General features: G+C 60.2%; 106 protein-coding genes, 7 tRNA genes, 1 other RNA gene and 1 pseudogene (2 of these 115 cut by a window edge). 52 read left to right on the plus strand and 63 right to left on the minus strand.

Annotated features, from left to right (window positions below):
• Positions 1–794: the 5' portion of a benzoate/H(+) symporter BenE family transporter gene (locus tag MQW23_RS12990; RefSeq protein ID WP_252108630.1), read on the minus strand. Its footprint begins 415 nt before the window's first position; the window shows 794 of its 1,209 coding nt (coding positions 1–794); its start codon is at positions 792–794; the stop codon falls past the left edge of the window.
• A gap of 167 nt (positions 795–961) precedes the next feature.
• On the minus strand, positions 962–2,380 hold the full coding sequence (locus MQW23_RS12995) for an amidase (protein WP_252108631.1): 1,419 nt from the start codon (positions 2,378–2,380) through the stop codon (positions 962–964).
• Positions 2,381–2,540: 160 nt separating this feature from the next.
• Between MQW23_RS12995 and MQW23_RS13000 the strand changes: the two genes are divergently transcribed.
• Complete coding sequence (locus MQW23_RS13000) at positions 2,541–3,128, plus strand: helix-turn-helix domain-containing protein (RefSeq protein ID WP_252108632.1); 588 nt, start codon at positions 2,541–2,543, stop codon at positions 3,126–3,128.
• On the opposite strand, the gene nfo is transcribed toward MQW23_RS13000, so the two are convergent.
• Both nfo and MQW23_RS13010 read right to left on the minus strand, forming a co-directional pair.
• Positions 3,098–3,958, minus strand: coding sequence for a deoxyribonuclease IV (gene nfo / locus MQW23_RS13005; protein ID WP_252108633.1), 861 nt, complete (start codon positions 3,956–3,958; stop codon positions 3,098–3,100). The two genes, MQW23_RS13000 and nfo, sit on opposite strands and share 31 nt — an antisense overlap.
• Before the next feature lie 42 nt (positions 3,959–4,000).
• Positions 4,001–4,756, minus strand: coding sequence for a glycerophosphodiester phosphodiesterase family protein (locus MQW23_RS13010; RefSeq protein ID WP_252108634.1), 756 nt, complete (start codon positions 4,754–4,756; stop codon positions 4,001–4,003).
• A gap of 138 nt (positions 4,757–4,894) precedes the next feature.
• Between MQW23_RS13010 and MQW23_RS13015 the strand changes: the two genes are divergently transcribed.
• On the plus strand, positions 4,895–5,872 hold the full coding sequence (locus MQW23_RS13015) for an NADPH:quinone reductase (RefSeq protein WP_252108635.1): 978 nt from the start codon (positions 4,895–4,897) through the stop codon (positions 5,870–5,872).
• A gap of 56 nt (positions 5,873–5,928) precedes the next feature.
• On the opposite strand, the gene MQW23_RS13020 is transcribed toward MQW23_RS13015, so the two are convergent.
• Positions 5,929–6,573 (minus strand): TenA family protein, encoded by a 645-nt coding sequence (locus MQW23_RS13020; RefSeq protein WP_252108636.1) that lies wholly within the window; start codon positions 6,571–6,573, stop codon positions 5,929–5,931.
• Between the two features lie 211 nt (positions 6,574–6,784).
• Between MQW23_RS13020 and MQW23_RS13025 the strand changes: the two genes are divergently transcribed.
• Positions 6,785–8,644: an SLC13 family permease gene (locus MQW23_RS13025; RefSeq protein ID WP_252108637.1), complete on the plus strand. Its 1,860-nt coding sequence runs from the start codon at positions 6,785–6,787 to the stop codon at positions 8,642–8,644.
• Between the two features lie 74 nt (positions 8,645–8,718).
• The gene (locus tag MQW23_RS13030) at positions 8,719–9,477 is read left to right on the plus strand and encodes a DeoR/GlpR family transcriptional regulator (RefSeq protein WP_252108638.1); all 759 of its coding nucleotides are present in this window, start codon (positions 8,719–8,721) and stop codon (positions 9,475–9,477) included.
• 169 nt (positions 9,478–9,646) lie between these two features.
• On the opposite strand, the gene MQW23_RS13035 is transcribed toward MQW23_RS13030, so the two are convergent.
• Positions 9,647–9,841, minus strand: coding sequence for a winged helix DNA-binding protein (locus MQW23_RS13035; RefSeq protein WP_252108639.1), 195 nt, complete (start codon positions 9,839–9,841; stop codon positions 9,647–9,649).
• Between the two features lie 183 nt (positions 9,842–10,024).
• On the opposite strand from MQW23_RS13035, the gene MQW23_RS13040 reads away from it, so the two are divergent.
• Both MQW23_RS13040 and MQW23_RS13045 read left to right on the plus strand, forming a co-directional pair.
• Complete coding sequence (locus tag MQW23_RS13040) at positions 10,025–10,456, plus strand: VOC family protein (protein ID WP_252108640.1); 432 nt, start codon at positions 10,025–10,027, stop codon at positions 10,454–10,456.
• A 1,338-nt stretch (positions 10,457–11,794) separates the two neighbouring features.
• Complete coding sequence (locus MQW23_RS13045; protein WP_252108641.1) at positions 11,795–12,019, plus strand: hypothetical protein; 225 nt, start codon at positions 11,795–11,797, stop codon at positions 12,017–12,019.
• Between the two features lie 66 nt (positions 12,020–12,085).
• Here the strand turns inward: MQW23_RS13045 and MQW23_RS13050 are convergent, their stop codons facing one another.
• From MQW23_RS13050 to betI, 5 genes are all read right to left on the minus strand, one after another.
• Positions 12,086–13,741: a glycerol-3-phosphate dehydrogenase/oxidase gene (locus tag MQW23_RS13050; protein WP_252108642.1), complete on the minus strand. Its 1,656-nt coding sequence runs from the start codon at positions 13,739–13,741 to the stop codon at positions 12,086–12,088.
• Positions 13,742–13,913: 172 nt separating this feature from the next.
• On the minus strand, positions 13,914–16,403 hold the full coding sequence (locus tag MQW23_RS13055) for an acyl-CoA dehydrogenase (protein WP_252108643.1): 2,490 nt from the start codon (positions 16,401–16,403) through the stop codon (positions 13,914–13,916).
• 264 nt (positions 16,404–16,667) lie between these two features.
• Complete coding sequence (gene betA / locus MQW23_RS13060) at positions 16,668–18,350, minus strand: choline dehydrogenase (protein ID WP_252108644.1); 1,683 nt, start codon at positions 18,348–18,350, stop codon at positions 16,668–16,670.
• Between the two features lie 56 nt (positions 18,351–18,406).
• Positions 18,407–19,876, minus strand: a complete 1,470-nt coding sequence (gene betB, locus MQW23_RS13065) for a betaine-aldehyde dehydrogenase (RefSeq protein ID WP_252108645.1) — start codon at positions 19,874–19,876, stop codon at positions 18,407–18,409.
• A gap of 38 nt (positions 19,877–19,914) precedes the next feature.
• Complete coding sequence (gene betI / locus MQW23_RS13070; RefSeq protein ID WP_252108646.1) at positions 19,915–20,499, minus strand: transcriptional regulator BetI; 585 nt, start codon at positions 20,497–20,499, stop codon at positions 19,915–19,917.
• A gap of 193 nt (positions 20,500–20,692) precedes the next feature.
• Here betI and MQW23_RS13075 point away from each other — a divergent pair, with 193 nt between their 5' ends.
• The 6 genes from MQW23_RS13075 to MQW23_RS13100 all read left to right on the plus strand — a co-directional run bounded on the left by MQW23_RS13075 (position 20,693) and on the right by MQW23_RS13100 (position 24,021).
• Positions 20,693–21,625 (plus strand): choline ABC transporter substrate-binding protein, encoded by a 933-nt coding sequence (locus MQW23_RS13075; RefSeq protein WP_252108647.1) that lies wholly within the window; start codon positions 20,693–20,695, stop codon positions 21,623–21,625.
• A gap of 117 nt (positions 21,626–21,742) precedes the next feature.
• Positions 21,743–21,819: transfer RNA gene (locus MQW23_RS13080), tRNA-Met, on the plus strand.
• Between the two features lie 52 nt (positions 21,820–21,871).
• Positions 21,872–21,968: signal recognition particle sRNA small type (gene ffs, locus MQW23_RS13085), an RNA gene on the plus strand.
• A 121-nt stretch (positions 21,969–22,089) separates the two neighbouring features.
• The gene (locus tag MQW23_RS13090; protein ID WP_252108648.1) at positions 22,090–22,851 is read left to right on the plus strand and encodes a DUF3750 domain-containing protein; all 762 of its coding nucleotides are present in this window, start codon (positions 22,090–22,092) and stop codon (positions 22,849–22,851) included.
• Between the two features lie 73 nt (positions 22,852–22,924).
• Positions 22,925–23,323, plus strand: coding sequence for an antitoxin Xre-like helix-turn-helix domain-containing protein (locus MQW23_RS13095; protein WP_252108649.1), 399 nt, complete (start codon positions 22,925–22,927; stop codon positions 23,321–23,323).
• Positions 23,317–24,021: an RES family NAD+ phosphorylase gene (locus MQW23_RS13100; protein WP_252108650.1), complete on the plus strand. Its 705-nt coding sequence runs from the start codon at positions 23,317–23,319 to the stop codon at positions 24,019–24,021. The genes MQW23_RS13095 and MQW23_RS13100 overlap by 7 nt, the downstream gene beginning before the upstream one ends.
• A 9-nt stretch (positions 24,022–24,030) precedes the next feature.
• On the opposite strand, the gene mntR is transcribed toward MQW23_RS13100, so the two are convergent.
• The 5 genes from mntR to MQW23_RS13125 all read right to left on the minus strand — a co-directional run bounded on the left by mntR (position 24,031) and on the right by MQW23_RS13125 (position 28,091).
• Positions 24,031–24,507, minus strand: coding sequence for a manganese-binding transcriptional regulator MntR (gene mntR / locus MQW23_RS13105; protein ID WP_252108651.1), 477 nt, complete (start codon positions 24,505–24,507; stop codon positions 24,031–24,033).
• Positions 24,508–24,723: 216 nt separating this feature from the next.
• On the minus strand, positions 24,724–25,062 hold the full coding sequence (locus MQW23_RS13110) for a P-II family nitrogen regulator (RefSeq protein WP_252108652.1): 339 nt from the start codon (positions 25,060–25,062) through the stop codon (positions 24,724–24,726).
• A gap of 23 nt (positions 25,063–25,085) precedes the next feature.
• Positions 25,086–25,856: a DUF1538 domain-containing protein gene (locus tag MQW23_RS13115; RefSeq protein WP_252108653.1), complete on the minus strand. Its 771-nt coding sequence runs from the start codon at positions 25,854–25,856 to the stop codon at positions 25,086–25,088.
• Positions 25,853–26,614 carry a DUF1538 domain-containing protein gene (locus MQW23_RS13120; RefSeq protein ID WP_252108654.1) on the minus strand — a complete coding sequence of 254 codons (762 nt, stop codon included), beginning with the start codon at positions 26,612–26,614 and terminating at the stop codon, positions 25,853–25,855. The genes MQW23_RS13115 and MQW23_RS13120 overlap by 4 nt, the downstream gene beginning before the upstream one ends.
• 82 nt (positions 26,615–26,696) lie before the next feature.
• Positions 26,697–28,091, minus strand: coding sequence for a GntP family permease (locus MQW23_RS13125; protein ID WP_252108655.1), 1,395 nt, complete (start codon positions 28,089–28,091; stop codon positions 26,697–26,699).
• 217 nt (positions 28,092–28,308) lie between these two features.
• Here MQW23_RS13125 and MQW23_RS13130 point away from each other — a divergent pair, with 217 nt between their 5' ends.
• Complete coding sequence (locus tag MQW23_RS13130; RefSeq protein ID WP_252108656.1) at positions 28,309–29,655, plus strand: Na+/H+ antiporter family protein; 1,347 nt, start codon at positions 28,309–28,311, stop codon at positions 29,653–29,655.
• 68 nt (positions 29,656–29,723) lie between these two features.
• Here the strand turns inward: MQW23_RS13130 and MQW23_RS13135 are convergent, their stop codons facing one another.
• The 4 genes from MQW23_RS13135 to MQW23_RS13150 form a co-directional block, all read right to left on the minus strand.
• Positions 29,724–30,461: an RNA methyltransferase gene (locus tag MQW23_RS13135; protein ID WP_252108897.1), complete on the minus strand. Its 738-nt coding sequence runs from the start codon at positions 30,459–30,461 to the stop codon at positions 29,724–29,726.
• Between the two features lie 169 nt (positions 30,462–30,630).
• Positions 30,631–32,274, minus strand: a complete 1,644-nt coding sequence (groL, locus tag MQW23_RS13140; protein ID WP_252108657.1) for a chaperonin GroEL — start codon at positions 32,272–32,274, stop codon at positions 30,631–30,633.
• Between the two features lie 59 nt (positions 32,275–32,333).
• The gene (locus tag MQW23_RS13145; protein ID WP_252108658.1) at positions 32,334–32,627 is read right to left on the minus strand and encodes a co-chaperone GroES; all 294 of its coding nucleotides are present in this window, start codon (positions 32,625–32,627) and stop codon (positions 32,334–32,336) included.
• Positions 32,628–32,860: 233 nt separating this feature from the next.
• The gene (locus MQW23_RS13150; RefSeq protein WP_252108659.1) at positions 32,861–33,397 is read right to left on the minus strand and encodes an FxsA family protein; all 537 of its coding nucleotides are present in this window, start codon (positions 33,395–33,397) and stop codon (positions 32,861–32,863) included.
• A 121-nt stretch (positions 33,398–33,518) separates the two neighbouring features.
• Here MQW23_RS13150 and MQW23_RS13155 point away from each other — a divergent pair.
• Positions 33,519–34,279, plus strand: a pseudogene (locus tag MQW23_RS13155) (SDR family NAD(P)-dependent oxidoreductase).
• 28 nt (positions 34,280–34,307) lie between these two features.
• On the opposite strand, the gene MQW23_RS13160 reads toward MQW23_RS13155, so the two are convergent.
• On the minus strand, positions 34,308–34,937 hold the full coding sequence (locus MQW23_RS13160) for a hypothetical protein (protein ID WP_252108660.1): 630 nt from the start codon (positions 34,935–34,937) through the stop codon (positions 34,308–34,310).
• A gap of 336 nt (positions 34,938–35,273) precedes the next feature.
• Here MQW23_RS13160 and MQW23_RS13165 point away from each other — a divergent pair, with 336 nt between their 5' ends.
• Positions 35,274–35,657, plus strand: coding sequence for a hypothetical protein (locus MQW23_RS13165; RefSeq protein WP_252108661.1), 384 nt, complete (start codon positions 35,274–35,276; stop codon positions 35,655–35,657).
• Between the two features lie 145 nt (positions 35,658–35,802).
• Here the strand turns inward: MQW23_RS13165 and MQW23_RS13170 are convergent.
• Positions 35,803–35,887: transfer RNA gene (locus MQW23_RS13170), tRNA-Leu, on the minus strand.
• A 79-nt stretch (positions 35,888–35,966) separates the two neighbouring features.
• Between MQW23_RS13170 and MQW23_RS13175 the strand changes: the two genes are divergently transcribed.
• The 4 genes from MQW23_RS13175 to MQW23_RS13190 all read left to right on the plus strand — a co-directional run bounded on the left by MQW23_RS13175 (position 35,967) and on the right by MQW23_RS13190 (position 40,006).
• The gene (locus tag MQW23_RS13175; RefSeq protein ID WP_252108662.1) at positions 35,967–36,686 is read left to right on the plus strand and encodes a ComFC family protein; all 720 of its coding nucleotides are present in this window, start codon (positions 35,967–35,969) and stop codon (positions 36,684–36,686) included.
• Between the two features lie 31 nt (positions 36,687–36,717).
• Positions 36,718–37,713 (plus strand): serine/threonine protein kinase, encoded by a 996-nt coding sequence (locus MQW23_RS13180; protein ID WP_252108663.1) that lies wholly within the window; start codon positions 36,718–36,720, stop codon positions 37,711–37,713.
• 142 nt (positions 37,714–37,855) lie between these two features.
• Positions 37,856–38,407: a GTP cyclohydrolase I FolE gene (gene folE / locus MQW23_RS13185; protein ID WP_252108664.1), complete on the plus strand. Its 552-nt coding sequence runs from the start codon at positions 37,856–37,858 to the stop codon at positions 38,405–38,407.
• A 138-nt stretch (positions 38,408–38,545) separates the two neighbouring features.
• The gene (locus tag MQW23_RS13190; protein ID WP_252108665.1) at positions 38,546–40,006 is read left to right on the plus strand and encodes an NAD-dependent succinate-semialdehyde dehydrogenase; all 1,461 of its coding nucleotides are present in this window, start codon (positions 38,546–38,548) and stop codon (positions 40,004–40,006) included.
• Positions 40,007–40,109: 103 nt separating this feature from the next.
• On the opposite strand, the gene purH is transcribed toward MQW23_RS13190, so the two are convergent.
• The 8 genes from purH to ppa form a co-directional block, all read right to left on the minus strand.
• Complete coding sequence (gene purH / locus MQW23_RS13195) at positions 40,110–41,696, minus strand: bifunctional phosphoribosylaminoimidazolecarboxamide formyltransferase/IMP cyclohydrolase (protein ID WP_252108666.1); 1,587 nt, start codon at positions 41,694–41,696, stop codon at positions 40,110–40,112.
• 62 nt (positions 41,697–41,758) lie between these two features.
• Positions 41,759–42,073: a DNA-binding transcriptional regulator Fis gene (gene fis, locus MQW23_RS13200; RefSeq protein WP_442908606.1), complete on the minus strand. Its 315-nt coding sequence runs from the start codon at positions 42,071–42,073 to the stop codon at positions 41,759–41,761.
• Entirely contained in the window at positions 42,070–43,110 is a 1,041-nt protein-coding gene (gene dusB / locus MQW23_RS13205) for a tRNA dihydrouridine synthase DusB (protein ID WP_252108667.1), read from the minus strand. The genes fis and dusB overlap by 4 nt, the downstream gene beginning before the upstream one ends.
• 84 nt (positions 43,111–43,194) lie before the next feature.
• Positions 43,195–44,106: a 50S ribosomal protein L11 methyltransferase gene (gene prmA / locus MQW23_RS13210; RefSeq protein ID WP_252108668.1), complete on the minus strand. Its 912-nt coding sequence runs from the start codon at positions 44,104–44,106 to the stop codon at positions 43,195–43,197.
• Between the two features lie 87 nt (positions 44,107–44,193).
• A complete protein-coding gene (gene accC / locus MQW23_RS13215; protein ID WP_252108669.1) occupies positions 44,194–45,534 on the minus strand; it encodes an acetyl-CoA carboxylase biotin carboxylase subunit in 1,341 nt (446 codons plus the stop codon).
• A gap of 30 nt (positions 45,535–45,564) precedes the next feature.
• Positions 45,565–46,038, minus strand: a complete 474-nt coding sequence (gene accB, locus MQW23_RS13220; RefSeq protein WP_252108670.1) for an acetyl-CoA carboxylase biotin carboxyl carrier protein — start codon at positions 46,036–46,038, stop codon at positions 45,565–45,567.
• A 283-nt stretch (positions 46,039–46,321) separates the two neighbouring features.
• Positions 46,322–48,145 carry a protein-disulfide reductase DsbD gene (dsbD, locus tag MQW23_RS13225; protein ID WP_252108671.1) on the minus strand — a complete coding sequence of 608 codons (1,824 nt, stop codon included), beginning with the start codon at positions 48,143–48,145 and terminating at the stop codon, positions 46,322–46,324.
• 150 nt (positions 48,146–48,295) lie between these two features.
• Positions 48,296–48,826 (minus strand): inorganic diphosphatase, encoded by a 531-nt coding sequence (gene ppa, locus MQW23_RS13230; protein WP_252108672.1) that lies wholly within the window; start codon positions 48,824–48,826, stop codon positions 48,296–48,298.
• Between the two features lie 349 nt (positions 48,827–49,175).
• Here ppa and MQW23_RS13235 point away from each other — a divergent pair, with 349 nt between their 5' ends.
• A complete protein-coding gene (locus MQW23_RS13235; protein WP_252108673.1) occupies positions 49,176–50,888 on the plus strand; it encodes a bifunctional protein-serine/threonine kinase/phosphatase in 1,713 nt (570 codons plus the stop codon).
• 81 nt (positions 50,889–50,969) lie between these two features.
• On the opposite strand, the gene MQW23_RS13240 is transcribed toward MQW23_RS13235, so the two are convergent.
• Together MQW23_RS13240 and rnt are read right to left on the minus strand one after the other, a co-directional pair.
• Positions 50,970–52,229, minus strand: coding sequence for a 6-phosphofructokinase (locus MQW23_RS13240; RefSeq protein ID WP_252108674.1), 1,260 nt, complete (start codon positions 52,227–52,229; stop codon positions 50,970–50,972).
• 133 nt (positions 52,230–52,362) lie between these two features.
• Positions 52,363–53,031: a ribonuclease T gene (rnt, locus tag MQW23_RS13245; protein ID WP_252108675.1), complete on the minus strand. Its 669-nt coding sequence runs from the start codon at positions 53,029–53,031 to the stop codon at positions 52,363–52,365.
• 211 nt (positions 53,032–53,242) lie between these two features.
• Between rnt and MQW23_RS13250 the strand changes: the two genes are divergently transcribed.
• Complete coding sequence (locus MQW23_RS13250) at positions 53,243–54,463, plus strand: argininosuccinate synthase (protein WP_252108676.1); 1,221 nt, start codon at positions 53,243–53,245, stop codon at positions 54,461–54,463.
• Positions 54,464–54,562: 99 nt separating this feature from the next.
• On the plus strand, positions 54,563–54,886 hold the full coding sequence (locus tag MQW23_RS13255; RefSeq protein WP_252108677.1) for an HlyU family transcriptional regulator: 324 nt from the start codon (positions 54,563–54,565) through the stop codon (positions 54,884–54,886).
• 10 nt (positions 54,887–54,896) lie between these two features.
• On the opposite strand, the gene MQW23_RS13260 is transcribed toward MQW23_RS13255, so the two are convergent.
• Both MQW23_RS13260 and MQW23_RS13265 read right to left on the minus strand, forming a co-directional pair.
• Positions 54,897–56,108, minus strand: a complete 1,212-nt coding sequence (locus MQW23_RS13260; RefSeq protein ID WP_252108678.1) for an EAL and HDOD domain-containing protein — start codon at positions 56,106–56,108, stop codon at positions 54,897–54,899.
• Positions 56,109–56,251: 143 nt separating this feature from the next.
• A complete protein-coding gene (locus MQW23_RS13265) occupies positions 56,252–58,120 on the minus strand; it encodes a 3'-5' exonuclease (RefSeq protein ID WP_252108679.1) in 1,869 nt (622 codons plus the stop codon).
• Between the two features lie 278 nt (positions 58,121–58,398).
• Here MQW23_RS13265 and MQW23_RS13270 point away from each other — a divergent pair, with 278 nt between their 5' ends.
• Complete coding sequence (locus tag MQW23_RS13270) at positions 58,399–59,457, plus strand: tRNA-queuosine alpha-mannosyltransferase domain-containing protein (protein WP_252108680.1); 1,059 nt, start codon at positions 58,399–58,401, stop codon at positions 59,455–59,457.
• Between the two features lie 10 nt (positions 59,458–59,467).
• Here the strand turns inward: MQW23_RS13270 and nth are convergent, their stop codons facing one another.
• From nth to MQW23_RS13300, 6 genes are all read right to left on the minus strand, one after another.
• Positions 59,468–60,103: an endonuclease III gene (nth, locus tag MQW23_RS13275; protein ID WP_252108681.1), complete on the minus strand. Its 636-nt coding sequence runs from the start codon at positions 60,101–60,103 to the stop codon at positions 59,468–59,470.
• Positions 60,100–61,077, minus strand: a complete 978-nt coding sequence (locus MQW23_RS13280; protein ID WP_252108682.1) for an RnfABCDGE type electron transport complex subunit B — start codon at positions 61,075–61,077, stop codon at positions 60,100–60,102. Before MQW23_RS13280 ends, nth begins: the two co-directional genes overlap by 4 nt.
• Before the next feature lies 1 nt (position 61,078).
• A complete protein-coding gene (gene metG, locus MQW23_RS13285; protein ID WP_252108683.1) occupies positions 61,079–63,115 on the minus strand; it encodes a methionine--tRNA ligase in 2,037 nt (678 codons plus the stop codon).
• A gap of 132 nt (positions 63,116–63,247) precedes the next feature.
• Positions 63,248–63,529: a hypothetical protein gene (locus MQW23_RS13290; RefSeq protein ID WP_252108684.1), complete on the minus strand. Its 282-nt coding sequence runs from the start codon at positions 63,527–63,529 to the stop codon at positions 63,248–63,250.
• Between the two features lie 108 nt (positions 63,530–63,637).
• Entirely contained in the window at positions 63,638–64,816 is a 1,179-nt protein-coding gene (locus MQW23_RS13295; protein WP_252108685.1) for a 1-acyl-sn-glycerol-3-phosphate acyltransferase, read from the minus strand.
• A 68-nt stretch (positions 64,817–64,884) separates the two neighbouring features.
• The gene (locus tag MQW23_RS13300) at positions 64,885–65,823 is read right to left on the minus strand and encodes a recombination-associated protein RdgC (protein WP_252108686.1); all 939 of its coding nucleotides are present in this window, start codon (positions 65,821–65,823) and stop codon (positions 64,885–64,887) included.
• Between the two features lie 202 nt (positions 65,824–66,025).
• Between MQW23_RS13300 and MQW23_RS13305 the strand changes: the two genes are divergently transcribed.
• From MQW23_RS13305 to MQW23_RS13350, 10 genes are all read left to right on the plus strand, one after another.
• Positions 66,026–66,460, plus strand: coding sequence for an acyl-CoA thioesterase (locus MQW23_RS13305; protein ID WP_252108687.1), 435 nt, complete (start codon positions 66,026–66,028; stop codon positions 66,458–66,460).
• A 143-nt stretch (positions 66,461–66,603) separates the two neighbouring features.
• Positions 66,604–66,933 (plus strand): DUF3140 domain-containing protein, encoded by a 330-nt coding sequence (locus MQW23_RS13310; RefSeq protein WP_252108688.1) that lies wholly within the window; start codon positions 66,604–66,606, stop codon positions 66,931–66,933.
• A gap of 292 nt (positions 66,934–67,225) precedes the next feature.
• Entirely contained in the window at positions 67,226–69,970 is a 2,745-nt protein-coding gene (gene gyrA / locus MQW23_RS13315; RefSeq protein ID WP_252108689.1) for a DNA gyrase subunit A, read from the plus strand.
• Positions 69,954–71,057 carry a 3-phosphoserine/phosphohydroxythreonine transaminase gene (gene serC / locus MQW23_RS13320; RefSeq protein ID WP_252108690.1) on the plus strand — a complete coding sequence of 368 codons (1,104 nt, stop codon included), beginning with the start codon at positions 69,954–69,956 and terminating at the stop codon, positions 71,055–71,057. Before gyrA ends, serC begins: the two co-directional genes overlap by 17 nt.
• A gap of 4 nt (positions 71,058–71,061) precedes the next feature.
• Positions 71,062–72,153 carry a prephenate dehydratase gene (gene pheA / locus MQW23_RS13325; RefSeq protein WP_252108691.1) on the plus strand — a complete coding sequence of 364 codons (1,092 nt, stop codon included), beginning with the start codon at positions 71,062–71,064 and terminating at the stop codon, positions 72,151–72,153.
• 17 nt (positions 72,154–72,170) lie between these two features.
• Positions 72,171–74,438: a bifunctional prephenate dehydrogenase/3-phosphoshikimate 1-carboxyvinyltransferase gene (locus MQW23_RS13330; protein ID WP_252108692.1), complete on the plus strand. Its 2,268-nt coding sequence runs from the start codon at positions 72,171–72,173 to the stop codon at positions 74,436–74,438.
• A complete protein-coding gene (gene cmk / locus MQW23_RS13335; protein ID WP_252108693.1) occupies positions 74,435–75,124 on the plus strand; it encodes a (d)CMP kinase in 690 nt (229 codons plus the stop codon). Before MQW23_RS13330 ends, cmk begins: the two co-directional genes overlap by 4 nt.
• 193 nt (positions 75,125–75,317) lie before the next feature.
• Positions 75,318–77,000 (plus strand): 30S ribosomal protein S1, encoded by a 1,683-nt coding sequence (gene rpsA / locus MQW23_RS13340; protein ID WP_252108694.1) that lies wholly within the window; start codon positions 75,318–75,320, stop codon positions 76,998–77,000.
• A gap of 261 nt (positions 77,001–77,261) precedes the next feature.
• Entirely contained in the window at positions 77,262–77,648 is a 387-nt protein-coding gene (locus MQW23_RS13345; protein WP_252108695.1) for a histone-like nucleoid-structuring protein, MvaT/MvaU family, read from the plus strand.
• A 637-nt stretch (positions 77,649–78,285) separates the two neighbouring features.
• Positions 78,286–78,636, plus strand: a complete 351-nt coding sequence (locus tag MQW23_RS13350) for a hypothetical protein (protein WP_319022815.1) — start codon at positions 78,286–78,288, stop codon at positions 78,634–78,636.
• Here the strand turns inward: MQW23_RS13350 and MQW23_RS13355 are convergent.
• The 6 genes from MQW23_RS13355 to pilB form a co-directional block, all read right to left on the minus strand.
• Positions 78,608–79,480: a DNA replication terminus site-binding protein gene (locus MQW23_RS13355; protein ID WP_252108697.1), complete on the minus strand. Its 873-nt coding sequence runs from the start codon at positions 79,478–79,480 to the stop codon at positions 78,608–78,610. The genes MQW23_RS13350 and MQW23_RS13355 overlap by 29 nt on opposite strands.
• A 48-nt stretch (positions 79,481–79,528) precedes the next feature.
• On the minus strand, positions 79,529–79,756 hold the full coding sequence (yacG, locus tag MQW23_RS13360) for a DNA gyrase inhibitor YacG (RefSeq protein ID WP_252108698.1): 228 nt from the start codon (positions 79,754–79,756) through the stop codon (positions 79,529–79,531).
• A gap of 75 nt (positions 79,757–79,831) precedes the next feature.
• Positions 79,832–80,440, minus strand: coding sequence for a dephospho-CoA kinase (coaE, locus tag MQW23_RS13365; RefSeq protein ID WP_252108699.1), 609 nt, complete (start codon positions 80,438–80,440; stop codon positions 79,832–79,834).
• 28 nt (positions 80,441–80,468) lie between these two features.
• On the minus strand, positions 80,469–81,314 hold the full coding sequence (locus MQW23_RS13370; RefSeq protein WP_252108700.1) for a prepilin peptidase: 846 nt from the start codon (positions 81,312–81,314) through the stop codon (positions 80,469–80,471).
• Between the two features lie 53 nt (positions 81,315–81,367).
• Positions 81,368–82,594 (minus strand): type II secretion system F family protein, encoded by a 1,227-nt coding sequence (locus MQW23_RS13375; RefSeq protein WP_252108701.1) that lies wholly within the window; start codon positions 82,592–82,594, stop codon positions 81,368–81,370.
• A gap of 7 nt (positions 82,595–82,601) precedes the next feature.
• Positions 82,602–84,347, minus strand: coding sequence for a type IV-A pilus assembly ATPase PilB (pilB, locus tag MQW23_RS13380; RefSeq protein WP_252108702.1), 1,746 nt, complete (start codon positions 84,345–84,347; stop codon positions 82,602–82,604).
• 222 nt (positions 84,348–84,569) lie between these two features.
• Between pilB and MQW23_RS19465 the strand changes: the two genes are divergently transcribed.
• The 5 genes from MQW23_RS19465 (at position 84,570) to MQW23_RS13405 (ending at position 87,247) form a co-directional block, all read left to right on the plus strand.
• A complete protein-coding gene (locus MQW23_RS19465; RefSeq protein ID WP_286086990.1) occupies positions 84,570–85,004 on the plus strand; it encodes a prepilin-type N-terminal cleavage/methylation domain-containing protein in 435 nt (144 codons plus the stop codon).
• 48 nt (positions 85,005–85,052) lie between these two features.
• Positions 85,053–85,256 (plus strand): hypothetical protein, encoded by a 204-nt coding sequence (locus MQW23_RS13390; protein WP_252108703.1) that lies wholly within the window; start codon positions 85,053–85,055, stop codon positions 85,254–85,256.
• A 488-nt stretch (positions 85,257–85,744) separates the two neighbouring features.
• Positions 85,745–86,197: an anti-virulence regulator CigR family protein gene (locus tag MQW23_RS13395; RefSeq protein WP_252108704.1), complete on the plus strand. Its 453-nt coding sequence runs from the start codon at positions 85,745–85,747 to the stop codon at positions 86,195–86,197.
• Positions 86,198–86,263: 66 nt separating this feature from the next.
• A complete protein-coding gene (locus MQW23_RS13400) occupies positions 86,264–87,067 on the plus strand; it encodes an inositol monophosphatase family protein (protein ID WP_252108705.1) in 804 nt (267 codons plus the stop codon).
• Positions 87,068–87,170: 103 nt separating this feature from the next.
• Positions 87,171–87,247, plus strand: a tRNA-Pro gene (locus tag MQW23_RS13405).
• 52 nt (positions 87,248–87,299) lie between these two features.
• Here the strand turns inward: MQW23_RS13405 and MQW23_RS13410 are convergent.
• The 4 genes from MQW23_RS13410 to ppnN all read right to left on the minus strand — a co-directional run bounded on the left by MQW23_RS13410 (position 87,300) and on the right by ppnN (position 90,054).
• Positions 87,300–87,479 (minus strand): hypothetical protein, encoded by a 180-nt coding sequence (locus tag MQW23_RS13410; RefSeq protein WP_252108706.1) that lies wholly within the window; start codon positions 87,477–87,479, stop codon positions 87,300–87,302.
• A 98-nt stretch (positions 87,480–87,577) separates the two neighbouring features.
• Positions 87,578–87,781, minus strand: a complete 204-nt coding sequence (locus tag MQW23_RS13415) for a hypothetical protein (protein WP_252108707.1) — start codon at positions 87,779–87,781, stop codon at positions 87,578–87,580.
• Between the two features lie 131 nt (positions 87,782–87,912).
• Positions 87,913–88,638: a sulfite exporter TauE/SafE family protein gene (locus tag MQW23_RS13420; RefSeq protein ID WP_252108708.1), complete on the minus strand. Its 726-nt coding sequence runs from the start codon at positions 88,636–88,638 to the stop codon at positions 87,913–87,915.
• 30 nt (positions 88,639–88,668) lie between these two features.
• Positions 88,669–90,054, minus strand: a complete 1,386-nt coding sequence (gene ppnN, locus MQW23_RS13425; protein WP_286086991.1) for a nucleotide 5'-monophosphate nucleosidase PpnN — start codon at positions 90,052–90,054, stop codon at positions 88,669–88,671.
• 162 nt (positions 90,055–90,216) lie between these two features.
• Between ppnN and MQW23_RS13430 the strand changes: the two genes are divergently transcribed.
• Positions 90,217–91,107 carry a LysR family transcriptional regulator gene (locus MQW23_RS13430; protein ID WP_252108709.1) on the plus strand — a complete coding sequence of 297 codons (891 nt, stop codon included), beginning with the start codon at positions 90,217–90,219 and terminating at the stop codon, positions 91,105–91,107.
• A gap of 110 nt (positions 91,108–91,217) precedes the next feature.
• On the opposite strand, the gene gcvP is transcribed toward MQW23_RS13430, so the two are convergent.
• Both gcvP and gcvH read right to left on the minus strand, forming a co-directional pair.
• A complete protein-coding gene (gene gcvP / locus MQW23_RS13435; protein ID WP_252108710.1) occupies positions 91,218–94,115 on the minus strand; it encodes an aminomethyl-transferring glycine dehydrogenase in 2,898 nt (965 codons plus the stop codon).
• Positions 94,116–94,189: 74 nt separating this feature from the next.
• Positions 94,190–94,576 (minus strand): glycine cleavage system protein GcvH, encoded by a 387-nt coding sequence (gene gcvH / locus MQW23_RS13440; protein WP_252108711.1) that lies wholly within the window; start codon positions 94,574–94,576, stop codon positions 94,190–94,192.
• Positions 94,577–95,002: 426 nt separating this feature from the next.
• On the opposite strand from gcvH, the gene MQW23_RS13445 reads away from it, so the two are divergent.
• Positions 95,003–96,403 (plus strand): alanine/glycine:cation symporter family protein, encoded by a 1,401-nt coding sequence (locus tag MQW23_RS13445; protein WP_252108712.1) that lies wholly within the window; start codon positions 95,003–95,005, stop codon positions 96,401–96,403.
• A gap of 103 nt (positions 96,404–96,506) precedes the next feature.
• Positions 96,507–97,619: a glycine cleavage system aminomethyltransferase GcvT gene (gene gcvT, locus MQW23_RS13450; protein WP_252108713.1), complete on the plus strand. Its 1,113-nt coding sequence runs from the start codon at positions 96,507–96,509 to the stop codon at positions 97,617–97,619.
• Between the two features lie 73 nt (positions 97,620–97,692).
• Here gcvT and MQW23_RS13455 read toward each other — a convergent pair whose 3' ends face one another.
• From MQW23_RS13455 to MQW23_RS13465, 3 genes are all read right to left on the minus strand, one after another.
• Positions 97,693–98,463 (minus strand): murein hydrolase activator EnvC family protein, encoded by a 771-nt coding sequence (locus MQW23_RS13455; protein ID WP_252108900.1) that lies wholly within the window; start codon positions 98,461–98,463, stop codon positions 97,693–97,695.
• 128 nt (positions 98,464–98,591) lie between these two features.
• Complete coding sequence (gene yihG / locus MQW23_RS13460; RefSeq protein WP_252108714.1) at positions 98,592–99,473, minus strand: 1-acylglycerol-3-phosphate O-acyltransferase, YihG family; 882 nt, start codon at positions 99,471–99,473, stop codon at positions 98,592–98,594.
• Positions 99,474–99,623: 150 nt separating this feature from the next.
• On the minus strand, positions 99,624–100,547 hold the full coding sequence (locus tag MQW23_RS13465) for a LysR family transcriptional regulator (RefSeq protein WP_252108715.1): 924 nt from the start codon (positions 100,545–100,547) through the stop codon (positions 99,624–99,626).
• 157 nt (positions 100,548–100,704) lie between these two features.
• Here MQW23_RS13465 and MQW23_RS13470 point away from each other — a divergent pair, with 157 nt between their 5' ends.
• Both MQW23_RS13470 and MQW23_RS13475 read left to right on the plus strand, forming a co-directional pair.
• Positions 100,705–101,403 carry a CoA transferase subunit A gene (locus MQW23_RS13470; RefSeq protein ID WP_252108716.1) on the plus strand — a complete coding sequence of 233 codons (699 nt, stop codon included), beginning with the start codon at positions 100,705–100,707 and terminating at the stop codon, positions 101,401–101,403.
• Between the two features lie 55 nt (positions 101,404–101,458).
• Positions 101,459–102,124 (plus strand): CoA transferase subunit B, encoded by a 666-nt coding sequence (locus MQW23_RS13475; protein ID WP_252108717.1) that lies wholly within the window; start codon positions 101,459–101,461, stop codon positions 102,122–102,124.
• A gap of 31 nt (positions 102,125–102,155) precedes the next feature.
• Here the strand turns inward: MQW23_RS13475 and MQW23_RS13480 are convergent, their stop codons facing one another.
• Together MQW23_RS13480 and MQW23_RS13485 are read right to left on the minus strand one after the other, a co-directional pair.
• Complete coding sequence (locus MQW23_RS13480; protein WP_252108718.1) at positions 102,156–102,920, minus strand: VOC family protein; 765 nt, start codon at positions 102,918–102,920, stop codon at positions 102,156–102,158.
• Between the two features lie 108 nt (positions 102,921–103,028).
• Positions 103,029–103,289: a GrxA family glutaredoxin gene (locus MQW23_RS13485; RefSeq protein ID WP_252108719.1), complete on the minus strand. Its 261-nt coding sequence runs from the start codon at positions 103,287–103,289 to the stop codon at positions 103,029–103,031.
• Positions 103,290–103,442: 153 nt separating this feature from the next.
• On the opposite strand from MQW23_RS13485, the gene MQW23_RS13490 reads away from it, so the two are divergent.
• On the plus strand, positions 103,443–104,216 hold the full coding sequence (locus tag MQW23_RS13490; RefSeq protein WP_252108720.1) for a 3-hydroxybutyrate dehydrogenase: 774 nt from the start codon (positions 103,443–103,445) through the stop codon (positions 104,214–104,216).
• 36 nt (positions 104,217–104,252) lie between these two features.
• Here MQW23_RS13490 and MQW23_RS13495 read toward each other — a convergent pair whose 3' ends face one another.
• From MQW23_RS13495 to MQW23_RS13505, 3 genes are read right to left on the minus strand one after another with little or no spacing between them, the layout of a single operon-like run.
• Positions 104,253–104,792: a response regulator transcription factor gene (locus MQW23_RS13495; protein WP_252108901.1), complete on the minus strand. Its 540-nt coding sequence runs from the start codon at positions 104,790–104,792 to the stop codon at positions 104,253–104,255.
• Between the two features lie 27 nt (positions 104,793–104,819).
• Complete coding sequence (locus MQW23_RS13500; protein WP_252108721.1) at positions 104,820–106,097, minus strand: ATP-binding protein; 1,278 nt, start codon at positions 106,095–106,097, stop codon at positions 104,820–104,822.
• Positions 106,098–106,120: 23 nt separating this feature from the next.
• The gene (locus MQW23_RS13505) at positions 106,121–106,546 is read right to left on the minus strand and encodes a hypothetical protein (RefSeq protein ID WP_252108722.1); all 426 of its coding nucleotides are present in this window, start codon (positions 106,544–106,546) and stop codon (positions 106,121–106,123) included.
• Positions 106,547–106,756: 210 nt separating this feature from the next.
• Between MQW23_RS13505 and pyrC the strand changes: the two genes are divergently transcribed.
• Positions 106,757–107,794, plus strand: a complete 1,038-nt coding sequence (gene pyrC / locus MQW23_RS13510) for a dihydroorotase (protein ID WP_252108723.1) — start codon at positions 106,757–106,759, stop codon at positions 107,792–107,794.
• A 139-nt stretch (positions 107,795–107,933) separates the two neighbouring features.
• Here the strand turns inward: pyrC and mtnN are convergent, their stop codons facing one another.
• Positions 107,934–108,638 (minus strand): 5'-methylthioadenosine/S-adenosylhomocysteine nucleosidase, encoded by a 705-nt coding sequence (gene mtnN / locus MQW23_RS13515; RefSeq protein WP_252108724.1) that lies wholly within the window; start codon positions 108,636–108,638, stop codon positions 107,934–107,936.
• A gap of 54 nt (positions 108,639–108,692) precedes the next feature.
• Positions 108,693–109,547: a bifunctional methylenetetrahydrofolate dehydrogenase/methenyltetrahydrofolate cyclohydrolase FolD gene (gene folD / locus MQW23_RS13520; protein ID WP_252108725.1), complete on the minus strand. Its 855-nt coding sequence runs from the start codon at positions 109,545–109,547 to the stop codon at positions 108,693–108,695.
• A 199-nt stretch (positions 109,548–109,746) separates the two neighbouring features.
• Here folD and MQW23_RS13525 point away from each other — a divergent pair.
• The 4 genes from MQW23_RS13525 (at position 109,747) to MQW23_RS13540 (ending at position 110,266) form a co-directional block, all read left to right on the plus strand.
• A tRNA-Pro gene (locus MQW23_RS13525) sits at positions 109,747–109,823 on the plus strand.
• Positions 109,824–109,911: 88 nt separating this feature from the next.
• A tRNA-Arg gene (locus MQW23_RS13530) sits at positions 109,912–109,988 on the plus strand.
• 56 nt (positions 109,989–110,044) lie between these two features.
• A tRNA-His gene (locus MQW23_RS13535) sits at positions 110,045–110,119 on the plus strand.
• Between the two features lie 72 nt (positions 110,120–110,191).
• A tRNA-His gene (locus MQW23_RS13540) sits at positions 110,192–110,266 on the plus strand.
• Between the two features lie 27 nt (positions 110,267–110,293).
• On the opposite strand, the gene MQW23_RS13545 is transcribed toward MQW23_RS13540, so the two are convergent.
• On the minus strand, positions 110,294–110,524 hold the full coding sequence (locus tag MQW23_RS13545; protein ID WP_252108726.1) for a hypothetical protein: 231 nt from the start codon (positions 110,522–110,524) through the stop codon (positions 110,294–110,296).
• Between the two features lie 85 nt (positions 110,525–110,609).
• Here MQW23_RS13545 and MQW23_RS13550 point away from each other — a divergent pair, with 85 nt between their 5' ends.
• The 3 genes from MQW23_RS13550 to MQW23_RS13560 all read left to right on the plus strand — a co-directional run.
• A complete protein-coding gene (locus MQW23_RS13550; protein WP_252108727.1) occupies positions 110,610–111,866 on the plus strand; it encodes an NAD(P)/FAD-dependent oxidoreductase in 1,257 nt (418 codons plus the stop codon).
• 120 nt (positions 111,867–111,986) lie between these two features.
• Positions 111,987–112,196: a putative motility protein gene (locus tag MQW23_RS13555; protein ID WP_252108728.1), complete on the plus strand. Its 210-nt coding sequence runs from the start codon at positions 111,987–111,989 to the stop codon at positions 112,194–112,196.
• Between the two features lie 239 nt (positions 112,197–112,435).
• On the plus strand, positions 112,436–112,679 hold the beginning of the coding sequence (locus MQW23_RS13560) for a peptide chain release factor 3 (RefSeq protein WP_252108729.1). It continues 1,346 nt past the right edge of the window; 244 of the gene's 1,590 nt are visible here — the first part of the coding sequence; its start codon is at positions 112,436–112,438; its stop codon lies off the right edge, out of view.

Genomic DNA, 112,679 nt, shown 5'->3' on the forward strand with positions numbered 1-112,679 from the left:
GCTGCCCCCGTCCAGCCCATGAGCGCCGAGCCGTTGGGCTGGTAGCCCGCCGCTCTCAGCACCGCCACCCCGGGAAGATTCTGGGTCGCCATTGTGATGATGAAAAGCGGAATGCCGATGCCGATCAGCGTCGTTGGCGCAAACGCGGGGGCGGTGAAGGCAGGAGCGGCCGGCGTTAGCGGAATATTGCCCGCATCGACCTGGCCCAGCATCACCGCGGCCACCAGCCCCACCAGCAGCACGCCCGGTACCGCCAGCGCCGGCCAGAACCGGCGGCCTATCACCCAGGCCGCGAGCATGATCAGCGGCAACAGCCACTGGTGCTGCATGACGCTGAAAAGCTCAAGCCCGAATCGCAGTAAAATGCCTGCCAGCAGCGCCTGAGCAATCGCGTTGGGAATGTGGCGCATCAGCCGCTCGAACAGACCCGTGACCCCGCACAACGTGATCAAAAGCGCGGAAAAAAGAAACGCCCCGATCGCCTCGTTCATCGGCACGCCCGGCAGGCTCGTGACCAGAAACGCCGCGCCCGGCGTCGACCACGCCGTTAATAGCGGCATGCGGTAGTAAAGCGAAAGCCCGAGCGTGGTCAGGCCCATGCCGATGCCCAGCGCCCAGAGCCAGGAGCTGATCTGCGCCGCGGTTGCGCCCGCCGCCTCGGCGGCCTGAAAGACGATCGCCGCCGAGCTCGTGTAGCTAATGACGACCGCGACCAGCCCCGCCGTGATGGTCGAAAAGGTCGTATCGCGCCAAAGCGAGAAGCGGTAAGGCTGGCTGTTTTCTGAGGTGGACATGAGGGCCCCGATCACGGTTGAACGTTATAACGCACGAAAACGACGTTACCATTGTGCGCTATAACGCACAATAACCGGTAAGTGGGCGTTGATTGGGTAACGACTAGGCGGACAAGAGGAAAGAGCGACAGGAAACCAGCGCCGCCAAATAAGGCGGCGCCGTTTAATTAGCCCGCCGTGTGGGACGGGTCGGGAATGCTTGGAAAACGGGTGGGGTGGCGCTTCATGTAGGCGTGGCAGGCTCGTAGCACGCGAACGTCGTCGTACTTGCCGCCGGCGAGCTGAAAGCCCACGGGCAGGCCTTCGTTAGTGAAGCCACACGGTACCGACGCCGCCGGCTGCTGGCTCAGGTTGAACGGGTAGCTAAACGAGGCCCACTCTTCCCAGTCACGCATGTCGCTTCCCGGCGGCACCTCGTGATTGATCTCGAAAGGCGAGAGCGTCACCGACGGCGTCATCAAAAGGTGATACTCGCGGTTGAAGTGCTCCAGGCGTTGGGTGATGTAGGCGCGTTCATTGAGCGCGCGGAAAAAATCCAGCGCCGTCCAGCCTTCGGCTTCCTTGGCATTGGCGACCAGCCCCGGGTCCAACAGCTCGCGGTGCTTGTCATCGAGCTGCTCCCACTGGTGAAGCGAGGCGGTGAACCAGAGCTTTCTGAAGGTATCGATGGCCGGTGTCAATCCCGGGTCGACCTCGACCACTTCGGCGCCGAGCTCGGCAAGCGCGTTGGCAGCCTCACGCACCTTCTCGGCGATCTGCGGGTCGACCGATGCATAGCCGAGATCAGGCGAGTAGCCAATGCGCAAGCCTTCCAGGCTCTTGTCGAGATCCTCGCCCCAGCAGTCCGGCTGGCCGCGGGTGGCGTAGGGGTCGTGGTAGTCGTAGCGGCCGATGACGTTGAGCATCGCCACCGAGTCCTCTACCGAGCGGGTCAGCGTCCCAAGGTGCGACAGGCTCGGCTCCTTGGCCGGCGGCCACTGCGGTACCCAGCCGTAGGTCGGCTTGAAGCCGAACGTGCCGGTGAAGGCGGCGGGGATACGGATCGAGCCGCCGGAGTCGCCGCCCTGGTGCAGCACGCCCATGTTAAGTGCCGCCGCCGCCGCGGCGCCGCCGGAGGAGCCGCCGGCGGTAAGCCGGGTATCCCAGGGGTTACTGGTGGCGCCGAACACGCGGTTGTCGGTCACCGCCTTCCAACCAAACTCCGGCGTGTTGGTTTTGCCCAGAATGATTGCACCGGCCTCGCGCAGCATGCGCGCCGGTGGGCAGTCGGTGTCGCATAGCGCTTTCGACGTGGTCAGCGAGCCTTCCCGACACGGCATGCCTGCGACCTGGGCGAGATCCTTCATCGATACCGGCACGCCGTCGATCGGGCTCAGCGGTTTGCCCTGGCCCCAGCGGCGTGCGGAGGTCTTGGCCGCGCTTTCGGCGCCTTCGCGGTCAACGTGCACAAACGCGTTCACCTGGTCGTTGAAACGCTCGATACGCTCGAGGGCGGCGCGGGTGGCTTCCAGCGGCGACGCCTGCTTGTTTTGATAGAGCGTGCGCAGGGAGTTGGCATCCATCAGGCCTAGATCGGTTTCGCTCACGGTAGCTCCTTGTCGATTGTCGTCCTTGGGTGGCGCAGCTTGGGTCGCTCATCAAGCGTAAAGTCGCTGTAAGCCTAGGCAACGAACGCATTAGCTGCAAAACTTGCGCTTTTGATTCTCACCCACGCCCTGCGTACCCGGGGCGTTTTAGGAGCCCTTGATGGCAAGCCCCCCGACGCCGGTCGCCGTTCACGTCGCCGATAACGTCAAACGCCTTCGCCGCGAGCGGGCGTGGAGTCTGGACCGCGCCGCGGTCGAAACCGGCGTGAGCAAGGCGATGCTTGGACAAATCGAGCGGGGAGAGTCGAGCCCGACGGTCTCAACGCTTTGGAAGATCGCCAGCGGCTTTAGGGTGTCGTTTTCGAGTCTTTTCGACAGCGGCGCGCCCGAACCGGATGCGCCCAAGCGCGACGGGCGAGAACCGGTATGGGGCGAGGACAGCGCGGGCATGCAGGCACGGCTGCTATTCCCTTTCGATCCGCTTTTGGGCTTCGAGATGTTCATGATCGAACTCGCCCCAAAAGCGATGAGCGAGTCCGCCCCGCACGCCGCCGGTGTGGTCGAGCATATCGTGGTGGTGGAGGGCGAGCTGACGTTTTGCCTCGACGGGCAGTGGCAAACGCTAAAAGAGGGCGAGGGGCTGCGCTTTTTTGCCGACCGGCCCCACACCATGCGCAACGAAAGCGACCGGCGGCTGCGCTTTCACGACGTGATTCACTACCTGCCTGGTGCGGCGTCCGGCAACTGAGCGCGCAGCCAGCGGATCTCTTCCGGCCAGTTTTCCGGCTCGACGGTTTCGAGAATCAGGGGAATGCCGTCGGTGCGCGGGTCCTGAATGATGGTGGTGAACGCCTCCAGACCGATATTGCCCTTGCCAAGGCTATGGTGGCGATCCACACGGCTGGCAAATTCGCTTTTGGCATCGTTTAAGTGCATGCCGCGTAGATACTCGAAACCCACCACGCTTCCCAGCTCGTCGAGGGTCTGCTCGGTCGCCCGGGCGCCGCGCAGATCGTAACCGGCGGCGAAGGCGTGACAGGTGTCGATGCACACGCCAACCCGGCTTTTATCCTCGACGTGCTCGATGATGGTGGCAAGATCCTCGAAGCGCCAGCCAAGATTCGTGCCTTGCCCGGCGGTGTTTTCGATCACCGCGGTGACGCCCTGGGTTTGATCGAGCGCCAGGTTGACGGATTCCGCGATGCGCAGCAGACAGTCGCGCTCGCTGATCTTTTTCAAAAAGCTTCCCGGGTGAAAATTCAAAAGCGAGAGCCCGAGCTGTTCACAGCGCTGCATCTCGTCGAGAAACGCTGCGCGGGACTTCTCGAGCCCTTCGGCGTCCGGGTGGCCCAGGTTGATCAGGTAGCTATCGTGGGGAAGGATCTGGTTCGAGGCGAAGCCGTGATCCTGGCACGCCTTCTTGAAGGCGCTGATGGCTTCGTCGGTCAGCGGCTTGCCTTTCCACTGGCGCTGGTTTTTGGTGAACAGCGCAAAGGCGTTGGCGCCGATCTCGACGGCGCGGTGAACGGCCTGGTCCGGCCCGCCTGCAGCGCTAACGTGCGCGCCAATATACTTCATGACAACTTCCCGGGGTCTGCGAGTGGGACGCTATTATGCCGCTTAACGCTGATCCAAAAAACGCTTGAACGTTTCCGGCTGGTCGGTGATCGCACTCGAGACCCCCCAAGCCCAGCGGGGCTCGAAGGCGCTCGGGTCGTTGGGGGTGTAGCAAAGTACCTTGAAGCCCGCCTCGACCATCGCCTCGGCACGGGCGCGCTTGAGCCGCGTCCAGTCCGGGTGGACGCTGAACGCCTGGACCTCTTCACAAAGGGTTTGCCAACGGGCAGGCGTGGCGCCGAACAGTACGCCAAGGGCCAGGCGGTCGGGGCCGGCCAGCGCCCGGCAGCGCCTGAGCGCCTGGGCATCGAAAGAGGAGACGATGCGGCGCTCGGCGGGGATTCGCTCCATCAGCGGCGGCAGCGCGGCGTCGACCAGCGCATTGGCGTCGCGCCCCTTGTTGACCTTGATCTCGAGATTCACGCCCATGCCGAGCTCGTCGAGAAGCGCGAGCATCTCGTCGAGCGTGGCCATTTTTTCACCGGCAAAGCGGTCGCAAAACCAGCCGCCCACGTCGAGCGCCTTGGCGCTTTGCAGGCTAAGCTTTGAAAGCTCGCCCCGCCCGTCGGAGCAGCGGCGTACGCTCTGGTCGTGCCAGATGACCGGCGTGGCGTCGCCCAACAGCTGTACGTCGAGCTCGACCCAGGTCGCGCCGGCGTTAAAGGCGGCGCGCACCGCCGCGAGCGTATTTTCCGGGGCGGCAGCGGAGTAGCCGCGGTGGGCGACGAGCGCCGGTAACAAAATGCCGGGGTGCGACATGGGACATTCACCGAGTGCTGGTTGAAAATGCTCAGTCTAGCATGGGCGTATGACAACCCAATGGCACCGCTTGATTTATAACGGTTAACGCGGTTGGATGAAGGTCTTTGCCGTTCACTCACAAAGGAGAAAGTGGTCATGGCCAAGCGGATCGAGTTTGCAACAACCGGTGGCTCGGACGTGCTCGAGCTCAAGGATGTCGACGTCAAGGCGCCGGGCAAGGGTGAGGTGCGCATCGCCAACAAGGCGGTGGGGCTCAACTTCATCGATATCTATTTTCGTACCGGGCTCTATCCCGCGCCCGGTATGCCTTCAGGGCTGGGGACCGAAGGCGCTGGCGTGGTGGACGCCGTGGGTGAAGGCGTAAGCCATTTGAAAGAGGGGGACCGGGTCGCCTACGCACAGGGCCCTCTGGGTGCCTACGCCGAGCTTCACACGCTGCCCGCCGACAAGGTCGTAAAGCTGCCCGACGGTATCGATTTCGAAACCGCCGCGGCGAGCATGCTCAAGGGCCTGACGGTTCAGTACCTTCTGCGCCAGACGTATGAGCTCAAGGGCGGCGAGACCATTTTATTTCACGCCGCCGCTGGGGGCGTGGGCTCCATCGCGTGCCAGTGGGCGAAGGCGCTAGGCGTGAAGCTGATCGGTACCGTGAGCTCGAAAGAGAAAGCTGCGCTTGCCGAGAAAAATGGTGCCTGGGCGACGATCAACTACTCCGAGGAGGACGTGGTCGAGCGGGTGCGCGAGCTGACCGATGGGAAAATGTGCGACGTGGTCTATGACTCCGTTGGCAAGGATACCTGGGAGACCTCGCTTGATTGTCTGAAGCCGCGCTCGCTGATGGTCAGCTTCGGCAACGCCTCGGGCCCGGTGGAAGGGGTCAATATCGGCATTCTCAACCAGAAGGGGGCGCTCTACGTCACGCGCCCGAGCCTCAACGGCTACGCCGACACCCGCGAGCACTTGGAGCAAATGTGCAGCGAGTTCTTCGGGATGATCGAAAGCGGCAAGATCGAGATCGACGTGGCCAACCGCTATCCGCTCGCTGAGGCCGGCAAGGCTCAGGACGCGCTACAGTCGCGCCAAACCACCGGCTCTACGATTCTGCTTCCCTGAATTAAAGCCCGGCCGGGCCTCACACACGCTACCCCGCAGGCGGGGTAGCGCGGAGATTAGGCATCCAAGCCGTCGTAGGCCATGTCGAAAAAGCGCTTTTCGATGCGGCTGGCCTCGACAAAGGGTGCTCGCAGGCTCTCGAAGCTTTGGGTTTCGCCCACCCGGTTGAGCTCGCTTTTAAGAAAGTCGACCCACTGCACGAATGCCGGCTCGTTATGGATCACGATCCAGTCGCGATGCTCAGCGCGCTCGGGCAGATCTTGACTTCGCTGCGCCCACTCCAGATAGAGCCACTCTGCCACTACCAGCACCACGAGAATCAGCGCGTAGTCCTGGGAGGCGCAGGCGCGGTCCATCAGATCGACGAAGGCCTGGGTCGGCTCGGCAATGGGCGGGTTGCGCCAGTGGGCTTCGTCGACGCCCAGCGCCTGGAAAGAGTCGATGAAGTAGCGGTACTCGCCGCCGGCCAGCACGCTGAGCTGGCGCGCGTGGGTTAGCCGCGCCTCGGGATCATCGGCGGCGCACACCGCCGCCGCGATCAGCCGCACGAAGCTATCGCAAAAGCAGAAGTCCTGCACCAGGTAGCGGGCGAACACCTCGTCATCGATGTGACCGCTCAAGAGTTCGTCGACGAAACGGTGATTGACCGAGGCGTCCCAGTACGGGTTGGCCGCCTGACGCAGCCGCTGGCATAGATCCATGAAGTTATCTCACTGTTACAGGTATTACCGTTATAGATATTAATGAGAAGCCAGCTTACCAGTTTAGCCAGTCGGGCACGCGTCACCGGTGGCGCGATTTTTTAAAAAAACGCGCAGAATCAGTTAACTTATGTTGCGTTTTGGTCTATCTAGTGGGATACACGACACCGCCGGCGCTTGGACTCGGCGTTAAATAAGGAGACACCGCTACATGGCGATCGAGGCTATCGGATTGGCCCCCAGCACGCTAATGTTCATCATCCTCGCATTGACACTGGCCGCATTCATTTGGGGTCGTTTCCGCTACGATGTCGTCGCCCTGGCCGCGCTGTTGGGCTCGGTACTCCTGGGGCTGGTGCCCGCCGACGACGCCTTTGCCGGTTTCGGCCACCCGGCGGTGATCACCGTGGCGGCGGTGCTGGTCATCAGCCGCGGTTTCGAGCGCTCCGGCGTGGTGGATATCATCGCCGCTCAGGTGATGAAAGCCGGCGAGCGCCTGCTGTTGCAGCTTTTGGCACTGGTAGGCACGGTCGTGGTGCTTTCCGGCGTGATGAACAACGTCGGTGCATTGGCGCTGCTGCTGCCAGTGGCCATGCGGCTGGCGCGGGAGCACAACACCTCGCCCTCGCTTCTGCTGATGCCGCTGGCGTTTGGCTCGCTGCTCGGCGGGCTCACCACGCTGATCGGTACGCCGCCCAACATCATCATCTCCACCTACCGCGGCAACATCACCGGTGAAAACTTCAGCATGTTCAGCTTTTCACCGGTAGGCGTGGCGGTGGCGCTGGCGGGGCTTGCGTTCATCGTGCTGCTGGGCTGGCGTTTGACGCCCAAACGCAACAGCGCCGCCGGCGCGGCGGACATGTTCGATACCGCCAACTACCTGGTCGAGCTTAAGGTCTCGGAAGAGTCCAAGGCCAACGGCCTGACGCTGCAACAGCTTCGCGACGAGCTCGACGAAACCATTCCCGTACTAGCTGTGGTGCGCGATGACAACCGCCGGGCAGGGTACTCGTTTCACGGCGTGCTCAAGCAGGGCGATATTCTGCTGCTCGAGGCGGGCCCGGAGGAGCTTCAACTTCTCGAGGACAAGGCGGGCTTGAGCGCGGTCGCCGAGCTCAAGGAGGACGACCGCGAAGAGGACGAACAAGCCGCTAAAGCTGCCGATGAGGCAAGTGAGCCATCAAAAGATGAGGCCATCGATACCGAAGGCCTGCAACTGGTTGAGGCCGTGGTGCGAAGCGGCTCGATGATGATCAATCGCAGCGTGCGCCAGCTTCGCTTGAACCATCAGTTTGGCCTACACCTGGTGGCCGTGGCCCGGGACGGCGGGCGCTTGAAACAGCGCCTTCGCGACATTCGCTTTCAAACCGGCGACGTGCTGCTGCTTCAGGGCAGCGAAAAGGAGATCAACGACAGCCTCTCGTCGCTTGGGTGTTTGCCGCTAGCGAGCCGCGAGCTGCACCTGGGGCAGCCGCGCAAGCTGGCGCTATCGCTGGGCATTTTCGCTTTGGCAATCGTGTCGATGCTGTTTGATTTGCTGCCCGCGGCGGTGGCCATGAGTACGGCGGCGCTGGTATCGCTTCTGATCGGCGTACTGCCGCTAAGAGAGGGCTACAACGCTATCGACGGGCCGGTGATCGTGCTGCTGGCGGCGATGCTGCCGGTGGGCGAGGCGCTTGAAACCAGCGGCGGCGCTGATATCATCGCCAATTCGCTGTTGTATTTTGGCGCCGACTGGCCGGTCGTGGTGTCGCTTTGCGGGCTGTTTTTGCTCTGCATGCTGCTCTCCAATATCGTCAACAACGCCGCCGCCGCGCTTTTGATGGCCCCCATCGCGGTGAGCCTGGCCAACGGGTTCGATGTCGCGCTGGAGCCGTTTTTGATGGCGGTCGCGGTCAGCGCATCCAGTGCGTTTTTGACGCCTATCGGGCACCAGTCAAACACGCTCGTGCTTGGCCCCGGCGGCTACCGCTTTAGCGACTACTGGAAGCTTGGGCTTCCGCTGTCGCTGGTGGTGATGGTGACGGCGATTCCCGTGATTTTGCTGGTGTGGCCGCTGTCGGGCTAGAGTGCTCGCGCACAACGGATCGTTAAACAATAGGCGGGCACGTTGATTGCCCGCTGAATCAAAAGGCTCGGCCCATGAATCAGCAACACCGCCAGGACGCTATCGTCGAACTGGTCCGCCTGCACGGCTACGTGAGTATCGAGCAGCTCACCGAGCACTTTGCGGTGACGCCGCAAACCGTGCGCCGTGATCTCAATACGCTCTCGGATGAAGGGCGCATTCGCCGCGTTCACGGTGGCGCCGGGGTCGAGTCGAGCACGGTCAACACTGCTTACAGCACGCGCAAGACGCTCAACCTGGGGGAGAAGGAGCGTATCGCCAGGGCGCTTGCCGAGCAGATTCCGGATCACTCGTCGCTGTTCATCAATATCGGTACCAGCAACGAAGTGATCGCCCAAGCGCTTTTGGAGCACAAGGGCCTCGAGATCATCACCAACAACCTCAACGTCGCAGCCATTTTGCAGCGCAAGGAAGATTTCTCGGTGATCGTCGCCGGTGGCCAGGTGCGCTCTCGCGACGGCGGCATCATCGGCGAGGCGACCATCGACTTCATCAACCAGTTCAAGGTGGATGTGGGCGTCATCGGTATCAGCGGTATCGACGAGGACGGCTCGCTTTTGGAGTTCGACTATCAGGAAGTGCGGGTCGCTCAGGCAATCATCGCCAACTCGCGCCGGGTGTATCTGGCCGCGGACCACTCCAAGTTTCACCGTAACCCGGTCGTGCGCCAGGGCAATATCGCCCAGCTCGATGCGCTATTCACCGACCGCCGCCCACCGGAGCCGATCATTAAGCTTTTGAGCGAACACGGCGTGGCGCTGCACATCGCCTGAAACAGCCTACATTTGAACCAACCCACACTTCGCTTTGATGGCGTGTGCTGATAAGAAAAGGTCAGGGTCGTTACGCCCAGCCGTCTGTTTAAATAAATAGCGCTTTTTTATTCAGGGCCGCGACGAAGATCGCGGCTTTTTCGTTCGACGCTATGCCAGCTCGCGCCGCTTAACGCGAGACGCCGAGATCCCGCGCCAATTCCGACACCGTCCTGAGCGCGTCTGCCTCCGCCACGCATCTCAACATTTGCCAGCGCGCGCTCGTCAGCCCGAGCGGCGCCGTCAATTGGTCACCTCTCAGGATCAGACGGCTGTTAGCGCGGAAGATCGAGAGGACGAGCTGGGTGATCGCATCGGACGACATTGGCAGCAAAGCCTACAAGCTGGCGGACCGGATATCCACCTTTCATATTGACGCCACGTTGTCAAATTCCGATACTGATTGACAGCATGCTGTCGAAACGGGCTGAGTTTTGGTTCTCGCCGCGTGCCTGCAAGCGACGAAGCGCTTGCCTTTCAAACAACGCGGTATCCGGAAAGAGAGACCATGATATCAACTAACGCCCTACAAACGCTCCGAGGAGCCCATGTTGGTCTGCGCGTCGCTGAGCGCGACGCTGCGGTGACGTGGTATCGGGAGAAGCTGGACATGCACGAAATTAGGGCGTTCGACCTAAACGGCATGAATTTCACCGAGATGGCGCTGGCCGGCGACCCCTCCTTCAGGATCGAACTCGTCTCGGGTCCAGGCGCAAGCGGCGGACCCGACGAAGACAATCTCTATTCGAGCTTCGGGACGCATGGTTGGCATCATCTCGGTCTCTGGGTCGACGACGTCGATGCGGCCGTTGAGACGCTGCGGGCTCGCGGAGTAACAATCACTCTAGAGCCAACCGACAACGATCACTGGAAAGTTCGGGTCGCCTTTCTGGTGGATCCGTGGAACAACGTGATCGAGCTTCTTCAGTCCAACGTCTGAACGGCACGTCCGGCGCCGACCTGTTCCACAGGCGTAATCGCACGGAACGGCTGGATGGCAGCAATCCGTCTCGTCTAGCCAGACCGTTTACGTCAGCTTCTGCCCGTCTCGCTAACCAAACCGGACGGGCAGATTTCCACCCAAGCGCGCCATTCACTTTCTCGTCGCGCCGGTCAGTAGATTGATTGGTGATGGTTCACTCGATGCCGTGCTCTTCCACCAACGCCGCCGCTGGTGCCTCGCTGGTGGCGCACCCAGTGCGATGGCACCACCCTACAAGCCTCCGCCCCGTGTGCGGGCTTCTTGATGCCTCGCCTTCGTTTCGAGGTCTCGCGAAAGCCTCGTAAACCTCGCATTACGGCGTTATACCGTTATCTTACGCCCTCAGATTGAGCGAGAGTCTGTTCGCCATACGGGGTTGTCGGTTGTAGTGCAATATTAACGAATCGTCTCCGATGTGGCACGCCTTACGTCATGCTGTGCCTCCCCCCTCATTGTTCGACTGGAAACGGGCTCCCGAACTGGGCCGCCGTCTTTGATGATCCTCGGATCAATATGAGGGTGCCTCTTCGCGCGGCCGCCGCTGCGTGGATGGATATTCATTTTGCTGGCGGTCCTAGGGACCCGGGCGTTGCACGGACGCTTCCGCCGGGCATTCCGAAGGCGGCTCACGACCGGCTCATGCGTTGGTACCCATGTTTGTTTAACCAAGTGGACAAGCCGGCTACGGCCCGGGCTGTGGTCCATTTCTGCGAGTTCATCCCTTGGCGCGCCGATCACTTCAGCCAACGTGTATCCGGCGTTCCTCATTCAACACCCGCGCACGCCTTGCTTCAATCCAGGCCCGTTGGACCGCGCGGCCTCGGGCGGCGCTGTTATGGAGGTGCTTTGCAGCGAGGTGTGAGCCTCAGCTGGTCTACCCGCGATGCCACTCGGGCCCAACAGGTGGCCGGTCTGGCAAATGGCTGGTCACATGCTGATGAACGAAGGTCGGATGCAGAAACTTAAGGCACTCGGCGACATCCTTGTTCAAGGGTCGAAACGTTCGATAATACGCTCGTTTGTAAACGGCCGACACGATAAACGCGAAGTATGACCTTCTGTCGTTTTACTACAACCAGCGACCCTGCCAATGGCGGATTGTTGACTCAACCCGGCTCGACCATAGTCAGACCATGGCTTTGAAACACCAACCCTTTCAAAGCCCGGCGCGCCCACTTAACCGGTCAATGCGTGTCAGTACGGCACCGCGAGGTCTACCGCCTGCGGCGTCTGCGCCCACCCTCCGGCGCTTATAAGCTCATTAGCCGACAGTGACAAAACAAACAGAGGTGGTTTATGAACTGCATCGAACTCACTCAGCAGGCCGACCGTATCGCCAGCACGTTCAGCAAGCAGGAACTGGCCAAACTGGTACTGGCGCTCAAGTGTCAAGGCGAGTCGCTTCAGCAGGCGGTCGAGGTGATCGACACTATCGACACCCGGGCGGGCTACTCGATGGAACAGGCCTGGGAGGAGGTGCTGGCCCAGGATTCTCAGCTGATCGTCGAAGACGAAGAGTAGTGTCTTTCAACTTGCTTACAAAGCCCCCTCGCGGGGGCTTTTTTCTTTTTTACAGGTAAAACGCCGTTATTCGACTGGAGCGGCTTTTGAGCGCAGGGTATCGGGGCGGGTCGTATCCGGGTTCTCGGCGAAATAGGTCTCGAGCCGGGTCTGGGCCTGGTCGCCGAACAGTACTTCGCAGGCTTTTTTGAGCCCTTCGGAGTTCATCAGCTCGTCGCGGTGAACTACCAGCGATACCTTGGCGCGCCGGCGCAAGAAATCCTCGAGTTCGGTGATCATCTCGTGGTCGCGGGCGTACTCGAGCTCGCAGCGGATGTACTCGGTCTTGTCGATCAGAATTTCCGCCTGGCTCGGGTCAGCCTTGATTTTCTCCAGTAGGCCAAAGGCATCGTTGCCGTAGCGCCGCCAGAGCCGCGACGACAGCTTCTCGTTGGACGTGGCCGGCGTCAGCGCGTCGAGTTTCGCATCGCGAGCTTGCTGCATGAACGAGGCCTTGACCTTGTCATCCGGCTCGCCGTACCAGCGGGTGGCGGGGGCGCCAAGCGTCACGCCGAGCTTTTGCACTTCGTCGCTGATCTCCTCGCCTACGTTCAGGCAATCGGTCAGCTTGCCACCAAAAATGCTGATATGGGCGGTGGCCTCGTGAGTATCGATCACATGCTTGCGCGAGAGCTGCAAGAAGTCTCGGCTCTGGCCCTTGTCCGCCTTGACCGCCAGCGGACGCACGCCGCAGCGGGTGGAGATGATGTCGTTCTCGGTCAGCGGCGTCTCAAGGCTCAAGCGCGCGTTGATATTTTCGAGCACGAACGCGATGTCTTCCTGGGTGACCTCCGGGTACGGGTTCTCCATATGAGTGTCGGTAGTGCCAATGCAAGTGCGGTTTCCCATGGGAATGACGAAAAACAGCCGCCCATCGTTGGCGAAAAACGCCAGCACTCGCTTTTGCTCGGTGAGCTGCGGCACGATCAGGTGAATGCCCTTGGAGTAAAGGTGCTGGTGCGAGGTGGACTGCTTCGTCAGCGCGTTGTGCTCGTCGACCCAGGGGCCAGCGGCATTGATCAGCACTTTGGACCGAATGCTGAAGGTATCGCCGGTCATTACGTCGCGCGCACGCGTGACCCAACCGCCGTTTTCGCGCTCGGCGCCCAGGGATTCGACGTAGTTGGCCGCCACCGCGCCAAACGTCATCGCCTGTCGAACGAAATTGAAAACGAAACGGGCGTCGTTATCGTAAAGATACGCATCGGAGTATTCGAAGCCGCCCACCGCGTTGTCGGTCTGGATGATCGACTCTTCCTGCTTGATGTTTTTCGGCGACAACAGGCGAGGGCGCTTGGTAAAGCCGTTGCCCATCAGCCAGTAGAGCCAGGTGCCCGCCCACAGATAGCGCGGCGAGTGGCGAAAGCCCTTGGCGATGGTCGTGAGAAAGCGAATCTCCTTGACCGTGGACGGATAGCTCTTGATCAGGTGATTGCGGCTTTTACAGAGCTTTCGCACCAGCGCGAAGTCGTTGCTCTCCATGTACTTGATGCCGCCCCACACCAGATTCGAGGAGTGCATGCTGGTGCTGCCGGCGAAGTCGCCGCGGTCGATCACGGCCACTTTCGCGCCTTTACCCGCCAGCGCCGAGGCGGCGGCGGCGCCGTTGATGCCGCCGCCGATGATCAGCGCGTCATACTCTTCACTGGGCAGCTTTTCGAGATTCTGAGTTCGAAGCGTCATGGCGAATTCCGTTGGGTTAAAGGCGCAAGCGTCACTGGCCGCGCTATATTTTCAATAACGAAACTATAGATGATCGTTTTCGAACATTCAACGCATATACGCTAGGCAAAACAAAGGCGATAGGCACAAAAAAGCCGGCCCCAAGGCCGGCTTGAATGAGTAACCGAGCGCGCTACTTCACGCTCTCCTCGGCATTGACCGGCGGCGCCTTGGGCGCCGCTGGGTTGTGGTCAATCAGGGTGGACTTGTTGGTGGCGAACTCGTTGTAGGCGAAGTCGTCCACGGTGAGCATCTCAAGCACCTCTTTTTCGAACTCACGCATGAACTCTGCGTCTTCCTCGCTGACGATACCCGCTTCGAGGCCGGCTTCGACCCGGGCTTCCGGATGCAGTGCGGTTTGGGCGATCTCGCCTTTGGCGTAGGCCTTGTTGACCGTACGATAGATCTTTTCAGCGCGTTCGTATTCCACCAGCAGCGCGTTGTAGCGCGCCAGGGGGTTGCGCTGCTCGCCGTCGTCCTGGTCCCAAGTATTGCGCAGCAGCTTGGTGCGCAGCGCGCTGTGAGTGGACACGCGATGGGCGATATCGCGGGCGAAATCGTCGTGCGGTTTGTTCCAGCGACGACCCATTGGCATTACAACGGCGTTTAGCACCTTGCCCAGCGCCCGGTTGGGCAGGTTGTCGAAAATTTCGACGAAGGCTTGCTCGGCGCGGTGGAGCACAAAGCGGCAGCTGTAGTGCAACAGCGCTTCTTCACCTTCGACCTTGTCGCCGGCCTGCCACTGCTTGAGCACCATGGAGGCGAGATACAGATTGGAGAGCACGTCGCCTAGGCGCGCCGAGATCATTTCGCGCTTTTTGAGCGCCGAACCCAGGCTCGCCATGGCGGCGTCGGCGCACAGGCCAAAGCCTGCGGACAGGCGCGCGATGTCCTGGGCGTAGGCGGCGGCGGGCGCATCGAAGGGCACCGACGGCTTGCCGATGCCGATGCCCAGCGTCAGCGCGCGGGCGGCGTTGCCGAAAATCAGCCCGGCGTGCTTGAAGAACGCGGTGTCGAAAGCCTTGACGTCGTTGGCGTCCTTGGCGGCGAGTTCATCGAGTACGTAGGGATGGCAGCGAATCGCGCCCTGACCGAAGATCATCAGGTTACGCGTCATTATGTTGGCGCCTTCCACAGTGATCGCCACCGGGTTGGCGCTGTAACCGATCCCCAGATAGTTGCGCGGGCCGAGCGTAACCGCCTTGCCGCCGTGCACGTCCATGGCGTGGCTTAGAATTTCACGCTGAAACTCGGTGAGCTGGCTTTTCAGAATCGCCGAGGGCACCGCGGGCTTCTCGCCGTGATCGATCAGGTTGGCCGTCTGGTAGACCGTTGCCTGAGCGATATAGCCAAGGGCGGCCATTTTGGCCAGCGGCTCCTGCACACCTTCCATTTCCGCGACCGGCACGTTGAACTGCCGGCGAACACGAGTGAAGCCGCCGCTCCAGCCCAGCGCGTAGCGCGCGGTGCCAGTAGCGCCGGAGGGCAGGGTGATGCAGCGCCCGATCGAGAGACACTCGACCAGCATGCGCCAGCCCTGGCCGATCATGTTCTGGCCGCCGATGATGGTATCCAGCGGGACGAACACGTCGACCCCCTTGATCGGGCCGTTCATGAAGGGGCTACCGATCGGGTGGTGGCGCCGGCCGATCTCCATGCCGTCGGTGTCGCGGGGAATCAGCGCCAGCGTAATGCCGCGATCCTCTTCATCACCGAGAAGTTTTTCCGGGTCGAACAGGCGAAATGCCAAGCCCACGACAGTGGCGATGGGTGCGAGGGTAATCCAGCGTTTTTCGAACGTTAGCTTGACGCCGAGCACTTCCTTGCCGTCGACGGTTTGCTTACACACCACGCCGGTATCTGGAAGCGAGGTGGCGTCCGACCCCGCACGCGGGCCGGTCAGGCCGAAGCAGGGGATTTCACGGCCGTCGGCTAGGCGCGGCAGGTAGTGGTTTTTCTGCTCTTCGGTGCCGTACTTCATCAAAAGCTCGCCCGGGCCGAGCGAGTTGGGTACGCCCACGGTGACCATCAGGGTTTCGTTGGCAGAGAGCTTTTGCAGGGCCATGGACTGCGCCTTGGCGGAGAAGCCAAGCCCGCCGTACTCCTTGGGAATGATCATGCCGAAGAAGCGTTCTTTCTTTAGGAAGTCCCAGAGCTGCTGGGGCAGGTCGGCGCGCTCGATGGAAATATCCCAGGCGTTACACATGCCGGCAGCGGTGGCGCACTGGTTGTCCAGAAACGCCTGCTCGTCTTCGCGAAGGCCTTCATCCTTGTAGCTTAGAAGGGCGTTCCAGTCCGGCTTGCCGGAAAAGAGCTGGCCATCCCAGGACACGCTACCGGCTTCGAGCGCGGTGCGCTCGGTGGCGGATACTTTCGGCGCCACCTTCTTGAAAATGGCAAAAATGCGGGGCGTGAGCCACAGCCTTCTCAGCGCCGGCAGGCCCGCCACGGCCACGCCAAGCGCGCCAAGCAGGAGAATGAAGCCAATGACCGGGGCGTCGAACACTAGCCCGATCAGGCCGAGCACGGCCAATACGCCGATAGCCGGCCCCGCGCCGGCTTCCCGGCGCATCACGACGAGCAGGCCCACAATGGCCAGCACGATCAGCAGTAGCGTGAGCATAGAATCTCTCCATATCGTTTATAAGGATTATTCAAACGTGGTTCCGGGTACGTATTTAAACGGATGTTTGAATAGTGGCAGACTCGCGCTATCCCGCGCAAGTACTTCGCCTTGGCGTCGCGTATCGCTCTTAGTGTAGTTGTTGATACGCCGTATGAACCCTTTGAGCCCGGCGCGATATGCAAAATGTATTTCAAGCAATAATACGAAAAAACGCCGCGGGGCAGCCGCGGCGCAGAAGGAATCTTCAGGCAGTCGAAGGCGTTATCTGTTGGGCGCTTGTCGTGCCGGCGCGCTACCGGCCACGTAGTAGTCGACCCGCTCGCTCGGTAGTGGCGTTCGCCCACGAATTCGATCGGCGATTTTCTCCGCCAGCATCAGCGTTGGCGCGTTCAGGTTGCCGGTAGGGATCAGAGGAAAGAGCGAGGCGTCGACGACTCTAAGCGCCTCGAGCCCGTGAACGCGACCCTGGCCGTCGGTCACGGCATCAGGCCCTTCGCCCATTTTGCAGCTGCCGCAAGGGTGGTAGGCGGTTTCCGCGTGCTCGCGCACGAAGGCATCCAGCGCCTCATCGCTTTGCACTTCGGGGCCGGGTGCGACTTCGCGGCCGCGGTAGGCATCGAAGGCCGGCTGGTCGATAATCTGGCGGGTCAGTCGAATGGCGTCGCGAAACTCCTCCCAGTCCTTCTCCTTCGACATGTAGTTGAACAAAATGCTGGGCGCCGCGCTCGGGTCTTTCGATGTCACGCGTACGCGCCCTCGGCTTTCCGAGCGCATCGAGCCCACGTGCGCCTGAAAGCCGTGGGCCTGCACCGCGCTTTTACCGTTATAGCTGATGGCGATGGGCAGGAAGTGGTACTGAAGATTCGGCCAGGGCTCGTCGTCTTTCGAGCGAATGAAGCCGCAAGCTTCGAACTGGTTGCTCGCGCCGACGCCGGTGCCCTTGAACAGCCATTCGGCGCCGATTTTAGGCCGGTTGTACCACTTGAGCGCCGGATAGAGTGAAATCGGCTTTTTGCACTCGTACTGGATGTACATCTCCAGATGATCCTGAAGGTTTTCGCCAACGGCCGGGAGCGCGTGAACGACCTCGATGCCGAGCTCTCTCAAATGGCTTGGGTTACCCACGCCGGAGCGCTGCAGAATTTGCGGTGAGGCGATCGCCCCGGCGCACAAAAGCACTTCGCGTTTGGCGCGCACCCGGCGCGTCTGCCCCTTGCGCTGGTAGCGAACCCCTACCGCGCGCTTGCCCTCGAACTCGATCACATCAGAAAGCGCGTGGGTTTCGATGCTCAGATTGCCGCGCTTTTTTGCAGAATCCAGGTAGCCTCGGGCGCTGGAGGCGCGCCGCCCCTTGGGCGTGACGAAACGGTCCATCGGGCCGAAGCCCTCCTGGCGGTAGCCGTTGACATCAGCGGTCTCGGCGTAGCCCGCTTGCTTGGCGGCCTCGATAAAGATGCGATAGAGCGGGTTGTTGTCACTTTTGGGCGTGGTGATACTGACCGGGCCGTCGCCGCCGTGGTAGGCGTTTTCGCCAATGTCGCGGGTTTCGCACTTTTTGAAGTAGGGCAGACAGCTTGCGGAGTCCCACTCTTCCAGGCCCGGCTGTTTCGCCCAGTGATCGAAATCCAGAGCGTTGCCGCGGATATAGCACATGCCGTTGATCAACGATGAGCCGCCCAAGCCTTTCCCGCGGCCACACTCCATGCGTCGATGGTTCATGTAGGGTTCCGGCTCGGTCTCGAAGGCCCAGTTGTAGCGTTTGCCCTGTAGCGGAAAGGCAAGCGCCGCCGGCATCTGGGTGCGAAAGTCGAACCGGTAATCCGGGCCGCCGGCTTCCAGCAGCAGCACGCGCGTACCCGCGTCTTCGCTCAGCCGCGCGGCCAGCACGTTACCCGCCGAGCCGGCGCCGATAATGATGTAGTCAAACTCGCCTTGCCAGGCCATGAACACCTCCCAAAATCGAACCCGTGAAACCCACCTGGCGCTTGCCGCTCAAAACGTTAGAAAACCGAGGCGAAGGGCCCCATGTCGATCTGCACCGATTTGGTCTGGGTGTAGTGGTAAAGCGTCTCGACGCCGTTTTCGCGGCCGATGCCGGAAGATTTATAGCCGCCCACCGGCATCTCGGCAGGGGAGTCACCCCAGGTATTGACCCAGCAGATGCCCGCCTCGAGCCTATGGATGACGCGGTGGGTGCGGTTTAGTGACTCGGTGAACACGCCTGCCGCCAAACCATAGTCGGTATCGTTGGCGCGGCGAATCACCTCGGCCTCGTCATTGAAGGCGAGCAGCGACATCACCGGGCCAAAGATCTCCTCACGCACGATACGCATGTCGTCACTGCAGTCGGTGAAGACGGTCGGGGCTGCCCAGGCGCCTTTGGCGTACGCGCCTTCTTCCCACGGATTGCCGCCGACGAGCACCCGTGCGCCTTCCTCTTTCCCAAGCGCGATGTAGTAGAGCACTTTCGCCTGGTGCTCGAAGCTCACCAGTGGGCCGAAATTCACCGCCGGATCGAGCGGGTCCCCCGCTTTGATACGCCGTACGCGCTCGACGAGTTTGGCCTCGAAATCCTGCTTGACGCTCGCCTCGACGAACACCCGCGTACCGTTGGTGCAGACCTGACCGCTGGAGTAGAAGTTAGCCATCATGGCGGCGTCCGCAGCGCGCTCGAGATCCGCGTCGGCGAAGACGATCAGGGGTGACTTCCCGCCAAGCTCCATGGTCACTTCCTTGAGCGTGGAGCCTCCGGCGGCGGCCATTACCCGTTTGCCGGTGCCTACCTCGCCGGTGAACGACACCTTCGCGATGCCCGGATGCTCGGTCAGCATCGCTCCAACCTGGCCGTCGCCCTGCACCACGTTGAGCACGCCGTTGGGCAGGCCGGCCTCGGTGAAAATCTCGGCAAGCTTCAACGCCGAGAGCGGGGTGACCTCGCTTGGCTTGAACACCACCGCATTACCCGCAGCGAGCGCCGGCGCCGCTTTCCAGCAGGCGATCTGGATCGGGTAGTTCCAGGCGCCGATCGCGCCGATCACGCCCAGCGGCTCGCGCCGGGTATAGACGAAGGAGTCCTCGCGCAGCGGAATCTGGCTGCCTTCCAGCGCCGGGGCAAGGCCGGCGAAATATTCGAGCGCATCGGCGCCGGTGGCGATATCCACGCTTGCGGTTTCGCTGATCGGCTTGCCGGTGTTTAGGGTTTCAAGCCTTGCCAGCTCGTCGTTACGCTCGCGCAAAAGCGCTACGGCCTTGAGCATCACGCGTGAGCGCTCCATGCCCGTCATGGCCGCCCACGCGCGCTGGCCCTGGTGTGCCGCTTCGACGGCGCGGTCAACGTCATCGCGGCTGGCCTGGCCCACCCGAGCAAGCGTTGCGCCATCGAAGGGGTTGATGACCTCAAACGTCTCATTTGAGGTCGCGGCGACCGCGCGGCCATTGATGTAAAGCGGCTCGATGTGTTCGGACTTCATAAAAAAACTCCCCAATGGCGGGTGTGTCAGGTAAATGACTAAGCGGTCAAAAGCCGATCCAGGTGCGCAAGTGCCAGGTCTCGAGCGGCATCGGCGTCGAGGCCTTCGGGCGCGAGGGCGCCGCGCAGCCAGAGCCCGTCGATTAGCGCGGCCAAGTCTCTCGCCGCGTTTTTCGCCTGCTCGCGCGGCATCTTCTTACAAAACTGATAGCAAAGGTTGGCGTAGAGGCGGCGATCGTTGATGGTTTGCAGCCGCGCCAGCGCCGGGCGGTGCATGCTGCTGGCCCAGAACGCCAGCCAGGTCTTGGCCGCCGGGCCGCTGATCTGGGAACGATCGAAATTGCCTTCGATGATTGCGCCGATCTGCGCGCGGGCGCCTTGCTCCTTCAGTGCGCGGCGACGGCGGGCGACTGCCTGGCTCAAATCGGTCAGGATCTGGCGCATGGTGGCCTCCAAAAGCCCGTCCTTGCCGCCGAAGTAGTGGCTGATGATCCCTGAAGAGACGCCGGCGTGGCGGGCGATACGCACGATGGTGACCTCGCTGAGCCCGACTTCGTCGATGGCGGCCATGGTGGCCGCGATTAGCTGTTGACGGCGAATGGGCTCCATTCCCACTTTGGGCACGATGACCTCCCAGGATCGATAAATACCGGTTAATTGAAAGACGAGGTGCTTACGACTCGATTTGAAGTTTCGCCCCGGTCGTGATGTTCTTATAGCGTAGCTTTTGTTTATTGAACGTTCAATCAATAAAAATCGCGTTCACTTGACCGCCCTATAGCGGCTAAGCTAGACCGACACCCACAGGAGATAAACGATGAGCAATCTGAAAAAGGCCCGCTGGGGCGCACTGGCCGTCATGACCGCGCTGCCCGCGGCGGCAATGGCCGATGAATGCAGCACCGTGCGCTTTGCCGAGGTGGGCTGGACCGATATTACCGCCACCACCGCCATGGCCAGCGAAGTACTCGAGGCGCTCGGATACGAGCCCCGCGTGGATACGGTATCGGTGCCGATCGCCTACGCCGGCCTGCGCAACGACGACTTCGACGTATTTTTGGGCAACTGGATGCCGTCGATGGCCTCCATCAGCGACCCCTACGTGGAAGACGGTGATGTGGTGCGTCTTACCGAAAACCTGGAAGGGGCGAAGTACACCCTGGCGGTGCCGCAGTACGTGTATGACGCGGGCGTGACCTCGGTCGACGATCTGGCCGAGCACGCCGACGAGTTCGACCGTCGCATCCACGGCATCGAAGCGGGCAACGACGGCAACGAGCTGATCGAGCAGATGATCAGCGATGATGCCTACGGGCTGGGTGATTGGCAGGTGGTCGACTCGAGTGAGGCGGGCATGCTCTCGGAGCTTAGAACCCGCGTACCCAATGAAGAGTGGATGGTGTTTCTCGGCTGGGAGCCGCACCCGATGAACACCAACTTCGAGATGGCCTACCTTTCGGATGCCGACGACTATTTCGGCCCGAATCTGGGTGGGGCGACGGTTTACACCAACACCCGCGCCGGTTTTGTCGAACAGTGCCCCAATGTCGGGCAGCTGCTTGAGAACATGAGCTTCACCCTCGAGATGGAAAACGAGCTGATGGCCTCGATCATGGATGACGGCGTAGCCGCCCGTGACGCCGCCAACGCCTACCTGAAAGAGCACGATGACCTGCTGGCCGAGTGGCTCGACGGCGTGACCACGATCGACGGCGACGAAGGGCTGCCCGCAGTGCGCGAGGCGCTTTAAACTCAATGCTTTTAGCAAAGCCCGTTGAGTTTTAACCACTTGGCGAAAAAGGCAGGCCATTTTGGCTTGCCTTTTGCCTTTTAAGTGGGCATACTCTGCACCCGCTGATGAGGCAAAGGCTACGTAGCTCAGCTGGTTAGAGCACATCACTCATAATGATGGGGTCCCCTGTTCAAATCAGGGCGTAGCCACCACATCACGCACGATAAAGTCGGTATTTACATGTCTGTATCACTATGGTGGCCCCTTAGGTCCTCCCGCAACGCGAAACTGCAAACCCCGCCAGGCCCGGAAGGGAGCAACGGTAGTGGTGGATGCGTGTGCCGGGATGTGGCTTTTGGGGCCGCCTCCAGTTTTACCTCCCTCCTTTTCGTATTGATCTCTTTTTGACTCCTTTCATTCGTTGAACCACTCGTTGCGCGCATTCGATACGATGCCGTCGATACGGTGATTCAAGGATCGTCATGAAAACGCTTTTCCTGTGGCTTTTAACCTGCGTGCTGATGCTGGCGTTGCTATTGGCCGGCCCCGCGTGGCTACTCTTGACCGATCGTGTCGAAACCGGTGGTCACTGGTCCAGCGCCAACCGCGATTCCGCAGGGCTTGCGCCGCTGCCCGAGGCGTACGCGCCGGCGGTGGTGCAGGTGTACGCGGCGCGGGCGTTTAGCTGGCGCGGGGCGTTTGGCGTGCATATCTGGATTGCAACCAAGGCCGAGGGCGCGCAGAGCTACCGGCTGCATCAGGTGCTGAGCTGGCGCCGACCCACGGTGGTATCGGCCATTGATACGCCGGATCGGGCCTGGTTCGGTCAGGCCCCGACCCTGCTGGCAGATTACCGCGGCAGCAAAGCCTCCCGGTTGATTCCGAGCATCGAGGAAGCCGCTACACGCTACCCACAAGCCGATCGCTATCGCGTGTGGCCAGGGCCAAACAGCAACAGTTTCATTGCTTGGCTGGTGCGCCAGATCGACGGCCTCGACGTGGCGCTGCCGGTAACGGCGGTGGGCAAGGATTATCTTTTTGGCGGCTGGTTCGCTCCCGCGCCCAGCGGCACCGGCTATCAGCTCTCGATGGGCGGTGTATTCGGCGTGATGTTTGCGCGGGAAGAGGGCGTCGAGCTGAATCTGTTAGGCCTCAGCCTGGGCGTGGATGTGCTGCGCCCCGCGCTAAAGCTGCCCGGGATTGGCCGGGTCGGCATGGCGCGCCCGATCATTCGAAACGAATGAACGGTCGCGCGCTTTATTTGCAGATACTTTTTTATTGAATTAGTATTTGCAAATAAGGTTTTGGAGAGTAGCGATGCAAACAGTCACCCGTCTTGAAGGTAATAAAGCCGCCGCTGCCGTCGGTTTAAAGACCGCGGTGCGCATTCTGGATAAATGGCAGGCCAGCAACGAGCAGGGAGAGGCGATTTTGCGCGTCTCGCACTCGACCTACGCCCGCGCAAGGCGAGGTGACCTTACCGAGATCAAGCTCGATAGTGACCAGCTAACCCGAGTAAGCTACCTGCTCAACATTCACGCCGCGCTGCGTATGCTGTTCGAGAATCCGGAAAACGTTTACGGGTTCGTCTCCATGGCCAACCATAATCCTTACTTCAACGGGCGAACGCCGCTGGACGTGATCGGCGGCGGTGACTTCGCCGCGCTGTACGAGACCTTCAAACGGCTCGACAGCCTGCGAGGCGCGCAGTGGTAGCGCCCCAGGAGCTTACGCCGATTGCGTCGAACCCGGTGGTCGGATACCGGCTGATCAACAGCAAGTTTCCGCCCATCGCGCTCTTTGACGATGTGGCCGACCCCGACGAGTTCGAGGCGCTTTATCAGCTTCAGGCGTTGACCAACCCGCGCCTGTGTAACGAGCTGGGGGATCTGGCGCTGCTGCCGTTGGAGGAGATTCCCTTTCGCATTCGTGGCTGCTCTTACGCTGCGGCCGCGTTTACCCACGTCAACCCGGATGGCTCACGCTTTAGCGACGGCAGCTTCGGCGTGCTCTATATCGCCGATACGATGACCACCGCCATTGCCGAGGTTGGCCATCATCAAACGGCGTACTGGGAGCGCGTGCCGGCGCTGCGTTATGAACGCTTCGTGTTTCGCGGGCTGCGCTGCACGTTCGATGAGAAAGGGTGTCGCGATGGGCTTGCGCTTGAAAGCGACCACGCGATTTACGACCCGAATAGCTACACCGCATCGCGGATGCTGGGCCATGCGCTTCGCCGCGCCGGTGAGCCGGGGCTTCGCTACCGTTCGGTGCGCCGCGAAGGAGCGGTGTGCTGGGCACTGATGACCCCGCGCCGGGTAGAGGATATCGTGCAGACCACGCATATCGAAATGGTCTGGAATGCGGGGCTGACTCAGGTGAATCGACTCACGACCCTTGGCCCTCGCGGGTAAACGCCTGGCCTAGCTGGTGTGATCGTCGGTAAAGCGCTGCATGATGGCGAGCGTTTCGTCGCTGACGTGGTGCTCCATGCCTTCGGCGTCGATACGCGCGGTGCTGTCGGGCACGCCGAGTGCGCGCAAAAAATGAAGGACGACATCGTGACGGCCGCGGGACGTTTGGGCCATCTTCCTGCCTTCGTCGGTGAGAAACAGCGAGCGGTAGGGCTGGCTCGTCACCAGCCCCAGCTCGTTGAGCCGACGAATCATTTTCGACACGGTCGCTTGGCTGACAGCCATGCGGTTGGCGATGTCCGCCGCGCGCGCCTCGCCCCGGTGATCCAGCAAATCTCCGATGAGCTCGACGTAATCCTCGATCAGTTCGGTTTCATGAGCGTTGCGCACCGTTTCGTACTGGCGTGCGTGCTGCTCGACCGGCGGTAGCGCATCGTGGCTGGGTCCGCCCTTGAGCGAGCGGCGCGGCGTGGATTCATCACTCATTGGCAGGACTTACTGACAGTAGATGGAAAGTGTCGCGTGGCGCTGACGTATCGTCCCCGATAGGGTTGGCGAGGCCCGAAAGATCGTCTCAAGGCTTTCGCAAAGCCGCCCACGTTTGCGGGCATACTAGCACATCAAGGCGCCGGGGGCGGAGCAGGTAAAGCGTTGGTGATAATTTCTACCCTGAATTGTGGTCATGTGGGCTGACACGCCGACCTAGTCGCGCTCATGGAGCGACTGAATCTGGCTTTGTACGCCCAGCGCTTCCTCCACGTCGAGCTGAAAAGCGATGCCGGTTCCCGGGGTTTCGTCGAACTCGCCGGCGTCGGCGATCGAATCCAGCACCGCGCGGCTTTTTTGCGCATCGACCAGAAACAGCAGCACGTCGCGCTGGGCGGTGATCTCGATGCCCAGAAAGCCGCGCACCTGATGGCGACCTTCGCCGCGGGCGTTGTTGATCACGGTGGCGCCGGTGGCGCCAGCCTCGCGGGCTGCGTTCATAACCCGGTCGGTGAGCGTATCTTCCACCAGGGCCACGATCAGTTTGAAGCGCATGCTCATCTCCTTTCTATTTTGTGTCATGGGCGTTGGGTGTCGAGTCGCTTTCGCTTGGCGAGTAGTTGGCTTATCCGGGCGTAGGCCATGACGCTCATGATCGGGAACAGGCATGCCAGGGCGATCATGCCGAAGCCGTCTGCCAGCGGGCTGCGCCCTGGAATAGCACCAGCGATTCCGAGCCCGAGCGCGGTGATGATCGGCACGGTGATGGTCGAGGTCGTCACGCCGCCGGAATCGAACGCCAGCGGTACGATGGCCTTTGGCGCGCGCAGCGTCTGAAGAATCACCAGCACATAGGCGCCAATGATGAACCAGTGAAGCGGCCAGCCCATGACGATACGCCACACGCCCAGGGTAATGCCGACCGCCATGCCAAGCGCCACCGCGATGCGCAGCATCAAGGGGTTTAACGTGCCGCCGGAGATCTCGCCCGCTTTTAGCGCCACCGCCATTAGCGCCGGCTCGGCGATAGTGGTGCTGGCGCCGATGGCAAAGGCGAACAAATACACCCAGTAATAGTCGCTCCAGTGGCGCGCCGCACCCGGGGGCAGCTCGGGCAGAAATTCCGCATGGGTCAGCTGGTGGGCCATCAGTTCCCCCAGTGGAAACAGCGCGTTTTCGAGCCCCACCAGAAACAGCGCTAGCCCAAGCCACACCATGATGAAACCCAGCGCGATTTGCGCTGGCCGCTTGAGCGGCTTTCGAATCACGCCATACTGAAATCCGAACACGATCAGCACGATCGGCGCGATATCGCCAAGCGTTCCCCAAAGGCTTTGCCAGAGGTTCACAATTCACCCCCTGTCAAGGCGCCAAGACCCAGGATGCCGAAAGCGAGCACGAAAATGATCGGCATGATCGAGGCCAGCGCAATCAGCCCGAACCCGTCGAGCATCGGGTTTCGCCCCTTGATGCTGGAGGCCAGGCCTACGCCCAGTGCGGTCACCAGCGGTACGGTGATGGTCGAGGTCGTCACGCCGCCGGAATCGAAGGCGATGCCGACCAGCTCCTGGGGCGCGACCAGGGTCAGCAGCAGTACCAGCACGTAGCCGCTGACGATCAGCGGCGGCAGCGGCCAGCCCTTGATGATACGCATCACGCCGAGTACGACCGCCGCGCCCACGGAGAGCGCCACTACCATCCTGAGCGTCAGCGCAAAGCGGGCCTGAGCGGTCTGCTCGAGAAGCCCGGCGTCAAAAAGCACCTGCCCGGCGCGCGCGGCGACCGCGATCAGCGCGGGCTCGGCCACGGTCGAGCCAAAGCCGAGCGCGAAGGCGAAGAGCAGCAGCCAGAAAAGCGAACCCTTGCTAACGAAGGCGTGAGCCAGGCGCTCGCCCAGCGGGAAAAGCCCGAGCTCGAGGCCCTTGATGAACAGCGTAAGCCCCAGCAGCACGCAGGCCACCCCGAGGGCAAGATCGGCGAGCGCAAACGTATCCGGCAGCGGCTGGCGAATCACCACGAGCTGGAAAAAGCCCATCACCAGCACGATCGGCGTTAGATCGCGCAGGCTATTTTTGAGCTGATGTAAAAGTGAGAGAGCGAAAAGCATCGGGTCACGTCCTGGGGGCGTTGTGTCATGTTACCCAACGCCCCGCTATGGTTCATGACCTGGGACAAGCTTTCTGGTGGGCCTAAAAGCTTCCGAACAGCGTACCCAGCGAAATGACGCTGACGAGTGCGGCGATCGGCAGTACGATCGTGACCATGGCGACGTTGGCGTAGGACTGACGATGGGTGAGCCCGCAAATCGCCAGCAGCGTAATTACCGCACCCGAGTGAGGCAGAGTATCCATGCCGCCGGCGGCCAGTGTCGCCACTCGGTGCATCAGTTCCGGGTCGATACCCGCCTGCTGCGCCATGGCGAGATATTCGTCGCCCAGGGTTTGTAACGCAATCGAAAGCCCGCCGGAGGAGGAGCCGGTGATACCGGCCAGCACGCTCATGGCTAGCGCCTCGGAAATCAGCGGATTGCCGGGGGAGACGTTGAGCACCGCGTCGCGAATCAGGGCGAAGCCCGTTAGGCTTGCGATCACCGCGCCGTAGCCCACTTCCGAGGCGGTGTTGAAAATCGGCAACAGCGAGCCAAGGCAGCCCTTGTTGATCGTCGCTTTCAAATCCGCCCAGTGGCGCCAACGAGTGATCATAAGCCAGGCCGAGGCGCTCAACAGCGCAATCAAAATTGCCCAGAGGCCGGCCTGGCTATCGGCAGAGACGTCATCGAAGGCGGCGTCAATGAAGCTCAAATCCAGCGCCGGAAACACGCCGTAGGTGAATAGCGCATTGAGTCCGATCACCATGACCAGCGGAATCAGCGCCAACGGCAGCGCCATGGTCGCCGCGGGGGCATCGTCTGGCGTGTCCTCGCGCTCCTTCTCGGTATGCGTGCCGTAACCCTCGCCGTTGGCGCTGGCCTTGCGCACTCTTGATTGAAGATAGGTGATGCCCAGCCCCAGCATGATCAAGCCGCCGATCACCCCAAGGCCTGGCGCGGCGAAGCTGTTGGTGCCGAAGTAGGGAATCGGGATGGCGTTCTGGATCGCCGGCGTCCCGGGCAGCGCGGTCATGGTAAAGGTGAACGAGCCCAGCGCAATGGAGGCGGGGATCAGACGCTTGGGCACGTTCGCTTCGCGAAAGAGTTCCCGGCTGATGGGGTAGAGCGCAAACGCCACCACGAACAGCGATACCCCGCCGTAGGTCAGCACCGCGCAGGCCATGACCACGGTGAGCACGACGTGGCGCGTGCCGAGGCGTTTGACGATGCCGGTCGAGATGGCGTGCGCCGCGCCGGAGTCCGCCATCAGCTGGCCAAACAGCGCCCCCAAAATGAACAGCGGAAAGAACTGGGTCACGTAGCCGCCCAGCGCGCTCATGAAGGTGTCGGTGTAAACCGGCAGCAAAAAGGCGCCGTCGCCGGAAAGTAGCACCGCCAGCGACGCCATCAAGGGCGCCAGCAGCAGTACCGAAATCCCGCGGTAGGCCAATAACATCAGTAAAACGAGAGAGACGATAATCGCCAGCATGCTCATGGATAGCCAGGCCCTTGATGGTTAAAAGTAATGATCGAGGCGAAAGCGTAGGTGCAATGCTGCAGGGCAGCAATGGCGGGGCGACTAAAGTCGTAAGCATGCGAAAAGGGCTAAACGGAGGATTAGCCTGCTAAAAAGACGGCGCATCTGCTAAGATTCGCCACCTTCTGCTTGGATGCAAGCTTCAATCACGCTTTTCAAGGCTTTGGGTAATTCGATGAATGCAGTCATGATTGCAGTGCTCGTAATGGTCGCACTGTCGCTTTTGCGTGTCTCGGTGGTTTTCGCGCTGGTGGCCGGGGCGCTGGTAGGGGGCCTGGTCGGCGGGCTGTCGCTGGAGGAAACGCTCGGCGCGTTCAACGACGGCGTCGGCGGCGGGGCGCAGGTGGCGCTCGCTTACGCCACGCTCGGCGCGTTTGCAGTCGCGATTTCGCGCTCGGGGCTTCCGGACATGCTGGCCAACCGCCTGATTCGGCTGCTGGGTCAAGAGGCCACGGCGGCGCACCAGAGCCGAGTCAAGTGGATCCTGCTCGGGGCGGTACTTTTGATGGCGATCTTCTCGCAAAACGCCATTCCCGTGCATATCGCCTTTATCCCCATTTTGATCCCGCCGCTGCTGGCGCTGATGAATCGCTTAAAGCTCGATCGCCGGGCGGTCGCCTGCGCGCTCACGTTTGGGCTGACCGCGCCCTATATGCTGCTGCCGGTGGGCTTTGGCGCGATCTTTCTCAACGACATTCTGCTCGCCAACCTCAATAGCGCTGGCGAGCCGCTAGGGCTTGAAATCACCCGCTCGATGGTACCGATGGCGATGGCCATTCCAGTCGGCGGCATGGCCATTGGCCTGTTGGTCGCACTGTTCGTGAGCTATCGCGGTGCGCGCGGCTACGCGGAAAAAGAGGTCGCGGCGAGCACCTCGCTCGTGTCCACCGCTCCGGCCACGCCCCACGCGCTGGGGCTCGTCATGTCCGGCGTGGCGATCGTGGCCGCACTCGGGCTTCAGCTCTATACCGGCTCGATGATTCTGGGTGGCCTCGTCGGGATCGGTGTGCTGTCGATGGGTGGTATCTTCAAGTGGCGCGAGGCGGACGATCTTTTCACCAGCGGTATGCGCATGATGGCGCTGATCGGTTTTATCATGATCTCCGCGGCGGGCTTTGCCGAAGTGATGAAAGCGACCGGCGATATCGACGCGCTGGTCAACAACGCTTTCGAGGTTTTCGGCGACAATCGTGGCCTGGCCGCGCTGACCATGCTGCTGGTGGGGCTCTTCATTACCTTGGGGATCGGCTCGTCGTTTTCGACCATTCCGATCATCGCCGCGATTTTCGTACCGCTGGCGGTGCAGTTCGGCTTTTCGCCCATGGCGACGGTCGTGCTGGTGGGCACCGCCGCCGCGCTCGGCGATGCGGGCTCGCCGGCCTCGGACTCGACGCTCGGGCCGACCTCCGGGCTCAATGTCGACGGCCAGCACGACCACATTTGGGACAGCGTGGTGCCGACTTTCTTGCACTACAATCTGCCGCTGATCGCGTTTGGCTGGCTCGGCGCCATGTGGCTTTGACGCCGTGTTTTAAACGAAAAGGCAGCCTCGGCTGCCTTTTTTGTGCGCTTCGTGTCGATTTGCGCTGCCTATCGATCCTTGGGAAGGTGCGCTTCGAACGCGCTCAAAAGGCCGCGCAGAAGCGACAGCTCCTTGCGGCTGGGCTCGGCGCGGGTAAAGAGCGTTTTGAGCTGCTCTTCGGTGCGGGCGTGGGGCTGGGTCAGAAAGCCGCTTTCGCGCATTAGTCGCCCCAAGTGTGCCTGGAAATGATCGAGCTGCTCGCGCGTAGGCGGCGTGGCCTCTACCGGACGCTGGTAGGCAAAGCCGCTTTGCGGGCGCCGGCGCCAAGCGCGGTGCACCTCATAGGCCAGAATCTGAACCGCCTGGGAGAGGTTGAGAATACCGTACTCAGGGTTGGCAGGAATGCTGACCTGGTGGGTGCACTCGCGAATCTCATCGTTGGTCAGCCCGGAGCGCTCGCGGCCAAATACCAGCGCCACTGGGGCGCTGTCGGCGTTTTCTACGGCGCTTTGGGCCATCTCGTCGGGCTCGTCGAAGTGGGGCAACGGCAGGCTTCTCAGGCGGGCGCTGGCGCCAATCACCTGCACGCAATCCTGTACCGCATCGTTCAGGCTTCCCACGACGTGGGCGTTTTCCAACACGTCGGTGGCGCCGGCGGCCAGCCGCGTAGCATCAGTGCTTGGGAATTCGCGCGGATTCACCAGCACGAGATCGACAAGGCCCATGGTCTTCATGGCCCGTGCGGCGGCGCCAATGTTGCCGGGGTGGAACGTTTGAACGAGCACGATACGTATTCGGGAAAGCACGGTGAGCGACCTGGTGGCTTCTGGAAAAACGCGCATGGTAGCACGCTTTGGCGCCGGAAAAGTAAGCGGCGAAACCCCGCGGCCCTAACGAAAAGAACCCCGCACGAGGCGGGGTTCTTTAGAGGCTAGCCGAAAGGCTAGCCCAAGGCGTTATAAAGGGTTTGGGGGCTTACATCATGCCGCCCATGCCACCCATTCCGCCCATGCCACCCATGTCTGGCGCGGCTTCTTTCTCTTCCGGATCGTCGGCGATCATGCACTCGGTGGTGATCATCAAACCGGCCACGGAGCCTGCAGATTGCAGCGCGGTACGGGTGACTTTCGCCGGGTCGAGTACGCCCATTTCGAACAGGTCGCCGTACTCGCTGGTTTGTGCGTTGTAGCCGAAGTTTCCTTCGCCATCCTTCACTCGGTTGATCACGACCGCAGGCTCTTCACCGGCGTTGGTGACGATCTGACGCAGCGGCGACTGCATGGCACGCAGGGCCATGTTGATGCCGTGGTTCTGGTCTTCGTTGTCACCGGTCAGGCCTTGTACCTTGGCCATGACGCGAACCAGAGCAGTACCGCCGCCAGGTACGACGCCTTCTTCTACCGCCGCGCGAGTAGAGTGAAGCGCGTCTTCGACGCGGGCTTTCTTCTCTTTCATCTCGACTTCGGTCGCGGCACCGACACGGATAACCGCTACGCCGCCGGCGAGTTTGGCAACACGCTCCTGCAGCTTCTCCTTGTCGTAGTCCGAAGAGGTCTCTTCGATTTGCGCGCGGATCTGGTTAACGCGTGCCTCGATGTCGTTTTCCTGACCGGAGCCATCGATGATGGTGGTGTTTTCCTTGGACATGGTCATACGCTTGGCAGTACCCAGATGATCCAGGTTCGCCTGCTCGAGGGTCAGACCCACTTCTTCGGAAATCACGGTGCCGTTGGTCAGAATCGCGATGTCCTGCAGCATGGACTTGCGACGATCACCAAAGCCCGGCGCCTTGGCAGCGGCGACTTTAACGATACCGCGCATGTTGTTCACGACCAGCGTGGCAAGCGCTTCGCCTTCGATATCTTCAGCGATGATGGCCAGCGGCTTGCCCTGCTTGGCAACGGCTTCCAGCACCGGCAGAAGCTCGCGGATGTTGGAAACTTTCTTGTCGACCAGCAGGATGTACGGGTCTTCGAGCTCGACGGACATGGTGTCCTGGTTGGTGACGAAGTAGGGCGAGAGGTAGCCACGGTCGAACTGCATACCTTCGACCACTTCCAGCTCGTCTTCGAAACCACGGCCTTCGTCGACGGTGATGACGCCTTCTTTACCAACCTTGTCCATCGCTTCGGCGATGATTTCACCGATGCGCTTGTCGCCATTGGCAGAGATGGTGCCGACCTGGGCGATGGACTTGGTGTCAGTGCAGGGCACGGACATCGCCTGGATTTCCTTGACCGCTGCTGCAACCGCCTGGTCGATGCCGCGCTTGAGATCCATCGGGTTCATACCGGCGGTCACGCCTTTCAGGCCTTCGGCGACGATTGCTTGGGCCAGAACGGTAGCGGTCGTGGTGCCGTCACCGGCGGCGTCAGAGGTCTTGGAAGCAACTTCCTTGACCATCTGGGCGCCCATGTTTTCGAACTTGTCTTTCAGCTCGATTTCCTTGGCCACAGAAACGCCGTCCTTGGTCACGGTCGGTGCGCCGAAGGACTTGTCCAGCACCACGTTGCGGCCTTTCGGGCCGAGGGTGACTTTTACCGCGTTGGCCAGCGTGTCGACGCCGCGCGCCATGCGTTTACGAGCATCATCTGAAAACTTGACTTGCTTAGCTGCCATGTTCGTTACTTCCTAAATTGAAATAAAAAGTGTGAAAGTAAATGCGCGAGACAGTCGAATTAGCCTTCGACGACCGCCAGGATATCGGCTTCGCTCATGATCAGAACTTCTTCACCGTCGATTTTCTGCTTTTCAACGCCGAAGCCGTCCTTGAAAATCACGGTGTCGCCTACCTTGACGTCGAGGGCGCGAACTTCACCGTTATCCAAAATGCGGCCGTTACCTACTGCGAGCACTTCGCCACGCGTAGGCTTTTCTTGGGCGTTGCCCGGTAGCACGATGCCGCCAGCGGTCTTCTGTTCTTCTTCCACGCGACGAATAACGACGCGATCGTGCAAGGGACGGATATTCATGCTCTCGTTCTCCTGAGGTTCGTCAAAGCCCAACGGGCAATTTTAAGTGGATTCTCGTGGCGGGGCCTCGAGAAGCGAAGGCATTTTGCCTTCATGTCAAAGGCAACCGCGTGTGCCGTTGCCGAATCTGTGCTGACTCGAAAAGTGGGGGCTAGCGTGGTCCTTTCAAGGCCCCGGTGACAAAAAAATTATCCCGGGCGCCTGGACTTAAGTCTCAAAACCCTCTAGCTGGATCAGCGCCGGCGCTGTTCGTCGCGGCTGATGAATTCACCTTCGAGCGTAGTGGGCTCGCGCTCGTCAAACCCCGCGCGATGCTCATTTGAGTCGGCCCGCGACTCCCGGTATGGCTGCTCATGGCCAAACGGCGGCTCATCCGTATGCGGGCCGGTGCGCTGTGACGGGCCCTGCTGATAAACGCTCGCCTTGAGGCCAAACCAGGTAAACGCCCGGCCCATCACCCGGCGGGCGTTGGGAATCAGGCACGCAAGGCCCAGGGCGTCGGACAAAAAGCCCGGCGCCATCAGCAGCGCGCCACCAAAAATCAGCGCCGCACCGGTGAAGAGTTCAGAAGAGGGGATCTCACCGGCCTGCATGCGCGAACGTGCCCGCGCCAGGGTCGACACTCCTTCGCGGCGGATGAGATGCAGCCCAATGAAACCGGTGAGCAGCACCAGTATCAGCGTGGTCATTAGGCCGATGTGGCTTCCCACCGAAAAAAGCACGACGAAGTCGAGCAGGGTGAAAATCGATATAAACAGTAATATGGGCATGGCTGCCTCCCGCTAACGTTAGTACCCTCTATGGTGTCAAAAAACGCAAAAACAAGCAGCCGCGTGCGTCATCAACGTATCAACGCCGCTTTTGGGCAATGGATCAAAAGGGAGAAGTTAAATGAACGTGGATAACAAGGTAATCGCGATTACTGGCGGGGCCCGCGGGCTAGGCCTGGCCATGGCGGAGCTTCTGGGCAGCAAGGGCGCCAGAGTCGCGCTTTTGGATACGCATCGCGACACACTCGATAAGGCCGTGGCGTCCTTGAGCGAGCGCGGCATTCAGGCGAAGGGGTTCGTGGTCGACGTTTCAGACGAGGCGTCGGTAATCAAAGGCTTTGCTGCCATCAAGGGGGAGCTTGGCCCGGTCAGCGGCTGCGTCAATAACGCCGGTATTACTGATGATGCGATGCTGGTGAAAGCCAAGGAGGGTGAGATCGAAAAGCGCATGTCACTTTCTTGCTGGCAGCGCGTGATCGACGTGAACCTGACCGGCGCTTTTCTCTGCGGGCGTGAAGCCGCCACGCAAATGATCGAGGCGAACCATGCCGGCGTTATCGTCAATATTTCGAGCATTTCTAAAGCCGGCAACATGGGCCAGAGCAACTACGCCGCGGCCAAGGCGGGTATTCATGCGCTGAGCGTGACTTGGGGCAAGGAGCTCGCCCGCTACAACATTCGCGCCGCGACGGTCGCCCCGGTTTCGTGTCCACCGAGATGACCGCGGCGATGCGTCCGGACATGCTCGAGCGCATCAAACAGAGCGTGCCGCTTAAGGACCTTGGCGAGCCGTGCCACATCGCCCAAAGCGTGGCCTTCGTGTTTGAGAACGACTACTTCACCGCGCGCATTATCGAGTGCGATGGCGGGCTGCGGCTTTAATTGTCAGGCGCTCATACGCCTGTCAGTCCTATTGGGCCTTGTGCAGTTCGATGTCCTTGGCCCACTGCACGACCTGCTTGCGCGAGCGACGGCTCACCAGGCGCTCGGTGTCGATACTGGTGGGGACGAGCTGGCGGTTGGGTTCCGCGTTCATGACGAGATCGAAACGGCGTGAGGCGCCAATGGGCAGGTCTTCCGGCCCGTAGATGGCGATCACGCGGATTTCGAGCTGCAGGTTCGACTGCTCGAGAGAGTTTTGGTCAACGTCCCAGTGGTTCTGAATCTGGTTGACGATCGAGCCAAAGCTTTGAAGATGGATGTGATCGCCCGAGTCCAGCGGCCCCTGGTGGGTGCGGTAGCAATCTTCCTCATCGTCATCGCTTTGCTGCTGATACTCGACGATGTCCAGCTTGTACTCGTGGCTGTCGGTATGTAAAACCGCAATAACGTGCTGGATGTAGACCGATTCGGTGCTCATGTTACTGACCAGACACAGCGCCTCCAGCCCAATGCCTTTACCCCGGTTGATAATCACGCGCGGGCGACGCTGGCGAGAGAAGCTGGAGTAGAGTAGCTGGGCGTAAAAAAGCCAGACGAACAGCGTGCAAACGCTAATGGCGACGTTAATGGCAGGCGCGTACTGGTTGAGCCAATCCATGGCTGTATCCTTTTAAGAGCAGTTGATGGGTAGGTAATCTATCCGAGGGGCGATTCAAAGTCATTAATGCATGTGATTCGCTGTTTTCCGGGTACGGCATTGCCCTTATCCTTGCCCTTATGAAAGCGCTAGGGACCTTTCTCGGGAGGCGTTGCTACCATGAGCGCTGGCGGGCGTAGCGCGCCGTTTCAATGATTCAGTGACGCATTTAGAGGTGACATAGTGATACTGAGGTGGGGGCTGGCGGTAGCTCTGATAGCTGTGAGTGGTTCGGCTGTTGGATGGGACGGTGCGCTAGGGCTCGGGAACGGGCTTTCGCAGTTGCAGGTAAGAGCGTTGATCGATCTCGAACACGATCCGGCGCTGGACGAGCAAGGGCCTCCGGCGATCAAACGCTATCACGCGAACGAGGCGCCGAGAGAGGTGCACCCGGCAACCTACCTTTACACGTTCCACGACGATTGGCTGGCCGAGCTGCAGGCGACGTACAAGGGTAAGCACGCGCGCGCCGAGGCAGAAAGAATAAGGGATCTTTATGGACCGCCGGATACGGAGGAGACCATCACGCTGGAGAGCGGTATCGATGCGGACTACTGCGTCTACATGCCTCACAATTTCAACCTGATCCGCATGGCCTACCAAATCGAGCTTACCGAAGTCGACGATGAGAACGGCGAGATGAATTCGCTAGTCGTGGACTACGCATTTTCGCCAGAATAAGGAATCGTTTGGAATTGGATAGCTCGGTAAGACAATCGATAACGCCATCAAGAGTGCGTTAACCAAGTCACAATCTGGTCACACAGGATAATCTAGTGAGTATTGGGATAATGCAGGGAGGGATAAAAAGCTAGGAAAATCAAATTGGTGCGGATGGGGAGACTCGAACTCCCACACCTTACGGCACTAGAACCTAAATCTAGCGTGTCTACCAATTCCACCACATCCGCAGAAGACGAGGCGTATGGTACCAACTTTTTGAGCAGGGTCAATACGCTAGCGCGGGTATTTTAGCCGCGGGAGGTATCAATGGCGTGGACACGTTGGGTTTTGACCGCCGGTAGCTGGCTGAAGAGGGCGCTGCCGGGCTACTGCGCCTTTTGCCTGTCGCCTCACGCGCGTATCGAGGGCTGGTGCGATGAGTGTTTTGCGCTGTTAAAGCATAACGATGCCGCCTGCCCCCGCTGCAAGGAGCCGCTGGCCTTTTTTGATCATCAGGCAAGCGCCCGGCTTTGCGGCCACTGCCTGAGTTCGCCGCCGTCGTTTACCGCGACCACGGCGGAGTATCTTTACGAAGGGGCGATCAAGGCGCTGGTGCGCGACTTTAAGTTTCAGGCCTCGCCCCGTGCCGGTACGCTTTTGGTCGAGCTGATGCTCGCAAAGCCACCGGCTCAAATGGGGCAGGCGCTGTTGCCGGTGCCCATGCACCCCGACCGTGCCCGCGAGCGTGGGTTCAACCAGGCGCACTGGCTGGCCCATGAGCTTTCGCGACGGCTCTCCCTGCCCCTGGCTGGCGCAACCTGCGTCAAGCACTTGCCCTCGCAGCGCACGCTTGGCCGCCGCCAGCGGGCGGCCAACTTGAAGGGGGCGTTTCGACTGTCTGCGGCGGTACCGGCGCACGTGGTCATCATCGACGATGTCGTCACCACTGGCGCAACCGCCCACGAACTCGCGCGGCTAGCGCTTGACCACGGCGCCGAGCGTGTCGACCTCTGGGCGCCGGCGCGGACGCCGCTGGGCAACAGCTGATAGACTCGGCGTTTTGTTCAGGAGCTCGTCCATGGTCGACGCTATGGCCAATGCCACGCCCCATGACTTTAGCGCGCTTTCCCCGGACGTCGTCATGTCCGCGGTGGAATCCGTCGGTTTCTACCCGGCCGCCGAGCCCTTCGCGCTCAACAGCTACGAAAACCGCGTGCTGATGTTTCAGGACGACGACCGAGCGCGCTGGGTGGTGAAGTTTTACCGCCCGGCGCGCTGGTCAAGCGCCGCAATCCAGGAGGAGCACGACTTTCTCACCGAGCTTGACCAGGCCCGCGTGCCGGTAAGCGCCCCTTGGCGCGATGGCGAAGGGCAGTCGCTTTTCGTATATCAGGGGCTGCGCTTTGCCCTGTTTCGCCAGTGCGCCGGGCAGGCGCCGGAGCTCGACAATCCGGCGCATCTGTTTGCGCTCGGCGAGGCGCTGGGTGCGCTTCACCAGCAGGGCGCCCAACGCGCTTTCGAGCACCGCCACACCTTCGACTTTAACGCCGACATCAAGGACGCCGAGGCGCGGGTTCTGGCAAGCGGCCGTCTCAATCATCAGCAGCGCCGGGCCTACTCGAGCGCGGTCGATAAAACCCTGGCTGCGCTTGCGCGCTTCGACTGGTCCAGCGCTTCCTTAATTCGCACCCACGGCGACTGCCATTTGGGCAACGTACTTGGCCGCGATGAGCACTTCACGCTGGTGGATTTCGACGACGCCATGATGGCCCCGGCGATTCAGGACGTCTGGATGCTTCTGCCCGAGGACGAACAGGAGTGGCAGGCAATGCTAAGCGAGGTCGTCGAAGGTTATGAGCAGAGCCGACCCTTTCCGAGCGAGCAGTTAACGCTCATCGAGCCGCTGCGCGCCTACCGGCTGATTCGCTATACGGCCTGGCTCGTGTCGCGCTGGAGCGACCCGGCCTTTCCCCGCGCCTTTCCTTGGGTAGGCGATGGTGGCTACTGGGACCAACACATTCGCCAGCTCGAGCAGCAGCTTCTACAGCTTGAACAGCCGCGCTGGCTGGCCTAGCGTTTTGTCGGGATGTGGATGTTTCACCACGCTTTTTGAACGGCGTTACTCTGCCTTCCCCGCGCCGGGTAGGGTAAAATACGCCCAGCACACTGCTCTTCTATTCACTGCTGTTTGAAAGCCAGGTTGAACGAGGCTCATCATGACCGATGACATTGCAAAGAACTATCGCGACATCATTACCGCGCTGGGCGAGAACCCGGACCGGGAAGGACTGCGCGATACCCCGACCCGTGCCGCCAAGGCGATGCAGTTTCTCAATGCGGGTTATAAAACGTCATTGGACGAAATCATCAACAACGCCGTTTTCGAGTCGCAAACCGACGAAATGGTGCTGGTGAAAGATATCGAGCTCTACTCGATGTGCGAACACCACCTTTTGCCGTTCATCGGCAAGTGCCACATTGCTTACCTGCCGGATGGCAAAGTGCTGGGGCTTTCCAAGTTCGCGCGTATCGTCGACATGTACGCAAGGCGCATGCAGATCCAGGAGAACCTGACCCGCGAGATCGCCGAAACGGTGCAGGCAGTGACCGGCGCCAAGGGCGTGGGCGTGGTGATCGAGGCGCGCCATCTGTGCATGATGATGCGCGGCGTCGAAAAGCAGAACTCCAGCATGACCACCTCGGTTATGCTCGGGCGCTTTAGAAGCAGCCAGGCCACGCGGCAGGAGTTTTTGACGCTGGTCAATTGAGACGTTTTGACCTGGCTTAAAAATGCGCGATAGGTCCGGTAAACATTTGGTCAAACGCGTCGATTCGTCCTAGCATGACATGTTTAGCACGATAGAGAGTTTGGCTAATAGCGACCACCTTTCGGTCAGGAGTATGTCATGGAAGCGCTCAAGGAAACCGAACTGTACTGCCCCTTTGCCTATATCGACGGCAGTTGGGTCGCCGCGGACAGCGGCGAGCAGATCAACGTCATCAACCCGGCGACCGGCGAAAGCATGGGCGATATGCCGCGCCTGGGCCGGGCGGAAACCGAGCGCGCGATCGACGCCGCCGACCGCGCGCTGCCCGCTTGGCGGGCAATGACCGCCCAAGAGCGTTCGGATCTGTTGTTCAAATGGTTCGATCTCATCATGGAGCATCAGCACGATCTGGCCGTTTTAATGACCCGTGAGCAGGGCAAGCCGGTCAAGGAAGCCGAAGGCGAGATCGCTTACGCGGCGAGCTTCATTCGCTGGTTTGCCGAAGAGGCGCGGCGCGTCTACGGCGAAACCATTCCGGCGACGAGCGCCAGCCAGCGCATCGTGGTAACCAAACAGCCGGTCGGTGTGGTCGGCGCGATTACCCCCTGGAATTTCCCCGCCGCCATGATTACCCGCAAAGCGGGGGCGGCGCTGGCCGCCGGCTGTACCATCGTGGTCAAGCCCGCCAGCCAAACGCCGTTTTCCGCCACCGCGCTTGCGCTTCTGGCCGAGCGCGCGGGCATTCCCCGCGGCGTGTTCAACGTGGTGCCGGGTAGCGCCAGCGAGATCGCCGCGGCGCTGACCGAGTCACCCAAGGTGCGCAAGATCACCTTCACCGGCTCCACCGAAGTGGGCCGCGACCTTATGGCCAAAGCCTCTCAGCACATCCAGAAAGTTTCACTGGAGCTTGGAGGTAACGCGCCGTTCATCGTGTTCGAGGATGCGGATCTGGACGCCGCCGTCGAAGGCGCCATGGCGGCCAAGTTTCGTAACGCCGGCCAAACCTGCGTCTGTACCAACCGTTTTTTGGTGCAGTCCAGTGTCATCAACGCCTTTTGTGAAAAGCTCGCCGCGGCGATGAACAGCGAACTGCACGTGGGCGATGGCACAAAACCGGGTATCAACATCGGCCCGCTAATCGATGATAACGCGGTCAAAAAGGTGAGCGAGCACGTTCAGGACGCGGTGGACAAGGGCGGTGAGCTGCTGCTCGGCGGCCAGCCGCATCCGCTCGGTGGCAACTTCTTCACCCCGACGCTGATCAGCTTCGCCAACGACTCGATGAAAGTGGCCCGTGAAGAGACGTTCGGCCCGCTGGCGGCGGTCTTTCCTTTCGATGACGAAGAGACCGCCATCGAAATGGCCAACGATACCCAGTACGGGCTCGCCTCCTACTTTTATTCGAAGGATCTGGCGCGGGTTTGGCGGGTCGCCGAGGCGTTGGAGTACGGCATGGTCGGTATCAATACTGGCTTGATCTCCAACGCGGCGGCACCGTTTGGCGGCGTGAAGGCCTCGGGCCTGGGCCGAGAGGGTGGTCACCAGGGCTTGGATGAGTATCTGGAAACCAAGTACCTGTGTATCGATCTGGGAAGCTGATGGTCGCTTGATTCTTTCGATGAAAAAAAGCCCGGGCATTCGCCCGGGCTTTTTTTGATTTAGCGGTATCGCGCGCGGCAATCTCGCTAAGCTCTGCGCCGCGTTAGTGGCGGAAATGGCGCATGCCGGTGAAGACCATTGCGATGTCGGCCTCGTCGGCTGCGTCGATCACTTCCTGGTCGCGCATGGAGCCGCCGGGCTGGATCACGGCGGTGATACCGGCCTTCGCCGCAGCGTCGATGCCGTCGCGGAAGGGGAAGAAGGCATCAGACGCCATGACCGAGCCGGGCACCGAAAGGCCTTCGTCTTCGGCCTTGATGCCGGCGATCTTCGCCGAGTAGACGCGGCTCATTTGGCCGGCGCCCACACCGATGGTCTGGCCACTTTTGGCATAGACGATGGCGTTGGACTTGACGAACTTCGCCACCCGCCAGGCGAAGAGCAGGTCACTGAGCTCCTGCTCGGTGGGCGCGCGCTTGCTCACCACGGTCAGCTCGTCGCGGGTGACGCTGCCCTGGTCGAGCTCCTGCACCAGCAGGCCGCCGTTGACGCGCTTGTAATCCAGCGCCGCGCTTTGGGTGGCTCCCGTCAGCGGCGCGACTTCCAAAAGCCGCACGTTCTTTTTCGCCGCGACGATCTCGGCCGCTTCATCGCTGATACCCGGCGCGATGATCACCTCGACGAACTGGCGGTCGACGATCGCTTTCGCCGTATCGGCGTCGAGCGCCACGTTGAAGGCGATGATGCCGCCAAAGGCGCTGGTCGGGTCGGTGGCGAACGCCTTGTCGTAGGCTTCCAAAGCGGTGGCGCCGGTGGCCACGCCGCAGGGGTTGGCGTGCTTGACGATCACGCAGGCGGTTTCGTCGAACGCTTTTACGGCTTCGAAGGCGGCGTCGGTGTCCGCCACGTTGTTGTAGGAGAGCGGCTTGCCTTGGCGAATCACGGCGGTGGCCACGCTCGGCTCGGTGGCCTCGGGGTCGATGTAGAACGCCGCCTGCTGATGCGGGTTCTCGCCGTAGCGCATGTCCTGCTTCTTCTCGAGCTGCAGGTTGAAGGTGCGGGCGAAATTGGCGTCGCTGTCGCTGTCGCTGACCTTGCGACCCAGGTAGTTGGCGATGGCGCCGTCGTAGCTGGCGGTATGTTCGAAGGCCTTGACCGCCAGATCGAAGCGAGTGGCGTCGCTCACCGCGCCGTTTTGAGACGCCAACTCACCGAGTACGCGGGCGTAGTCGTCGGCGTTGACGACGATGGTGGTGTAGGCGTGGTTCTTGGCGCAGGCGCGCACCATGGTCGGCCCACCGATGTCGATGTTCTCGATAGCGTCCTCGAGAGTGCAGTCGTCGCGAGCGACGGTCGCGGCGAAGGGGTAGAGATTCACCACCACCATGTCGATCGGGTCGATGTCGTTTTCCGCCATCACCGCATCGTCCTGGCCACGGCGGGCCAGAATGCCGCCGTGGATTTTCGGATGCAGGGTCTTGACGCGGCCGTCCATGATTTCGGGAAAGCCCGTATGCTCGGAAACTTCCTGAACCTCGACGCCGTTTTCCTGCAAAAGACGGAAGGTGCCGCCGGTGGAGAGCAGGGCAACGCCTTGCTCGACCAGGCCTTTGGCAAAGTCGACGATGCCGGTTTTATCGGAAACGCTGAGAAGGGCGCGGCGAACGGGGGTGGGGGTGCTATCTGCCATTGGGGTGCTCATGGAAGTCAGGGGGTGAAAAGAGTCAGGGATTAAAAACGACGACGCCCCACTCAAGGGGCGTCACTTTCAATAAGACCGTATTGCTTGAGTTTTTTGCGCAGCGTACCGCGGTTAAGACCCAGTACGTCGGCGGCGCGGGTCTGGTTGCCGTCGGTGTGATCCATCACGCAGGCCAAAAGCGGCGCCTCTACTTCGGCCATCACCATGGCGTACAGATCAGTTGCCTGACTGCCATCGAGATGCTCGAAGTAACGGCGCATCGCGCTCTCCACGGCTTCTCTGAGCGGTTGAGGCGGCTCCTGCGCGCCTGACGGCGGTTGGCAAAGCGGGGTCAATTCGCTGTTCATCAAGAAACGTTCGTTCATGCAGCATGGCTTCCTTTAGCGAGCAGGTGCGCCGCGGCGTCTGGCGTCATTGCTTTGTCGATCCATTCAAACTGTGCCTTTGGCGTACCGAGCGCGTTGAATTGTTGTTTTAGGGTCTTGCGTTGGGCGCTATCAAAGCGCGTGTCCTCATCGAGGTACCAGCCAAGGTGTTTGCGCGCGATGCGAACGCCCATGGTGTCGCCATAGAAAGCGTGCAGAGCTTTGACATGCTCGTCGAGAACGTCGCGCCGCGTAGCAAGCGAGGGCGCCTCGAGCCGTTCGCCGTGCGCCAGGAAGTGATTGATCTGTTCGAAAATCCACGGGTTACCCTGAGCGGCGCGGCCGACCATCAGCGCGTCGGCGCCGGTGTGGCGCAAAACGAACGCCGCTTTCTCTGGCGAGGTGATATCGCCGTTGGCGATCACGGGAATCGACAGTTTTGATTTGACCTCGGCGATGGTGTCGTACTCGGCCAATCCAGTATAGCGCTGTTCGCGGTGGCGACCATGGATCGCCAGCGCTTGAATGCCGCTGGATTCGGCAATCCGTGCAACGGCCAGCGCGTTGTTGGAGTCGGCGCACCAGCCGGTGCGAATCTTGAGCGTTACGGGAATGTCCACCGCGCCGACCACGGCCTCGAGAATCTCCGCCACCAGCGCCTCATCACGCATCAGCGCCGAGCCCGCCGCCTTGTTGCACACTTTCTTGGCTGGACACCCCATGTTGATATCGATCACCTGGGCGCCGAGCTCGGCATTAAGCCTGGCGGCGTTGGCGAGCATCACCGCGTCACCGCCGGCGATCTGCACCACGCGAGGTGAGGGCTCGCCCTGGTGATCCATACGCAGGCGCGATTTGCGGGTGTTCCAAAGCGAAGGGTCGGCGGTGACCATCTCGCCCACGACCCAGCCCGCGCCAAGGCGTCGGCAGAGCCTGCGAAACGGGCGGTCGGTCACGCCGGCCATGGGCGCCAACATGACCGGGCTTTGCAGCTGATAGTCGCCGATGGTCAAAAGCGTTGAAGAAGGTTGCGTCATGGTGTTGGTATCGAGCAAGCGTTAGGCGCATTAAAGGGGCGTATGATACGCCGCAGCGCCGCGAGCGTGAAGGCCATGCGGCAATTAACCTGGGCGCTTGCCGGTCAGGCGTACCCAGCCTTCCCTGAGGGCCGGCTCGTCAATCACGATGCCTTCGGCCTCGTAGGCTTTCACCACGTCATCGGCCTGGTTGGCCAGGATGCCGGAGAGGGCGATGTGCCCGCCAGGCGCCACGTAGCCCGCGATGGTGGGCGCGAGCTCGACCAGAGGGCCGGCCAGAATGTTGGCGGTCACCACGGGGTAGCCTTCGCCTTCGAGCTGCTCCGGGTAGTAAAGCGAGAGCCTTTGCTCGGCGATGGCATTGCGCTCGGCGTTTTCGCGGCTGGCCTGAAGCGCCTGGGGGTCAATGTCGGTGCCGTCGGCGCGAGCGGCGCCGAGCTTGAGCGCGGCGATGGCGAGAATCCCCGAACCGCAGCCGACATCGAGCACGGTTTTGTCATCGAGTTGGCCCTCGACGGCCAAGCCATCGAGCCACTCGAGACACAGCGCGGTGGTGGCGTGCGTGCCGGTGCCGAAGGCCAGGCCTGGGTCGAGAATCAGGTTGACCGCGGTGGGCTCTGGCGGCTCGTGCCAGCTTGGTACGATCCAGAGCCTCTCGCCCATTTTGAGCGGCGAGAAGTCGTCCATCCACTCGCGCTCCCAGTCACGATCGGCCAGCAGCTCGTAGTCGATGGCGGGGCACGCCTCGCCGGGCATCTGCTCCGCCCAGGCTGCCTCGATGCGACCAAGCATCGCATCGACCCCTTCGAGATCGTCGTAAAGGCCGGTCAGGATGGTGTCCTGCCAAAGCGGGGTGGTGCCGCGGTCGGGTTCGAACACCGGATCGTCCTCGGCGTCCTGAAGGCCGATGGCCGTGGCGCCTTCTTCCAGCAAAAGCTCTTCGAGCAGTTCTGCCTGCTCCGGGGCAACGTGGGCGCGAAGCTGTAGCCAGGGCATGGCACTCTCCGAAAATGAGGGTCGAATTTGAGTCGGGAGAAACGATAACGGGGTGGCCAGGCCACCCCGTTTCAAGCACGCGCCGTATTAGCTGCCGAGCTTTTTCTCGAGATAGTGAATATTGACGCCGCCCTGGCGGAAGTAGCTATCGCGCACCAGGTCTTTTTGCAGGTCGATATTGGTTTTGATGCCTTCTACCAGCAGCTCGTCGAGGGCGTTGCGCATCCGCGTCAAAGCGGTCTCGCGGGTTGCACCCCAGGTGATCAGCTTGCCGATCAGCGAATCGTAATGCGGCGGTACGCTGTAGCCGGTGTACATATGTGAATCCATGCGCACGCCAAGCCCGCCCGGCGCGTGAAAAAGCGTCACCTTGCCCGGCGAAGGCATGAAGGTGCGCGCGTCTTCGGCGTTGATCCGGCACTCGAAGGCGTGGCCGTTGATCTGCACGTCATCCTGGCTAATCGACAGCGGAAGCCCGGAGGCAATGCGCAGCTGCTCCTTGACGATATCGACGCCGGTGACCATTTCGGTGACCGGATGCTCGACCTGAACGCGGGTGTTCATCTCGATGAAGAAGAACTCGCCGTCCTCGTAAAGAAACTCGAAGGTGCCGGCGCCGCGGTAGCCGATCTCGATGCAAGCGTCACGACACGACTGCAGCACTTTGGCCCGCGCCTCGGGGTCGATGCCCGGTGCCGGGGCCTCTTCCAGCACCTTTTGGTGGCGGCGCTGAAGCGAGCAGTCGCGATCATAAAGGTGAATGGCGTTACCCTGACCGTCGGCCAGTACCTGGACTTCCACGTGGCGCGGCTTTTCGAGGAACTTCTCCATGTACACCGTGCCGTCGCCGAACGCGGCACTGGCTTCGGTGCGCGTCACGGTAATGGCCGAGAGCAGATGCCCTTCGGTGTGCACCACGCGCATACCGCGGCCACCGCCGCCGGCGGCGGCCTTGATGATCACCGGATAGCCGATGCGCTTGGCGGTTGCCAGGTTCGCGGCGTCGTCGTCACCCAGCGGGCCGTCGGAGCCGGGTACGGTCGGCACGCCCGCGGCTTTCATCGACTCGATGGCGCTGACCTTATCGCCCATCAGGCGGATGGTCTCGGCGCGGGGGCCAATGAAGGTGAAACCGGAGCGCTCGACCTGTTCGGCAAAATTGGCGTTTTCGGACAAAAAGCCGTAGCCGGGGTGTATGGCGCTCGAATCGGTGACCTCGGCGGCGCTGATCAGCGCCGGAATGTTGAGGTAGGACTGCGCCGACGGCGCTGGCCCGATGCAGACCGCTTCGTCGGCCAGACGCACGTGCATCAGATCCCGATCGGCTTTGGAGTGCACCGCAACGGTCTTGATCCCTAGCTCTTTACAGGCGCGAAGAATGCGCAGGGCAATCTCGCCGCGATTCGCGATAAGTACCTTGTCCAGCATGGGAGAATCCACCCGTATTGAAATGAAAGATTAAGCGAGAACGATCATGGGCTGATCGAATTCCACCGGCTCGCCGTCTTCCACCAGGATGGCCTCTACCACGCCGTCGCGATCGGCTTCGATCTGGTTCATCATTTTCATGGCTTCAACGATGCACACCGTGTCGCCCTGTTTGACGGTATCGCCCACCTCGACGAAGGACTTCGCACCCGGCGCCGGGCTACGGTAGAAGGTGCCGACCATGGGCGAGTTGACCGCTTCGCCGCGGTAGGTTTTGGCCGGAGCCTCTGCGCCAGCGTCACCGCCTGACGCGGGAGCGGCGGGGGCCGGCGCGGGCTGTGCGTGGCTCGGGTAGCCGTACTGAGGCATCGGCTGGGGCTGCCAGCTGGTGCCGTCCGGATGGCGGCTAATGCGCACCGACTCTTCCCCTTCCTGAATCTCGATCTCGCTGATGTTGGATTCTTCGAGCAGTTCGATCAGCTTTTTAACCTTGCGAATATCCATTGCTGGGCCCCGGTAGTGTTGAACAGTTAATAAATCCGCCCCGGCACGCCGTCAAAGGACGCGCCGAAGGGCGCAGTAAACCCAACGATAAAATGAACGAAAAGCGACACGTTAACGAACGTTACAGACCTTTATGCCTTAAAACCGCCGCTAATGCTATTGGGAGCGGAGTTTGCCGAAAAACGCCGACATTGTCCAGCGTAGGACCCTCGATGGGCGTCAACTGCCCGCACCCAAAATTACTACTGCTTATAACGGCGTCATCAAGGCAAAACGATTTGCATCAGGCGCTCGGTGTCGCTTTTAAGGAGCGCTTGAGCGAAGAAAGGTGGTCGGCAAGCGCTTTGGCATCGACTTCACCTTGAATACGTGCTTGGCGAATTTCGCGGTCACCGTCGAAAAACAGAAGGCTCGGCGGCCCGAACAAATCGAAGGCATCCAGGGCGGCGCGGGTTTGGGGCGTCGTCTGCGTGACGTCGACCTCGATCAGCGCCATGCCCTCGAGGGCGTCGATTACTCGCGAGTCAGGGTAGACGTCGCGCTCCATCAGCTTGCAGGAGATGCACCAGTCGGCGGTAAAGTGAACGAAGGCGAGTCGTTCGTCGCTTCGCGCCAGCGCCTCATCAAGCCCATCAAGGCCCTCGACGGTCTCGAAGGTGCGCGCCTCGTCACGTTGATCGGTCGAGAGCGACGTGGTCGCAAGATTTAACGGACGTAGCGGGTCGTCACCGCCGGCCGCGGCACCAAGCACCAGCGCGCCACCCCATACCAGCAGCATCAGCCCGAGGGTTTGGCGCGCCCGCGCCCAGCCGTCGGTGGCGCGGGCCAGTGCTCCGAGCGTCAGCGCGGTGGCGATGGCCAGCGCCGCCCATAGCAGCAGCGCCAGGGGCGGGGCGATCAACCGCTCGACCATCCAGATGGCCACGCCAAACAGCAATAGCCCAAACGTGGTCTTGACCCCGTTCATCCAGGGCCCGGAGCGCGGCAGCAGCGTCGTGCCGAAGGTGCCGACCAGCAGCAGCGGCAGCCCCATGCCGAGCCCGAGCGCGAACAGTATCGCCGCGCCCATCAGCGCGTCACCGGTACTCGAAATGAACACCAGCGCCCCGGCCAGCGGCGCGGTCACGCATGGTGACACCACCAGCACCGAAAGCGCGCCGGCAAGCGCAAGCCCCATCGGCCCGCTTTGCTGGGCGCGCGCTTGCCAGCGTTCGACCCGGCTGGCGAGTTTGGGGGAAAGGCTCAGGTTGAACGCGCCCAGCATGGCAACCGCGAACAGGGTGAAAAGAGCGGCAAAGCCGATCAGTACCGGCGGCGACTGAAGCCGGGCCTGTAGATTGAGCCCGGCACCGAAAAGCCCCATCAATACGCCGACGAGCGCGTAGGTCGTCGCCATGCCCAGCACGTAACTTAGCGAGAGCACAAACGCCCGCGGCCGGGTCGGATGTTGGCCGACGATGATCGACGAGAGAATCGGCAGCATCGGCAGCACGCAGGGCGTGAAGGTCAGCCCGATGCCGGCCAAAAGGAAAAGGCCGAGCGCCAGCGGCAGGCTCGCCTCAGTGATCAGCGCGCTAAAGCGCCCGTCCTCGCTTTGCACCGCCCTAAAATCCGGCTGCGCATCGACAGAAGCGGCGGTGTCGCCGGCATCAAGGGCATCGGCAAAGGCGGGCGGCACGGTGGTTTGCGCTGCCTCGAGCGTGATCTGCTCCGGCGGATAGCAGAGCCCGGCATCGGCGCAGCCCTGAAAGCGAAACTCGAGCGAAATCGGCCCGTCGTGCGTCTCGACCAGCGGCGCTTGAAACACCAGCTGATCCCGAAACACCTGGGCTTCGCCCATGAACTCGTCGGTATGCGCTTCGCCCTGGGGGATCTCAAGCGATTCGAGTCCGGCGCCTTCAAGGCCGAGCTGATGGCGGTAGAGATAGTAGCCGTCGGCGATGTCGACGCCGACGTAAACCCTTTCGCCATCGTGCCAAGCCTGGCTTTCAAAGGCCTCGAGTACCGGAAGAAAATCGGACTGACCGCTGCTGGAAAAAAACTGCGCCTGCGCGCCCAGGGGGATGATTAGCAGGGCAAGACAAAGTAAGCGTTTGATCGATAACACGGCGGCTTCCTGAAAACGTACCCGGCCAGGATAGCAGACCGGAGACGGTGAGCGTAGCGACTGCGGTGACATGACGCGCCGATATACGCCGGCGCTCCAACGAAAGAAGCCGCCCTAAGGCGGCTTCTTTCACGGTGGGCCAACGAGTCGTTACGCTTTCTCGTAAGCCGCCACGGATTTTTCGATCGCCTTGCGCGCGGCCTCGACGCCTTCCCAGGACTCAACCTTGACCCACTTGCCTTTTTCGAGATCCTTGTAGTTTTCGAAAAAGTGGGCGATCTGTTGGCGAAGCAGTTCGGGAAGGTCAGTGACTTCCTGGACGTCATCGTAAAGCGTGCTCAGTTTGGGGTGCGGCACGCAGACGAGCTTGGCGTCTTCGCCGGCTTCGTCGGTCATGTTCAGGATGCCGACGGGGCGCGCGCGAATGATGCTACCCGGTGCGACCGGGTGCGGCGTCACGACCAGCGCGTCCAGGGGGTCGCCGTCGTCAGCCAGGGTGTGCGGAATGAAGCCGTAGTTGGCCGGATAAAACATCGGCGTTGCCATGAAACGGTCAACCAGCAGCGCGCCCATATCCTTGTCGATTTCGTACTTGATCGGCGCGTGGTTAGCCGGAATTTCGATCGCAACAAAAATATCGTTGGGCAGATCCTTTCCAGCGGGGATGTGGTCGAAGTTCATTTTCAATCCTTGGCTTTTGACGTGCGTGATTTAAGCGGTGGTTTAGGTGATGGGTTAAGCGATTGATGTCTTGCGTAATTGCGACGAATTATACGAACAAGCGCCGCTGATTACCAATTCAACGACGCTCGAGCGCCAAATTTCAAGCCTCCTTGAAGGCGCTGGTGCCTTTACCAGGGCGGAGCGGTCGTTTGGCGATACCGACCATCGGCGGGGCATCGCTACCAACGCGCAGCGTGTATGATAGCGAACTTCGATGGAGCGCTCGGGGACGCGCCCGGTGCATTGGACGCGACGCCTTTTGTCGACGTACCTTAGTGACGTAGCACGTAAGGCCAAGGAGAATACAGTGGGGCACGCTCAGTTACTGATCAGCTACGGCCAGGCCTTCGTCGCCCCGGACCGGCGAAAGCACAGAAGCTCCATGTCCGTGAGCGTGCCCGATACCCCCTTGCTCAATCTCAAGGGCGCCTGCGCGGTGATCAGCGATTCGCTGTCGCGCAATACCATGGCCAAACAGGCCGGTGACCTGAGCGTGCGCGGCTTCATGGCCGACTACTATTCCACCCCCGAGCACTGGGACATCAAGACCTCGGCCACTCGGGTGATGCTGGCGCTCAATAGCTGGTGCTACAGCCAGAGCCAGCACGTCAAGGAGGGCAGCTTCGTCTCCTCGATGTCGGCGATGATCTTCAGAGGCGGCGAAGCCAATCTCTTTCACATGGGCGATACGCTGGTGTTTCGCCTGCGCGGCGCTGAATTCGAGCAGCTCACCCGAGACCATGTCACCGACGTGGGCGGCTATCGCTATCCTTCTCGGGCGCTGGGCATGGATGGCAGCCTCGACATCGATTACAGCCTGATCAACCTTAAGCAGGGCGACTTTTTCGTCTTCACCACGCAAGGCGTTCGCGGCACGCTCATGCCCTCCGACTACGTGCGCTTGATCCGCGAAAACGCTAGCGACCTGGACGCCGCCTGCGAGCGGTTGGCAAGCGAGGCCAAGCAGCGCGCCCAGGAGCGCGGCTACGGCGGCGACCAGTTCTGCTTTCAGATACTGCGCATCGACGAGCTGCCGGAAGAGACCGAGGACGACCCGGCGCTGATCTACGGCGATCTGCCCATTCCGCCAGAGCTTTCCTCGGGCCAGCGCCTCGACGGGCTGGAAGTGGAGCGCGTTTTATCGCGCAACGCCCAATCCCGCGTCTACCAGGTGCGCGACGTCCACTCCCAGCGCCAGATGGTGATGAAGGCACCCAGTCCCGAGCTTTCGCTGCGAAACGCCTATCTCGAGCACTTTCTGCTTCAGCAGTGGGTCGTGGAGCGGGTCAATTCGCCCTTCGTGGTGCGGGTGATCGAGCCATCAAGACCCCGGCGCTACCTTTACTATCTGATGGCGTTCGTCGAAAGCGAAACGCTCAGAGAGTGGGCGGACCGCCACCCCCAGGCGAGTCTGAAGCAGCGCCTGGACATCGCCAACCAACTTGGTAAGGCGGTGCAGGCGCTGCACCATCGCGACATCATTCATCAGCAAATTTCGCCGGACAACGTGCTGATCGATACCCACGGCAAAGTAGTGCTGGCGGACTTTAGCGCCTGCCACATGCGCGACATGGAAGGCCACCGTAACTCCGGCGAGCTGTTGCGCCAGGTGGGCTTTACCGAGCATACCGCCCCCGAGTATGCGCTTGGCGACAGCGTTGGAAGGCGAAGCGATCAGTACTCGCTGGCCTCCACCGTTTACTGGCTGTTAACCGGCACGCTGCCCTACACGCTGACCCCGGACCGGCTTAGAAGCCACACTGACCTCGAGTCGCTTGCCTATAAAAGCGCGCGCAGCGCAAACCCGGAGATCACCCCGGCGCTGGACGACGCGCTGCGCCGGGCGCTGGACCCGCAGCGGGCGCTGCGCTTTCGTAAAATGTCGGAACTTCTGTACGCGCTTCGCTTACCGCTGGGCCGCGTGGCCCACGTTGAAATGCGAAGCGAGCCCCGGCGCTTTTGGCAGGGCGTGGCGGGTATTTTGCTGCTGTTACTCGTGCTCTCCTGGCTTTTACGCTAGCGATTAGTGAACACAAAAAAGCGGGGCGATGGTGTCATCGCCCCGCTTTTTTATTGGTCGTTACCGGCGATTCGATCGCGCTCAGAGGGTAAAGGTGGGCAACTTTTGCTCGACCTTGGCAAGCTTGAGTTTGGCGACCTTGGGCAGGCCGTTCTCGAAAGGCGGGAAGTCCTCGCCCTGGATCAGCGGCGAGAGGTAGTCGCGGCAGGTCTGGGTGATGGCGAAGCCGTTGTCCGAGATGAAGTCCCGTGGCATGAACTTCTCCTGGTTGGCGATTTGCGACAGCGGCGCCGAGATCACATCCCACTGGTAGGGCGTTTGCGAGATACGGCGAATGGCCGGCATCATCGAGTTCTTGCCCGCTAGCGCCAGGCTCACGGCCTCGCGGCCCACGGCGTAGGCCTGCTCGACGTCGGTTTTGGAGGCCAGGTGGCGCGCGGCGCGCTGCAGATAATCCGCGACCGCCCAGTGGTACTTGTAGCCCAGATCCTGCTTCACCATGCCGGCGAGCGTAGGCGCCACGCCGCCGAGCTGGCGGTGACCGAAGGCGTCGGTGTTACCGGCGTCCGCCAGGAAGGTGCCGTCTTCGTAGCGCGCGCCTTCCGAGACCACGATCACGCAATAGCCGTACTTCTTAACGCTCTCGTCGACCCGCGCCATGACGGCCTTACGATCAAAGGCGATCTCCGGAAAGATCACCAGATGCGGCGGCTCGCCTTCACCTTCACCGGCCAGCCCGCCGGCGGCGGCGATCCAGCCCGCGTGACGGCCCATCACTTCCAGCACGAACACCTTGGTCGAGGTGGCGCACATCGAGGCGATATCCAGCGACGCCTCGCGAGTCGAAGTGGCGATATACTTGGCCACGCTGCCAAAGCCCGGGCTGTTGTCGGTGATCGGCAGATCGTTGTCCACGGTTTTCGGCACGTGGATGGCGGTGAGCGGGTAGCCGAGCTTTTCTGAAAGCTGCGAGACTTTCAGGCAGGTGTCGGCACTGTCGCCGCCGCCGTTGTAGAAGAAGTAGCGGATATCGTGCGCTTTAAACACCTCGATCAGGCGCTCGTATTGGGCGCGGTGAGTCTCGATATCCTTGAGCTTGTAGCGACACGAGCCGAACGCACCGCCCGGCGTGTGTCTGAGTGCGGCGATGGCGTCGTCGCTCTCTTGGGTGACGTCGATCAGATCTTCGGTCAGCGCGCCGATGATGCCGTTGTGACCGGCGTAGACCTTGCCAATCTGGTCGGGCGCCTGGCGGCAGGCTTCGATCACGCCGCAGGCGCTTGCGTTGATGACGGCGGTGACGCCACCGGACTGGGCGTAGAAGGCGTTGTGCTGAGCCATGGAAACCTTTTAACTCCTGATCAAAAAAGAGCGTGGCCGGTCGTGTGAGTCCGGCCGGTCGCATCGTAAACGGCGGGATTTTAGCGTAAAGCGCTCAGTACTGCATCAGACCCAGGTATGGTTGGGCGAGTGCTTACTCTGGTGTATCCAGGTCCTGCTCCTGCTGGGCCAGGCGCCAGCCGCCCAAATCCTTGTAGCGATTGACCATGGTGCAAAAGAGCTCGGCGGTGCGTTCGGTGTCGTAGCGCGCCGAGTGCGCCGCCTTGTTATCGAATTCGATGCCCGCTGCGCGGCAGGCCCGGGCCAGCACCGTTTGCCCGTAAACGAAGCCCGCAAGCGTTGCGGTATCGAAGCTCGAAAAAGGGTGAAAGGGGCTTCTTTTGACGTTGCAGCGAGCGGAAGCGGCGTTTAAAAAGCCGTGGTCGAAGGCGGCGTTGTGCCCGACCAAAATGGCGCGAGAGCAGTTGTGCGCCTTGACCGATTTGCGGATCGGCTTGAAGATTTCGCCGAGCGCGTCGGCCTCGGAGAGCGCGATCTGTTTTCTGAGCGGGTCGTCCAGGTTGATGCCGGTAAAATCGAGCGCGGACTGCTCGACGTTGGCACCTTCAAAAGGCTGGATATGATACGAGTAGGTATCATCGGGCAGCAGATTGCCATCGGAGTCCATCGTCAGGGTCACCGCGGCGATTTCGAGCAGCGCATCTTGCTGGGCGTTGAAGCCGCCGGTTTCCAAATCGATGACGACCGGTAGGTAACTGCGAAAACGCTGGGCCATCAGGTCGCGGGCTATTGCCTCGCTCATGCAGCTCTCCTTAAAAGCGAGTAGTCGGTAAAGAAGTCGTCGGTCGGGGATAGCGAAGGCGTTCGCTAACAGTGCCCTGATTCTAGCAGCTTTACCCCAGCGGCGTCGTTGACGGTGTTCCCGGCTCTTTGAGAGCGCTATACTCTTGGTTTAACTCATTCGATAAAGTCCGATGTCAAAAGCGGGCTTTGCTAACCCAAAGGAGTCAAGAATGTCCGATGTCAAAAAGGTTGTGCTGGCGTATTCAGGCGGCCTGGACACATCCGTAATCGTCAAATGGTTGCAAGAGACCTATAACTGTGAGGTCGTGACCTTCACAGCCGACATCGGCCAGGGTGAGGAAGTCGAGCCGGCGCGCGCCAAAGCGCAGGCTCTCGGCGTGAAAGAGATCTACATCGAAGATCTGCGCGAAGAGTTCGTGCGCGATTACGTCTACCCGATGTTCCGCGCCAACACCATCTACGAAGGCGAGTATCTGCTCGGCACTTCCATCGCACGCCCCTTGATCGCCAAGCGGCTGATCGAGATCGCCAACGAAACCGGCGCCGATGCGATCTCCCACGGCGCGACCGGTAAGGGCAACGACCAGGTACGCTTCGAGCTCGGCGGCTACGCGCTTAAGCCCGGCGTAAAGGTCATCGCGCCCTGGCGCGAGTGGAACCTGACTTCGCGCGAAAAGCTGATGGCCTACTGCGAAGAGCACAATATCCCGGTTGACTTCTCCAGCAAGAAAAAGAAATCACCGTACTCGATGGACGCTAACCTGCTGCACATCTCCTACGAGGGCGGCATTCTGGAAGACCCTTGGGCGGAAGCCGAAGAAGATATGTGGCGTTGGAGCGTCTCGCCGGAAGAGGCGCCCGAGACGCCGACCTACATCGAGCTGACCTTCGAGAAGGGCGATATCGTCGCGATCGACAATGAGCCCCTCAAGCCCCACGAAGTGCTCGAGAAACTCAACAAGCTCGGCGGCGACAACGGCATCGGCCGACTCGATATCGTCGAGAACCGTTACGTCGGTATGAAGTCCCGAGGCTGCTACGAAACTCCCGGCGGCACCATCATGCTGCGCGCTCACCGTGCCATCGAGTCGCTCACACTCGACCGCGAAGAGGCGCACCTGAAAGATCAGCTGATGCCGAAGTACGCCGAAGTGATCTACAACGGCTACTGGTGGAGCCCGGAGCGGCGCATGCTGCAGGCCGCCATCGACGAAACGCAGGGCAACGTCTCTGGCGTCGTGCGCATGAAGCTCTACAAGGGCAACGCCACCGTAGTGGGCCGCAAGTCCGAGCAGTCGCTGTTCGACGAGTCGATCGCGACCTTCGAGGATGACGCCGGCGCTTACGACCAAAAAGACGCCGAAGGCTTCATCAAGCTCAACGCGCTGCGCCTGCGCATCGCCGCTGGCAAGGGCCGCAAACAGAGCTGAGCCGCCTCTTGATGCACGCTTAACGTTTGTGAAAACGGCCAGTCTGACTGGCCGTTTTCATGCAAAACGGGTGTCAGTCAATCGATTTTGGAGAGCGTCATGTTCAAAAAACTTCTATCGGCGTTGATGGGCGGAAGCGAGAAGCCTGCCTCCGCTTCCCAGGCTTCTGAGCCGGTGATCTATCGCGACTACGCGATCGTCTCCACGCCGGACGCCCAGAGCGGGCAGTACCGGGTCAGCGGTACTATCAGTAAAACCATCGGCGATAGCCAAACGCGCGAGCACCGCTTCGAGCGCTCTGACATGTTGCCGTCGCGCCAGGCCTGCGACGAGATGATGGTCACCAAGGCCAAGCGCTATATCGATGAGGTGGGCGACGCCATGTTCGAGCCCGATCCAAGGGTGGCAGGGGATATACGGTAATACCTGCTGATCAGGCGAAAGAGCTGTCGACGAGAGAGCGGGCTCGCGCTGCGGCCTCAACCAGAAGTGTATCGGAGGTGATTTTCGATGACTCTCCCTGCTCGGCGAGCTCGATATCGTTGAGCAGCTTCCCAAGCTTTCCTTTTCGATCAACCAGCGCCGCAAAAAAGTCATTCCCCAGTGGAAGTTCCTTCATCAGGGCATCCAGGCTTATTCCCATGATGATGGGCATATGTGAAAAAAGCCCGAGTACAAAGCCTTCCTCTTCATCCATACGCCTTTCTGCGGCCACTTGCTCACAGGCCAGGGCTTTGGTTAGCCCGTTGATCAGGTTAAGCTTGCTTGCTGGGCCATTATTGGCAAGCAGCACAACCGTCACAAGCATCCTAAGTTCGTTGATTCCTAAACGCTGTATGCAAGTATTGAGTTTGTAAGTGGGTTGCGACAGCCCCTTGCTCGCCGAATTTGCCCTTCTCAATACTGCATCAATCAAATAAGGATCCTGGGCAATCAAGGCGCTAATCTCCGAAATATTGATGGTTGATCGATACAGTTTCGAGATAATGCGCAATTGATTGGCTTTGGATGATGAGCGGCGAACGTTGTGTGCTCGTTGCGTCTTGGGACGCTCGTAGAAGTACCCTTGAAACAGTGAAACCCCTAGTGCCTTGAAGCGCTCGTACTCTTCGTGCGTCTCGACACGTTCGGCCAGTAACGTTAGTCCTCTATTTTTCAAGCGTTCAATCAGTTCGATAGAGAGATCGGTTGATACATCGAGCTTTACGATACCGCAATAGTCTAGTAGGGACTCGTGATCCTGGCTTGTTTGAAAATCATCGATGGCAAGGACATATCCCAAATCCTTTAAGGCCTGCAATGCCTGCTTGACCTCCTTGGTGGGAGGCGTCGTTTCCAGAATCTCGAGCACCACTTGTTCGGTAGGTAGCGAATAGAGACTAGGGTCGAGAAGCCACTGCTCTGATACATTGATAAATAGCTTTCGGGGGCCGCAAAGCTTTTCTAGCCCTATTTCATAAATTGCAACGGCACATGCGCGCGCAGTCGCCTGCACATCGTCATCTATATGTGCTTGTTGATCGTTGGCTCGCCCTCTATAAAGCAGTTCATCGGCTATGTGGTTCAGATCCTTATCAACTATAGGCTGAAGGGCGATGGTGTAGCTACTGTGAGCAGCCGCTTCGTTTGTTGATGTCCCCTTCACGGCTATACAGCTCCTTGACATGGTCAAACAGTTCTTAGGCACAAGATTATAGGAAGATGGGATTACCATCTATATACAAAAGGAGATATTGACTAAAAACGCTCTAGTCGAATGGTCGTTTTAAGTTTTGGTAGAAAGTGGCGTCACTTACTTCCGTCTCTATCGTCCAGAGCGCTCGTTTGAAGTGCAAGAAGTGCCTTTAACGTCTTAACGTGTCGAGCTTTTAAACGCGGCAGAAGCGCAAGCCAAACTCTCGCCGTCAATTGGGCATCACCCAAAGCGGTATGCCGCTTGATCGAGGTATCCGTGATTGCGTAGCGCTGTATCAGCGTATCCAGGTCATGATTCAAAAGCGCGCCGTCCAGCGCTTTGGAAATCAGCAGTGTATCCAGGACCGGGTTGTTCACTCGCTCGCCTGCTTGGCTCAGCGCGAGCAGATCGAACGAGGCGTTATGGGCCAGCAGCACCGCATCGCCGCGATAGCGGCGAAAACGCTCGAGGACGGTAGCTAGAGCGGGCGCATCCTGTACATCCGCGTCACCAATGCCGTGAATGGCCGTGCTGGCCGGTGGTATTCTGCGGCCCGGGGTGATCAGGCTGTCGAACACGTCGCTGGCCAGCAGCCGCCGGTTGACGATTCGACACGCTCCCACACTCAGCAGCGTATCGCCACCGCGCAGATCGAGCCCCGTGGTTTCGGTATCGAAGGCGACCAGTTCGAGCGCCTCCAATGAGCGCTCGGCCAGCGGCTCCTCGGGCGGGGCAAGTCGCGCGATCTCGAAGTCGTGGAACTCGGGGCGTGGGGCGCTGGCGGGCACCGGCGCGCCTTGGCGCCGCGAGTGGGGCAGCGATACGCAAAGCCTTGCGTACTCGCCGCCGGGCTCCGGCTCGCTCCAGAGGCTGCTTTCATGCAGCGCAAGAATCTGCTCGACGCGAGGCACCAGTGGAAGCGACTCTACCTTGAGTTGGTGCCAGTGCGAAAGCGTTGCGGCATCGATTGGCTCGCCGCGCCAGATGAAGGCGAGCCACACACCGTCCTCATTAGTGACCAGCGCGCCTTCGAAGCGGCGCTGGGCCAGCCGGCCATGAAGCTGGATGATCAATATCTCAAACAGCGCCACCAGCGAAGCCGCGTGGCCCTTGAACCAGCCAGGTACGCCGATCGGCGTGATGAGCGCTTGGCTCGGGTCGAGCTGCTCGTCCAGCGCTTGCCAGAAGGCGTTCGACCAGATCGAGCTCAGCCTCTCGCCTGCGCTTGGAGAAGGCAGGTGGTCTTGCTCGCCCACGGTGCGCTCCCAGAAATGGGTCACGTCCCTGAGCGTGATGAGGATCTCGCCAGAGTCGCCGGGCAGGCGCGAAAGGCTGAGCGACAGGATGCGCTCGTCAAGCCCCACCAGTGCCTCGCGAGCGAAGGTAGTGTCGACCGCACTGTCAGAAAGCGAATCGAAGCGCGTCACCAGTGAAGGTGCCGCCAGCAATGTTTCCAGCCGTTTACCAAGCCCTAGCCGACAGGGCGAGTCGAAAAATGCTTCGGCGGCGTGGTTGAACAGCAAAAGCCTGCGGTGGCGATCGAACAGCATTAGCGGCGTGGCCAAGTGCTGCAGAAGCGTTTCCAGCGCCCGGCGCGTGTACTGAGCCGCCTGCTGGCCCTCCTCGCGGGCGCCTTCGAGCCGCGCGCGATCTTCGCGCCAGCCTGCAGCGATCTGGCGGATGTCCGGCGCCAAACTCTCGAGCCAGCCACCGGGGGGGGAAACTGGCGCGTCCGGCGCCGCCAGCAGTTTGGCAAACTCTTCGTGAAGCATGCGAAGCGGGCGCAGCAGATAGCGCTGCAGCAGAACCCCCATTGTCAGCAACGTCACTCCGCCGGACAGGGCGCCGGTCCATAATAGCCCGCGCTCCCAGCTATCCAGTATTAGCCGGCTTTCGAGCCATACCGCAAAAAGTACACCCCCCAGCAAACTGAGTCCGCCCAGCGCAAGCCATAGCCCTACCAGTCGCTGATGGGCGGGCATTCCTCGTGGTGTTGGCAAAAGCTTTGAGGGCATGGCGAAGATTCTGGTGGTAGCAGGTAGGTGGCTGGCGACACGGAAAAGTTAAACGCTTGATCGAGCCTTATTATTGAACGTTTTTTACGTTGACCGGGAAAGTCTAGAGAGTGGCGGGCACCGTGCCTAGAGGACCTTGGTGCAAGGCCGCCCAGCCAGGTCGCAACCCTGTACAATGCGGCTGCTCGCCATAATAACCGTGGGGTCGGCGCGGGTCTGGCAAACGTTTGGCGCAAGGAGGTTGAATGCGGGTACTGCTACTCTCGGCGTACGAGGCGGTTAGCCACCGCTACTGGGCGGATCAGCTGACGGCGCGGCTGGACGACATTGAGTGGGTGCGGTTAAGCCTTGCGCCGCGCCACTTCGCCTGGCGTATTCGCGGTAACCCGCTGGGCTGGTGGCTCAAGGAACATGCAACCTTGAGCCAATCGTTTGATGTCGTACTGGCCACCTCGATGGTGGATCTGGCCACGCTCATCGGGCTCTTTCCGCACTTGGGTCAGGCGCGCAAGATCGTTTACTTTCACGAAAACCAGTTCGCCTACCCAAGCTCGAGCGCGCAGCGCCCGCCGGTCGAGGCGATGATGGTCAATCTCTACGCGGCGTTAGCCGCCGACGAGGTCGCATTCAACACCGCGTTCAACCGTGATTCGTTCATTGACGGCATCAAGGCGTTTCTAAAAAAGATGCCGGATAAGCTGCCCGTGGCCGAGCCTCTGGAGGCGCTTAGGCGTCGCGCACACGTTCTCCCGGTACCGCTCGAGGCACTTGCTGGAAAGGGCGCTTCAGGTTCGCCCGTCAATCGCATCATCTGGAACCACCGCTGGGAGTACGACAAGAACCCGCAGGACTTTTTCGAGGTGCTTTACCGACTAAGCGAAGAGGGCGTTTCGTTCGAGCTTGCCGTGGTAGGGCAGCGTTTTCGCGACGCGCCGGCGGTTTTCGATGAGGCCAAGGAGCGTCTTGGCGCGCATATTCACTGCTGGGAGCCGCTCGAATACCGGGAGTACCAAGCGCTTTTGGACGAAGGTGGCATCGTGGTGTCGACCGCCTGGCACGAGTTTCAGGGGCTTGCCATCCTGGAGGCCGCTCAGCGTGGCGCTCGTCCGCTGGTCCCCAATCGGCTCTGTTTTCCCGAGCTCTACCCGGCTGCGTATCGCTACAACGGGACGCAGCAAGGGCTTTTTGAGCGCCTGAAGGAGTGGCTAGAGGTTCCGCAAAGCCGGCCGCCGGCGCTAGACCTGCAGGCGTTCGAGTGGCCGCAGTGGCAGGCGCGCTATCGCGGGCTGATGAGCGGCGAATGACCGGGCTCGGTCAAAGCTCGGTTTTTTCCTTGTACTCGCACAGATCCTCGATGAGGCAGCTGCCGCAGCGTGGCTTGCGGGCGATACAGGTATAGCGGCCGTGAAGAATCAGCCAGTGGTGAGCATCCTGCTTGAACGCGCGGGGCACGTGGCGCTCAAGCTTTTGCTCTACTTCCAGCACGTTTTTACCCTTGGCAATGCCGGTGCGGTTGGAGACGCGAAAGATGTGCGTATCCACGGCGATGGTCGGCTCACCGAAGGCGGTGTTGAGGATCACGTTGGCGGTCTTGCGCCCGACGCCGGGCAGCGCTTCCAGCGCCTCGCGGCTTTTGGGCACCTCGCCCTGGTGGCGCTCGACGAGCATTTGGCAGGTTTTCATCAGGTTCTGCGCCTTGGTGTTGTAAAGGCCGATGGTCTTGATGTGCTCTTTCAGGTCTTCGAGGCCGAGCGCGAGGATCGCCTCCGGCGTGTTGGCAACGGGAAAGAGCTTGGCCATCGCCTTGTTGACGCCGACGTCCGTCGCCTGAGCCGACAAGAGCACGGCGGTCAGAAGCTCGAATGGCGTGCTCCAGTTGAGCTCGGTGGTCGGGTGCGGGTTTTCCGCTTGAAGCCGCGAGAAGATGTCGAAGCGTTTTTGAGCATTCATGGCATCGTTTCCGAGTCGAGGGCCGCGCGAGCCGAATCGACTACCTTCTGGGCCTTGTCGAGATGCTCTTCTACTTGGCGCACCGCGGCGCCGTCCTGCTGGCGCTTGGCGTGAGCGAGCTGCTGGCGAACGTGGCGAAGCGACTGCTCGGCGGCCTTGAGCGCCAGCCGCTTTTGGTGGCGGCGCGTGGCGTTGGGTTCAGTCGTCGCTGCGGGTCCATCAGTTGCAAGCGCAGCATCGATTTTAACAAGCGCCTGACGCTGCCCCGCTAGCTGATCGGCGAGTGCCTGGCGCTGGGTGTCATCCTGCGCGGCGGCCAGCTTGCGCTCGAGGCGCTTGAGCGCCGCCGCTTGGCGGGCGCGGCTGGCGCGCAGGGCGCTTGGCGAAATCTCGGGCGCTTGCGGGGCGGCCACGGCGGGCTGACTGGCGGCGTGGCGTTTGGCGCGGCGCTGCGCTTTGGCCTCGGCCTCGAACGCCAGGCGCTGGTTGCGCGCGATAAAGCGCGAGCGCCCCTTGATGGCGCGCTGCTCCAGATAATCGGCCTGCTCGCCTGGCGTGGACGCCGCCTGCCACTGCGGGTGGGACACCAGATCGATGCAGTCGACCGGGCAGGGCGCCACGCACAGCTCGCAGCCGGTGCATTCGCTTTCGATCACCGTATGCATCTGTTTGGCCGCGCCGAGGATGGCATCCACCGGGCAGGCCTGAATGCACTTGGTGCAGCCGATACACTCGGCTTCGCGAATCACCGCCAGCAGCGGCGGCTGGGGCGGCTCGGCAAGCGCAATGACCGGGCGGCCGGTCAGTTTGGCCAGCCGCTCGAGCGTTTCCTCGCCACCGGGCGGGCAGCGGTTGATGGCTTCACCCTGGGCGATCGCCTCGGCGTAGGGGCGACAGCCGTTATGGCCGCACTTGGTGCACTGGGTTTGCGGAAGCTCGGCATCGATGGCATCAATTAACTGCGTGGCGAGCACCTTACATCACCCGCTGGCCCGGTTTGGCGCCGCTATCCGGCGACATCAGGTAGATGCCTTCGTCGTCGCCCGCCGCCAGCACCATGCCCTCGGACATGCCAAAGCGCATCTTGCGTGGGGCCAGGTTCGCCACCATCACCGTCAAACGCCCTTCGAGCGCCTCCGGCGAGTAGGCGCTGCGAATGCCGGAGAAGACATTGCGGGTTTCGCCACCCAAATCGAGCGTGAGCTGCAACAGCTTGTCGGCGCCTTCGACGTACTGCGCCTTGGCGATGCGCGCGATGCGCAAATCGACCTTGGCGAAGTCGTCGAAGCCGATCTCGTCGGCAATCGGCTCGTCCGCCAGCGGCCCCTTGGGCGCTTGCTTGAGTTTTTGCTCTTCCACCAGGTCCTCCTTCGATGCCTCGATCATGGCGTCGATTTTGTCGCGCTCGATGCGCGTCATCAGCGGCTTGAATTTCTCGATGGCATGATCGGTCAGCACGGTCGTGCGGCTCTGCCAGTCAAGGCGCTCGAGCTTGAGAAAGCGCTGCGCCTCAATGGCCATGGCGGGCACGACCGGCGCCAGGTACACCATTAGCTGGCGGAACAAATTGATGCCCACGGAGCAGATATCCAGCACTTCCTGCTCGCGCCCTTCCTCCTTGGCCAGCGCCCAGGGGGCCTTGTCGGCGATGTAGGTGTTGGCCTCGTCGGCGAGCTCCATGATTTTGCGCATGGCGCGGCCGAACTCGCGGGCTTCGAAATCCCGGGCGATGTCGTCACCGGCATCGATGAAGCGCTCGACCAACGCCTGCTCGGCGCAGTCCGCGGAAAGCGTGCCGCCGCCGAGCTTTTTGACGAAGCCCGCGCAGCGGCTGGCGATATTGACCACCTTGCCGACCAGGTCAGAATTGACACGGGCGCTGAAGTCATCAAGGTTCAAATCCAGATCGTCGACGCCGGCGCTGAGCTTGGCGGCGAAGTAGTAGCGTAGATACTCCGGGTTCAGGTGCTCGGCGTAAGTGGCGGCCTTGATGAAGGTGCCCCGCGATTTAGACATCTTGGCGCCGTCGACGGTCAAAAAGCCGTGGCAGTTCACCGCGGTGGGCGTGCGCATATCCGCGCCATGGAGCATCGCCGGCCAGAACAGGGCGTGGAAGTAGACGATGTCCTTGCCGATGAAGTGGTACACCTCGGCCTCGGAGTCCTTTTCCCAAAAGCTATCAAAATCGATGCCTTCGCGCTCGCAGAGGTTCTTGAAGCTGGCCAGGTAGCCGATCGGCGCGTCGAGCCAAACGTAGAAATACTTGCCCGGCGCATCGGGAATCTCGAAGCCGAAGTAGGGCGCGTCACGCGAGATATCCCACTCGTTGAAGCCGGATTCGAACCACTCCATCAGCTTGTTGCGAATCTGCGGCTGCACGTGGCCATCGTTAATCCACTGCTGCAAAAACGCGCTGAACTCGGGCAGCTTGAAGAAGTAGTGGGTGGAACTTTTCACTTCCGGTGTCGCACCCGAGATCGCCGAGACCGGGTCGATCAGCTCCGCCGGGGTGTAGGTCGCGCCGCACTTTTCGCAGTTATCGCCGTACTGGTCGTCGGCCTTACACTTTGGGCAGGTGCCCTTGATGAAGCGGTCTGCAAGAAAGAGGCCCTTGACCGGGTCGAACATCTGCTCGATATCGCGGGTGGCGATATGGCCCTTGTCGCGCAGGCGCGTGTAGATCTGCCCGCTGAAGTAGCGGTTCTCTTCCGAGTGGGTGGAGTGGTAGTTATCGAAACCCACGCCGAATTTGGCGAAGTCCGCCTGGTGGGCGTTCGACACCCGCTCGATCAAAGCCTCGGGCGTAATGCCTTCCTGCTCGGCGCGCAGCATGATGGCGGTGCCATGAGCGTCGTCGGCGCACACGTAGAAGCAGCGCTGGCCCCGGCTCTTTTGAAAGCGTACCCAAATGTCGGTTTGAATGTACTCGAGCAGGTGGCCAAGGTGAATATCACCGTTGGCGTAGGGCAGAGCGCTGGTCACCAGAATGTTGCGCGGGGCAGTGTTTGACATGGTTCGTGGACGTTCCAATTAGCCTGTAACAAATAAAGACGGCGAAGAGGGCGCTTGGCCGATACTTCGCCGATACGGGGCGTTCATTTTGCCGCGGGTTGCGACGCCAGGGCCGCACCGGTCAGCGAGGGCTCAGTAGAGCGCCTGCTCCTCTTGCACCACTTCCTTTAAAAGCTCGAGAAAGAGCTTGTCCGCCTCCGAGTGCTCGGCGGGGTCTTCGGGAATGTGCACGCTGGTGGTGCCGGAGATCTCGTTGGCGATACGCGCCATGACCGCTGGGCTCGAGCCTTCGGCCAGTTCCTGGCGAGCCACGTTCAGCGACTGCGTGAGAATTTCCGGGTCCTGTAACAGCTTGCGGATAAAGCCACGCAGCTCGTTGATCACGCGGGATTTCTGAATTTCGGATGCGGACATGATGCGCTCCTTGTCGCCTTGTCATCACAAGGCGTTGACCGTTTCGAAGATGCCTTGACCATAGCACTTTTTGCCACGCGCGGCATGAGGCGCTCGCAAGCGTTGCGGCTATAACCGCAGCCGCCCGGCCTTGTGCTTGACCGGGTTGGCGTACTGGGCCAGCCAGTAGGGTTTTAGCTCATCAGACACCGAGGCCAAACGCTCGTTGAACCGCGCGCGGTCATCGCGGCTGATAGCGCTGCGGGCGATCAGCTCCGGCGCTTCGCCTAGCGCCTCGAGCGCCAAATAGTGGCTCGGGAACAGGCGGTAGCCGCCGATCACCTGGCGGTCGATCTCGGCGGCGACTTCGTCCGGGGTCGCCATGTCCGCGCCGATTGGCTGACCAAAGCGCAGCTGCACGCGCCCCTTGGTGCCGGTGATGCCGGCAACGATCGAGCGAATGTCCTCGAACTCGGTTTTCGCGTAGCTGCCCTTATTGGCGATGTCGAAAAGCTCCTGGGCCTTTTGCACATCGCACGGGTCGTACTCGTAACTGATCGATACCGGCACCAGCTTGAGCTCGGCGATCGCCTCGCCAAAAACGAACTCGCCGGCGTCGCCGCGACGCGCCATGGTCAGCATCTTGACGATCGCCGGGTCGGTGCGATCAATCCCGTTCTTGGCCCGTCCTTCTCGCTGGGCCATCCAGATCGAGTGGTTGTCCGCTGTGATCGAGTGGCGAATGTAGCCGGAAAGCTGCTGATAGGCGGCCAGCATCGCGCGCTTGCCGCGGGCGCTTCGGGGTACGATGAAGCTCTTGTTGAGCCGCATGAGATCGGTGACGTAGGGCTTTTTCAAAAGGTTGTCACCGATGGCGATACGCACCGTGTCGCGCCCGGCCTGGTAGAGCGCGTAGTTGACGAAGGCCGGGTCGAGCGAGATGTCGCGGTGATTGCCGATGAACAGATAAGCGCTGTCGCCGTCGAGCTTCTCGAGCCCGGCGACCTCGAAGGCATCGGTGGTGGTGCGTATCATGCGCTCCATGTAGCTTGCGATACGCATTTGGAAATCATACACCGAGGCGACGTTATCGACTTCGCGGCGCACGGCGCGTCCGGCGAGCAGGCGTGCAACCCCGGGGGCCCACTTGGCCAATCGGGGCAGCTTGAACCGGGTCAACGCGTCCAAAAGCTCGCTGTCGCGAGAGAGCCGCGACAGCACGTCATGCACCTCATGATCCATGTAAGGGCGAATGTCGGCCCAGGGATCATCGGCCGAGGCGTTGGGGGCGTGGTGTTGGTCAGTCATGCGATCCGTTTATTAGAGTGAGCCAAATCGAGAAGCGTTGGACAGCGGCGCGCGCCGTTCAACTCGCATCAAGCGCTTTGCGGGGCGTCCGGCTCTTTTTTCGCCTCGCCTCCAAGCCACTCGAGCAGCCTGGGAATGTCCTGAGAGAGCGACTGCGCCATCAGGATGAAATCGGTTTCGAGTCGTGCCAGGGCGTCGTCGCCATCATCGGCGTGATCGGCCTCTTCGATCAGCGCGTCGCCAAACCGCAGTGACTTCAGCGCCAGATCGTCGTGCAGCACCAGGTTTAGCCGGCCTTCGAGCCCGAGGGCAAGTTTGCTCGCCTGGCGGCCGCTCTCCAGCAGCTGCTGGATTTCGTCGCTGTCGAGATCGACCTGGCGGGCGCGCAGTACGCCGTCGTCGCCCTTGGCCTTGAGCTCGACCTGGTCACCAAGTTGCATGTCCGCCGGGCGGCTGGCGGCGTCGCCAAGCCAAGTCGTCATCGCGCGGATCGGCAGCGTTTCGGAGCTCACGGGGGTGACTTTCAGGCTGCCCAGGCTCTCGCGCAGCAGGTCGAGAATCTCCTCGCAGCGGGTGCGCGAGCTGGTATTGATGCCGATGAGATTGGCTTTCGTGTCCCACCACAGATCCACCTTTTGGCTTCGCACGAAGGCGCGTGGCATCAGCTCTTCGGTGATCTGCTCTTTGAGCGCGGTCTTCTCTTTACGGGAAACCTTGCGCGCCTCCTGGGCTTCGATGTCGGCGACCTTGTCGTCGAGCTCCTCCTTGACCACCGAGGCGGGCAGAAGGCGCTCCTGGCGCAACACCGACAGCAGGCGGTGACCCTGAATTTCGTGCAGAAGCTGACCGCTTCCCAAACGACCTGCCGGCGCTGTCCACCCGAGCCTGCGGGCATCGGCGCCGCCCAGCGGCCTCGACGCCAAAGGTTCAAGGGCGCGCTCGAGTGCCGCGGCGTCTGGTGCTACCTCGCCGTGCAGACGATACAAGTGCAGGTGTTTAAACCACATATCACCAATCCTGTCCAAAAGGGGGCACATTATGGCGAAACGCCGACGCGACTGCCAGCCTCACGCACCTGCTGGGTTTTATTGCCTACGTTTCAAACTTGTGTTTGATTGCGTAAGCGGTCGTTAGGCGGATAATTATTCGCCTTCATGGACGCCTGCTAAAAGCGAAATTCGCGTTTTTTTACATCGATAAGGAGCCAGCATGTCATCTTTGATCAATCGAGTCGGCCTTCGCGTTCGGGGTTATCACCTGGACGGCTACGGACACGTCAATAACGCGCGCTATCTCGAGTTCATGGAGGAAGGGCGCTGGTCCTACTTCGACCAGCACGCGCGGCTCGTACGCGAAATGCACGACTCCGGACGCGCTTTCGTCGTGGTCAATTTGAACATCGATTACAAGCGCGCCGCGATGCAAAACGATGACCTCACCGTGTTGACCGGCCTGATCGAGGTCGGCGAGCGCAGCGCGCTTTGTCACCACCGCATTCTGCGTGCCGATGGCAAGGTGGTGGCCCAAGCGGATCTGACGTTCGTGCTGATGGATATGAACGCCGGGCGAGCCAGTGCGATCGACGGTGAGATCCTCGAGACGATGAAGCGCATTCGAGTCGCCAAAACCGAGTTCGCTCTTTAAATCGCACGCACGCTCTCATTTTTTGCGATTCCAGGGTCTAGACTCTTTCTACCCAAGCGCTTCAAGGTGCCGGGGCATCATCAGGGCGCAGCCGGCGGCGGCTGCGCTCCATGAAGTTACTCTCGATTGAAAAGGGATTTGACATGAGCGATGACAAGGAAGCGATCTATAAGGCGTTTCGGGAGGCCGTCAACATGGCGCCCAAGGAGCTCGAAGAGTGGCTGGAGACCGACGAGTCCAAATCCGTGGGCGATAGCGATGGCGGCGAATCGACGGGGCACAAATCCGGACGGCGTATCGTCGAGATCAAGCGCAAGAACAAGGATGAGCTGACCGACAGCGATTATAGCCATATGAAGAAGGTGAACCAGTACGTGGCGCGCCATCTCAAGCAGCCACCGCAGAAAGAGGACAAGAAGACCTCGCGCTGGCGCTACTCGCTGATGAACTGGGGCCACGACCCGCTGAAATAATTAACGAACGCGCTCTCTTGTTTATCCGCGCCGAGCGCTGCCCGTCGGCAGGTTTTAACGCGCTCGATTCAGGCTCGGCGCGTCTGAGTGTCCCTTCACGCGCTTTTTTCACGACCCCTTGGGGGCCTACTGTTCTTTTAGGTCAACGCTTTGGCGTGCTCTCTGACTGCCCATGATGCTCACACAGTGGTATGATAGCAGGGTCTATGTTCGCCTCTGATATGCCGCTCAAAGGGCATTCAAGCGCTTTCAACTCTCGCAGTGCCAATGCAGTGCAAAGGATCTGACTTTCATGGGTGACATCGCCAGAGAAATCTTGCCCGTCAATATCGAAGACGAGCTAAAACAGTCGTACCTCGACTATGCGATGAGCGTCATCATCGGCCGCGCCTTGCCCGATGTTCGCGACGGTTTGAAGCCGGTGCATCGCCGTGTGCTCTTCGCCATGCACGAGCTCAACAACGACTGGAACAAACCGTACAAGAAGTCGGCGCGTGTCGTCGGCGATGTCATCGGTAAATACCACCCTCACGGCGACAGCGCGGTCTACGACACCATCGTTCGCATGGCGCAGCACTTCTCCATGCGCCACGTGCTGGTCGACGGCCAGGGCAACTTCGGCTCGATTGACGGCGACAATGCCGCCGCGATGCGTTACACCGAGGTGCGCATGGCGCGCCTAGCCCACGAGCTTCTGGCGGATCTGGAAAAGGATACCGTCGACTGGGTCGATAACTACGACGGCACCGAGCGAATCCCCGAGGTGCTGCCAACACGCGTACCAAATCTCCTGATTAACGGCTCCTCGGGTATCGCCGTGGGCATGGCGACCAACATTCCGCCGCACAACATGCGCGAAGTGATCGACGGCTGTCTGGCGCTGATCGACGACTACACGCTGACCATCGACGATCTGATGCAGTACATTCCGGGGCCGGATTTCCCTACCGCGGGCATCATCAACGGCCGTGCGGGGATTCTCGACGCCTACCGCACCGGACGTGGGCGCATCTATGTGCGCGCGCTGCACACCATCGAACACGATGACAAGAGCGGCCGCGATCACATCATCATCACCGAACTTCCCTATCAGGTGAACAAGGCGCGGTTGATCGAGAAAATCGCCGAGCTGGTGAAAGAGAAGCGTATTGAAGGCATCGCCGAGCTGCGCGATGAGTCCGATAAGGACGGCCTGCGTGTGGTCATCGAGATCAAGCGCGGCGAATCCGGCGAGGTGGTAGTCAACAACCTCTTTGCTCAGACCCAGCTTCAGAACGTCTTCGGCATCAACATGGTGGCGCTGGAAAACGGCCAGCCGCGCACGCTGAATTTGAAGGAGATGCTCGAGGCGTTCATTCGCCACCGCCGAGAAGTCGTCACCCGCCGTACGCTTTTCGAGCTCAAGAAGGCGCGCGAACGCGGCCATATTCTTGAAGGCCTGACCGTTGCGATCTCCAATATCGATGAGGTGATCGAACTCATCAAGGCTTCCCCCAACGCCGCCGAGGCGAAGGAGAAGCTGCTCGAACAGGTATGGCAGCCAGGCCAGGTCACGGCGATGCTCGAGCGTGCCGGCGCGACCTCCTGTAAGCCCGAGGATCTCGACGAAGGATTTGGCCTCAATACGCTAGCGACGGAGTATCGGCTTTCGCCGGCTCAGGCTCAGGCGATTCTGGAGCTGCGCCTGCACCGCCTGACCGGGCTTGAAACCGAGAAGCTTCTCGACGAGTACCTGGCGATTCTTCAGCGCATTGCCGAGCTGACCGAGATTCTCGCCTCGCCGGATCGTTTGATGGAAGTCATCCGCGAAGAGCTGCACGCGGTACGCGACCAGTTCGGCGATGACCGCCGTACCGAGATCCAGGCAAGCCACCTCGATCTCTCCATGGAAGATCTGATCGCCGAAGAGGACATGGTCGTCACCGTGTCCCGCTCGGGCTACGCCAAGACCCAGCCGCTTTCCGACTATCAGGCCCAGCGCCGGGGTGGTCGCGGTAAGTCCGCGACCTCGATGAAGGACGAGGACGTTATCGAGCACCTGCTCGTCGCCTCGACTCACGACACCGTGCTCTTGTTCTCCAATCGCGGCAAGGTGTACTGGCTCAAGGTGTACGAAATGCCTAACGCCAGCCGTGGCTCGCGGGGCAAGCCCTTGGTCAACATGCTGCCGCTGGACGAAGGCGAGGCGATCAACGCGATTTTGCCGGTGCGCGACTACGACCCGGAGCACTACATCTTCTTCGCCACCGCCAAGGGCACGGTCAAGCGTACCAGCCTCGAGCAGTTCTCGCGGCCACGCTCGGTGGGCCTGATCGCCATCGACCTGGAAGAGGACGACCGCCTCGTGGGCGCGGCGATTACTTCGGGTTCTGATCACGCCATGCTGCTTTCTTCGAACGGTAAAGCGATCCGCTTTGAAGAGGGCAACGTACGCGCCATGGGCCGCACCGCCCGCGGCGTTCGCGGCATGCGCCTGCTCGATGACGCGGAAGTGATCAGTCTAATCATTCCCAAGAGCCAGCAGATCGACCAGGAAAACGACGGCGACGACGAATCGGCCACGCCAGAAGCGGCTTCCGAGACACCGATCGAAGAGGGCCAGATTTACATTCTGACCGCCAGCGAAAAAGGCTACGGCAAGCGCACACGCCTCGAGGAGTTCCCGCTCAGGGGCCGCGGCGGCCAAGGCGTGATCGCGATGCAGACCAGCGAGCGTAACGGCGCGCTGGTGGCGGCCATGCAGGTGTATGACGCCGACGAAATGATGTTGATCACCGACCGCGGCACGCTGGTGCGCACGCGGGTCGAGGAAGTCTCTACCACGTCGCGTAACACCCAGGGCGTGATGCTGATTCGCCTCGGCAAGGAAGAGAAACTGGTGAAAACCGTTCGCGTCGACGAGCCCGACGAGGTGCTGGCCGAGCAAATGGAGACGGATGCGCTCGAGGCTGACGCCAGCGCTGCTGAAAATGTCGACACTGCCGGCGATGCCCAGAGTGAACAAGAGCAAGGTAACGCCGATGACACGTCACTATAACTTTTGCGCGGGGCCGGCGGCCCTGCCCACCGCCGTATTGGAGCGCGCCCAGCGCGAGATGCTCGACTACCAGGGGCGCGGCCTATCGGTAATGGAAATGAGCCATCGAAGCGATGAGTTCATCGCGATTGCAAGGCAAGCGGAAGCGGATCTTCGCGAGCTGATGGCTATTCCCGATAACTACCGGGTGCTGTTCTTGCAGGGCGGGGCGAGCATGCAGTTCGCCATGCTGCCCATGAATCTGCTCGGGCGAGGTGGCAGCGCTAACTTCATCCAGACCGGTATCTGGGGCAAGAAGGCGCTCGCCGAAGCCAAGCGTCTGGGGTTTGACTGCCACGTGGCGGGCGAGAGCGAGTCCAACGGCCATACCGAGGTGCCGCCTCGCGCAAACCTTTCAGTGAGCGATGACGCCGCTTATTTGCACTACACCGCCAATGAAACCATTGGCGGGCTCGAGTTCGACTATACCCCAACGTGTTCCCGCGCCGATGGTGTTGACGTGCCGCTCGTGTGCGACATGTCGTCGAGCATTTTGTCCGAGCCGACCCACGTCGCCGACTTTGGCATCATCTACGCCGGCGCCCAGAAGAACATCGGCCCGGCCGGGCTGACGCTGGTTATCGTGCGCGAGGATCTGCTTGGAAACGCCGTAGCGAAGACGCCGACGCTGTTCGACTATCAGGCGCTGGCCGAGGCCGAGTCGATGGTCAACACGCCGCCGACCTACGCCTGGTACCTGTCGGGGCTGGTGTTCGATTGGCTCAAAAACGACGTGGGCGGTTTGAAAGCCATGGATGCGCTGAATCAGCGCAAGGCCGACAAGCTTTACCGCGCCATCGACGAAAGCGGCTTCTACTCCAACCCGATCGCCAGGCATAACCGCTCGCGCATGAATGTGCCGTTCGTACTCGCCGACAGCACCCTGGACAAGGCGTTTTTGAGCGAGGCGGAGGCAGCGGGGCTTTTGAACCTGAAGGGTCACCGCAGCGTTGGCGGCATGCGCGCAAGTCTTTATAACGCCGTGCCCGAGGCCGCGGTGGACGCGCTGATCGCCTTCATGCACGATTTCGAACAACGAAAAGGCTAACCCGATGTCAGATACGCCAATCAATTTGGGTGAACTTCGCCAGCGCATCGACCAGCTCGATGAGGATATCGTGCGTCTTATCAGCGAGCGCGCCCGCTGCGCTCAGCAGGTCGCCCGCGTGAAGCTGGCCGACGACGAAAACGCGGTGTTTTACCGGCCCGAGCGCGAAGCTCAGGTGCTGCGCCGGATCATGTCGCTCAACGAAGGCCCGCTTGACGACGAAGAGATGGCGCGGCTGTTTCGAGAAATCATGTCGGCGTGTCTGGCGCTGGAGAAGCCGATCAAGGTGGCGTATCTCGGACCGGAAGGCACCTTTACCCAGCAGGCGGCGCTCAAGCATTTTGGCGACAGCGCCATGAGCCTGCCGATGGCGGCCATCGACGAGGTCTTCCGCGAAGTCGAGGCGGGCGCAGTCAACTACGGGGTCGTTCCGGTCGAAAATTCCACCGAAGGCGTGGTCAACCACACCCTGGATACCTTCATCGATTCGTCTATCAAGATCTGCGGCGAAGTCGTGCTGCGTATTCACCACCACCTGCTGATCAGCGAGAACACCCGCCAGGACAAGGTCACGCGGATCTACTCGCACCCGCAGTCTTTTGGCCAGTGCCGTAAATGGCTCGACGCCCACTTTCCTCACGCCGAGCGCGTGCCGGTGGCTTCCAACGCCGAGGCGGCAAAACTGGTCAAAACCGAGTGGCACAGCGCGGCGATTGCCGGCGACATGGCGGCCAAGCTTTACGGGCTGACCCATATTGCAGAGAAGATCGAGGACCGACCGGATAACTCCACACGCTTTTTGATCATCGGCAGCGAAGGTGTGCCGAGCTGCGGTGAAGACAAAACTTCGGTAGTGGTGGCTATGCGCAACCAGCCCGGCGCGCTGCACGATCTGCTCGAACCATTTCATCGTCACGGCATCGATCTTACCCGGATCGAAACGCGCCCCTCGCGCACCGGTGCCTGGAACTATGTGTTCTTCATCGACTTCAAGGGCCATATCGACGAGCCTGAGGTGGCGTCGGTACTCGAAGAGGTCAGCCGCGGTGCGCTCGAGCTGCGCGTACTGGGCTCCTACCCGCAGGGTGTGATGTGACAAAGCGGCTCACTTCGATGAGCGTTGCATCCGAGTGCCGTGAGCCGCGCATTTTGATCGTCGGCCTTGGCCTGATGGGCGGCTCGCTCGCCGCTGCGCTCAAGAGCAGGGGCTTTGACGGCGAGATTCTGGCCTGTGACTCGGACGAAGGCGAGATCGCACTCGGCATTGAAATGGGCCTGATCGACGGCGGCGGCCGCCAGCTCGAAGCGCTGGTTGACGGCGTGTCGCTGGTGGTGCTGGCGGTGCCGGTGCTGGCAATGGAGTCGGTGCTGGAAAGCCTCAAGGCGGGGCTCGCTCGCGCGGCGGCTGATGTTGTCGTGACCGATGTCGGCAGTACCAAGGGTGTGATCCGCGACTGCGTCGAGCGCGTGTTCGGTGAACTTCCTATTAACGTCGTGTTGGGCCACCCGATCGCCGGTTCGGAAAAAAGCGGCGTGGCCGCCGCCAACCCGGCGCTCTACATTGACCACAAGGTGATTTTGACCCCGGAGCCCAACGCCGACCCGGTGGCGCTTGGTCGGGTGTACGCGCTGTGGCAGGCCTGCGGCTCCGAGGTGCTGGAGATGAGCGTTGAACGCCATGATCAGGTGCTGGCCCGCACCAGCCATTTGCCGCACCTGCTGGCGTTCTCGCTGGTCGATACGCTGGCCCGCCAGGATCAGCGCCTTGACATCTTTCGCTACGCTGCCGGCGGCTTTCGTGACTTCACGCGCATCGCCGGCAGCGACCCGGTCATGTGGCGCGACATCTTCATTGCCAACCGCGAGGCGGTGCTGGCTTCACTCGACGACTTCGAAGCGGGCCTGAAAACGCTCAGAACGTCCATCGAGCGCGGCGACAGTGATGCGCTGATCGCCACCTTCGACCGGGCCAGCCATGCGCGGCGCTACTTTGGAACCTTACTCAGTCAAACAAGCTATCAGGCGGAATACCATATGCACTCTCACGCGCGCGTTACCTACCGTGTCAAACCCGGCGGCCAGGCCCAGGGGCGCCTGCGGGTGCCCGGCGACAAGTCGATGTCGCACCGCTCCATCATGCTGGGGGCGCTGGCCAACGGCGTGACCGAGGTCAAGGGGTTTCTCGAAGGTGAGGACAGCCTGGCCACCCTACAGGCGTTTCGCGAAATGGGCGTGGCCATCGAGGGCCCGCACCAGGGGCGTGTGATCATTCACGGCGTGGGTCTGCACGGGCTCAAGGCGCCGGCAGGGCCGTTGTATGTCGGTAACTCAGGTACCGCTATGCGCCTGTTCGCCGGTTTGCTCGCCGGCCAGAATTTCGACAGCGAACTCACCGGCGACGAATCGCTGACCAAGCGCCCGATGGGACGCGTGGCGGATCCGTTAAGAGCCATGGGCGCCACCGTCGAGACCGCCGAAGGCGGACGTCCGCCTCTCGTCATCAAGGGCGGTTCGGCGCTCAAGGGCATCCATTACGACATGCCGATGGCCAGCGCACAGGTGAAGTCGTGCCTGTTGCTTGCCGGGCTTTACGCCGAAGGTGAGACCCGGGTGCGTGAACCCGCGCCGACTCGTGATCATACCGAGAGGATGCTCAACGGGTTCGGCTATCCGGTCCACCGCGAAGGCGACACTTGCTGGCTGGAAGGCGGCCACGGCCTGACCGCCGGGCCCATCGACGTGCCCTCGGATATCTCCTCGGCCACCTTCTTTTTAGTGGCCGCGGCGATCACCCCGGGCTCGGATATTACACTCGAGCACGTAGGTATGAACCCGACGCGCATCGGCGTGATCAATATTCTGACGCTGATGGGCGCGAATCTTGCCTTCGAGAACGAGCGCGAGGTAGGCGGCGAGCCTGTGGCGGATATCCGCATTCGCTACGCGCCGCTGTCGGGTATCGATATACCGGTCGAGCAGGTACCGCTGGCCATCGACGAATTTCCGGCGCTGTTTATCGCTGCTGCCAACGCCCAGGGTACGACGCGTCTGCGCGGCGCGGAAGAGCTTCGTGTCAAAGAGTCGGACCGCCTGCAGGCCATGGCCGACGGCCTTGCGATTCTTGGAATCGAGCACACGATGCTCAATGACGGTATCGACATCGTGGGCGCTCAGCAGGGCGACTCCACGGCGCCCAACTACGCCGGTGGAAGCGTCGATAGCTTGGGCGATCACCGCATCGCCATGGCCTTTGCCGTAGCGGCGCTGCGCGCTTCCAGCGAAATCACGATCGATGACTGCGCCAACGTCGCGACTTCTTTCCCGGGCTTTTTGAGTCTTCTCGAGCGTATCGGCATGAGCGCCGAGGAGGTGCGCCAATGAGTATCGATGTTCCCGTTCTCACCATCGACGGCCCGGGTGGGGCCGGTAAGGGTACCATCAGCGGCTTGATCGCCGAGCGGCTGGGCTGGCATCTGCTCGACAGCGGCGCACTCTACCGGCTGACCGCCCAGGCGGCGCTCAAGCACGGCGTAGCGTTGGACGACGAGCCGGCCCTGGAGCGTTTGGCGCTATCGCTGGACGTCGCTTTTCCGGTCGAAGCGGGTGCGCCGCGTACGCTGCTGGAAGGCGAGGATGTCACCCGGGTTATTCGCACCGAGCAGGCCGGCGAACGCGCCTCCCAGGTGGCATCGCTTCCTGGCGTTCGCCAAGGGCTCTTGGAGCGCCAGCGCGATTTTTGTCAGACGCCGGGGCTCGTCGCGGACGGCCGCGATATGGGCACGGTCGTTTTCCCCGATGCGCCGGTCAAGGTGTTTCTGACCGCCAGCGCCGAAGAGCGGGCGCGAAGGCGCTTCAAGCAGTTGCAGGACGCCGGCGTGGATGCTAGTCTTTCGAGTCTTTTGAAGGAGATTCAGGTACGCGATGCACGCGACACGCAGCGCAGCGTGGCCCCGCTCAAGCCGGCATCTGATGCCGTAACGCTTGACACCACGCGCCTGAGTATACCGGAAGTGGTTGATCGTCTGACGCAGTTGCTGGCTCAAAAAGGGCTTGCAAGCAAAGGCTGATTCTCCCTTGCGGCGTTTTTGGGAAGGTGTCACGACATGGCAGGGCGGCAATTCATATGATCGTTCATATCAGAGAGCCCGGTCAGGTCCAACCAGCGCTAACACCCCCGGAAGCTGAGTTACATAGGCCCGTACTCGCTGGTGGTACGGAGAAGGCATTACGCCTCAACAACGTTGATCACGTAGGAAAACCATGAGCGAAAGCTTTGCTGAACTGTTTGAACAGTCTCTTAACGACATCAACATGGAGCCGGGCGCCATCGTCGCGGCCCAGGTTGTCGACATCGACGGTGACTGGGTTACCGTCAATGCTGGTCTGAAATCCGAAGGCCAAATCCCCGCGGCTCAGTTCCGCGATGACAACGGTGAACTCACCATCGCCATCGGCGATGACGTTCACGTTGCACTGGAAGCCGTCGAAGACGGTTTCGGCGAAACGCGTCTGTCGCGCGAAAAAGCCAAGCGTGCTGAAGCCTGGAAGATTCTGGAAGCGGCCTTCGAGAAAGACGAAATCATCAAGGGCGTGATCAACGGTAAAGTTAAAGGCGGCTTCACAGTCGACGTTGACTCCATCCGTGCCTTCCTGCCGGGTTCACTGGTCGACGTTCGTCCGGTTCGCGATACCGCGCACTTGGAAAATAAAGAACTCGACTTCAAGGTTATCAAACTCGACCCGAAGCGCAACAACGTCGTTGTTTCGCGTCGTGCCGTGCTTGAAGCCGAAAACAGCGCCGAGCGTGAAGCGCTGCTCGCTACTCTGCAAGAAGGCCAGCAAATCAAGGGTATCGTTAAGAACCTGACTGATTACGGCGCCTTCGTCGACCTGGGCGGCGTTGACGGCCTGCTGCACATCACCGACATGGCCTGGAAGCGCATCAAGCATCCGTCCGAAATCGTTGCCGTGGGCGATGAGATCAACGTCAAAGTGCTGAAGTTCGACCGCGAGCGCAACCGCGTATCGCTGGGTCTCAAACAGCTGGGCGAAGATCCGTGGGTCAACATCAAGGCGCGCTACCCGGAAGGCACCAAAGTACACGCGGTCGTCACTAACCTGACCGACTACGGCTGCTTTGCCGAGCTCGAAGAGGGCGTCGAAGGTCTGGTTCACGTTTCCGAAATGGACTGGACCAACAAGAACATCCATCCGTCTAAAGTCGTTCAAGTGGGCGACGATGTCGACGTCATGGTGTTGGACATCGACGAAGAGCGTCGTCGTATTTCTCTGGGTATCAAGCAGTGCACCGCTAACCCGTGGGAAACCTTCAACGCTGAGTACAACAAGGGCGACCGCGTTTCTGGCACCATCAAGTCGATCACCGATTTCGGTATCTTCATTGGTTTGGAAGGCGGCATCGACGGCCTGGTTCACCTGTCCGACATCTCCTGGACAGAAACCGGCGAAGAAGCGGTTCGCAACTTCAAGAAAGGCGATGAAGCTGAAGCCGTTATCCTGTCGATCGATCCGGAGCGCGAGCGCATCTCCTTGGGTATCAAGCAAATGGATTCCGATCCGGTTGCCGAATACCTCTCAGTCAACGACAAGGGCAGCATCGTGACTGGCCGCGTTGTCGAAGTCGATGCGAAAGAAGCGCACGTTGAGCTGGCAACCGATGTCGTTGCTATTCTCAAGGCGTCTGAAATCAGCGCTGACCGCGTCGAAGACGCGCGTAACGTGCTGAACGAAGGCGATAGCGTCGAAGCGCGTATCGTGAACGTCGATCGCAAGAGCCGTCAGATCAATCTGTCGATCAAAGCGAAAGAGCAGGACGATACTCGTCAGAATATGAAGAAACTGCGCGAGCAGGATTCCGAAACCGGCGGTGGCGGTGCTACCACGATCGGCGATCTGATCAAGCAGCAGATGGGTCAGGACTAATAGTCCGGCTTTATCTTAAAAACGCCACCTTCGGGTGGCGTTTTTTTTGTACTTCATTAAATAACTACCTTTTCGCCTCTTAAAGACGGCCAGGATTAAAGTTCTAAACGCATTTTATATAAAAAAACGATTAGTATTTGGCTTTAAATCAACTAGACTATTGTCAATTAAAGCAATTGAAGCAATAATGTTGCCGCCTCGCAATAAGTAGACGGCTTTAGACGTTTTGCTTTTCCAGTCATAGTTTATCAAGGAAGCCCCATGTCATTGCTAAATGAGTACATGCAAAAAGAGCAGCAGTTAAAGCAGCTGCAGGAAGACCTTCAACGTCTGGAAGGCGATCAGCGACTTAAAGGCGAGCTGGAGTTTAAATCCAAACTTGAAGCCTTAATGAACGAGTTCGGTAAAAAACCGGCCGACGTCATTGCCATGCTGGATCCGTCGAACGACCAGCGCGGTAGCAGCGCCGCTCCCAAGGCCTCTGCTGCTTCCAGCAATCGCCGTAAGCGCCGTTTGAAAGTGTACAAGAACCCGCACACAGGTGAAGTCATTGAAACCCGTGGCGGTAATCACAAAGGCCTTCGCAGTTGGAAAGACGAGTACGGTGACGAAACCGTAGAATCCTGGCTCGAGCAACAGGATAGCTAAGAATACGACCGGTGCCTTTTCCGAGGGCGCCGGTTTTTTGTTTCGAGAGGTGGTCGTGGTAGAAGCGTTTAAAAGCGGTAAACGCGCTTGGCAGTATGTCAGGCAACCGCTACCGACGATCTTGCCTTGCTTTTTAAACCAGTGCGATATTTAAAGCCTTGTTCAGGGAACCCCATCCAGACAATGGCATCCAATTCTGACTCTTTGATTCAAGCGACTCCATCAGGATTGTTCGGGTCATGTCGTTACTCATGAATCGACTCACGAACCGAATAGTTACGCTATAGTGGTTAGTGCCCGTACCAAACGGGCAGAGTAGCGTTCCACGCTATTGGATTTTCTTGTAACGCTTTCGACGAGCAAGCCGGCGTAAGAACGAGCGGTTTCCGCTGAAATGAAGTGGCTTTCTTCGCTAGCGTTGAACGTGGATGTAGAGCAGATCATGCTCTCACTGCGGGTTGAACATTGGTAGCCTTTAGCGTTTTAAGGCATCTGCTTTTATTTTGACGCCGATTCATTGCGTGCATACAGACATGGTGGCCTCAAAATCGATCATTAGTGCCAATAAAGAGCGGTCTCTTTTCTTAAGTAAGGTGTGAATTCAAGTTCAATGAAATATCAAAAGGCTCATAAACAAGTGGATGAACGCGATAAACTGCGCAAGTTTCGCGAGCTCGACGACGCCTTCGCCGAAGCCCTGCGACAGCTGGAAAGTCCGGGCAATCGTTTTAATATCCCCACCGGCCCACCCGTGCGCTCGCTCAAGGATCTGGAAGAGGAAGAGAACCAGACCCGCTTACAAGAGCGCGAGCGTCAGTTCGAGGAGCGTTTCAAAGCGCTTTGTATCGAGGCGGGCTACCGCGATAAAAAAGCCCTGGCGCTGGTTCAAAGCCTGTTGGCATGCGGTCTTTGGTCAAAAGACGATACGCCCGCGATCAGCGAGCCTACCGTGGCGGCGCTTAGCGGTAGCGGTAGATCCGAAGGCTAGGTAGAAACGGCACGCTCTCAAGCTTTTCATCACGGCGCTTGGCGCGGGTACGCTCGGTGGGTGGCGTGCTGTCGGGCGCCTTGATATGCGGTAAACGTGCCTCAAAGCTTGGAACGATTAACGGCATGGCGATATTATGTGCTCGCCTCGTGTGGCCGTCTTTAAGCGGTTCGACAAAAAACAGATTGGCGCGCATGAGAGGGGCTTGTGCCTGTACCTGAGCCAGCGTTTCACCACTAGGGATGCCCGCGAGTTTTTGCAACTGAATCCGAATATGCGCTGCGTCGATATCGAGCTGCAAAAGCTTTTTTTCAGCATCCCGAACGCTGAGCCTTTTGATCGAGCGCCCGCTGGTATACCAGGCAAGCCGTACTCTGGCCACTGGCGCAGGTGCGATCGGTATATGGCGCCAACACTGCTTTAAATGAAGCCGCGCCATACCGCTTTTACGCAGCACATCGTCCACGTGGGGGTGGCGTGCAGGCAGTCGGCTTTTCGCCTCGGTCAACGCGTGGGGCGAGAGCGTTTTGATACGTTTGATCAGCTCGCCAATGGCGCTCTTTTTACGATTGACCTCTTCGACCGCTGAGAGCAGCGTTTCACTCGCCGCGACCACGGCAATGTAATTGCGCGTCTCACGCCCGTCCTGTCCCTCAACGTGCCACATATCCATCAGTGCCTGGCGAAACCAATGGGGCCCCTCAGCGTTGGCTCCGAGTTGCCAGCTAGGCGGCGGCTGAGCCTCGAAGAGCGACGCGGCGTGATCGATCGCCGCCATCAGCTCGTCGAAGCGCGCATCGAGTTCGAAGAAAAGATGGTAGGCGGTAGGCTCCGGGCTAGTCACGTAAGAGCCCGGCCGCGGCTATAAGGGGCGTATCGGCAAACCCTCTCATTAGAGCGGCGCGTCCTTATCGGTCTGGGCGAGCAGCGTTTCGATATCCGCTTCGTCCATGGCCGATTCGCCGCCGATGCGATGCGACTCGTCCGCCCAGGCGCCCAAATCCAAAAGCTGGCAGCGCTTGCTGCAAAAAGGCCGATAGGTGCTTTCCGGCGCCCAGGCCACTTTTTTAGCGCACTGAGGGCAGTCGACTTCGAACGGGGAATCATTGGCGGGGGACATAAAACTCCTGGGTAACAACGCTTTCATCAAATCGGGTTGACGTGCCTGTTGGATTATTTACGAACGTTTTGATGCCTATGGCGAGTTCGCTTGGCTCATGTGGCGGTAACGCTCATCTAGCGCCGCCACCTGAGCCTCGAGACGCTCCAGGGCGCCGTCGTTGTCCAGCACATCATCCGCGCGCATCAAGCGCTCTTCGCGCGAGAGCTGAGCGGCCAGAATGGCTTCGATCTGCGCGGCGCTAACGCCATCCCGGCGCAGGGTACGCTCGCGCTGGGTATCCATACTAACATCGACGACCAGCGTTCGCGCGACCAGCGCTGCCTGGCCGGATTCGAACAGCAGCGGCGAGACGAGCAGCACGTAAGGGGAGTGGCGTTTGAGCATCTTCAAGCGTTCGGTAATGCGTTGGCGGATGCGCGGATGGGTGATCGACTCGAGCCACGCGCGCTCTGAAGACTCATTGAAAATGAGCTCGCGAAGGGCGGCGCGATCGAGGCTGCCATCTGCTTTCAACACGTGCTGGCCGAAATGATCGGCGATTTCTAAAAGCGCCGGCTCGCCGGGCTCAACGACCTCTCGGGCAACGTTGTCGGCGTCCACGTAACCAATGCCGAGCGCTTCGAACGCTTTTGCCACGGTCGATTTGCCCGAGCCGATACCCCCTGTCAATCCAATGATCATTTTATCGCCCCATTTCCTTGAGTACGGGTTAATAGCTTAGCGCAGCGTAGAGCGCGAACAGCTCGTCGCCGACCAAAAGACACACCCACCCGGCAAGCGCCAGAAACGGGCCAAAGGGAAGAGGTTTGCCGCGCAGAGTTGGCAAGAGCAGCTGGGCGACTCCGCCGACCACAGCCCCAAGCCCCGCTGAAAGCACCAGCAAAAGCGGCAAGAACGTCCAGCCGAGCCAGGCGCCTAACGCCGCCAGCAGCTTGAAGTCGCCGTAGCCCATGCCTTCCTTCCCGGTAACGAGCTTGAAAAGCCAGTAGAAACTCCAAAGCGCAAGATAGCCCGCAATCGCCCCGACCACCGCCTGCGTGATCATAAAAGGCTGAAACAGCAGCTGATATATGAACCCTAGCCAAAGAAGTGGCAGGGTCAGCGTGTCCGGCAGCAAAAAAGTGCGAAAATCGATCACGGCCAGCGCCAGCAGCGTCAAACACGCCGCATACACAGACAGCGCTTGAAAATCGGCGCCATGGAGCGCGACGACTGCCACCGCCAAAAGCCCGCCGGCGAGTTCAACGAGCGGATACTGCGCGCTGATGCGCGTTTGGCAATGAGCGCAGCGGCCGCGGCGCTTAAGCCAGCCCAACAGCGGCAGGTTATCGTGCCAAGCGATGGGCGCTTCGCAGCGCGGACACATCGAGGAGGGCACGGCGAGGTTGAAGTGCGGTGCGTGATCGACGGGGATTTCGAGGGCTTGCTGTGCCTCCTCGCGCCAAGCTCGCATCAGCATGACGGGCAAGCGCGTGATGACGACGTTCAAAAAGCTGCCGAGACAGAGGCCAACAAAGAAAACGAGTGGGTACAGAACGGCTGGCGGTAAGCCCATGGTGCTCCGAAGCGTGGTTGAGTGGCGGTGCGTGGTTGAATGTCGATAGGCGATTAAATCGCGGTACCGATTTCGAAAATCGGCAGGTACATTGAAACAACGACGCCCCCGACCAGAATCCCCAGAACCACGATTATAACCGGTTCCATTAGCGAGGTGAGGGTGTCGACCTTATTTTCGACTTCCTCATCGTAGTAATCGGCTACGCGATTGAGCATGGCATCGAGCGAGCCGGCCTCCTCACCGATACTGACCATTTGCACGGCCAGCGCGGGGAAGCGGTTGGTTAGGCGCATGGCAAAGTGAAGCTGTTGGCCGGTGGTCACATCCTGGCGCACTTCTTCGATCGCTTTCATGTAGACACGGTTGTCTGCCGCCCCAGAGGCGGTTTCAAGGCCTTCAATCAGCGGTACGCCAGAGCTGAATGTGGTGGCCAGCGTTCGGGTGAAACGTGAAACCGCCGATTTATGAAGAATATCGCCTAGCACCGGCAGGCGAAGCAAAAACTGATCGATCTTGTACGCTACTTTATCCGAGCGGCGCGCTGCCGCCTTGAGTAAAAAGATAGCGCCGACGATCAGCGCAAGCGTAGGCAGCCAAAACACCTGAGCGAGTTCGGAAAACTGGACGGTGAGCTGGGTCAGCACTGGAAGCTCCGCGCCGAAACCCTGAAACATGCTTTCGAATTCCGGCACGACGACGACCAGTAGAATCATGGTCACGGCAAGGCCGATGGTGAGTACCGCCGCCGGATACCAGAGCGCCTTTTTTACCCGGCTTTTGAGCGAGGCGACTTTCTCCTTGTAAATTGCGATGCGCTCGAGCATCTGATCCAGCGCGCCGGCCTGCTCGCCGGCGTTGACCAAGTTTACGAATAGTCGGTCGAACTGTTTCGGGTGGCGCGCCATCGCCTGGGAGAGGCTATCGCCTGAGGAGACATCGCGCATGATCTGCTGTGTAAGATCGACCATGGCAGGCTTCTTCATGCTTTCGGAAATCGCTTGAAGCGCCTGAAGAATCGGGATGCCCGCGCGCATCATGGTGGCCATTTGACGCGCAAATAGCATGATATCGATGTTTGCTACCTTTCCACGACCGCTCAGACTGCTGCGCTTTTGAATCTTGAGAACGGTGATACGCTGCTTGGCGAGCTGGTCGATGATGTCGTTCCGACTGCGGCCGATCAGCTCTCCCTTCATAAGCCGATCCTTTGGCCCCTTTCCCTGCCATTTCCATCGGTGCAGAGGCGCCAGCTTGATACGCGCTTTCGCTTTGGCCATTGCGGGGCTACTCCTTGCTGATTCGGTTGACTTCTTCAAGGCTCGTGCTGCCATCGAGCACGCGTTGAAGACAGCTCTGGTATAGGCTCGGGTGGCCCTCCTTGCGCGCCAGTTCATCGATTTCGATAGCGTTGCCGTCCCGCATGATCAGGTTACGCATGGCGTCGCTGATCGGTAGCACTTCATATATTCCCACCCGACCCTTGTACCCTTGAGTGCATTTTTTGCAGCCGACCGCTTTATAGATTGTCACGTTGTTGAGCTGGTCCTTGGGAAAACCGGCTTTTAACAATGCTTCCTGAGGAATGTCTGCCGGGGCTTTACAGTGCGTGCAAAGCCTACGCGCAAGTCGCTGGGCAATGATCAGCGTCACTGAACTTGCAATGTTGTAGGACGCCACCCCCATGTTGGCCAAACGCGTAAGAGTTTGCGCCGCCGAATTGGTGTGAACTGTGGAGAGCACCATGTGACCGGTTTGCGCCGCTTTGACCGCGATTTCGGCAGTTTCCAAATCGCGAATCTCACCGACCATGACCACATCCGGATCCTGGCGCAAAAAAGCGCGCAGGGCACTGGCGAAGTTGAGCCCAATCTTCGGCAGTACGTTGACCTGGTTAATGCCGGATACTTTGATCTCGACTGGATCCTCGGCGGTACAGATATTACGCTCGATCTCGTTGAGCATGCTGATACCGGTATAGAGCGTTACTGTTTTGCCGCTACCGGTTGGCCCTGTTACCAAAATCATGCCCTGAGGGCGCTTGAGCGCGTACTCGTACTCACGCCGTTGGTCGGCGCTAAAGCCCAACTGCTCGATGCCTAGCCGTACCGAGGAGGGGTCGAGTATACGCAGCACCAGTTTTTCGCCATAAACGGTAGGTAGGGAGTTAACGCGAAAGTCGATGGAGCGAGTACGCGAAAGCTGCAGCTTGATCGCACCGTCTTGGGGCAGGCGACGTTCGGAGATATCGAGTCGCGACATGATTTTTAGGCGCGCAGCGATTCGATCGCGCATTGAAAAGGGTGGCCTGGCCACTTCGAGAAGCATACCGTCAATGCGAAAACGTACCCGGTACTGCGACTCGAAGGGCTCGAAGTGAATATCCGATGCCCCCCGGCTAATCGCATCGAGCAGCACATTGTTGACGAACTTGACTACCGGCGCATCGTCCTTGTTCGCTACAGAACCCTCGAGTGTAGCCTCCTTGTCGTCGTCATCCTGAACGAGATTCAACTCGCCCACGGCGTCATTCACGCCCTCCAGTTCGTCCAGCAAACTGCGCTCGTTTTGCGAGACGTATTGCGCCAGGTTGTTGCGTATTTGCTCGACCGGGGCCAGCACGCCTTCAATGGTAAGATTGGTTGCGAATTGCAGCTCGTCGAGTCGTGTGAGCGTGGCTGGGTAGGGCACCGCCACGGTCAGCCGGTGGCCGTGACGCGCCAGTGGCAGGGCATCCAGTTTTTCGAGAATCTTGACCGGGTAGTCGCTGGCGGGGGGGAGCGCGCTAATCTTTATGGACTCCAAATCCACCGCTGGCAGACCATACTCCCAAGCGGCACCCAGCACCGCATCGGCCGAGCCCACCAGCCCGCTTTCAACCACGTGTTCCAAAAACGAGACTTCAAGCTCGGCAGACGTCGTATCGGCGACTTCGGCCTGGCCTTGGGTCATCACCCCGTGAGCCACGAGCCGTTTCGCAATACCGCTAAGCGCACGTGTAGCCAAGGGCTGATCGAAGGCGGAAGAGGTCATAGAGGCTCGCAGCGCAGGAGGTACATGGAAGGAAACAGCTGACATCGGTAGCTGCCACCTAAAAGGACTATAGTGCACGAATGTGTTTGGTCAAAACGTCTGAATAGCGCACAAAAAAGGCTTATAAAGCTAGTTGTCACCCTGCAGGGGCTGAGCTAATGTGACAATCCAAGCAGCTAAGCTCTTTTAGCTCCATAACGCACAACGCAAGGGACTTCACACATGCAAACCCGCACGACTTCTCAACCGCGCCGGTACGACCAGGGCGGTTTTACCTTGATCGAGCTTTTGATCGTGATTGCGATCATCGGTATTTTGGCGGCGATTGCGGTGCCTCAGTATGGTAATTATTTGGATCGGTCTGAACGTAGTGCTTGTATTGCCGAACTCAACTCGTTTCGTTCATTAGCTGTAGCTTCTTCTGCAACAGGTGAAACTGAGGATTTATCCACGGCTTTTGAATTTCAATCCTGCGATCTGGATGCAACAGATTCGACTGTCGATTTCGATGGATTAACAAATTTGTTTGTAGCTCAGGCTGGTACTACTGATGCAGGAGTAACAGCTACCGATCCTGCTGAGATCAAGACGCAAAATCGCAATCAAACAGTTTATGTTTTTCCTAATGGACGAATTAGTCAATCTGACGATGCATAAGCTTCTTTCTCGATATCTTAAGCCGCCTACGGGCGGTTTTTTTTAAATTTGACTGCAACTCGTATTCAGAACCATTTGGAGCAAGGAAAACCCCTATCTCCCGAGATCGCCAAGCGCTTTAACGATTTCGTCTATCGTGAGCTGCCGCATTATTACGGCTACAAGTGGCGCCACGTAGAAGCCGATGTGGTATTCATCGAGGCCACGACTAAAGTGGTGGTCGATATCATCACTAGTGCGCTGATCCGTTAATGTCATGATATCGCCATGGGAACTCCTTACCATAAAGCGTTTAGCAACACGATAAGGGAGATAGTATGGCGGTTACCTTGAAGTCGCGTTTGGAAGAGGCGGTGCGCATTGCCGAAGAGGCGGAACGCATGATCTTTAAAATGTAAAAGAAGATGTTTGAAAGCTGAGGTCGGGATGATGAACGATATGATGCGGCGGCCTATATCTTAATCAGCAAAGAATTAACCCTGTTTTTCCTTGGTGCAGCGCAATTCAATGATCGTTTGAATTCTAAAATAAACAAAGCTGCTTTGATTAAAAAAATTTTAATCTCCAGTGTGAAGTTATAACTTTTTAGGATGTTAGCGGAGTAATTGTTAATAAAAAAAGAAAGATTATGTAATAACGAATTTTTTTTAATTTTTTTAGAGCAATCGACTACTTTCAAATTCATAATTCATCCTCAATTTCATACTAAGCTAGGGATTCTATTCAAAAGGAGCCTTGATATGAAAATTTCTACGTTAAGCATCGTGGCGGCTGCTTCATTGACGTGGCACGCCGCTGCGCTAGCCCAACCCGCCCACGCCCCGGCCCATGGTGCGCGCGGCAATTCGCAAGGCCATCATCAGGAGCACCAGCAGCGCGGCAATTCACATCGCGGCCATGAAGAGTCTCACTCCTACAGCGATTTGCCTCGCTTCAACGATCAGGACATCCTCCGCATTCTGCGCCAGTACGATGTTCGCGCGGACTCTTCACTGCCGCCGGGTATGCAGAACCGTTTGGAACAAGGAAAATCCTTACCTCCCGGGATCGCTAAGCGCTTCGATGATTCCGTCTATCGTGAGCTTCCGCAATATTCCGGCTACGAGTGGCGCCGCGTTGGGGCCGACGTGGTGCTGATCGAAGCCGCGACTCAAGTGGTGGTCGATATCATTACCAATGCGCTGATCCGTTAATGTCATGACACCGCCATGCTGACTCCCTTACCATAAAGCGTTTAGCTCAATGGTAAGGGAGTCAGCATGGCGGTTACCTTAAAGTCGCGTTTGGAAGAGACGGTGCGCATTGCCGAAGACGCGGGGCGTATGATTCTGAAGGCGCGAGAAGAACAGCGCTTCGATCAGCGCTTGAAAGCGGGCATCGAGCTGGTGACGGATGTCGATGTAGCGGTCGATACCTTTATCAGCGAAGCGTTGAGCCAACGCTTTCCCGGCGAGCTTCAGCTTAGCGAAGAATTGAGCCCGGATCAGGGTTTGGGCGCTCAGGAACCGCTGTGGGTGGTGGACCCCATCGACGGTACGGTCAATTTTGCCCAAGGGCTTCGTCATGTAGCCGTATCCATTGCCTGGCTCGAGAAGGGCGTGGGCAAAATCGGGGTCATTCACGCACCGTTTCTTGGGGAGACCTTCACCGCCTTTGAAGGCGGTGGCGCGTTTTGTAACGGTCAGCCGATCAAGCCAAGCTCGGCGACCGAGCTTCCTGCGACGCTGGTAGGTACCGGTTTCCCCTATGATCGCGCCGCGCGTAAGGCACTGATGCCGCGGCTGGAGGCCATTTTGACCCACTGCCAAGACATTCGCCGTAACGGCGCCGCGGCGCTGGATATTTGCGATATCGCCTGCGGGCGCCTGGATGCCTACGTCGAGACGGTCTCGCCCTGGGATTTCGCCGCGGGCTGGGTGATCGCGCGGGAAGCGGGGGCCACGCTTGGGCGCCTGGTCGAGGTGCCTGACGGGGTCTCGCCTGACCTGTACCCTGACGAGCTTTTGATTACCGCCCCGGGCGTTTTCGAGCAGATGAAAACGCTGTTATTAGATGCTTCCTAATCAATTGGCCAAGCATTTGATAAGAAAGCGTAAAAAGGTCTTTTCATTTGCGGCGTTAAACGCTAGTATACGCACCGTCCTGAGGCGTTAAGCCAGTGGGCATCGGAGTGTGGCGCAGCTTGGTAGCGCGTTGCAATGGGGTTGCAAAGGTCGCAGGTTCGAATCCTGTCACTCCGACCAATATGAAAAACCGCCGCTTGGGCTAGTCCAAGCGGCGGTTTTTTTTGGCTCATCAGTAACGATCATCAAGATCATTAGGGCGACGCTGCTGACCAGTAGGGCGCGCATTTTGGGGGCGCTGTGAACGGTTAGGAGGATTACCGCGATGCTTGTCCCAAGCGTTTTTTACCTTTTGGCGGTTGGCTGGCTTTCGTAGCCAGTTGAACACCGCCAGCATGATCCACTTTCTCATGGTGCCTCCTCGACGAAGTAAGAGGGCGTCCTGTCGATCTATCCATTAGCGCTTGATCGACACCGCCGCAAGTCAAAGCGGCGGCAACGAGAGCTTATTTATTCCTGCTGGGCGCGGTGGTCGGCGAGTGCGGTGGTAACTGCTTCTTCCCACTGGCCGGCGTTTATACCCCAGTGCTCCATTTCATCCTTGTCCGGCGCGCCCTCGGCGGCTTTCTCGAGCTCCTCCGGGGAGTAGGCTTCGAAACAGTGTTTGGCGAACGCCTTGGTCGGGCCTTCCTGAAGCTGGTTGATCATTTCCATTTGGGGATCCTTTCCTTGTCAGTACGTGGTCTTGCAGGGTTCTTTCGTGGTCTTGCATAAATTGCGCAGGAGCGCATGGACATCAGTATAGTGTTTCGCCCAATATTTGCGTTGGGCGTAGCGTGCTCGGGTTAAAGAAACACGTCAGTAATGATTTTTACCGCAATGGCGGCCAGTAGCAGCACGATGAGATTGTCAAACCACACGTAGGGCAAGCGCTTGCCCAGCGCGGCGCCGAGCGGCATGCCCAGCGCAATGACGGTGAAAGCGGCAGCGCTGTAAAGCGTAAGCTCCACGCTCAAAAGCCCTGCCGCCATCAACGCCGGTATCTGTGCGACAGTAATCGCGCAGAAAAACACCGAGATCGAGCCAATGAATACGCGCCGTTCGAGCCGCATGGCGTTTAGAAACGTGATCGAGGCGGGCGCCGACATGCCCGCCGCGCCTTGAAGCACCCCGCCAATGAGCCCGACCGGCAGTACGAGCCGCTCGGCCCAGGCCATGGAGAGCGCCATTTTGCGCCGCAGCAGTTTGATCGCCAGATAAAGAATGATCGCCCCGGCCACGCCCAGCGATAGCGTATCGTGTGAAAGCACCACCAGCCCCCAGGTACCGACAACGATGCCTGCACAGCCGGCGATCGAGAAGGTAGCCAAAAAGCGCAAGGGCAGCAGGTGGTGGCGGTACTGCCAAACTTGAAGGGCGTTGCTGCAAAGGTTGGAGACCACCAGCAGCGCGATCGCCACGCGCACGTTGTAGAGCATGGTGAAGATCGGCACCACGATCACCGGCACGCCGGAGCCGATCGCCCCCTTGACGATGCCGGCGGCGAGCAGGGTCAAAAACGCAACGATCACGCGTTCATCCTTGAGTGAGTCGGCAAAGGCTCAATTCTTGAGCACGTAGCAGGGCGTGTAGGGCTGGCCGTCGAGCTTCATCCGCCCCTGGGCGACGAAGGAGCTCAAGAGCTCGTCCAAACGTGTCATCAGCTCCGGCTCGGCGGAGAGCTCGAAGGGACCATGGGCCTTGATCGCGCGAATGCCCGGCTCTTTTACGTTGCCGGCGACGATACCGGAAAACGCCCGGCGCAGGTTGGCGGCAAGCTCGTGGGTCGGCTGATTGCGATGAAGTGCCAGGTTTTTCATCGCTTCGTGGGTCGGCTCGAAGGTTGCCTGGAACTCGCGGGCAATATTGAGACGCCAGTTGTAGTAGAACGCATCCTGGTGCTCGCGGCGAAAGTGTGTGACCGCGTCAATACCTTCGCGCATGCGCCGGGCGACAGCCACCGCATCGCCGGTAATGATGGTGTAGTAGCGGCGAATCTCCTCACCCAAGGTGTAAACCAAAAACTCGTCGATCTTTTCGAAGTAGGCGGCGGAATCCGCGGGGCCGGTGAAGATGAGCGGGAAGGGCGTGGTGGCGTTATTGGGGTGGAGCAAAATGCCGAGCAGGTACAAAATCTCCTCGGCAGTACCCACTCCACCGGGGAACACGATGATGCCGTGGCCTAGGCGCACGAAAGCCTCAAGCCGCTTTTCGATGTCTGGCATGACCACCAGCTCGTTGACGATCGGGTTCGGCGCTTCGGCGGCGATGATGCCTGGCTCGGAAATCCCGAGATAGCGCCCGCCCTTGCGCCGCTGCTTGGCGTGGGCGACGTTAGCGCCTTTCATCGGCCCTTTCATGGCGCCGGGGCCGCAGCCGGTGCAGATATCCATTTCGCGCAGGCCCAGCTGATAGCCCACGTCCTTGGAGTAGTCATACTCCTGGCGAGAGATCGAGTGGCCGCCCCAGCACACCACCATGCTCGGGTCGAGGCCGGGCTTTAACGTGCCCGCCTTGCGCAGAATATGAAACACCGCGTTGGTCGTGCCTTCGCCGGTGGTCAGATCGAAGCGATTGTGCTGCTGGATCTCGTTATAGACGTAGACGATGTCACGCAGAATCGACGAGAGATGCTCGCGAATACCGCGAATCATGTGGCCGTCGACGAAGGCCTCCGCCGGGGCGTTGGTCAGCTTCAAGCGAATACCACGATCCTGCTGGAGCACCTCGATGTCGAAATCCTTGTAGGCTTCGAGAATCGCGAGGCTGTCATCAGAAGGATTTCCGCAGTTGAGTACCGCCAGCGCGCAGCGGCGCAACAGATCGTGCAGGCCGGTTTGCGACGTGCTCTGCAGCCGGTTGACCTCCTGCTGAGAGAGTACTTCGAGGCTGCCCTCCGGCGAGATGATGCTGGAAATGGTCGGGCGAGGTGATAGAACTTCATTCATGCGTGAGACGGTCTCTATGTAATTGATCGCGGTTGATTTCCATACTATCACGCAAGCTACGGGGCTGGCGCAAGGCCGCCTTAGCTTGCCGGTTATGCTAACCTTACGCGTTTGGGTGGCCGCGTTGGGCCGCCTGACGACTCTTTTGCCATGGCGCTTCTCATGTTCAATGCCCACTACTTTCGAACGTTCATCACTTTGGTGGAAACCGGCAGCTTCACGCGCACCGCGCAGCGCCTGGAAATGACCCAGCCGGGTGTCAGCCAGCACGTTCGAAAACTCGAAGGGTATCTGGATAAAACGCTGATAGAGCGCAAAGGCAAGAGTTTTACGCTGACCGAGGCCGGGCGGCGTGCCTACGACTACGCGCTCAAGCTCTTCGCCGAGCACGAACAGTTTCGCCACGCCCTCGATGACGATTTGATCGACAGCGGCGAGTGCCGTATTGCGTCCCCTGGAAGCGTGGGGCTCATGCTCTATCCGTTCATTCTGGGTCAGCAGCAGATGCACCCCAACCTGACGGTAAGCTACAGCTTCGCCTTCAATCACGAGATCGTCGGGGATGTGATCAACGGGCGCTACGATATCGGGATTGCCACCGAGCAGGTCAAAAGCGCGGAGCTCTCCTGTACCGTTTGGCATACCGAGCCGCTTTGTCTGGTTGTGCCGGCGGATTTCGCCGGTTCCACGCTTGCCGAGCTGATGGGCCTTGGCTTCATCAACTACTACGACGGCATCAATCACGCCAACCACTTGCTGCGCGCCAACTACCCCGACGAATTTCGCTCGATGAGCCATTTCCGCCATCAGGGATTTACCAACGAGGTCAGCATGGTGCTCGATGCCGTGGCCCGGGGCCTGGGGTTTACCGTGGTGTCGCGCCTGGTGCTCGAAACCTCGCCCTGGCAGCGCCAGGTACGGGCGCTGTCGCTTCCGGTCGGCGTCGACGAGGTGCTCTACGTGCTGACCAGGCGTGACGCCACCCCGCCCAAGCGCTATCAAAAGCTGCTCGATGGTTTCAAGGCGCAGCGGCTTCAGGAAACCGCCCAATAATCCGAGCGTAAGTAACGAGAGCATAAGTAACTATAAAAGTGAAACACACATAAGAAAGCCCCACCGTGATGCACACGGTGGGGCTTTTTTGCGCTAGAGGCGAGGGATGGCTATTCGCTTCGGTAGTCGTCGATGCTCGGGCAGGAGCAGATCAGCTGCCGGTCGCCCAGCACGTTATCGACCCGGTTGACCGCAGGCCAGTACTTCGCCGCCATGACCGCTTCAGAAGGGAAAGCGCCGAGCGCCCGATCGTAGGGGCGATCCCATTCGGCATCGGCCAAGTCACGCTGGGTGTGCGGGGCGTTGACCAGAGGATTGTTCTCGAGCGGCCACTTGCCATTTTCGACCTGCTTGATTTCGTCACGAATGCTGATCATGGCGTCGCAGAAACGGTCGATCTCGTAAAGCGACTCGGACTCGGTCGGCTCGATCATGAGTGTTCCCGGTACCGGGAAGGACATGGTCGGCGCGTGGAAGCCATAATCCATCAGGCGCTTGGCGATATCCTCCTCGCTGATGCCGGAGTTCTGCTTGAGCGGGCGAATATCGATGATGCACTCGTGGGCGACTGTGCCGTTTTGCCCGCGATAGAGAATCGGGTAACTCTCTTCCAGGCGCTTGGCAATGTAGTTGGCGTTGAGGATGGCAAGCTCGGTCGCCTCGCGCAGCCCGCGTGCGCCCATCATCTTGATGTAGGCCCAGGAGATCGGCAGGATCGAGGCGCTGCCGAAGGCCGCTGCGGCCACCGCGCCGCCCTCAGTTTTTACGCCGTTGATCGGCGTGACCACGTGATTGGCCACGTAAGGCGCCAGGTGCGCTTTTACCCCGATCGGCCCCATACCTGGGCCGCCGCCGCCGTGGGGAATGCAGAACGTCTTGTGCAGGTTCAGGTGCGAAACGTCGCCGCCGAAGTCGCCGGGGCGGGTCAGGCCCACTTGGGCGTTCATGTTGGCGCCATCGACATACACTTGGCCGCCGTTGTCGTGCACGACATTGCACACCTTGCGCACGTGGGATTCGAACACGCCGTGGGTCGACGGGTAGGTGATCATCACCGCGGAGAGGCGATCCTTGTGCTGCTCGGCCTTTTGGGTGAGATCGTCGAGATCGATATTGCCCTGCTTGTCGCACTCGACCACGACCACCTCCATGCTCACCATAGCGGCGGAAGCCGGGTTGGTGCCGTGGGCGGAGCTCGGAATCAGGCAGACGTTACGATGACCTTCGCCTTGGGCGGCCTGGTAGCGGCGAATAGCCAGAAGCCCCGCGTATTCGCCTTGGGCACCGGAGTTGGGCTGCATCGAGACGTGGTCGTAGCCAGTGATCTCGACCAGAAACGCCGCCAGCTCGTCGATCATCTGATGGTAGCCCGCCACCTGGTCCCGCGGCGCGAAGGGATGAAGTTTGGAAAACGCGGGCCAGGAGATCGGAATCATCTCGCTGGTCGCGTTGAGCTTCATGGTGCACGAGCCCAGCGGGATCATGGCGTGGGCCAGCGACAGGTCCTTGTTCTCCAGGCGTTTCAGATAGCGCAGCATTTCGGTTTCGCTGCGGTAGCGCTTGAACGTCGGATGCGTCAGAAACTCGCTTTCCCGGCGGTAGCCGGCCGGAATGCCCGAGCGCTCATCAATCATCACTTGCTCTTCGAGCGGCGGCAGCGACAGGCCGTGCTCGTCGCCCAGCAGCACATCGAACAGCGCGCTGACGTCGTGGGCGGTGGTGGTCTCGTCGAGGCTCACGCCGATGTCGCCGCCCTCGAAGTAGTGCAGGTTGACATCGGCGGTCATCGCGCGGCCGTGAATCTTGCCGGCATCCACGCCAGTCAAACGCAGCGTGTCGAACCAGCTGTCGCTTGCAAGCGTTACCCCAGCCTGCTCGAGGCCTTGAGCCAGCAGGGTGGTCAAGCGGTGAACCCGGGCTGCGATCTTTTTGAGTCCTTCAGCGCCGTGGTAAGTGGCGTAGAAGCCAGCGATGTTGGCCAGCAGCGCCTGGGCAGTACAGATGTTGGAGGTCGCTTTCTCGCGGCGGATGTGCTGCTCGCGGGTCTGCATCGCCATGCGCAGCGCGGTATGGCCGCGGCTGTCCTGGGACACCCCGATGATCCGTCCGGGAATCGAGCGTTTGAGTTTGTCTGAAGTGGCAAAAAACGCCGCGTGGGGGCCACCAAAGCCCATCGGCACGCCAAAGCGCTGGGAGTTGCCGATGACGATATCCGCGCCCATCGCACCCGGCTCCTTGAGCAATACCAGGCTCAAGAGATCGGTGGCCACGCAGCTCATCACGCCGCGCTCTTTTGCAGTGGTTAAAAGCGTCTCGAGCGGAGTGATCGCGCCGCTGGCGTTGGGGTATTGAAACAGCGCGCCGAAGACATCGTGATCGGCAAGCGACGCCGCCGGGCCGATGATCAGCTCGAAGCCGAAGCATTCGGCGCGGGTACGTACGACGTCGACGGTTTGCGGGAAAACGTCGTCGGCGACGAAGAAGGCGTTGGACTTGCTCTTCTTGTTGGCGCGTTTGCAAAGCGCCATGGCCTCCGCCGCCGCGGTCGCTTCATCCAAAAGCGAGGCGTTGGCAAGCTCCATGCCGGTCATATCCATCACCACCTGCTGGAAGTTCAAAAGGCCTTCCAGGCGGCCTTGGGAGATTTCCGGCTGGTACGGGGTGTAGGCGGTGTACCAGCCCGGATTTTCCAACACGTTACGCTGAATCACCGCTGGCAGATGGGTATTGTAATACCCCTGCCCGATGTAGCTTTTGGCGACCCGGTTCTGGCGCGCCAGCTGGGCAAGATACCCTAGCGCCTCGGCTTCGCCCTGAGGCTCGTCCAAAGCGAGCTCGCGGCCCAAACGAATGTCATCGGGCACGGTGCGTTGAATCAGCTCCTCAAGGCCTTCGACGCCCAGCGCCTTGAGCATCGCGCTAACGTCGCGCTCTCCCGGGCCGTTGTGGCGTTTGATGAAAGCATCGTGATCGGCCAGTTCGGCCAGGCGGCGTGTTTCAAAGGACATGAGAATATTCCGAACGTGATGGGAAAACCGTGCTGGGCAAAGCGTCAGCGCCTGCAAAGGCAGGCGCTTTAAGATCAGTCGTCGGCGAGTGTGGCCTGGTAGGCGTCGGCGTCGAGCAGGTCGTCAAGTTCACCGTCGTCGATACGCACTTTCATGATCCAGCCGCCTTCGTAGGGCGCTTCGTTGACGGTTTCCGGCGCGTCGTCGAGCTCTTCGTTGACTTCGACCACTTCACCGTTGACCGGCGCGTAGAGATCCGAGGCCGCCTTGACCGACTCGATGACGCCGAACTCGTCGCCCTTGCTCAGGGTTTGGCCGACTTCCGGAAGCTCGACGAACACCACGTCGCCCAGCGCCTTTTGAGCGTGATCGGTAATGCCTACGGTGACGGTACCGTCTTCGTTATCGAGCACCCATTCGTGGCTTTTGGCGTAGCGAAGATTGGAAGGCAAGTTGCTCATGTCGTTTCCCTATTGAACGGTTGTCTGAACCACCATGGTAGCGCCTGGTCGGGGGGCTTGGCGAGCCTCTCGCCGGGCGGCGATGATGGGCGCTATAGTACCGTGTTTCTGATAGGAAACAAATTTCCATAGCGCGATCGGGCATAAGAGGAAAGGCTCGATCGATGGCCCGTTTTAGCCTGACAGCGCATCAAATCAACCGCTTGCTGACGCTCTCATGTCCAAAAAGCGCAAACCTCATGGCGAGCGACCGGGGTAATGGTGTAAAACGGGGGAATCGACCGCGACGCGCTATCAGGCCTTTCGCCGGGTAGTGCCTGGCGGTCAGTCAGCACTCGGCAGCCGCTTTTACACGAGCGGGCCGAACATAAAAAAATTAGCCACAAAAAGCATCCAGCGGTGCTTCAAGGGATAAGGAGTAATGTCGTGGAGACTTTAACCAGTCTGGTCAAGGCCGTGAACGGCGTCGTATGGGGGCCTTTGATGCTCATCCTGTTGCTTGGGGTGGGGATCTATCTTCAGGTGGGGCTCAAGTTGATGCCGGTTCGCAAACTCGGCACGGGCTTCAAGCTTTTGTGGCAGGGGCGCGATCCGAAGCGGGCGAAAGGCGTCGAGCATAAAACCGACGACGGCGAGATTTCGCCGTTCAATGCGCTAATGACCGCGCTTTCCGCCACCGTGGGCACGGGTAATATCGCCGGTGTGGCCACGGCGATCGCCCTGGGCGGGCCGGGGGCGGTGTTCTGGATGTGGATCACCGCGCTGGTCGGCATGGCGACCAAGTTCGCCGAGGCGGTGCTCGCCGTTCGCTACCGTGAAACCGACAGTAACGGCCACCATGTAGGCGGCCCAATGTTCTACATCAAGAACGGTCTGGGCAGAAAGTGGCTATGGCTTGGCGCGCTGTTCGCCTTTTTCGGCGCGGTCGCAGCGTTTGGCATCGGCAATACCGTTCAGGCCAACTCCGTGGCTGACGCCATGGACGCTACGTTTGGCGTGCCGCACTGGCTCACCGGCGTGGTGATCATGGTGCTCACCGGCGCGGTCATTCTGGGCGGTATCAAGCGGATCGCCAACGTGGCTGGCAAGCTGGTGCCGGTCATGGGGATCGCCTACGTGCTGGCAGGGCTTGTGGTGCTGGTGATTAATGCCGACCAGCTCGGCGAGGCGTTTGGGCTGATTTTCTACTACGCCTTCAACCCGATGGCGGCGGCCGGCGGCTTTGCCGGGGCGGCGGTGATGGCGGCGATTCGTTTCGGCGTGGCGCGCGGTGTCTTCTCCAACGAAGCGGGTCTTGGCAGCGCGCCGATCGCCCACGCCGCGGCGCAAACCAAAAACCCGGTGCGTCAGGGTCTGATCGCGATGCTCGGCACTTTCATTGATACGCTCGTGGTCTGCACCATTACCGCGCTGGTCATTTTGACCTCCACGGTATGGCTTGAAGGCGAGCAGGGCGCATCGCTCACCGCGCTCTCCTTCGATGCGGCGCTGCCGGGCTGGGGCAACCAGATCGTGGCCATCGCGCTTGCGATCTTCGCCTTTACCACCATTCTGGGCTGGTCGTTCTACGGTGAGAAGTGCTTTCAATTCCTGTTCGGTACGCGCTCGATCATGCTTTACCGCGTGCTGTTCGTCCTGGCCCTGCCGCTCGGCGCGATGGCTCAGCTTGGTTTCATCTGGTTGATGGCGGACACGTTCAACGCGCTGATGGCGATTCCCAACCTGATCGCGCTGGCGCTGTTGTCGCCGGTGGTGTTCAAGCTGGCGCGCGACTACTTTGCCGGCAAGGACGTGCTGCCCGGCGAAGCGCTGGATCACGACAAGTAAGTGTGAACGCACCACGTTGACTCGAGCCGGGGGCGAACCATGTTTCCCGGCTCTTTTGATGTTGAGCAACCGATGCCGAGGCATCGACGTTGAGGAACAAGGCATGACCGAACTCAAGAAAACCCCGCTACACGCGCTGCACGAGTCGCTGGGCGCCAAAATGGTCCCATTCGCCGGTTTTGATATGCCGGTGCAGTACCCACTTGGTGTCAAGAAAGAGCACGAGCATACCCGACGTCAGTGCGGGCTGTTCGATGTCTCGCACATGGGCCAGATCGCGGTGGCCGGGCCAGACGTCGCCGAGGCGCTTGAGTCGCTGATTCCCTCTGATCTCGTGGGGCTTTCGAAAGATCATCAGCGCTACGGGCTTTTCATCGGCACCGAGGGTGGCATTATCGACGATCTGATGCTGGTCAACGCCGGTGATCACTTTTATCTGGTGGTGAACGCGGCGTGCAAGGACCAGGATCTGGCGCACCTGCGCGCCAATTTGGGCAATACCCACGATATCGAGGTGCTGGAGCGTGGTCTTCTGGCGCTGCAGGGCCCCGAGGCCGCCAGCGTCATGCAGCGTCTCTGCCCCCAAGCGTGCGCGCTGACCTTCATGCAGCATGGGCGTTTCAACGTGGGCGGCTTTGATGTGTGGGTTAGCCGCAGCGGCTATACCGGCGAGGATGGCTTCGAGATTTCGGTGGCCGCATCGGACTGCGAGGCGTTCGCCAAAGCGCTCTTGAGCGAACCGGAGGTAGAAATGATCGGCTTGGGCGCGCGGGACTCGCTGCGCCTGGAAGCCGGGCTCTGCCTTTATGGCCACGACATGGACATGCAGACCACGCCAGTCGAGGCCGGCCTGATTTGGGCGATTGGCAAGCCCCGCCGCCACGGCGGCGAGCGCGCCGGTGGCTTCCCCGGCGCCGACGTGGTGCTGCATCAGATCGACGCCCGGGATCATGCGCGCAAGCGGGTGGGCCTGGTCGCTGATGGCCGGGCGCCGGTACGCGAAGGCGCGCGCCTGGTCGATGAGCAGGGTGAAGAAATCGGCGTGGTTACGTCCGGCGGTTTCGGGCCAAGCGTAGGTAAGCCGATCGCCATGGGGTACGTAACCCGTGAATTCGAAGCGGTGGAGTCGGTGGTTTACGCCGAAGTGCGCGGCAAGAGATTGCCGATGACCGTAGTTAAAACGCCGTTCGTCGCTCCGGGCTACTATCGCGGCTAGGGCGTATGACCTGACCGCAAAGCCCCGGCCATGGCCGGGGCTTTTTTATACCTGCCAGCAACGCGTTGGGGCGCTAGCGAAGCACTTGGCGCGGGTCGATCGGTTGGCCGCCCAAACGCAAATCGAACAGCAGGTCATAGCGCTGAGTGGCGTTACTTTGCCCGACCTCGCAAAGCGGCTCGCCAGCGCTGACGTTTTGGCCGGTACTGACCAAAATGGTGTCGCACAGCGCGTAGACGCTTTGCAGGTTATCGGCATGATGCACGATCACGACTTCACCCAGCTGGCGCATGCCGTCGGCGAAGCGCACCTCACCTGGCGCGACCGCCTGGGCGCGTGCGCCCGCTTGAGTCGCCAGCAGCATTGGCTGGAGCGTGCCTCGGCTGTCGGTGCCGAAGCGGCGCACGATGCGGTAATCCTCCAGCGGCCAAGGCCAGTTGCGCGCCGACAACGGGACGCTGGCGCTCGGCGTGGGGGCCGGGCGGCTGGCGCTGCTCGAGGAACTGGAGGAGGCTGCTCGGGCGGCGGATGCGCCACTCAGCGGTACGCTAATGACCTGGCCGACGCGCAGCGCAGTGGGCGAGGTGCCCGAATTGGCGCTTTGAATACGCCCGGCGGTCGTGCCGAAATGGCGTGCTACTTTGGAAAACGTGTCGCCCGAGCGAATCTGGTAACGATAGGGCCCGCCGGAGGGGGCGCGCTCCTGTTGAGTAGGAATTAAAAGACGCTGGCCCACCGCCAGGCCTCTGGCGTTGACCCCGGGGTTAAAACGCTCCAGGCGCTCCAGCGGTACGCCAGCGCGGGCGGCAAGCTGTCCCAGCGTATCGCCGCGGCGTACTTCGATCCACTGGCCGTTAATGGCGCTGGCCCCGCTTGCGCTGCTGCCGACACTGACGCGCTGACCCGACGAGGGCGACGAGCCCGCGCACCCGCCAAGCACACCGGCCAGCAGGCAAACCCCAATCCAAAGCGCTAGGCGTGGTCGCTGAGCGTTTCCAGCAGCGCGTCTTTTTCCTGCCAGAGTGAGTTGATCCATGCGTGGAAACGTTCCTTGTGCTGCGATTGTTGATGATAGCTTGCGGTGTGCATCCACTCCGGGATCTCGAGTTTGCGGGCCACCAGCGTGATGGGCGCTTCCTGACCACAGAGAAAGCCCCAAAACGTTGGCGACGGATTAGCGTAGCTGATGGTGACATCCACGATGCCATCGAGCTGGTCGCCGATAAGGCCGAGCACTTGGGCGACGCCGCCGGCCTTGGGCCGCAATAAATGTCGGTACGGGCTCTGCTGAGCATCGCGCTTGGCCACGCTGAAACGCGTCCCTTCGACGAAATTGTAGATCGAAATCGGCGCGTGGCGCGCCTGACGGCACATCCGCTCGGTCGAGTCCCGGTCAATGGTAGCGAGCTTGGGATTTTTGGCAATCTGCTCGCGGCTAAAACGGCGCATGAAGGGAAACTCCAACGCCCAAAAGGCAAGGCCGACGATCGGAATCCAGATCAACCGGTGTTTGAGAAAAAACCGCGGCATGGGAATGCGCCGATGCAGCGCCATGAACAGGATGAAAATATCGGTCCAGCTGCGATGATTGGAGATTACCAAAAGCCACTGCTGCGGGCTTAGCGAGTCGGGAATATCCAAAGCGACGTTGGGCTTGAGCCAGCGCTTCATCCACCAAAGGTTGAGCCCGATCCAGTTGAGAGCCACCGCGCAGAGCCGATCGAGCAACCACTGACGCGCGCGCCGCCCCGGTATCACGACCTTGAGAAAGGTGAGCACCAGAAGCGGTACTCCCCAGAAAAGCGTGGCAAGCGTCATCAGCACGATGCTAACGACTCCCTTGATGACCGGCATACTCACCTCCCTTAAGTGACTTGCGGCCTTATTCTTGACGTGTTGGTAAGCCTTTCGCAGAAGGCCGCCTTGAAGCGTTGGATGTTCTGTTGGCGGCGTATCTTCTGGCGGCCTTATCGGCTTTTGGCTAAATCCTAAAGGATCAAGGCGTTACTTCCCAGCAAATCCGATGCCCGGCGATTGCCAGCGCTTTTCAAACAGTGGGGCAACGGTATCGATCAGCACCCCGCGAAGCGCCTGGGCGGCCACTGAAAGCTCCTGGTGGGTGAGCATGCCCACCTGACACTCGATCACGCCTTCGTTAAGCGCGACGCAGCGCGCCCCCAGCGCGTGCATTTGAGGAATGCACATCGAAGGCACAGCGCTTACCCCAAGCCCTCTGGCCACCATGCTGGCCACGGTCGAAAGCTGGTGGCTTTCGAAAGCAACGGAAAGCTCGTGCCCCTGACGCGCCAGGCCGTCCTCGAGCAGGCGGCGCACCCTTGACGGGCGCTGCAGCGTGATCATGTCTTCCTGCAATAGCCGCTGCCAGTTGAGCGGTTGACGGCCAAGCGGGCTTTCGGGCGGGACAACGGCGACGAAGTGGTCCTCGAAAAGCGGCGTGAAGGTCAAGCTGCCAAGCCCTTCCGGGGCGAACACGATGCCGATTTCGACCTGACGGGCGCGCACCATGGCCATGACGTCCTCGTTGATAACGTCGTGAACCGTGACGTTGATTTTGGGGTGGCGTCGGCGAAAGCTCGCCAGCGCCTCGGGCAGCAAACTACAGGCAAAGGAGGGCATGGCCGCCACGCTGAGCCGACCCAACTGCAGCGTGAAGCGTTCGCGCAGACGCTCCTCGGTGTTCTCCCACTGCGCCACCAGGTGCTTGGCCAGCGGTAAAAGCGATTCGCCTTCCGGCGTCAGGCGGACGTGGCGGGTGCTGCGAATCAGAAGTTTGCCTCCGAGCGACTCTTCCAAGCCCTTGATCGCCAGCGACAGCGCCGGCTGGGAAAGGTGCAAACGCTCGCAGGCTTGGGTAAAGCTCAGGGTTTGGGCGACGGCCAGAAACGCGCGAAGCTGCTTGACGGTCATAAGGGCTCTTCATAAGTTATTTAAATCAATTCATAAGAAAAACAAACTTAACAAATATATCGCCCCGCACAACACTGGTATTAGGCAGCTATCCTCTGTAATACGCCTGTTCGCCGTCTCGGCGCGAGAGGCTTCATCGACAACAGCGAGGTTACCCATGGCAGGATTCGACAAACGTGTCGCTTCTTATGAAGAGGCAATGGAAGGTATCGAGGACGGAATGACCGTGCTGGCGGGCGGCTTCGGGCTCTGCGGCATTCCGGAAAACCTGATTGCCGAGATCCAGCGTCGCGGCGTCAAGGATCTGACCGTGGCCTCCAACAACTGCGGTGTCGACGGCTTCGGCCTAGGCCTTCTGCTCGAAAAGCGCCAGATCAGCAAGATCTACGCCTCCTACGTCGGCGAAAACGCGCTGTTCGAGCAGCAGATGCTCAACGATGAGATCGAGGTCGTACTAACGCCTCAAGGGACGCTGGCCGAAAGAATGCGCGCCGGCGGCGCGGGTATTCCGGCGTTCTATACTGCTACCGGCTACGGCACGCCGATTGGTGACGGCAAGGAAGTGCGCGAGTTCGGCGGCCGCCACTATATTCTCGAGGAGGCGCTGGTGGGTGATTTCGCCATCGTCAAAGGCTGGAAGGCGGACCGCTACGGCAACGTGATGTATCGTCACACCGCACAGAACTTCAATCCCATGGCCGCCACCGCCGGCCGAATCACCGTCGTGGAAGTCGAGGAGATCGTCGAACCCGGCGAAATGGACCCGAGCCAGATTCACACGCCGGGTATCTACGTCGACCGGATCATTCAGGGCTCGTTCGAGAAGCGCATCGAAAAGCGCACGGTTCGAAGCTAACCGCCGGATGACACCCGCTCTATCGACCCATCACCATTGATTTGAGGACATTACCATGGCGTTAACACGTGAGCAGATGGCCCAGCGCGTCGCCCGCGAACTCAAGGACGGCTTCTACGTCAATCTCGGAATCGGCATTCCTACCCTGGTAGCCAACTATGTCCCTGAAGGGATCGACGTGATGCTCCAGTCCGAAAACGGGCTTTTGGGCATGGGACGCTACCCCAGTGACGAAGAGCTCGACCCGGACATGATCAACGCCGGTAAAGAGACGGTCACGGCCCGCCCGGGGGCGGCCATATTCTCTTCTGCGGAGTCGTTTGCCATGATTCGCGGTGGCCACGTGGATTTGACGGTACTGGGCGCTTTCGAGGTGGATCAGAACGGCAATATCGCTTCCTGGATGATTCCGGGCAAGCTGATCAAGGGCATGGGCGGGGCGATGGATCTGGTCGCCGGCGCCGAGAACATCATTTGCACCATGACCCACGCCTCCAAACACGGCGAATCCAAGCTGCTGGAAAAATGCGAGCTGCCGCTGACCGGCGCGGGCTGCATTAGCCGCGTGCTGACCGATCTCGCTTACCTCGAAATCGAGAACGGTGCGTTCATACTCAAAGAGCGCGCGCCAGGGGTGAGCGTCGAGGAGATCAAGGAGAAAACCGCCGGCAAACTCATCGTGCCCGATCACGTACCGGAGATGGAGTTTGCCCAGCCCTGAATGTCACTCAAAAGGTGGGATGGCGTGTGCGTCACGCCATTTCACATCGGGTGTGGGCCGGTAAAAGCTCCTCACCCAAGGTGGCAGGGCTTTCGCTTAGCACCTTTTGCGCCAGCGCCAGCCCGCCAAGACAGAGACGGTGCTCATCGCCCTGGCGAAACACCAGCTTTTGCGGCATGGCCGGATAAAAGCGGTGCTCTAGCGAACTCGAGACGGGAAAAATGCCGTTTTGTCGGTTCGTAGAACACTGCATGCCGGCTCGCCCTAGCGCTTTGTCGAGCGCGGTAATGGGCTCGCCAAGTGCCTGGCAGTCGAAACCGGCGTGGTGCACCCGGGGCCCCATGGCGGCGAGCCACGCCGCCAGCGGGTGCTCAGCTTCCAACTGCTGATAGAGTGCCCAAGAGGGCATGGGCCAAGGCCGACCGCGGCACAAAAGGTTATGCCCCTTGCAGTCCTGTGGGTGGCTCTGCTCGATCAGTTCCAAAAGGGCGTTGCGCGGCGTGGTGCATAAAGCGCCAAGCTGAAGCTCTACCAGCACCAGCCAGCTGCTACCCGGCGCCCCGAGCAAGTGAATGATCAGCCCCTTGTCTGCCAACGCGTATTGAGTAACGCAGACGTAACCCATTCGCTGAAGCGTTTGGGTAAGATGCCTTGCGCTGAACGGGCCGTGGTTGAGGGTTAGCAGGGTGAGGTAATCAGCCTTGACGTCCAAGGGCCAAATGCCCAGCCCGCCGAGATCCGGATGGGTATGAATGTAATCGAGCCAAAGCTGGCGTTCGAACTCTTCACGTTGCATGGCGCGTGTCCTTGCCGACTTTTTCGGTCTTGTTAGGGAGAATGCCCTCCCAGTATAGGCAGCAAGGGTTTACACGGGTTCCGCACGAAGGCGAAGGTTGTCAACGCATCACGAAAGCAGGTCGTTGTCGCGAACGTATCGGTCGAACTCGGAGAAGCCGCCGATGTGGTTCTGATCGATGAACACCTGAGGCACGGTGCGGATCGGTTTGCCGGCAGTTTTGGCAATGTCCTCTTTGGTCACGCCCTCCGAGGGCATATCGACGTAGCGATAACCTTCGATTTTATGAGCGTTTTCGAGCTGCTCGGCGAGCTGCTTGGCCATGACGCAGAAAGGGCAGCTCATACGGCCAAAAATTACCACGAACATGAAAATTCCTTGGGTTGGGGGATGGCGTTTCGATCATTGTCGCCCAAGAAGGCTGCGTTGAACAATAACGCGTCGCGTTGGTTCAACGCGCGATCACGGTTCTATACTGAATAGGTTCTAAACGTAGGTGGATTTCTTTTTAAGGAGAGGGCTATGTCGTCAGGTACGGATACAACGCCTCGGGTGGCGCTGGTAACGGGTACGAGCAGCGGAATCGGCGCAAGCGTGGTCGAGCACTTTTGCAAGCAAGGGTTTCAAGTGCTGGCGGTGGATTTCAACGAGGCGGGTGAAAAGATCGCAAGCGACCAGGGCGCGGCGTTCTATCAGGCCGACCTGACCGACCCCCAGGCGTGCAAAAACGCCGTTAAAGAGGCGATCAAGCGCTTTGGTCGGGTGGACATCCTGGTTAACAACGCGGGTATACAGCACGTCAGTAACATCGAGTCGTTTCCTGAAGAGAAGTGGCAGGCGATCATGAATTTGATGCTCACCGCGCCGTTTATGCTCACTCAGGCGGTATGGCCCTCGATGCGCGAAAATGGCTGGGGCCGCATCATCAATATCGCCTCCATTCACGCCCACGTAGCCTCACCGGGCAAAGCCGCCTACGTGACCGCCAAGCACGGTTTGATTGGCATGACCAAAACCGCCGCGCTTGAGGGCGGTGAGCAGGGCATTACCGCCAACGCCGTGTGCCCGGCCTACGTGCAAACGCCTTTGGTTGAAAACCAGATCGCCGATCAGGCGAAGATGCACAAGATGGACGAGCAGGAAGTAATCGAAAAGATTATGCTCAAGGACGCCGCGATCAAGCGCCTGATTGAACCCGCCGAGGTCGCTCAGCTGGTGGGCTATCTGGCCTCCGACGCCGCCGGCTCCGTGACCGGTTCGAGTTTCAATATCGACCTTGGCTGGACGGCGCATTAACCCGCCTGAACGCCAAGCCTTACCGAATGGGCTGCATTAGCGTCGAACCGGACGTTTTTGCAGCTTTCGCTGCAGGGTGCGCCTGTGCATGCCCAGCGCCCGAGCGGTCGCAGAGATGTTGCCGTCGTGCTCCTGCAGCACCTTCTGAATATGCTCCCAGGTGATACGGTTGATCGACGGCGGGTTGTCCGCAAGCTCGATATCCGGGTCGCCGCCACCGTTTTCGAACGCGCCTATGACATCGTCGGCGTCCACCGGCTTGCATAGATAGTGCACCGCGCCAAGCTTGATCGCCTCTACCGCGGTGGCGATACTCGAGTAGCCTGTAAGCACCACGACTCGACAATCCGGCACGATCGTCAAAAGCTCCGGCAACAGCTTGAGACCGGAGCTGTGTTCGAGTTTGAGATCGAGCGTGGCGATGGTTGGAGAGAACGACGCTGCGATCTCGAGCGCCTGCTCGGCGTCGTGGGCAACCTTCACATCGAAGCCGCGGCGGGTGAGCGCCCGGCTTAGCACGTGGCAAAATACGTCGTCATCGTCCACGATCAAAAGGCGTTGGTCGTCTGTTTGCATGGTCTTCTCGCTTTCATTGGGCATGACTCACGCCTTGTCCGGCGCGTCGCTGCGCGGCAGCGTTACCTCGGTGAGCGTGCCGCCTTCCGGGTGGTTATAAAGGCTCACGCCGCCGCCGAATCGGTTGATGGTGGCATGGGTTAAAAATAGCCCAATGCCCATTCCCTTGCTCTTGGTCGACACAAAGGTGTCGCCGAGCTGGTCGGCGATCGACATCGAGACCCCCGGGCCGTGGTCGCGAATGTCGATGATGACGTTATCGTCGAACCAGTCCAATCGAATGGCGATTTGATCCGGATGCGCGTCGGCGGCGTTGTTCAAAAGATTGGTTAGCGCCTGGTCGAGAGTGGCATCGACCAATAGCCAAGGCCGCCCGCGACGATTGGGAATCTCGAGCGTGTGGGTGACGTCCGGGCGGATGACCAGCCAGCGCTGAATGATGCTTGAAAGCCAGATCTCGCCATCCTGAACTTCCGGCTCCGCCATGCGCCGCCGGTCGGCGCTGGTGACCAGGTGCTGCAGTCGTGACTTGCAAACATCCACCTGCTGGCGCAACAGCGCGATGTCCTCGAAAAGCGGCGAGCCGTCAGCGGCCTCCGCCTGCATCTCTTTTAAAAGCACCGCCATGGTGGAAAGCGGCGTGCCGAGTTCGTGAGCGGTGCCCGCCGCCTGGGTGGCCACCGCCAGCACCTGCTCGTTTCGTAGCGCCGCTTCGCGGGTGCGCGACAGCGCTTTGTCGCGACTTCGAAGCGCGTGGGCCATCTTGTAGATGAAAAAGGTGACCAGACCCGCTGAAAGCCCAAAGTTGAGCCACATGCCCACCACATGCAGGTTCAAAAGACTATCGCTATCAATATGGCTGAGCTGGGCAATGGGGTGGTAATCCACCATCAGGTAGCTGTAGCCCGCCATGGCGCAGCCGGCAATGATCCAGGCGTGGCGCCAGGGCAGCGTTGCCGCAGCAATGGTCACCGGCACCAGATAGTAGGTAATGAACGGATTGGTCGAACCGCCAGTGAAGTAGAAAAGCAGCGTCAATCCTGCAATGTCCGCCAGCAGGTGTAGCAGATACTCAAGATGGCTAACGGCCCGCGGGCGCCCCAGCCGCCACCAGGTGAGAATGTTCAAAACGCCCATGGCCACTACGACGCCGATGACCGTGGCGGTCTCGAGCTCGAAGTCGAGCACCTCGACCCCGATTAGGATCGCCAGCAAAAAGCCGGTCCAGGTGATACCGCGCACGATGGTTAGGCGCACCAGGTTGCGGTTTGGGGTCGATAGCGGCAGCGGCAGGGCGGTTTGCATGAAAGGCTACTTGTCGGTGGCGGTCAGTGGGAGTGGGCGCGAGACGTTTTGACCGAGTGAATGATGAACTTGATGAAAAGCGTCATCACGTAGGTTAGCCAGCCGGCGGTCGCCAGCAGGTTGAAAACCAGAATCTTGGGCGGAAGCCAGGCCCGGCCCAAAAGCGCCTCCAATAAAATGTGCAAGAGCATGGCCAGCAGCAGCGGCAGCGCCAGGGTGTGAATCCACATATCGGTACGGCGCTTGCGCACGTGGTAGCGGCGCAGCAAAAAACGCATGGGCTTGTGCGCCCAGCTAAACAGCAGCAGCGTGGCGACCACGAAGAGCATCGCGATCGTTGGCTCGGTGCTGCCCCGGTGGGTCGATGCGGAAACGGACCAGGCGAGCGCGAGCCACATTAGCCCCTCGATGCTGGTGAGAATGTCAGCGTAGCGCCTCACGTTTTGCATAGGCGGGTAATGTCCTGGAAAGGGTCTGAATGTGAAATGACAAAGCGAAGTAAAGCGCTGACATGATACGACACTTGCCAGGCGCTGTGGCCCCCTGATGTTGGATTAAACTGCCCTCAAAACCGTTGGATCGAACCGCTGGATTCATCCCCGGCCGGCTTCGGGTATACTGGCGTGCGCTTTCAACCCACCGCTTGTAAAGGATTGACCGTGGACTCTATTACGTTGACTCGCCCCGACGACTGGCACCTTCACCTGCGCGACGGCGAGGTGCTCGAGGCGGTCGTGAATCACACCGCTGCGCAGATGGGGCGTGCGATCATCATGCCAAACCTGAAGCCGCCGATCACCACGACCGACCAGGCCCTGGCCTACCGCGAGCGAATTTTGAAGGCGCTGGCGCCGGGCAGTGCGTTCGAGCCCTTGATGACGCTCTACCTGACCGATTCCACCACCGCTGACGAGATCGAGAAGGCGCATGCCAGTGGCGTGGTCAAGGCGGTCAAGCTCTATCCTGCTGGGGCGACTACTAACTCGGCGTCCGGGGTGACCGATATCGCCCATTGCGACGCCGCCATCACCGCCATGGAGCGGGTCGGTATGCCGCTGTTGATTCACGGTGAGGTGACCGATAGTGACATCGACATCTTCGATCGCGAAGCGGCTTTTATCGAGCGGGTGCTGAAGCCGCTGCTCGAACGCCACCCGACGCTCAAGGTGGTATCCGAGCACATCACGACTCAGCAGGCCGCCGAGTTCGTGGCCAACGGCCCCGATAACCTGGCCGCCACGATTACCGCGCACCATCTTCTGTTCAATCGTAACCAGATGCTGGCCGGCGGCATTCGCCCGCACTACTACTGCCTGCCGATTTTAAAGCGCGAACAGCACCGCCTGGCGTTACTGAAAGCGGCCACCAGCGGCAGCTCCAAATTCTTTTTGGGCACCGACAGCGCGCCCCACGAGAAGGCCGACAAGGAGTCGAGCTGCGGCTGCGCCGGCGCCTACACCGCGCCGGCAGCGCTCGAGCTTTACGCCACGGCCTTCGATCAAATGGGAGCGCTCGACAAGCTCGAAGCCTTCGCGAGCCTTAACGGCCCGCGCTTTTACGGATTGGCGCCAAATGCTGACCGCGTCACTCTCGAGCGGCGGGCGCTGGCGCTGCCCTCCCACTATGCCTACGGCGGCGGGTGTTCGATCGTACCGCTGCTGGCCGGAGAAGCGCTTCAGTGGTCGATGGCGCGCTAAAACCTGCGCTAGAGAAACTGGTAGACGGGTAGAGAAACACATCGAGCGCGCCTTTTAGCGCGCTCGATGTGTTTTGACGAACTGTTTTTAATGAATGGCGTTCTGACGAAGTGTCAGGCGCGTTTATTAGCCGAGTCTTTTATTGGCCAAGTCGTGCCAGCATGGCATCGACCATGCGTGAGGAGTGATCCGCCGCGACTTCCAGAAACTGCTCGAAAGAGAGGTGGTTGTCGCCGGCGCCGGGGATATCGGAAAGCGCCCGGATGACCACGAAAGGGCAGCCGTAGAGATAGCAGGTTTGAGCGATGGCCGCGGCTTCCATTTCGACCGCCAGCATGGAGGGAAACTGCGCGCGAGTGGCGGCAACGCGCGCCGGGTCCGCCATGAAGGCGTCGCCGGTCGCAATCAAGCCTTCGCGGACGTTGACCTCGCCCAGATCCATAATCGCTTGGTGGGCGACGTCGCTAAGCGCGGCGTCGGCCAGGTAAGCGGCGGGCATGCCGGGCACCTGGCCCATTTCATAGCCGAACACGACGGCATCGACATCGTGATGGCGCACTTCGCTCGAGATGATGATGTCGCCGATATCGAGATCCTCGGCGAAGCCGCCCGCCGAGCCGGTATTGATGATCGCCTCGGGCTGGTAGCGCTCGAGTAGCACCGCCGTGCCCACCGCGGCGTTCACCTTGCCGATACCCGACTGCAGGATGACGACCTCCAAACCGTGACGCGTGCCGCTATAGAACACGAACCCTGCGTGCTCGAGGCGCTCAACACCTTCGAGCTGACCCGCCAGTATGCTTACTTCCTGCGCCATCGCGCCGATGATTCCAATGCGTTGCACTCGGGCGTGCTCCTTGGTCGATTGAATGTCTAGTGAGAGAGTCGTATCGATGTCTTAGGCGTCGTGCGCTTCGGCGGCTTCCAGAGTGTTTTCCAAAAGCGTGGCCACGGTCATCGGGCCGACACCGCCGGGCACCGGCGTGATGAAGCTTGCGCGCTCGGCGGCGGCTTCGAAATCCACGTCGCCGGCGAGCGTGCCATCGGCCTGGCGGTTAATGCCGACATCGATGACCACGGCCCCTGGCTTGATCCACTCGCCTTTGACGAGCCCGGGCTTGCCTACAGCGACCACGACCAGATCCGCGCGGCGAACGTGAGCCTCCAGGTTCTGAGTGAAGCGATGGCACACGGTCGTGGTACAGCCAGCCAGCATTAGCTCCATGGCCATCGGTCGGCCCACGATGTTGGACGCGCCGACCACCGTGGCGTCCAGGCCGCGCACGTCGATGTCACTCTCTGATAGCAGCGTCATGATGCCCTTGGGCGTGCAGGGGCGAAGCGCGGGGGAGCGCTGTGCCAGCCGGCCCAGGTTATAGGGGTGAAAGCCGTCGACGTCCTTGTCCGGACGAATGCGTTCGAGAATAGGGCGAGCATCAAGATGCTCCGGCAGCGGCAGTTGAACCAGAATGCCGTCGACCTGGGGGTCATTGTTCAAACGGTCGACGAGTGCTTCGAGCTCGTGCTGGGTGGTATTGGTCGAAAGCTGATGCTGAAAAGAGAGAATGCCGGCCTGGTCACAGGCGCGATGCTTATTGTTGACGTATACATGAGAGGCCGGGTCACCGCCAACGACAACCACGGCTAATCCGGGGGCGCGAGCACCGGCCTGTAAACGAGCGGCGGTCTTCTCGGCAACGCGATGGCGGACATTAGCGGCGATGGTTTTGCCATCGATGAGTTGGGCGGTCATGTAGTGAGGTCCCTTAGGAGGTGATGAGCGAGTCAAAAGCCGACGTAAGGTTGAGACGCCAGCGAATGACCAATTTTCGCATGTTGGGCCTGGTAGGCAAAGCGGGCAGTGCCAAAGCCCTTTAAGTCTTGACTTTAAAATCAAAAATAGTAGTATGTGCCTCGCTTGAGACAGGCCAAGCAGCGTCAAGGGTCGTCATCGGGATGTAGCGCAGTCTGGTAGCGCGCCTGCTTTGGGAGCAGGATGTCGGGGGTTCGAATCCCTCCATCCCGACCACGTACCTCGCACGGAAGGTGTCAACGTGCTTTTCCAAGCGCGGGTTGTGGTCAAGTGCTCACTGGTATTTTGCTAGAGAATGCCTTGTGCGCCCATAGCTCAACCGGATAGAGCAACGGCCTTCTAAGCCGTAGGTTGCGGGTTCAAGTCCTGCTGGGCGTGCCACGACAGTGTGGCCGCGGTGTCAGGCGCTGGCAGTACGTTTTGCTTAAGTATCAATGGTGGATGTAGCTCAGTGGTAGAGCCCCGGATTGTGGCTCCGGTGGTCGTGGGTTCGATCCCCATCATCCACCCCATTGATGAAAGCAGGCGTTCAGTCGTAAGTGATGAAAGAGCAGTAAACAGGCAGTACCAGGTAACAGGTTGTGGTGGATGTAGCTCAGTGGTAGAGCCCCGGATTGTGGCTCCGGTGGTCGTGGGTTCGATCCCCATCATCCACCCCAGTAACCTTTTTCCTTTCCCTCCGATATTCAGCATTCTTCCGTAATATATTCATTCTCTACTTCGAGCGCTTTTGCCTTGAAGATTTTTGCGTTTCTTTCATACCGCTTCAAGAGTTTATTTCTACCGAATGCGGTAGTTTTGCTGCGAAGCGTATTTTCCTGTTTAATAAAATCTAACGATATTTTCCACTGCTGAGCGCTATAAAGCGTTATTTTAATCCAATCTAAGCCAGCAAAACGGTCGATTCCACTGTGCATTGCGCCTGCCAGAGGTGGTAATTTTATCCTTATTCGGGATATTCAGTTTTATAACCACAAGTGACGATAGGGCAGGAGAGCGTTGATGGAAGAGTCGATGGCCAGGCGGCAGGTAGCGGTACTCGGGGCAGGGATGGTGGGCGTTAGCGTCGCGTGGCATCTTCAAAAGCGCGGTTTCGACGTGACGCTGATCGACCGGCAAGCGCCCGGGCGCGAAACTTCCTATGGCAACGCCGGTATCATTCAGCGCGAAGCCGTTCGCCCCTATGCGTTTCCTCGCGACATGAAAACGATTTTAAGCGTGCTGCCCAACAAACGCGTCGACATTCGCTACCGCACCGGGGGTATGCTCAACGCCTTTTCCCCCCTTCTTAGCTATTGGCAAAACTCTTCCAGCGCGCGGTATCAAAAAATTGTGCCCGAGTACGCTTCACTCATCGGGCTTTGCCTGGAGGCGCACGGCCAGATGATCGAAGCGGCTGGCGCCGAGCATCTGGTGCGCCGAGACGGTTGGCTCGAGATCTATCGTACTCAGAAAAAACTCGACAAGCGCGTGATTGAGGCAAGGGAGGCGCTCAAGCGCTATGGCGTTCGCTTTGAGGTGCTGGATCGCGCCGCGCTCATCGAAAAGGAGCCGGATCTGAGTGAGGAGATCATTGGCGCCATCCACTGGCTCGACCCTTGGACGGTCGCCGACCCCGGGGCGCTGGTGGCCGCCTACGCCAATTCGTTCGCCCAACAAGGCGGTACACTTCTCCAGGCCGATATCGAGGATGTGGTGCCTCAGGGAGAAGGTTACCGGGTAAAGACCGATCAGCATGAGCTTGTAGTCGACGATGTGGTCATGGCGCTTGGCCCTTGGGCAGGCCAGTGGGCATCGACGCTTGGCTATCGCATTCCCACGTTCGTCAAGCGGGGCTATCACATGCACTACGCGACACAAGCGCCGGCAAAGCTCAACTACTGGCTGATGGATGCCGAGGTCGGGTATCTGCTGGCGCCCATGGACGCCGGGGTGCGCCTGACCACCGGCGCCGAGCTTGACCGGCTGGAGTCACCGGCAGACGAACATCAGCTCGAGGCGGCAGAAAAGGTCGCTCGCGGCGTGTTCCCGCTCGCCGAGCGCAAGGAGCCAACCGCCTGGAAGGGCGCACGGCCGTGTCTTCCGGACATGAAACCGATCATCGGCCCGGCGCCTCGCCACCAGGGGCTATGGTTCGCTTTCGGTCATGGCCACCAGGGCTTTACTCTGGGGCCAGCGACGGGCGGGCTAATGGCAGATATGATGGAGGGCAAGCCTACCGCCATCGATATGGCGCCGTTTCGCGCCGACCGGTTCTAATGAAACGGTTTTGATAAAGCGATTGTAACGAATGAATTAGTAAAAATGCCGCTTTGCTGGCGGCTTTTTCTAGTACTTGCTATGCTTGACGGCATTACGGTTTTAATGTGAGGTGAGATAATGGATATCGCAGCGAGCAACGCCGTTAGTCAGGCGCTTTATATGAATCAGGCGCAGACCGCTGAACAAGCCCAAATGCAGCTTTTTCGTCAGGCACTCGACATGCAGGCTCAGCAGGTGACCGAAGTGTTGGCCAGTGCCAACATGACGGCGCAGCCGGATTTGGCAACCGAAGGCACACTGGGAACGCAGGTCAACACCTACGCTTGATCGAACAACACCAGTTCAGTCTTGACTACGTAAGATAAGAGTCGCTATCCGCGGCTCTTTTTTATGCGCCTGCGAAGACATTCGGCAGCACGCTTGAAAGGGCGTGGCACCGTTTGGTCCGTAACGTTACAATTCGCCCCAATCCTACTCACTCAGCTCGCTCAGTCGTTTTTCTCGAACAAATGTCTTGAATACACGTCTTGAGCACATGGCTGAGTACCTATTTTTATTGAGGCACGATGAAAGAGACGCAGTTGGCCCGTGAAGCGGAGCTTAGACGCACCTTCGCTATCATATCGCACCCGGATGCGGGTAAGACCACCATTACCGAGAAGATGCTGCTGTTTGGAAACGCCATTCAGATGGCGGGCTCGGTCAAGAGCAAGCGCAACGACCGCCACGCGACATCCGACTGGATGAAGATGGAGCAGGAGCGCGGGATCTCGGTGACCACCTCAGTGATGCAGTTCCCCTATGGCGGGC

Origin of the sequence: Halomonas sp. S3-1-1 (genome assembly GCF_023757625.1) — a bacterium.
Classification (GTDB): Bacteria; Pseudomonadota; Gammaproteobacteria; order Pseudomonadales; family Halomonadaceae; genus Vreelandella.

Coding starts and splice junctions, on each gene's coding strand:
- MQW23_RS13250 (WP_252108676.1), top strand. CDS start 53,243: ATGTCCGATGTCAAAAAGGTTGTGCTGGCGTATTCAGGCGGCCTGGAC.
- MQW23_RS13415 (WP_252108707.1), bottom strand. CDS start 87,781: ATGGAAATGATCAACCAGCTTCAGGAAGGCCCGACCAAGGCGTTCGCC.
- pheA (WP_252108691.1), top strand. CDS start 71,062: ATGTCAGATACGCCAATCAATTTGGGTGAACTTCGCCAGCGCATCGAC.
- MQW23_RS13305 (WP_252108687.1), top strand. CDS start 66,026: ATGTCATCTTTGATCAATCGAGTCGGCCTTCGCGTTCGGGGTTATCAC.
- MQW23_RS13310 (WP_252108688.1), top strand. CDS start 66,604: ATGAGCGATGACAAGGAAGCGATCTATAAGGCGTTTCGGGAGGCCGTC.
- MQW23_RS13470 (WP_252108716.1), top strand. CDS start 100,705: ATGGCAGGATTCGACAAACGTGTCGCTTCTTATGAAGAGGCAATGGAA.
- cmk (WP_252108693.1), top strand. CDS start 74,435: ATGAGTATCGATGTTCCCGTTCTCACCATCGACGGCCCGGGTGGGGCC.
- MQW23_RS13480 (WP_252108718.1), bottom strand. CDS start 102,920: ATGCAACGTGAAGAGTTCGAACGCCAGCTTTGGCTCGATTACATTCAT.
- coaE (WP_252108699.1), bottom strand. CDS start 80,440: ATGATCATTGGATTGACAGGGGGTATCGGCTCGGGCAAATCGACCGTG.
- MQW23_RS13410 (WP_252108706.1), bottom strand. CDS start 87,479: ATGAGAAAGTGGATCATGCTGGCGGTGTTCAACTGGCTACGAAAGCCA.
- rnt (WP_252108675.1), bottom strand. CDS start 53,031: ATGAGCGAGGCAATAGCCCGCGACCTGATGGCCCAGCGTTTTCGCAGT.
- MQW23_RS13300 (WP_252108686.1), bottom strand. CDS start 65,823: ATGTGGTTTAAACACCTGCACTTGTATCGTCTGCACGGCGAGGTAGCA.
- MQW23_RS13330 (WP_252108692.1), top strand. CDS start 72,171: ATGAGCGTTGCATCCGAGTGCCGTGAGCCGCGCATTTTGATCGTCGGC.
- MQW23_RS13255 (WP_252108677.1), top strand. CDS start 54,563: ATGTTCAAAAAACTTCTATCGGCGTTGATGGGCGGAAGCGAGAAGCCT.
- folE (WP_252108664.1), top strand. CDS start 37,856: ATGACCGATGACATTGCAAAGAACTATCGCGACATCATTACCGCGCTG.
- MQW23_RS13000 (WP_252108632.1), top strand. CDS start 2,541: ATGGCAAGCCCCCCGACGCCGGTCGCCGTTCACGTCGCCGATAACGTC.
- MQW23_RS13545 (WP_252108726.1), bottom strand. CDS start 110,524: ATGCACAGTGGAATCGACCGTTTTGCTGGCTTAGATTGGATTAAAATA.
- betA (WP_252108644.1), bottom strand. CDS start 18,350: ATGGCCTGGCAAGGCGAGTTTGACTACATCATTATCGGCGCCGGCTCG.
- accC (WP_252108669.1), bottom strand. CDS start 45,534: ATGCTGGACAAGGTACTTATCGCGAATCGCGGCGAGATTGCCCTGCGC.
- MQW23_RS13075 (WP_252108647.1), top strand. CDS start 20,693: ATGAGCAATCTGAAAAAGGCCCGCTGGGGCGCACTGGCCGTCATGACC.
- MQW23_RS13150 (WP_252108659.1), bottom strand. CDS start 33,397: ATGCCCATATTACTGTTTATATCGATTTTCACCCTGCTCGACTTCGTC.
- MQW23_RS13020 (WP_252108636.1), bottom strand. CDS start 6,573: ATGGATCTATGCCAGCGGCTGCGTCAGGCGGCCAACCCGTACTGGGAC.
- MQW23_RS13395 (WP_252108704.1), top strand. CDS start 85,745: ATGAAAATTTCTACGTTAAGCATCGTGGCGGCTGCTTCATTGACGTGG.
- dusB (WP_252108667.1), bottom strand. CDS start 43,110: ATGACGCAACCTTCTTCAACGCTTTTGACCATCGGCGACTATCAGCTG.
- MQW23_RS13465 (WP_252108715.1), bottom strand. CDS start 100,547: ATGACCGTCAAGCAGCTTCGCGCGTTTCTGGCCGTCGCCCAAACCCTG.
- MQW23_RS13345 (WP_252108695.1), top strand. CDS start 77,262: ATGTCATTGCTAAATGAGTACATGCAAAAAGAGCAGCAGTTAAAGCAG.
- gcvT (WP_252108713.1), top strand. CDS start 96,507: ATGACCGAACTCAAGAAAACCCCGCTACACGCGCTGCACGAGTCGCTG.
- MQW23_RS13495 (WP_252108901.1), bottom strand. CDS start 104,792: ATGCAAACAGACGACCAACGCCTTTTGATCGTGGACGATGACGACGTA.
- MQW23_RS13180 (WP_252108663.1), top strand. CDS start 36,718: ATGGTCGACGCTATGGCCAATGCCACGCCCCATGACTTTAGCGCGCTT.
- MQW23_RS13110 (WP_252108652.1), bottom strand. CDS start 25,062: ATGCGCTTCAAACTGATCGTGGCCCTGGTGGAAGATACGCTCACCGAC.
- prmA (WP_252108668.1), bottom strand. CDS start 44,106: ATGCCCTGGCTACAGCTTCGCGCCCACGTTGCCCCGGAGCAGGCAGAA.
- MQW23_RS13050 (WP_252108642.1), bottom strand. CDS start 13,741: ATGACGCTTCGAACTCAGAATCTCGAAAAGCTGCCCAGTGAAGAGTAT.
- MQW23_RS13125 (WP_252108655.1), bottom strand. CDS start 28,091: ATGAGCATGCTGGCGATTATCGTCTCTCTCGTTTTACTGATGTTATTG.
- MQW23_RS13505 (WP_252108722.1), bottom strand. CDS start 106,546: ATGCAAAACGTGAGGCGCTACGCTGACATTCTCACCAGCATCGAGGGG.
- ppnN (WP_286086991.1), bottom strand. CDS start 90,054: ATGAATGAAGTTCTATCACCTCGCCCGACCATTTCCAGCATCATCTCG.
- purH (WP_252108666.1), bottom strand. CDS start 41,696: ATGGCAGATAGCACCCCCACCCCCGTTCGCCGCGCCCTTCTCAGCGTT.
- nth (WP_252108681.1), bottom strand. CDS start 60,103: ATGAATGCTCAAAAACGCTTCGACATCTTCTCGCGGCTTCAAGCGGAA.
- MQW23_RS13130 (WP_252108656.1), top strand. CDS start 28,309: ATGAATGCAGTCATGATTGCAGTGCTCGTAATGGTCGCACTGTCGCTT.
- MQW23_RS13175 (WP_252108662.1), top strand. CDS start 35,967: ATGGCGTGGACACGTTGGGTTTTGACCGCCGGTAGCTGGCTGAAGAGG.
- MQW23_RS13055 (WP_252108643.1), bottom strand. CDS start 16,403: ATGCTCACGCTACTGCTGATCGTGCTGGCCATTGTGGGCCTGCTCGTC.
- MQW23_RS13190 (WP_252108665.1), top strand. CDS start 38,546: ATGGAAGCGCTCAAGGAAACCGAACTGTACTGCCCCTTTGCCTATATC.
- MQW23_RS13040 (WP_252108640.1), top strand. CDS start 10,025: ATGATATCAACTAACGCCCTACAAACGCTCCGAGGAGCCCATGTTGGT.
- folD (WP_252108725.1), bottom strand. CDS start 109,547: ATGACCGCCCAACTCATCGATGGCAAAACCATCGCCGCTAATGTCCGC.
- MQW23_RS19465 (WP_286086990.1), top strand. CDS start 84,570: ATGCAAACCCGCACGACTTCTCAACCGCGCCGGTACGACCAGGGCGGT.
- MQW23_RS13030 (WP_252108638.1), top strand. CDS start 8,719: ATGAATCAGCAACACCGCCAGGACGCTATCGTCGAACTGGTCCGCCTG.
- MQW23_RS13095 (WP_252108649.1), top strand. CDS start 22,925: ATGCAAACAGTCACCCGTCTTGAAGGTAATAAAGCCGCCGCTGCCGTC.
- MQW23_RS13485 (WP_252108719.1), bottom strand. CDS start 103,289: ATGTTCGTGGTAATTTTTGGCCGTATGAGCTGCCCTTTCTGCGTCATG.
- MQW23_RS13295 (WP_252108685.1), bottom strand. CDS start 64,816: ATGACTGACCAACACCACGCCCCCAACGCCTCGGCCGATGATCCCTGG.
- MQW23_RS13475 (WP_252108717.1), top strand. CDS start 101,459: ATGGCGTTAACACGTGAGCAGATGGCCCAGCGCGTCGCCCGCGAACTC.
- groL (WP_252108657.1), bottom strand. CDS start 32,274: ATGGCAGCTAAGCAAGTCAAGTTTTCAGATGATGCTCGTAAACGCATG.
- MQW23_RS13500 (WP_252108721.1), bottom strand. CDS start 106,097: ATGCAAACCGCCCTGCCGCTGCCGCTATCGACCCCAAACCGCAACCTG.
- accB (WP_252108670.1), bottom strand. CDS start 46,038: ATGGATATTCGCAAGGTTAAAAAGCTGATCGAACTGCTCGAAGAATCC.
- MQW23_RS13490 (WP_252108720.1), top strand. CDS start 103,443: ATGTCGTCAGGTACGGATACAACGCCTCGGGTGGCGCTGGTAACGGGT.
- MQW23_RS13400 (WP_252108705.1), top strand. CDS start 86,264: ATGGCGGTTACCTTAAAGTCGCGTTTGGAAGAGACGGTGCGCATTGCC.
- MQW23_RS13550 (WP_252108727.1), top strand. CDS start 110,610: ATGGAAGAGTCGATGGCCAGGCGGCAGGTAGCGGTACTCGGGGCAGGG.
- MQW23_RS13015 (WP_252108635.1), top strand. CDS start 4,895: ATGGCCAAGCGGATCGAGTTTGCAACAACCGGTGGCTCGGACGTGCTC.
- gcvH (WP_252108711.1), bottom strand. CDS start 94,576: ATGAGCAACTTGCCTTCCAATCTTCGCTACGCCAAAAGCCACGAATGG.
- MQW23_RS13240 (WP_252108674.1), bottom strand. CDS start 52,229: ATGGCTCAGCACAACGCCTTCTACGCCCAGTCCGGTGGCGTCACCGCC.
- nfo (WP_252108633.1), bottom strand. CDS start 3,958: ATGAAGTATATTGGCGCGCACGTTAGCGCTGCAGGCGGGCCGGACCAG.
- MQW23_RS13555 (WP_252108728.1), top strand. CDS start 111,987: ATGGATATCGCAGCGAGCAACGCCGTTAGTCAGGCGCTTTATATGAAT.
- metG (WP_252108683.1), bottom strand. CDS start 63,115: ATGTCAAACACTGCCCCGCGCAACATTCTGGTGACCAGCGCTCTGCCC.
- ppa (WP_252108672.1), bottom strand. CDS start 48,826: ATGAACTTCGACCACATCCCCGCTGGAAAGGATCTGCCCAACGATATT.
- MQW23_RS13290 (WP_252108684.1), bottom strand. CDS start 63,529: ATGTCCGCATCCGAAATTCAGAAATCCCGCGTGATCAACGAGCTGCGT.
- gyrA (WP_252108689.1), top strand. CDS start 67,226: ATGGGTGACATCGCCAGAGAAATCTTGCCCGTCAATATCGAAGACGAG.
- yihG (WP_252108714.1), bottom strand. CDS start 99,473: ATGCCGGTCATCAAGGGAGTCGTTAGCATCGTGCTGATGACGCTTGCC.
- MQW23_RS13120 (WP_252108654.1), bottom strand. CDS start 26,614: ATGCTTTTCGCTCTCTCACTTTTACATCAGCTCAAAAATAGCCTGCGC.
- betB (WP_252108645.1), bottom strand. CDS start 19,876: ATGAAGTCCGAACACATCGAGCCGCTTTACATCAATGGCCGCGCGGTC.
- pilB (WP_252108702.1), bottom strand. CDS start 84,347: ATGACCTCTTCCGCCTTCGATCAGCCCTTGGCTACACGTGCGCTTAGC.
- gcvP (WP_252108710.1), bottom strand. CDS start 94,115: ATGTCCTTTGAAACACGCCGCCTGGCCGAACTGGCCGATCACGATGCT.
- MQW23_RS13270 (WP_252108680.1), top strand. CDS start 58,399: ATGCGGGTACTGCTACTCTCGGCGTACGAGGCGGTTAGCCACCGCTAC.
- MQW23_RS13430 (WP_252108709.1), top strand. CDS start 90,217: ATGTTCAATGCCCACTACTTTCGAACGTTCATCACTTTGGTGGAAACC.
- MQW23_RS13370 (WP_252108700.1), bottom strand. CDS start 81,314: ATGGGCTTACCGCCAGCCGTTCTGTACCCACTCGTTTTCTTTGTTGGC.
- serC (WP_252108690.1), top strand. CDS start 69,954: ATGACACGTCACTATAACTTTTGCGCGGGGCCGGCGGCCCTGCCCACC.
- rpsA (WP_252108694.1), top strand. CDS start 75,318: ATGAGCGAAAGCTTTGCTGAACTGTTTGAACAGTCTCTTAACGACATC.
- MQW23_RS13375 (WP_252108701.1), bottom strand. CDS start 82,594: ATGGCCAAAGCGAAAGCGCGTATCAAGCTGGCGCCTCTGCACCGATGG.
- MQW23_RS13090 (WP_252108648.1), top strand. CDS start 22,090: ATGAAAACGCTTTTCCTGTGGCTTTTAACCTGCGTGCTGATGCTGGCG.
- fis (WP_442908606.1), bottom strand. CDS start 42,073: ATGAACGAACGTTTCTTGATGAACAGCGAATTGACCCCGCTTTGCCAA.
- MQW23_RS13010 (WP_252108634.1), bottom strand. CDS start 4,756: ATGTCGCACCCCGGCATTTTGTTACCGGCGCTCGTCGCCCACCGCGGC.
- MQW23_RS13035 (WP_252108639.1), bottom strand. CDS start 9,841: ATGTCGTCCGATGCGATCACCCAGCTCGTCCTCTCGATCTTCCGCGCT.
- mntR (WP_252108651.1), bottom strand. CDS start 24,507: ATGAGTGATGAATCCACGCCGCGCCGCTCGCTCAAGGGCGGACCCAGC.
- yacG (WP_252108698.1), bottom strand. CDS start 79,756: ATGTCCCCCGCCAATGATTCCCCGTTCGAAGTCGACTGCCCTCAGTGC.
- MQW23_RS13045 (WP_252108641.1), top strand. CDS start 11,795: ATGAACTGCATCGAACTCACTCAGCAGGCCGACCGTATCGCCAGCACG.
- MQW23_RS13025 (WP_252108637.1), top strand. CDS start 6,785: ATGGCGATCGAGGCTATCGGATTGGCCCCCAGCACGCTAATGTTCATC.
- MQW23_RS13160 (WP_252108660.1), bottom strand. CDS start 34,937: ATGGATTGGCTCAACCAGTACGCGCCTGCCATTAACGTCGCCATTAGC.
- MQW23_RS13145 (WP_252108658.1), bottom strand. CDS start 32,627: ATGAATATCCGTCCCTTGCACGATCGCGTCGTTATTCGTCGCGTGGAA.
- MQW23_RS13265 (WP_252108679.1), bottom strand. CDS start 58,120: ATGCCCGCCCATCAGCGACTGGTAGGGCTATGGCTTGCGCTGGGCGGA.